This is a genomic window from Paraburkholderia xenovorans LB400, from assembly GCF_000013645.1.
GTDB lineage: Bacteria > Pseudomonadota > Gammaproteobacteria > Burkholderiales > Burkholderiaceae > Paraburkholderia > Paraburkholderia xenovorans.
On the sequence record NC_007951.1, the window covers coordinates 3,559,929 to 3,670,709 of the forward strand.

At 62.0% G+C, this 110,781-nt stretch carries 120 protein-coding genes and 5 pseudogenes (1 of these 125 cut by a window edge); 96 read left to right on the plus strand and 29 right to left on the minus strand.

Features of this window, described 5'->3' with window-relative positions:
* Positions 1-296 precede the first annotated feature (296 nt).
* The 39 genes from BXE_RS15820 (at position 297) to BXE_RS16010 (ending at position 35,948) form a co-directional block, all read left to right on the plus strand.
* Positions 297-1,052, plus strand: coding sequence for a hypothetical protein (locus tag BXE_RS15820; RefSeq protein WP_003460276.1), 756 nt, complete (start codon positions 297-299; stop codon positions 1,050-1,052).
* A 119-nt stretch (positions 1,053-1,171) separates the two neighbouring features.
* The gene (locus BXE_RS15825; protein ID WP_003460278.1) at positions 1,172-1,384 is read left to right on the plus strand and encodes an AlpA family transcriptional regulator; all 213 of its coding nucleotides are present in this window, start codon (positions 1,172-1,174) and stop codon (positions 1,382-1,384) included.
* 43 nt (positions 1,385-1,427) lie between these two features.
* On the plus strand, positions 1,428-2,303 hold the full coding sequence (locus BXE_RS15830; RefSeq protein WP_011489277.1) for a ParA family protein: 876 nt from the start codon (positions 1,428-1,430) through the stop codon (positions 2,301-2,303).
* Complete coding sequence (locus tag BXE_RS15835) at positions 2,287-2,544, plus strand: hypothetical protein (protein ID WP_003460282.1); 258 nt, start codon at positions 2,287-2,289, stop codon at positions 2,542-2,544. The genes BXE_RS15830 and BXE_RS15835 overlap by 17 nt, the downstream gene beginning before the upstream one ends.
* Positions 2,537-4,189 (plus strand): ParB family protein, encoded by a 1,653-nt coding sequence (locus BXE_RS15840; protein ID WP_011489278.1) that lies wholly within the window; start codon positions 2,537-2,539, stop codon positions 4,187-4,189. Before BXE_RS15835 ends, BXE_RS15840 begins: the two co-directional genes overlap by 8 nt.
* Positions 4,190-4,204: 15 nt before the next feature.
* Positions 4,205-4,765 carry a DUF2857 domain-containing protein gene (locus BXE_RS15845; protein ID WP_011489279.1) on the plus strand — a complete coding sequence of 187 codons (561 nt, stop codon included), beginning with the start codon at positions 4,205-4,207 and terminating at the stop codon, positions 4,763-4,765.
* Between the two features lie 3 nt (positions 4,766-4,768).
* Positions 4,769-6,013: an STY4528 family pathogenicity island replication protein gene (locus BXE_RS15850; RefSeq protein ID WP_011489280.1), complete on the plus strand. Its 1,245-nt coding sequence runs from the start codon at positions 4,769-4,771 to the stop codon at positions 6,011-6,013.
* 330 nt (positions 6,014-6,343) lie between these two features.
* Complete coding sequence (locus BXE_RS15855; RefSeq protein WP_011489281.1) at positions 6,344-7,123, plus strand: PFL_4669 family integrating conjugative element protein; 780 nt, start codon at positions 6,344-6,346, stop codon at positions 7,121-7,123.
* Positions 7,120-7,647, plus strand: a complete 528-nt coding sequence (locus tag BXE_RS15860) for a DUF3158 family protein (RefSeq protein ID WP_003460292.1) — start codon at positions 7,120-7,122, stop codon at positions 7,645-7,647. The genes BXE_RS15855 and BXE_RS15860 overlap by 4 nt, the downstream gene beginning before the upstream one ends.
* Positions 7,648-7,720: 73 nt before the next feature.
* A complete protein-coding gene (locus BXE_RS15865) occupies positions 7,721-8,161 on the plus strand; it encodes a single-stranded DNA-binding protein (RefSeq protein WP_011489282.1) in 441 nt (146 codons plus the stop codon).
* A 278-nt stretch (positions 8,162-8,439) separates the two neighbouring features.
* On the plus strand, positions 8,440-10,452 hold the full coding sequence (locus BXE_RS15870) for a DNA topoisomerase III (protein WP_011489283.1): 2,013 nt from the start codon (positions 8,440-8,442) through the stop codon (positions 10,450-10,452).
* A 536-nt stretch (positions 10,453-10,988) separates the two neighbouring features.
* Positions 10,989-12,590, plus strand: coding sequence for a DNA cytosine methyltransferase (locus BXE_RS15875; RefSeq protein ID WP_011489284.1), 1,602 nt, complete (start codon positions 10,989-10,991; stop codon positions 12,588-12,590).
* 244 nt (positions 12,591-12,834) lie between these two features.
* On the plus strand, positions 12,835-13,392 hold the full coding sequence (locus tag BXE_RS15880) for a hypothetical protein (protein WP_011489285.1): 558 nt from the start codon (positions 12,835-12,837) through the stop codon (positions 13,390-13,392).
* Between the two features lie 330 nt (positions 13,393-13,722).
* Positions 13,723-13,935 (plus strand): hypothetical protein, encoded by a 213-nt coding sequence (locus BXE_RS15885; RefSeq protein ID WP_003290186.1) that lies wholly within the window; start codon positions 13,723-13,725, stop codon positions 13,933-13,935.
* A gap of 21 nt (positions 13,936-13,956) precedes the next feature.
* Positions 13,957-14,349, plus strand: a complete 393-nt coding sequence (locus BXE_RS15890; RefSeq protein ID WP_011489287.1) for a hypothetical protein — start codon at positions 13,957-13,959, stop codon at positions 14,347-14,349.
* Positions 14,350-14,521: 172 nt separating this feature from the next.
* Positions 14,522-15,208, plus strand: coding sequence for a hypothetical protein (locus BXE_RS15895; RefSeq protein ID WP_011489288.1), 687 nt, complete (start codon positions 14,522-14,524; stop codon positions 15,206-15,208).
* Between the two features lie 79 nt (positions 15,209-15,287).
* A complete protein-coding gene (locus BXE_RS15900) occupies positions 15,288-16,025 on the plus strand; it encodes a hypothetical protein (protein WP_011489289.1) in 738 nt (245 codons plus the stop codon).
* 97 nt (positions 16,026-16,122) lie between these two features.
* Positions 16,123-16,401 carry a hypothetical protein gene (locus BXE_RS15905; protein WP_003290191.1) on the plus strand — a complete coding sequence of 93 codons (279 nt, stop codon included), beginning with the start codon at positions 16,123-16,125 and terminating at the stop codon, positions 16,399-16,401.
* Positions 16,402-16,687: 286 nt separating this feature from the next.
* The gene (locus BXE_RS15910) at positions 16,688-17,500 is read left to right on the plus strand and encodes a hypothetical protein (protein ID WP_003290192.1); all 813 of its coding nucleotides are present in this window, start codon (positions 16,688-16,690) and stop codon (positions 17,498-17,500) included.
* Positions 17,501-17,643: 143 nt separating this feature from the next.
* Positions 17,644-17,997: a DUF3085 domain-containing protein gene (locus BXE_RS15915; protein ID WP_003290193.1), complete on the plus strand. Its 354-nt coding sequence runs from the start codon at positions 17,644-17,646 to the stop codon at positions 17,995-17,997.
* Positions 17,998-18,444: 447 nt separating this feature from the next.
* Positions 18,445-19,812 carry a group II intron reverse transcriptase/maturase gene (gene ltrA, locus BXE_RS15920; RefSeq protein WP_011489291.1) on the plus strand — a complete coding sequence of 456 codons (1,368 nt, stop codon included), beginning with the start codon at positions 18,445-18,447 and terminating at the stop codon, positions 19,810-19,812.
* Between the two features lie 184 nt (positions 19,813-19,996).
* Complete coding sequence (locus BXE_RS15925; RefSeq protein WP_011489292.1) at positions 19,997-20,839, plus strand: phosphoadenosine phosphosulfate reductase family protein; 843 nt, start codon at positions 19,997-19,999, stop codon at positions 20,837-20,839.
* Complete coding sequence (locus BXE_RS15930) at positions 20,839-21,354, plus strand: XF1762 family protein (RefSeq protein WP_020207009.1); 516 nt, start codon at positions 20,839-20,841, stop codon at positions 21,352-21,354. Before BXE_RS15925 ends, BXE_RS15930 begins: the two co-directional genes overlap by 1 nt.
* A gap of 262 nt (positions 21,355-21,616) precedes the next feature.
* Positions 21,617-22,534 carry a DUF3577 domain-containing protein gene (locus BXE_RS15935; protein ID WP_003290197.1) on the plus strand — a complete coding sequence of 306 codons (918 nt, stop codon included), beginning with the start codon at positions 21,617-21,619 and terminating at the stop codon, positions 22,532-22,534.
* 57 nt (positions 22,535-22,591) lie between these two features.
* Complete coding sequence (locus BXE_RS15940; RefSeq protein ID WP_003290199.1) at positions 22,592-23,281, plus strand: DUF3275 family protein; 690 nt, start codon at positions 22,592-22,594, stop codon at positions 23,279-23,281.
* Positions 23,282-23,376: 95 nt separating this feature from the next.
* A complete protein-coding gene (locus BXE_RS15945) occupies positions 23,377-23,709 on the plus strand; it encodes a hypothetical protein (RefSeq protein ID WP_003460300.1) in 333 nt (110 codons plus the stop codon).
* Positions 23,710-23,805: 96 nt separating this feature from the next.
* Positions 23,806-24,213 carry a hypothetical protein gene (locus BXE_RS15950; RefSeq protein WP_003460301.1) on the plus strand — a complete coding sequence of 136 codons (408 nt, stop codon included), beginning with the start codon at positions 23,806-23,808 and terminating at the stop codon, positions 24,211-24,213.
* A gap of 16 nt (positions 24,214-24,229) precedes the next feature.
* Complete coding sequence (locus tag BXE_RS15955) at positions 24,230-24,490, plus strand: hypothetical protein (RefSeq protein WP_011489294.1); 261 nt, start codon at positions 24,230-24,232, stop codon at positions 24,488-24,490.
* 76 nt (positions 24,491-24,566) lie between these two features.
* Positions 24,567-25,217 carry a hypothetical protein gene (locus BXE_RS15960; protein ID WP_011489295.1) on the plus strand — a complete coding sequence of 217 codons (651 nt, stop codon included), beginning with the start codon at positions 24,567-24,569 and terminating at the stop codon, positions 25,215-25,217.
* Between the two features lie 40 nt (positions 25,218-25,257).
* Positions 25,258-26,391, plus strand: coding sequence for a DUF6094 domain-containing protein (locus tag BXE_RS15965; RefSeq protein WP_267886376.1), 1,134 nt, complete (start codon positions 25,258-25,260; stop codon positions 26,389-26,391).
* 99 nt (positions 26,392-26,490) lie between these two features.
* Positions 26,491-28,770: a helicase-related protein gene (locus BXE_RS15970; RefSeq protein WP_038457552.1), complete on the plus strand. Its 2,280-nt coding sequence runs from the start codon at positions 26,491-26,493 to the stop codon at positions 28,768-28,770.
* A gap of 113 nt (positions 28,771-28,883) precedes the next feature.
* Positions 28,884-29,753: a hypothetical protein gene (locus BXE_RS15975; RefSeq protein WP_011489298.1), complete on the plus strand. Its 870-nt coding sequence runs from the start codon at positions 28,884-28,886 to the stop codon at positions 29,751-29,753.
* A gap of 160 nt (positions 29,754-29,913) precedes the next feature.
* Positions 29,914-30,513 carry a PilL N-terminal domain-containing protein gene (locus BXE_RS15980; protein WP_011489299.1) on the plus strand — a complete coding sequence of 200 codons (600 nt, stop codon included), beginning with the start codon at positions 29,914-29,916 and terminating at the stop codon, positions 30,511-30,513.
* The gene (locus BXE_RS15985) at positions 30,510-31,160 is read left to right on the plus strand and encodes a hypothetical protein (protein ID WP_011489300.1); all 651 of its coding nucleotides are present in this window, start codon (positions 30,510-30,512) and stop codon (positions 31,158-31,160) included. The genes BXE_RS15980 and BXE_RS15985 overlap by 4 nt, the downstream gene beginning before the upstream one ends.
* Positions 31,161-31,174: 14 nt before the next feature.
* A complete protein-coding gene (locus tag BXE_RS15990; protein WP_003290214.1) occupies positions 31,175-31,894 on the plus strand; it encodes a TIGR03759 family integrating conjugative element protein in 720 nt (239 codons plus the stop codon).
* Complete coding sequence (locus tag BXE_RS15995; RefSeq protein WP_011489301.1) at positions 31,876-32,466, plus strand: transglycosylase SLT domain-containing protein; 591 nt, start codon at positions 31,876-31,878, stop codon at positions 32,464-32,466. Before BXE_RS15990 ends, BXE_RS15995 begins: the two co-directional genes overlap by 19 nt.
* Entirely contained in the window at positions 32,463-33,011 is a 549-nt protein-coding gene (locus BXE_RS16000; protein WP_003460312.1) for an integrating conjugative element protein, read from the plus strand. The genes BXE_RS15995 and BXE_RS16000 overlap by 4 nt, the downstream gene beginning before the upstream one ends.
* 4 nt (positions 33,012-33,015) lie before the next feature.
* Positions 33,016-35,202 (plus strand): type IV conjugative transfer system coupling protein TraD, encoded by a 2,187-nt coding sequence (gene traD / locus BXE_RS16005; protein WP_003290220.1) that lies wholly within the window; start codon positions 33,016-33,018, stop codon positions 35,200-35,202.
* Entirely contained in the window at positions 35,199-35,948 is a 750-nt protein-coding gene (locus BXE_RS16010) for a TIGR03747 family integrating conjugative element membrane protein (protein WP_003290222.1), read from the plus strand. The genes traD and BXE_RS16010 overlap by 4 nt, the downstream gene beginning before the upstream one ends.
* Positions 35,949-35,984: 36 nt before the next feature.
* Here the strand turns inward: BXE_RS16010 and BXE_RS16015 are convergent, their stop codons facing one another.
* Positions 35,985-36,338: a hypothetical protein gene (locus tag BXE_RS16015; protein ID WP_231401751.1), complete on the minus strand. Its 354-nt coding sequence runs from the start codon at positions 36,336-36,338 to the stop codon at positions 35,985-35,987.
* Between the two features lie 236 nt (positions 36,339-36,574).
* On the opposite strand from BXE_RS16015, the gene BXE_RS16020 reads away from it, so the two are divergent.
* From BXE_RS16020 to BXE_RS16095, 16 genes are all read left to right on the plus strand, one after another.
* Complete coding sequence (locus BXE_RS16020) at positions 36,575-36,958, plus strand: RAQPRD family integrative conjugative element protein (RefSeq protein ID WP_011489303.1); 384 nt, start codon at positions 36,575-36,577, stop codon at positions 36,956-36,958.
* The gene (locus BXE_RS16025; protein WP_003050225.1) at positions 36,955-37,188 is read left to right on the plus strand and encodes a TIGR03758 family integrating conjugative element protein; all 234 of its coding nucleotides are present in this window, start codon (positions 36,955-36,957) and stop codon (positions 37,186-37,188) included. Before BXE_RS16020 ends, BXE_RS16025 begins: the two co-directional genes overlap by 4 nt.
* A 16-nt stretch (positions 37,189-37,204) precedes the next feature.
* A complete protein-coding gene (locus BXE_RS16030) occupies positions 37,205-37,564 on the plus strand; it encodes a TIGR03745 family integrating conjugative element membrane protein (RefSeq protein ID WP_003290228.1) in 360 nt (119 codons plus the stop codon).
* 12 nt (positions 37,565-37,576) lie between these two features.
* Positions 37,577-37,987, plus strand: coding sequence for a TIGR03750 family conjugal transfer protein (locus BXE_RS16035; protein ID WP_003290229.1), 411 nt, complete (start codon positions 37,577-37,579; stop codon positions 37,985-37,987).
* The gene (locus BXE_RS16040) at positions 37,984-38,676 is read left to right on the plus strand and encodes a PFL_4703 family integrating conjugative element protein (protein WP_003460319.1); all 693 of its coding nucleotides are present in this window, start codon (positions 37,984-37,986) and stop codon (positions 38,674-38,676) included. The genes BXE_RS16035 and BXE_RS16040 overlap by 4 nt, the downstream gene beginning before the upstream one ends.
* Positions 38,673-39,605: a TIGR03749 family integrating conjugative element protein gene (locus tag BXE_RS16045; protein WP_003290231.1), complete on the plus strand. Its 933-nt coding sequence runs from the start codon at positions 38,673-38,675 to the stop codon at positions 39,603-39,605. The genes BXE_RS16040 and BXE_RS16045 overlap by 4 nt, the downstream gene beginning before the upstream one ends.
* Positions 39,595-41,013 carry a TIGR03752 family integrating conjugative element protein gene (locus BXE_RS16050; protein ID WP_011489305.1) on the plus strand — a complete coding sequence of 473 codons (1,419 nt, stop codon included), beginning with the start codon at positions 39,595-39,597 and terminating at the stop codon, positions 41,011-41,013. The genes BXE_RS16045 and BXE_RS16050 overlap by 11 nt, the downstream gene beginning before the upstream one ends.
* Positions 40,994-41,434: a TIGR03751 family conjugal transfer lipoprotein gene (locus BXE_RS16055; RefSeq protein WP_003290235.1), complete on the plus strand. Its 441-nt coding sequence runs from the start codon at positions 40,994-40,996 to the stop codon at positions 41,432-41,434. The genes BXE_RS16050 and BXE_RS16055 overlap by 20 nt, the downstream gene beginning before the upstream one ends.
* The gene (locus tag BXE_RS16060; RefSeq protein ID WP_011489306.1) at positions 41,434-44,301 is read left to right on the plus strand and encodes a conjugative transfer ATPase; all 2,868 of its coding nucleotides are present in this window, start codon (positions 41,434-41,436) and stop codon (positions 44,299-44,301) included. The genes BXE_RS16055 and BXE_RS16060 overlap by 1 nt, the downstream gene beginning before the upstream one ends.
* Before the next feature lie 13 nt (positions 44,302-44,314).
* On the plus strand, positions 44,315-45,079 hold the full coding sequence (locus tag BXE_RS16065; protein WP_011489307.1) for a DsbA family protein: 765 nt from the start codon (positions 44,315-44,317) through the stop codon (positions 45,077-45,079).
* A gap of 183 nt (positions 45,080-45,262) precedes the next feature.
* Positions 45,263-45,757, plus strand: coding sequence for a JAB domain-containing protein (locus BXE_RS16070; RefSeq protein ID WP_011489308.1), 495 nt, complete (start codon positions 45,263-45,265; stop codon positions 45,755-45,757).
* Positions 45,758-45,915: 158 nt separating this feature from the next.
* Positions 45,916-46,362, plus strand: a complete 447-nt coding sequence (locus tag BXE_RS16075) for a TIGR03757 family integrating conjugative element protein (RefSeq protein ID WP_011489309.1) — start codon at positions 45,916-45,918, stop codon at positions 46,360-46,362.
* Positions 46,359-47,306, plus strand: a complete 948-nt coding sequence (locus tag BXE_RS16080; protein WP_011489310.1) for a TIGR03756 family integrating conjugative element protein — start codon at positions 46,359-46,361, stop codon at positions 47,304-47,306. The genes BXE_RS16075 and BXE_RS16080 overlap by 4 nt, the downstream gene beginning before the upstream one ends.
* 9 nt (positions 47,307-47,315) lie before the next feature.
* Positions 47,316-48,713: an integrating conjugative element protein gene (locus BXE_RS16085; protein WP_011489311.1), complete on the plus strand. Its 1,398-nt coding sequence runs from the start codon at positions 47,316-47,318 to the stop codon at positions 48,711-48,713.
* A complete protein-coding gene (locus tag BXE_RS16090) occupies positions 48,710-49,069 on the plus strand; it encodes a hypothetical protein (RefSeq protein ID WP_011489312.1) in 360 nt (119 codons plus the stop codon). The genes BXE_RS16085 and BXE_RS16090 overlap by 4 nt, the downstream gene beginning before the upstream one ends.
* A gap of 15 nt (positions 49,070-49,084) precedes the next feature.
* Entirely contained in the window at positions 49,085-50,602 is a 1,518-nt protein-coding gene (locus BXE_RS16095; RefSeq protein WP_011489313.1) for a conjugal transfer protein TraG N-terminal domain-containing protein, read from the plus strand.
* A gap of 13 nt (positions 50,603-50,615) precedes the next feature.
* Here the strand turns inward: BXE_RS16095 and BXE_RS16100 are convergent, their stop codons facing one another.
* Genes BXE_RS16100 through BXE_RS16110 form a run of 3 tightly spaced genes read right to left on the minus strand, consistent with a single transcriptional unit; the run spans position 50,616 to position 51,796 of the window.
* The gene (locus BXE_RS16100) at positions 50,616-50,993 is read right to left on the minus strand and encodes a DUF3742 family protein (protein ID WP_011489314.1); all 378 of its coding nucleotides are present in this window, start codon (positions 50,991-50,993) and stop codon (positions 50,616-50,618) included.
* A gap of 27 nt (positions 50,994-51,020) precedes the next feature.
* A complete protein-coding gene (locus BXE_RS16105; RefSeq protein ID WP_011489315.1) occupies positions 51,021-51,479 on the minus strand; it encodes a type II toxin-antitoxin system YhaV family toxin in 459 nt (152 codons plus the stop codon).
* Positions 51,479-51,796, minus strand: coding sequence for a type II toxin-antitoxin system PrlF family antitoxin (locus tag BXE_RS16110; protein WP_003290252.1), 318 nt, complete (start codon positions 51,794-51,796; stop codon positions 51,479-51,481). Before BXE_RS16110 ends, BXE_RS16105 begins: the two co-directional genes overlap by 1 nt.
* Before the next feature lie 305 nt (positions 51,797-52,101).
* Between BXE_RS16110 and mobH the strand changes: the two genes are divergently transcribed.
* Both mobH and BXE_RS44320 read left to right on the plus strand, forming a co-directional pair.
* A complete protein-coding gene (gene mobH / locus BXE_RS16115; RefSeq protein WP_011489317.1) occupies positions 52,102-53,949 on the plus strand; it encodes a MobH family relaxase in 1,848 nt (615 codons plus the stop codon).
* A gap of 278 nt (positions 53,950-54,227) precedes the next feature.
* Positions 54,228-54,434 (plus strand): annotated as a pseudogene (locus BXE_RS44320) (DUF3363 domain-containing protein); the annotation flags it as partial.
* Positions 54,435-54,463: 29 nt separating this feature from the next.
* Here the strand turns inward: BXE_RS44320 and BXE_RS44325 are convergent.
* Positions 54,464-55,267: an AraC family transcriptional regulator gene (locus BXE_RS44325; RefSeq protein ID WP_231401737.1), complete on the minus strand. Its 804-nt coding sequence runs from the start codon at positions 55,265-55,267 to the stop codon at positions 54,464-54,466.
* Positions 55,268-55,377: 110 nt separating this feature from the next.
* On the opposite strand from BXE_RS44325, the gene BXE_RS16120 reads away from it, so the two are divergent.
* The 5 genes and pseudogenes from BXE_RS16120 to BXE_RS16135 form a co-directional block, all read left to right on the plus strand.
* Positions 55,378-56,559 (plus strand): MFS transporter, encoded by a 1,182-nt coding sequence (locus BXE_RS16120; protein ID WP_038457537.1) that lies wholly within the window; start codon positions 55,378-55,380, stop codon positions 56,557-56,559.
* 8 nt (positions 56,560-56,567) lie between these two features.
* Positions 56,568-56,747, plus strand: a pseudogene (locus BXE_RS44330) (LysR family transcriptional regulator); the annotation flags it as partial.
* Positions 56,748-56,821: 74 nt separating this feature from the next.
* Positions 56,822-57,079 (plus strand): MarR family winged helix-turn-helix transcriptional regulator, encoded by a 258-nt coding sequence (locus BXE_RS44335; RefSeq protein WP_233518771.1) that lies wholly within the window; start codon positions 56,822-56,824, stop codon positions 57,077-57,079.
* 99 nt (positions 57,080-57,178) lie between these two features.
* Positions 57,179-57,412 (plus strand): annotated as a pseudogene (locus BXE_RS16130) (IS3 family transposase); the annotation flags it as partial.
* Between the two features lie 57 nt (positions 57,413-57,469).
* Positions 57,470-57,874 (plus strand): annotated as a pseudogene (locus BXE_RS16135) (glutathione-disulfide reductase); the annotation flags it as partial.
* A 178-nt stretch (positions 57,875-58,052) separates the two neighbouring features.
* Here BXE_RS16135 and BXE_RS16140 read toward each other — a convergent pair.
* Entirely contained in the window at positions 58,053-59,009 is a 957-nt protein-coding gene (locus tag BXE_RS16140) for a helix-turn-helix domain-containing protein (protein ID WP_020205777.1), read from the minus strand.
* A gap of 212 nt (positions 59,010-59,221) precedes the next feature.
* On the opposite strand from BXE_RS16140, the gene BXE_RS16145 reads away from it, so the two are divergent.
* Genes BXE_RS16145 through BXE_RS16160 form a run of 4 tightly spaced genes read left to right on the plus strand, consistent with a single transcriptional unit; the run spans position 59,222 to position 64,329 of the window.
* Positions 59,222-60,802 carry a class I adenylate-forming enzyme family protein gene (locus BXE_RS16145; RefSeq protein WP_011489321.1) on the plus strand — a complete coding sequence of 527 codons (1,581 nt, stop codon included), beginning with the start codon at positions 59,222-59,224 and terminating at the stop codon, positions 60,800-60,802.
* A gap of 1 nt (position 60,803) precedes the next feature.
* Positions 60,804-62,216: a class I adenylate-forming enzyme family protein gene (locus tag BXE_RS16150; RefSeq protein WP_011489322.1), complete on the plus strand. Its 1,413-nt coding sequence runs from the start codon at positions 60,804-60,806 to the stop codon at positions 62,214-62,216.
* A gap of 55 nt (positions 62,217-62,271) precedes the next feature.
* Entirely contained in the window at positions 62,272-63,267 is a 996-nt protein-coding gene (locus BXE_RS16155) for a carbon-nitrogen hydrolase family protein (RefSeq protein WP_011489323.1), read from the plus strand.
* A gap of 45 nt (positions 63,268-63,312) precedes the next feature.
* Complete coding sequence (locus tag BXE_RS16160) at positions 63,313-64,329, plus strand: PD40 domain-containing protein (RefSeq protein ID WP_038457528.1); 1,017 nt, start codon at positions 63,313-63,315, stop codon at positions 64,327-64,329.
* Between the two features lie 494 nt (positions 64,330-64,823).
* Here BXE_RS16160 and BXE_RS16165 read toward each other — a convergent pair whose 3' ends face one another.
* The 17 genes from BXE_RS16165 to BXE_RS16240 all read right to left on the minus strand — a co-directional run bounded on the left by BXE_RS16165 (position 64,824) and on the right by BXE_RS16240 (position 80,664).
* Positions 64,824-66,005: a patatin-like phospholipase family protein gene (locus BXE_RS16165; protein WP_038457526.1), complete on the minus strand. Its 1,182-nt coding sequence runs from the start codon at positions 66,003-66,005 to the stop codon at positions 64,824-64,826.
* A gap of 50 nt (positions 66,006-66,055) precedes the next feature.
* Positions 66,056-66,718 carry an acyloxyacyl hydrolase gene (locus BXE_RS16170; RefSeq protein WP_011489326.1) on the minus strand — a complete coding sequence of 221 codons (663 nt, stop codon included), beginning with the start codon at positions 66,716-66,718 and terminating at the stop codon, positions 66,056-66,058.
* Positions 66,719-66,743: 25 nt separating this feature from the next.
* Entirely contained in the window at positions 66,744-67,046 is a 303-nt protein-coding gene (locus BXE_RS16175; protein WP_011489327.1) for a DUF3861 domain-containing protein, read from the minus strand.
* A 31-nt stretch (positions 67,047-67,077) separates the two neighbouring features.
* Positions 67,078-68,112: an HlyD family secretion protein gene (locus BXE_RS16180; RefSeq protein WP_011489328.1), complete on the minus strand. Its 1,035-nt coding sequence runs from the start codon at positions 68,110-68,112 to the stop codon at positions 67,078-67,080.
* A gap of 7 nt (positions 68,113-68,119) precedes the next feature.
* Positions 68,120-69,694 (minus strand): MFS transporter, encoded by a 1,575-nt coding sequence (locus BXE_RS16185; protein ID WP_011489329.1) that lies wholly within the window; start codon positions 69,692-69,694, stop codon positions 68,120-68,122.
* Positions 69,691-71,226: an efflux transporter outer membrane subunit gene (locus BXE_RS16190; protein WP_011489330.1), complete on the minus strand. Its 1,536-nt coding sequence runs from the start codon at positions 71,224-71,226 to the stop codon at positions 69,691-69,693. The genes BXE_RS16185 and BXE_RS16190 overlap by 4 nt, the downstream gene beginning before the upstream one ends.
* Positions 71,227-71,843: 617 nt before the next feature.
* Entirely contained in the window at positions 71,844-72,332 is a 489-nt protein-coding gene (locus tag BXE_RS43675; RefSeq protein WP_231401701.1) for an alpha/beta hydrolase, read from the minus strand.
* Entirely contained in the window at positions 72,236-72,736 is a 501-nt protein-coding gene (locus BXE_RS47255; protein WP_049782196.1) for a hypothetical protein, read from the minus strand. Before BXE_RS47255 ends, BXE_RS43675 begins: the two co-directional genes overlap by 97 nt.
* A 111-nt stretch (positions 72,737-72,847) precedes the next feature.
* On the minus strand, positions 72,848-73,885 hold the full coding sequence (gene dmpG, locus BXE_RS16200) for a 4-hydroxy-2-oxovalerate aldolase (RefSeq protein ID WP_011489333.1): 1,038 nt from the start codon (positions 73,883-73,885) through the stop codon (positions 72,848-72,850).
* A 15-nt stretch (positions 73,886-73,900) separates the two neighbouring features.
* A complete protein-coding gene (locus BXE_RS16205; protein WP_011489334.1) occupies positions 73,901-74,842 on the minus strand; it encodes an acetaldehyde dehydrogenase (acetylating) in 942 nt (313 codons plus the stop codon).
* Positions 74,843-74,902: 60 nt separating this feature from the next.
* Positions 74,903-75,667, minus strand: coding sequence for a 2-keto-4-pentenoate hydratase (locus BXE_RS16210; RefSeq protein WP_011489335.1), 765 nt, complete (start codon positions 75,665-75,667; stop codon positions 74,903-74,905).
* Positions 75,664-76,473, minus strand: a complete 810-nt coding sequence (mhpD, locus tag BXE_RS16215) for a 2-keto-4-pentenoate hydratase (RefSeq protein ID WP_011489336.1) — start codon at positions 76,471-76,473, stop codon at positions 75,664-75,666. Before mhpD ends, BXE_RS16210 begins: the two co-directional genes overlap by 4 nt.
* A 14-nt stretch (positions 76,474-76,487) precedes the next feature.
* Positions 76,488-76,940 carry a RidA family protein gene (locus tag BXE_RS16220; protein ID WP_038457523.1) on the minus strand — a complete coding sequence of 151 codons (453 nt, stop codon included), beginning with the start codon at positions 76,938-76,940 and terminating at the stop codon, positions 76,488-76,490.
* Complete coding sequence (locus tag BXE_RS16225; RefSeq protein ID WP_011489338.1) at positions 76,930-78,408, minus strand: 2-hydroxymuconic semialdehyde dehydrogenase; 1,479 nt, start codon at positions 78,406-78,408, stop codon at positions 76,930-76,932. Before BXE_RS16225 ends, BXE_RS16220 begins: the two co-directional genes overlap by 11 nt.
* 59 nt (positions 78,409-78,467) lie before the next feature.
* A complete protein-coding gene (locus tag BXE_RS16230) occupies positions 78,468-79,280 on the minus strand; it encodes a tRNA U-34 5-methylaminomethyl-2-thiouridine biosynthesis protein (protein ID WP_011489339.1) in 813 nt (270 codons plus the stop codon).
* Positions 79,281-79,324: 44 nt separating this feature from the next.
* Entirely contained in the window at positions 79,325-80,239 is a 915-nt protein-coding gene (locus BXE_RS16235) for a tRNA U-34 5-methylaminomethyl-2-thiouridine biosynthesis protein (protein ID WP_011489340.1), read from the minus strand.
* A gap of 11 nt (positions 80,240-80,250) precedes the next feature.
* On the minus strand, positions 80,251-80,664 hold the full coding sequence (locus tag BXE_RS16240; RefSeq protein ID WP_011489341.1) for a RidA family protein: 414 nt from the start codon (positions 80,662-80,664) through the stop codon (positions 80,251-80,253).
* A gap of 227 nt (positions 80,665-80,891) precedes the next feature.
* Here BXE_RS16240 and BXE_RS16245 point away from each other — a divergent pair, with 227 nt between their 5' ends.
* The 8 genes from BXE_RS16245 to BXE_RS16280 all read left to right on the plus strand — a co-directional run bounded on the left by BXE_RS16245 (position 80,892) and on the right by BXE_RS16280 (position 87,142).
* Entirely contained in the window at positions 80,892-81,377 is a 486-nt protein-coding gene (locus BXE_RS16245) for a MarR family winged helix-turn-helix transcriptional regulator (protein WP_020205767.1), read from the plus strand.
* A 480-nt stretch (positions 81,378-81,857) separates the two neighbouring features.
* Positions 81,858-82,268, plus strand: coding sequence for a DoxX family protein (locus tag BXE_RS16250; protein ID WP_020205766.1), 411 nt, complete (start codon positions 81,858-81,860; stop codon positions 82,266-82,268).
* Between the two features lie 21 nt (positions 82,269-82,289).
* Positions 82,290-82,949: a TetR/AcrR family transcriptional regulator gene (locus BXE_RS16255; RefSeq protein ID WP_011489344.1), complete on the plus strand. Its 660-nt coding sequence runs from the start codon at positions 82,290-82,292 to the stop codon at positions 82,947-82,949.
* Between the two features lie 112 nt (positions 82,950-83,061).
* Positions 83,062-83,481 (plus strand): DoxX family protein, encoded by a 420-nt coding sequence (locus BXE_RS16260; protein WP_011489345.1) that lies wholly within the window; start codon positions 83,062-83,064, stop codon positions 83,479-83,481.
* 145 nt (positions 83,482-83,626) lie between these two features.
* Complete coding sequence (locus BXE_RS16265) at positions 83,627-84,571, plus strand: NAD(P)H-binding protein (protein WP_038457521.1); 945 nt, start codon at positions 83,627-83,629, stop codon at positions 84,569-84,571.
* A gap of 430 nt (positions 84,572-85,001) precedes the next feature.
* Positions 85,002-85,688 carry a TetR/AcrR family transcriptional regulator gene (locus tag BXE_RS16270; RefSeq protein ID WP_011489347.1) on the plus strand — a complete coding sequence of 229 codons (687 nt, stop codon included), beginning with the start codon at positions 85,002-85,004 and terminating at the stop codon, positions 85,686-85,688.
* Positions 85,685-86,209, plus strand: coding sequence for a MarR family winged helix-turn-helix transcriptional regulator (locus tag BXE_RS44345; protein ID WP_011489348.1), 525 nt, complete (start codon positions 85,685-85,687; stop codon positions 86,207-86,209). Before BXE_RS16270 ends, BXE_RS44345 begins: the two co-directional genes overlap by 4 nt.
* Before the next feature lie 21 nt (positions 86,210-86,230).
* The gene (locus BXE_RS16280) at positions 86,231-87,142 is read left to right on the plus strand and encodes a LysR family transcriptional regulator (protein WP_011489349.1); all 912 of its coding nucleotides are present in this window, start codon (positions 86,231-86,233) and stop codon (positions 87,140-87,142) included.
* 25 nt (positions 87,143-87,167) lie between these two features.
* Here BXE_RS16280 and BXE_RS16285 read toward each other — a convergent pair whose 3' ends face one another.
* Entirely contained in the window at positions 87,168-87,467 is a 300-nt protein-coding gene (locus BXE_RS16285) for a helix-turn-helix domain-containing protein (RefSeq protein ID WP_011489350.1), read from the minus strand.
* A gap of 121 nt (positions 87,468-87,588) precedes the next feature.
* Between BXE_RS16285 and BXE_RS16290 the strand changes: the two genes are divergently transcribed.
* Positions 87,589-88,230 carry a substrate-binding domain-containing protein gene (locus BXE_RS16290; RefSeq protein ID WP_011489351.1) on the plus strand — a complete coding sequence of 214 codons (642 nt, stop codon included), beginning with the start codon at positions 87,589-87,591 and terminating at the stop codon, positions 88,228-88,230.
* 314 nt (positions 88,231-88,544) lie between these two features.
* Positions 88,545-89,155 (plus strand): annotated as a pseudogene (locus BXE_RS16295) (LysE family translocator).
* Positions 89,156-89,298: 143 nt separating this feature from the next.
* Here the strand turns inward: BXE_RS16295 and BXE_RS16300 are convergent.
* Positions 89,299-90,183, minus strand: a complete 885-nt coding sequence (locus BXE_RS16300; RefSeq protein WP_011489352.1) for a LysR substrate-binding domain-containing protein — start codon at positions 90,181-90,183, stop codon at positions 89,299-89,301.
* Between the two features lie 169 nt (positions 90,184-90,352).
* Here BXE_RS16300 and BXE_RS16305 point away from each other — a divergent pair, with 169 nt between their 5' ends.
* From BXE_RS16305 to BXE_RS16330, 6 genes are all read left to right on the plus strand, one after another.
* Positions 90,353-91,135, plus strand: a complete 783-nt coding sequence (locus tag BXE_RS16305) for a chlorocatechol 1,2-dioxygenase (protein WP_011489353.1) — start codon at positions 90,353-90,355, stop codon at positions 91,133-91,135.
* Positions 91,132-92,244: a muconate cycloisomerase family protein gene (locus tag BXE_RS16310; protein ID WP_011489354.1), complete on the plus strand. Its 1,113-nt coding sequence runs from the start codon at positions 91,132-91,134 to the stop codon at positions 92,242-92,244. The genes BXE_RS16305 and BXE_RS16310 overlap by 4 nt, the downstream gene beginning before the upstream one ends.
* Positions 92,245-92,270: 26 nt before the next feature.
* Entirely contained in the window at positions 92,271-93,257 is a 987-nt protein-coding gene (locus BXE_RS16315; RefSeq protein WP_011489355.1) for a Bug family tripartite tricarboxylate transporter substrate binding protein, read from the plus strand.
* A gap of 15 nt (positions 93,258-93,272) precedes the next feature.
* Positions 93,273-93,989 carry a dienelactone hydrolase family protein gene (locus BXE_RS16320; protein ID WP_021224467.1) on the plus strand — a complete coding sequence of 239 codons (717 nt, stop codon included), beginning with the start codon at positions 93,273-93,275 and terminating at the stop codon, positions 93,987-93,989.
* Positions 93,986-95,044 (plus strand): maleylacetate reductase, encoded by a 1,059-nt coding sequence (locus tag BXE_RS16325; RefSeq protein WP_011489357.1) that lies wholly within the window; start codon positions 93,986-93,988, stop codon positions 95,042-95,044. Before BXE_RS16320 ends, BXE_RS16325 begins: the two co-directional genes overlap by 4 nt.
* Before the next feature lie 115 nt (positions 95,045-95,159).
* Positions 95,160-96,143, plus strand: coding sequence for an AraC family transcriptional regulator (locus BXE_RS16330; protein WP_011489358.1), 984 nt, complete (start codon positions 95,160-95,162; stop codon positions 96,141-96,143).
* 650 nt (positions 96,144-96,793) lie between these two features.
* On the opposite strand, the gene BXE_RS16335 is transcribed toward BXE_RS16330, so the two are convergent.
* The gene (locus BXE_RS16335; protein ID WP_004574636.1) at positions 96,794-98,083 is read right to left on the minus strand and encodes an ISL3-like element ISPpu12 family transposase; all 1,290 of its coding nucleotides are present in this window, start codon (positions 98,081-98,083) and stop codon (positions 96,794-96,796) included.
* 214 nt (positions 98,084-98,297) lie between these two features.
* On the opposite strand from BXE_RS16335, the gene BXE_RS16340 reads away from it, so the two are divergent.
* From BXE_RS16340 to BXE_RS16355, 4 genes are all read left to right on the plus strand, one after another.
* Positions 98,298-98,867, plus strand: coding sequence for a hypothetical protein (locus BXE_RS16340; protein WP_007175957.1), 570 nt, complete (start codon positions 98,298-98,300; stop codon positions 98,865-98,867).
* A gap of 98 nt (positions 98,868-98,965) precedes the next feature.
* Positions 98,966-100,402, plus strand: coding sequence for a DDE-type integrase/transposase/recombinase (locus BXE_RS16345; RefSeq protein WP_007175956.1), 1,437 nt, complete (start codon positions 98,966-98,968; stop codon positions 100,400-100,402).
* Positions 100,399-101,256, plus strand: coding sequence for an ExeA family protein (locus tag BXE_RS16350; RefSeq protein ID WP_007175955.1), 858 nt, complete (start codon positions 100,399-100,401; stop codon positions 101,254-101,256). The genes BXE_RS16345 and BXE_RS16350 overlap by 4 nt, the downstream gene beginning before the upstream one ends.
* A gap of 1 nt (position 101,257) precedes the next feature.
* Entirely contained in the window at positions 101,258-101,473 is a 216-nt protein-coding gene (locus tag BXE_RS16355; RefSeq protein ID WP_007175954.1) for a hypothetical protein, read from the plus strand.
* Between the two features lie 49 nt (positions 101,474-101,522).
* Here the strand turns inward: BXE_RS16355 and lspA are convergent, their stop codons facing one another.
* Together lspA and BXE_RS16365 are read right to left on the minus strand one after the other, a co-directional pair.
* Positions 101,523-102,044 (minus strand): signal peptidase II, encoded by a 522-nt coding sequence (gene lspA, locus BXE_RS16360; protein WP_011489360.1) that lies wholly within the window; start codon positions 102,042-102,044, stop codon positions 101,523-101,525.
* A gap of 3 nt (positions 102,045-102,047) precedes the next feature.
* On the minus strand, positions 102,048-102,944 hold the full coding sequence (locus BXE_RS16365; RefSeq protein ID WP_004574643.1) for a cation transporter: 897 nt from the start codon (positions 102,942-102,944) through the stop codon (positions 102,048-102,050).
* A gap of 95 nt (positions 102,945-103,039) precedes the next feature.
* On the opposite strand from BXE_RS16365, the gene cadR reads away from it, so the two are divergent.
* The 8 genes from cadR to BXE_RS16400 all read left to right on the plus strand — a co-directional run bounded on the left by cadR (position 103,040) and on the right by BXE_RS16400 (position 108,916).
* On the plus strand, positions 103,040-103,447 hold the full coding sequence (cadR, locus tag BXE_RS16370; protein ID WP_011487781.1) for a Cd(II)/Pb(II)-responsive transcriptional regulator: 408 nt from the start codon (positions 103,040-103,042) through the stop codon (positions 103,445-103,447).
* A 291-nt stretch (positions 103,448-103,738) separates the two neighbouring features.
* A complete protein-coding gene (locus BXE_RS16375; protein ID WP_011489361.1) occupies positions 103,739-104,731 on the plus strand; it encodes an ABC transporter substrate-binding protein in 993 nt (330 codons plus the stop codon).
* Between the two features lie 236 nt (positions 104,732-104,967).
* Positions 104,968-105,870 (plus strand): NAD(P)-dependent oxidoreductase, encoded by a 903-nt coding sequence (locus BXE_RS16380; RefSeq protein ID WP_011489362.1) that lies wholly within the window; start codon positions 104,968-104,970, stop codon positions 105,868-105,870.
* A 14-nt stretch (positions 105,871-105,884) separates the two neighbouring features.
* Positions 105,885-106,199, plus strand: a complete 315-nt coding sequence (locus BXE_RS44355) for an NIPSNAP family protein (protein ID WP_011489363.1) — start codon at positions 105,885-105,887, stop codon at positions 106,197-106,199.
* Between the two features lie 12 nt (positions 106,200-106,211).
* The gene (locus BXE_RS16385; protein WP_011255156.1) at positions 106,212-107,141 is read left to right on the plus strand and encodes a VOC family protein; all 930 of its coding nucleotides are present in this window, start codon (positions 106,212-106,214) and stop codon (positions 107,139-107,141) included.
* 1 nt (position 107,142) lies between these two features.
* Positions 107,143-107,523, plus strand: coding sequence for a YciI family protein (locus BXE_RS16390; protein ID WP_011255155.1), 381 nt, complete (start codon positions 107,143-107,145; stop codon positions 107,521-107,523).
* Between the two features lie 12 nt (positions 107,524-107,535).
* The gene (locus tag BXE_RS16395; RefSeq protein ID WP_011489364.1) at positions 107,536-108,480 is read left to right on the plus strand and encodes a fumarylacetoacetate hydrolase family protein; all 945 of its coding nucleotides are present in this window, start codon (positions 107,536-107,538) and stop codon (positions 108,478-108,480) included.
* Positions 108,481-108,502: 22 nt separating this feature from the next.
* Complete coding sequence (locus BXE_RS16400; RefSeq protein WP_041743877.1) at positions 108,503-108,916, plus strand: ABC transporter substrate-binding protein; 414 nt, start codon at positions 108,503-108,505, stop codon at positions 108,914-108,916.
* Here BXE_RS16400 and BXE_RS16405 read toward each other — a convergent pair.
* A complete protein-coding gene (locus tag BXE_RS16405; RefSeq protein WP_011489366.1) occupies positions 108,878-109,204 on the minus strand; it encodes a helix-turn-helix domain-containing protein in 327 nt (108 codons plus the stop codon). The genes BXE_RS16400 and BXE_RS16405 overlap by 39 nt on opposite strands.
* 319 nt (positions 109,205-109,523) lie before the next feature.
* On the opposite strand from BXE_RS16405, the gene BXE_RS16410 reads away from it, so the two are divergent.
* The gene (locus BXE_RS16410) at positions 109,524-110,054 is read left to right on the plus strand and encodes an aromatic-ring-hydroxylating dioxygenase subunit beta (RefSeq protein WP_011255173.1); all 531 of its coding nucleotides are present in this window, start codon (positions 109,524-109,526) and stop codon (positions 110,052-110,054) included.
* A 40-nt stretch (positions 110,055-110,094) separates the two neighbouring features.
* A protein-coding gene (locus tag BXE_RS16415; RefSeq protein WP_011255174.1) for an aromatic ring-hydroxylating dioxygenase subunit alpha crosses the window boundary here: on the plus strand, positions 110,095-110,781 show its 5' portion. 600 nt of this gene lie beyond the right edge of the window; the window shows 687 of its 1,287 coding nt (coding positions 1-687); it begins with the start codon at positions 110,095-110,097; the stop codon falls past the right edge of the window.

Here is a 110,781-nt window from a genome sequence, read left to right on the forward strand (position 1 = left end):
GCTGGCATATAAGGCCATACCGAGACAGATTTGCAGAATCCGCAACTTATTACGACGCTGATAGCGTGAGCGTCACTGTCGAGCCTACGTCCCGATGCTCGACCTTCTAGCGGCCGATGAATTTTTGCACATTGGGCACATGACAGCCACCGGTAAAAGCGCACTGGTGAGAAGTGCTCAAGCACCCATAACGGACCGGGCCTCGGGGCTCGTTTCCTACACAGACAACTGCCCGACCACGGGGTCGGCGTCAAAGGAGTCGGCCATGTAGTTCTTCTCCTGGAAGGAGACGGAGCATGCACGAGAACAAGAATGATGCACCAACATCAAAGGTGTTCTACCGCCCGATCGAAGCGTCCATCCGCTGGGCTGGGCTGCTGCGATACGAGCAGGTGATCCTGGCCTCGGTTTTATCGCCAAGGAATCTGCCACAGTCGTTGGATTGCCCGCGCTGGGGCGAACTGCGGCTATACACCGACCGAATCTACGACGGCATCCTCAATGGGGAACTGCCCTTCGGGCAGAACGGCATCACAACACGCGATACCGCACTGATCGAGTCCCTTGATCTGACGGTTCGCCACGTCGATCTGAAGCGATGGATGCGCCAGCACTACCCCGAGCAGCGGCCCGGCTTTCTCTTCTCTCGCAGCGAACGCATCGCCCATCCCGTCATCTCCCTGGAGACCGGCCAAGCCATGCTGGTCGAGCGATTGGCCCTCAAATCCGCTCTGGAGCAGTGCAAGCGCCAAATGCGCGAGCTGCAAGAACAGCACGACGCGCTACTCAAGCAGTCCACGGTCATTCCCGCCTGCGCGCAATGCCCCATCAGCGACCGGGCCGAGGCCACCTACCTCCACATCATCGGCACCATGCTGGAACTGATGCTCGGCCAATCTCCGTCGGGCACACCGTATTCCAGTTTCAATAGCCAGGAGGCTATCGCTACCGCGATGATCGCGCATCACGGCGAACTCATGGGCATTACCGATCGCACGCTGCAAGCCAAGTTTGCACAAGCCCGCCGCAAGCTGCGGGCCGCCGTTTCCTGATATTTGCAAGCCCGAATCTGCGGTCACGGAAACCGCATTTACGGTGGCCTGAGACAGAAGTCGACATTTGAATAGGTGTCACGCCAACAAACGCCACTGAGCGTTCAGGAGTGACCGCCATGTCGCAGATACCTGTACTACCGCCCAACGAGCGCCGCATCTTGCGTCTCGATGAAGTCGAGGCCAAGTCCGGCTTCAAGCGTGCCCACATCTACAACCTGATGCGTGCCGGCAAGTTCCCCCAGGCGCTGCGTCTGGGCGTGCGTGCAGTGGGCTGGGATTCGGTCGAGATCGACCAGTGGATCGCCGAACGTCTCAACAATCGCACCTGAGCGGCTCTCCCTCGGAATTCCCTATCCCTAGACGGAGAGCGCCATGCAGGTTGTATCCATCATCTCGACCAAGGGCGGCGTCGGCAAAACGACCACCGCAGCCAACCTCGGCGGTCTTGCCGCCGACGCGGGCTTGCGCGTACTGCTGCTCGACCTCGACGTGCAGCCCACGTTGTCGTCCTATTACGAACTGGCCCACCGCGCGCCCGGTGGCATCTACGAGCTGCTGGCCTTCAACGAGCGCGATCTCGACCGGCTCGTGTCCCGCACGAGCATCGCGGGCCTGGACCTAGTGCTCTCCAACGACCACCGAGGCGAACTGAACACCTTGCTGCTGCATGCGCCGGACGGGCGCCTGCGGTTACGCCATCTGTTGCCGGTGCTGGCGCCTCTCTATGACCTGCTGTTGATCGACACCCAGGGCGCGCGCAGCGTCTTGCTGGAGATGGCCGTGCTCGCGTCCGATCTTGCGCTGTCGCCCGTGACCCCGGAAATCCTCGCGGCCCGCGAGTTGCGGCGCGGCACCATGCAGTTGCTGGAGGACATCGCGCCGTACCGACACCTCGGCATCGAACCGCCGCCGCTGCACCTGCTCATCAACCGCGTCCACCCCGTGTCCGCCAACGCGCGGCTGATCCAGCAGGCCCTGCGCGACCTGTTCCAGGAGCATGCTGGCATCCGTGTGCTGGCTACTGACGTGCCGGCTATCGAAGCCTATCCGCGCGCTGCGACCCGCGGCCTGCCGGTGCATCGCGTCGAGTACCGACAGCCACCGGGCAGAGTCGCGCCAGCCGCTCTCGACACCATGCGCGCCCTTGCCAGCGAGTTGTTCCCGCAATGGCAGGATCAATTGGCCTTCGTGTCCGGCCGCCAGCAGCGTCCTTCTGAGACTGGGAGGCAGCATGGCAAGCGCACATGAACTGGCCCGCGGCCACAAGCGGCTACGCGTCCTGATCGAATTTGCGATCAGCGAAGGCTGGCACGTCAAACGCACACCGGGTGGACACCTCAAGTTCACCAAGGTCGGCTGCGCCGCGATCTACACCAGCTCGACCGCGAGCGACCACCGGGCGACCCTCAACGCCCGCGCGCAGATCCGCCGTGCCGAGCGCCAGGCCCAAGCCCAGGCCGCGAGCGTAAAGGAATGCGGCCATGGCTGATATGAGGTCCCAGGACATGGCTGGCAAGCTGCTTGCCGCCGGGTTCGAACGTAGCGGTCCATCCGCCACCGCCTTGAGCGACCCGATTGTCGACACGCCGATGGTCGTGACGTTGGACCAGTTGCGTCCCTACGATCACGATCCACGCAAGAAGCGCAATTCCGCCTACGAGGAAATCAAGGCTTCCATCCGTGAACGCGGCCTGGATGCGGCGCCGGCCATCACGCGCCGTCCAGGCGAAGATCACTACATCATCCGCAACGGCGGCAACACGCGGCTGGCGATCCTGCGTGAACTCTGGTCGGAGACCAAGGACGAGCGATTCTTCCGCATATCGTGCTTGTTCCGCCCCTGGCCCGCACGTGGCGAGATCGTCGCATTGACCGGGCACCTTGCGGAGAACGAGCTACGCGGCGGCCTGACGTTCATCGAGCGAGCCCTCGGCGTCGAGAAAGCGCGTGAGTTCTACGAAGAGGAAAGCGGCACCACGCTGAGCCAGTCCGAACTGGCTCGCCGCCTGGCCGCCGATGGCTACCCGGTACAGCAGTCGCACATCAGCCGCATGGTCGATGCGGTCCGCTATCTGCTGCCCGCGATCCCGACCGTGCTCTATGGCGGATTGGGCCGCCACCAGGTCGAGCGGCTATCGGTCATGCGCAAGGCCTGTGAGCGCACCTGGGAGCAGTACGCCAAAGGCCGCTCTCTTCCTCTGGATTTCGACGGCTTCTTTCAGGAAGTGCTGTCGCAATTCGACACGCAGGCTGACGAGTTTTCGCCGCAGCGAGTGCAAGACGAGCTGATCGGCCAGATGTCCGAATTGCTGGGCATCGACTACGACGTCCTGGCGCTGGACCTGACCGAATCGGAGAGCCGTCACCGTGCGTTGGTCAGCGACCCGACGCCGCCATCGGCGCCGCCCGCATTGCCTGAGCCTGGGGCCATCGCGCGATCGCCGGTTGAATCAGCACCATCCACTATCACGCCTGCACCACGTCCAGGCCATGCAGCGGCCGCGCCTACGCGGCGCGAGGACGACACGGCCCCGAGGGAGGCCTCCGCGGCCAGCCCTACGGCAGGGGTCGGCGATTTGCTTCAGGAGCACATCATCTCCCCGGCACCAACGACGGAGCGGCTCCAGTCCATCCAGCGCATGGTCGCCGATCAGTTAGGCGACGCGCTACCGCCCGATTTCTCAGCCAACGTATTGCAGTCGATTCCAGTGCAGGCCGGTGGCCTCTATCCCATCTCGGACATCTGGTATATCGACCCTGGACTGGATACGCCCGATCGGCTACGCATCCACATCGCGCAGTTCGCGCGCGAGATCGCAGGCGAGGCCGAGCTGGACGAGTACGTCGCGGATCGTCCCGATGGCATCGGGTTCGCGTGCCGCGCCCAGGCACGGCCTTCGTCGCCCCTGGGACGCGCCGTGCTCGCGCTGCTGGTTTCTCTGGCCGGTCAGACGCCGGCCGACGTCGGCTTGGACAGCGGGCAAATCGTCACCGACCTGCCGGCACTGCTGCACGGCCAGGACGATGCGGCCTTGCGATTGAGCGACACCGCGCTGGTCAAGCTGTTCCGACTGCTGCGGTTGGCCCGACGCCTCCTGGACCTGGAAGCCGGCGCTGTCGGTTCTGGGACCTGAACGAGGGTTGCCAGCATGTCCGCACCGAACCCACTCAATCAGGCCGTCCTCGCCCAGGCGCTCTACGACCTGCGCAACGGCCAATTGCGTCGATGCAAGGCGATGGGGTTCGGGGAGGAAGAGTTGGATGCGCTCAAGCATCCAGCGCTCATCAGCGTATTGGCCAATGCCAACGTCTCCTGGTGCTCTGTCTCCGTGAACCGCGAAGTGCTCCGACGCTTGCTCAAGCAGGCGCAGGACGTGGAGAAGGAGATCGCCACCGTCGATCGCATGCTGCGCCTGGGCGCCAGTACGGAAATGGTGAGTCGCTTCTACGGGCTTACGCATCAGGAAGTCGCGCTACGACGCGAAGTTCTCGGTCTGCCCAAACGCAAGGGGCGCCATCCGGTTCTGGACGAGGAGCAGGACACGGAACTGTGGCGGCGCTGGAAGGCCGTGACCAGCAGCAGGAATGTCGATCTGGAGGACGAAACCTCGGTCCTTGATGCGGCAATGGACCTCGCCGAAGGCATGGAACTGCCGCTGTCGGTGGTCTGGGCTGCGATCAAAGGCTGGATCGATCAAGGATTGGGTTGAGTTATGGCCGTGGATGACTCAGCACCACGAGCATCACGCCATGGCCCCGTCGCCCTCGCTGATCTGTTCAACAGCGCGCTGAAAGACCTTGCGCCCAAACCCCGGGCGCCCGCATCCGCACCTGCATCTGCACCGTCGCCTGGGTCAACATCTGGTGACGGTTTCCTTTTCAGCGGCAATCGTCACGAGAGCGTGCCGCGGCGGCTCTTTCTCGACCGACGCCTGACACCGCTGGAGCGCAATGCGTGGCAAGTGTTTCGGATGATGCTCAACGAGGATGGCGTCACTGCGTTTCCGACATATGAGCAACTTCGGCCATGGCTCGCGTCAACACCCTGCGCTGGACAAGCCTCCCACGAGACCGTCGCACGCGCGCTGACGCTGTTGCGCCTGACACGCTGGTTGAGTCTCGTGCGGCGCAGACGCGACCCCAAGACCGGCCGTATTCTCGGCAACCTCTATGTTCTGCACGACGAGCCCTTGACTCCATTCGAGGCGATGCAGCTCGACGCAGACTACTTGCAGCTCGTCAGCCAGGCTCTGGGCCACTCGGCCAAGGCCGTTCAGGTCGTGGGTCTGCACACCCTCAAGGAGATCGCCGAAGACCCGTTGCTGTCCGGCCGCACGCTGCCCTCGCGGCTGCAGGTCCTTGCCGAACGCCTCGCCAGCCAGGGCATCGGGACGCAAGAGAGTTATCCACAGGAGGACATGGTTCACGATTCCGAAGAAGGGGCTCCAAGCCTTCTTCGGAATCCCGAGCACCCGTCTTCGGAATCCGAAGCAGGGCCGAAACCCGCGTCAGACGGCTCTCTTCGGAATCCGAAGCAGGACCGTACTGTACGTAGTAGTCGTATTAATGAAGTACGTACTACCGCGCGCGAGCGTGGGCAGGTGCGCGCGATGCAAGGTGTCCGCTTGCCTGATCGCTTCCTTGGTTTGAAAGAAGAGCAGCAGGCCGGGGCGATGGTGGCATTGCAGCAGGTCGATGTCCCGCTGCGTCAGGCCGTGCTGGACGAATGGGCCGATCGTTGTCGCGGCAACACCATCCGCAACCCGGCCGGCTACCTGTTCGGCATCATCCAGCGCGCCATCCGTGGCGAGTTCAACGCGTGGGCCAAGCAGGCTGGCGCGACAGCACCCCCCACCGCCGCGCGAGATGCGCCGTCTGAGGCACCACGCAATGTGGTTCCACCCGAGGTGGCCAAACAGCACATCGAACGGCTGCGTGACCTTCTGCGCAAGAGCTGATCGTTACGAGCGGCATGGTCATGAAGCAGACATCCGTGGCCGTCAGTAGAGCTATCCCCAGGGGATAGATGTAATGCAAGGCGTAACGCCGACAGGTACGGCCCGGTACTTTCGTCCACCGCACTGCGATGGCGCCGGTTTCAGGAGCGACGCTGACATTCGCGCGAACAGTGCTCCATGGCGTTTGATGGAGCTATCCCCTGGGGATAGCTCGTGCCTCGGGCTGGCACTGCCATGACAACCGGGGACTGATTCATTTCGGTTTGTTGACTGACTGCCTTCCGTTGCGTGTCGATCCTGACGGCTCCTTTTCCACAGCGGGCGGTCACCATGGCAACCAACGAACCTTTACAACTCAATCTCGGCTCCTTGCGCAGCGCGATGTCGCTGACGCTTCACACCCACCACGCCTCGCGCATCTGGCATGGGCGTGCCGCCGCTGAGGGGCGGCCGGGCATTGTCGGGCTCAACGGCTACATCGCCGTGATGAACAAGATGAAGCGCGGATCGGAGCAAGACGACCCGTACAGCGACTGGTGGATGTTGCGCATCGAGGAAAAGCTCGACCAGACCAAATCCACGCTGCAATCGCTGCGCGAGCAAGTTGACCAGGCGCTGGCCGGCGTACCCGCAGCATTGAGCCTGGGCGAAAACCTCAACGTGCAGCCGGTGAAGCTCCCCTTATTTGTGAACGCGCAGCTCGGCTTCGCGGCGGTCTATCTCCTGGCCGACTACGACGACATCGCCCGCAAGTTGATCCTCGCCCATCACACCGCGCTGATCGATCGCTCGACATTGGAGCGATGGCTCAACGAAGGCGCCCACGCGCTGCGCAGCCTGTTCAGTCTGGCGCAGCAGTACCGCTACTCGGGCTGCACCCGGGACGACTTCGCGGCCAAAAATGCCGCAGCACGGGCGGCGCTGGAGAAGTTCGGCGAACTGCCCCAGGAGGTGCTCGAAGGCACACGCCGTTCGAAGTTTGCGCCGCCCATCGCGCGCCGTGGCCTGCAACAGCGCAGCGATGGTTCTGCCGCAGCGCCTCCGTCCGGCGATGAAGCCATCACCGCCGAGCCATCCGAAACCGCAGCCGGTGAGGACGAACCGGCATGAGCGATCTGAACCAACCGATCCGCTACTTCCGGGGCCTGCAACAGGAAGCCTTCATGCGGCTGGAACACGCGGCCTCTCTAAAAGGCCTTTTAAAGCCTTTTAAAGGTAAAGGGGACTTCGAGGCCTGGGCCAGCCAGTGCTTCGCCATGCGCGACGAACTGATTGGCTTGGCGCAGCGACAGGTGCTGCAACAGGCAGTCGGGCATCCCTTCCACCTGCTACCCATCGAGCTGGCCCAGCAGACAACTGGCGCGGGAACGACGTTCCTTCGCTGGCGCAAGCACGACCGCTCGGCCATGGGCGTAGCCCTGTGGCAGGAGCTGATGGCGAGCACCAGCACGCCGGCCAACCTGCTGGCCGACCTGCACGCGATCGAGCTGCAGCGCATCACGTTGAACATGCAGATCAGCCTGCTGCACACCTTGGGCAGGCAGGCGCAGGAATGCGCCAGCAAAGCGGCCGAGGCAGACAACGCCTACCTGCGCCGGCTCACGTCCACCCCACCCGCAATGCGCGATCGGTGATTGCGCCAGCCATCCCAGCACGCGCCCGGCGCCGACGAGGCACGGGTATTTCAACCACCACGGAGATCACACCATGAGCACGCATTTTTCTGGCGAAGGCAACATCGGCTCGCCACCGGAGTACCGCGAATTCCCCAATGGCAACGACGAGCCCACCCGCCTGCTGCGCCTGAACGTCTATTTCGACAACCCCGTTCCCAAGAAGGATGGCACCTTTGAGGACCGTGGCGGCTTCTGGGCGCCGGTGGAAATCTGGCACCGCGACGCCGAGCACTGGCAGCGCCTCTACCAGAAGGGTATGCGGGTGCTGGTGATCGGCCGCATGGAGCGCGAGCCTTGGACGGACAACGAAGATCAGCCACGCGAGACCTGGCAAGTCAACGCGCGCAGCGTCGGCATTCTGCCGTACCGCATCGAGTCTGTGGTCCTCAGCCCGAAGCCACAGGAGGCAGAACCGAAGCCGCAGGCCGACCAGGAATCGACCGCGCCGAAAGAGACGAAGCGCAGGAAGTGACCCGGCACGGAGGGCGGCTGCCGCGGTGCTTAGCCGCCCTCCATGTGCCGCGAGCTATCCCCAGGGGATAGCTCCATCAACGTCCACTGACTTCCACGCGTACCCGCGAATCGCCGCTCCCGACCCGCATACCTCCGGCCACTCGCCATCCCCGCACAAGCCCTTCCATCCGTGAAAGCGGTCGCCGCCGCGTGCCGCTTGTTTGCTGCTGCTCCTGGTGGTGCTCGGCATGCTCGATCCCAGCAACTCCATGAACCACGGGAATCGGATGGACGGATATGCGGCTGTTCTTGTGCGAGAAGCCCTCCCAGGGCAAAGACATTGGCCGGATTCTCGGCGCCACGCAGCGCGGTGAAGGCTGTCTCAACGGTTCCGGCGTCACTGTCACCTGGTGCATCGGCCATCTCGTAGAAGCCGCTGCGCCCGAAGCCTACGACGAGCAGTTGAAGCGCTGGTCCATTGAGCAGTTGCCCATCATTCCCCAGAATTGGCGGGTCGAGGTCAAACCGAAGACCGCCACGCAATTCAAGGTCGTCAAGGCGCTTCTGGCGAAGGCGACCCAGCTTGTCATCGCCACCGATGCCGACCGCGAAGGCGAGTTGATCGCTCGCGAGATCATCGAACTGTGCGGCTACCGCGGCCCCATCGAGCGGCTATGGTTGTCGGCACTCAACGATGCGTCCATCCGCGCCGCACTGGGCAAGCTCAGGCCATCGGCCGAGACGCTGCCGATGTACTACTCGGCGCTGGCACGATCGCGGGCCGACTGGCTCGTGGGAATGAACCTCAGCCGCCTGTTCACCGTGCTCGGTCGACAAGCGGGCTACGACGGCGTGCTGTCGGTCGGCCGCGTGCAGACACCGACGCTCAAGCTCGTGGTGGACCGCGACCGCGAAATTGCGGCCTTCGTGTCCGTACCGTACTGGGCCATCGACGTGTCCCTGTCCGCAAGCGGCCAGTCTTTCACCGCGCAATGGGTTCCGCCCGATGCCTACACCGACGACACGGGCCGCTGCCTGCAGCAGCCGGTCGCACAGCGGGCCGCGCAGCAGATTCGCGGCGCGGGCAGCGCGCAGGTGGTGTCGGTCGAGACCGAGCGCGTGCGCGAAGGCCCGCCGCTGCTGTTCGACCTGGGCACCTTGCAGGAGGTTTGTTCCAAGCAACTTGGGCTGGACGTGCAGGAAACCCTGGAGATCGCCCAGGCCCTGTACGAGACGCACAAAGCCACGACGTACCCGCGCTCGGATTCCGGCTATCTGCCCGAAAGCATGTTCGCCGAGGTGTCCACGGTTCTCGACAGTCTGCTCAGGACCGATCCCTCGCTGCGCCCGATCATGGACCAGCTCGACCGCTCCCAGCGCTCGCGTGCATGGAATGACGGCAAGGTCACGGCGCACCACGGCATCATTCCGACGCTCGAACCAGCGAACCTCTCGGCCATGAGCGAGAAGGAGTTGGCGGTGTACCGGCTGATCCGGGCGCATTACCTCGCGCAGTTCCTCCCTCACCACGAGTTCGATCGCACCGTGGCGAACCTAGCCTGCGGCCAGCAGAAACTGGCGGCCACGGGCAAGCAGGTCGTGGTGAAGGGCTGGCCCCTGGTACTGACCGAGCCTCAGCCCGACGAGGACGGCGACGCTGCGGCGCGCAGCCAGGTGCTTCCCGCGCTGCGCGAGGGCTTGGCATGTCTGGTGGCCGACGTCGATCTGAAGGCGCTCAAGACGCTGCCACCCAGGCCGTACACGCAGGGCGAACTTGTCAAATCCATGAAGGGAGTCGCCAAGCTGGTGACGGACCCGCGCCTGAAGCAGAAGTTCAGGGACACGGTCGGCATCGGCACCGAAGCGACGCGAGCCAACATCATCAGCGGCCTGATCGCACGCGGCTATATCGTGAAGAAGGGGCGCGCCATCCGCGCATCCGATGCTGCTTTCACACTGATCGACGCCGTGCCCGCGGCGATCGCCGACCCTGGCACTACCGCTGTCTGGGAACAGGCGCTCGACATGATCGAAGCTGGACAGCTTACGCTGGACGTATTCATCGGAAAGCAGGCTGCATGGATTTCGCAGTTGATCGCGCAGTACAGCATCGCGTCCCTGTCCATCAAGGTTCCCCAAGGGCCGGCATGCCCGCAGTGCGGCGCACCCACGCGTCAGCGCAGCGGCAAGAGCGGCCCGTTTTGGTCGTGCAGTCGTTACCCCGACTGCAAAGGCACGCTGCCGGTCGAATCCGGCACGTCCAAGCGCGGTGCCTCGCGCCCGCACCGCAGCGGCCGCCAAGGTTCCTGACCCGACCCCGTTCCCCGTGAGCCGTGCCCGCCATCGGCGGCGTGGCCCTTGTCCCGCACGCCCTGCGGGACGCCCAGCGCGCAACGCCTTCTTGATCCGTGCGCGCGTCCCGCCTGGCCGCTCCGGCCACGGGACCTGAAGGTAGCTTCTCCGCGAACCGCATCCCGCGCGTTCTGCTGATCTGCATTTCTTCCGCCCACTGCGAAGGGTCTCCCGATGGCTTGTCGAACTGCACGAGCCACCCGGAGACCGTTCGTGGTCAGCGGTATTCGGTGCCGGTGCCCGCCGGCGCAAAAACGGGCTCCCTTTGTGCGCGGATGTGCGCCAGACGATGCCGGCCCCAGCCACGACATGGGCCGGGTGTGATTGCTGACAGCAGACGGTTTTAGCGACGACCGGGCCTGCCAATCAGCCCACGGGTGGTTCCTCTTTCCTCCCGAGCCGAAGGCCGCAGGGCCTTCGGCGCCTTTCTCCTGCCCATCAATGTCCCGGCCCCCCGCCCAACGGCCCTGGGCCACACGAACAGGAGACCCGACATGAACCCCCATCCTTGCCCCCCAACACACGGCAGGCCGCGCAACGCGCCGCTGCTCTACGGCAGCGTGTGCAGCGGCATCGAGGCCGTGAGCCTCGCCTGGCAACCCCTCGGCCTCGAAGCTGCGTGGTTCGCTGAGATCGAGCCGTTCCCGAGCGCCGTGCTCGCCCATCGTTACCCCCACGTGCCCAACCTGGGCGACATGACTGCGATCGCCCGCCAGGTGCGCGCCGGCACCGTGCCGGCGCCCGACATCCTGGTCGGCGGCACACCGTGCCAGTCGTTCAGCGTAGCCGGCGCGCGCCAGGGACTGAATGACCCGCGCGGCGCCTTGACCCTTGCCTATGTGGAGCTTGCAAATGCCATCGACCAAACCCGCCACCAAGACCGCCGCCCGTCGGCAACCCTCGTCTGGGAAAACGTCCCCGGCGTCCTCAACGACCGCAGCAATGCCTTCGGGCATTTCCTGGGCGCACTGGCCGGAGAAGGCTGTGCGCTCCAACCGCCAGGGGAAAAATGGGCGCACGCAGGTTGTGTGTCTGGACCCCGGCGCCGCATCGCCTGGCGCGTGCTCGACGCTCAATATTTCGGTGTCGCCCAACGCCGCAAGCGTGTGTTTCTTGTGGCAAGTGGTGGAGATGGCCTCGATCCCGTCGAAGTACTTTTTGAGCGCACAGGCCTGCTCGGGGATTCTTCTGCGGGCAGCGCGCCGTGGCAAGAAGCTGCCCGTGCTGCTGGATCGGGTGCTGAAGCAGCAGGCGGATACGCAGGACTGAAGCAGCCCTACGGCACGGTCACGATGACCTTCGGATTCAGTGGCGGCACCGGCCCCGTCGATGTGGCGGCATGTCTCATGGCCGCAGGCCCCAAGCACGACATCCGCACGGAGACGTTCATGGTGCAGTCGATCGCCGGCAGCATCGCCCACACCCTCGACACTGCCAACGGCGGCAAGGGCAGCAGCGAAGACGGTACGGGCAAGGGTGTGCCGATCATCGCTTTCACCGCGCAGGGCAGCGGCGCGGATGCCACGATGGATCGGGCTCCGACGCTGCGTGCAGGTGGGCACCGCAACAGCCATGCGAACGCCGGTGTCGTGCCCGCCATCGCCTTCGCGCAGAACAACCGCGGCGAAGTGCGTTTCGAGTCGGGCCATGGGCAGGTAGCTTGCACCGTCCTTTCCAACGGCAAGCCGGGCTATGGCGTGCCGATGGTGGCCTGCGTTGCCCTGCGGGGACGGCAGCAGGGTCTTACCGCGGAACTGGGCGGCGGCGTATCGGACGCACTGCGCACCAGCGGCGGCGGCGCTGACAAGCCCCATGTGCTGGCACCCGACTTCGAGGCGCATTTCCGTTACGACTGGAGCGAGCCCGGCCCCGGCGACTGGTCGCACTGGCGGGTGCGGCGGCTAATGCCCGTGGAATGCGAGCGGCTGCAAGGCATGCCCGACGACTACACGCTGATCCCGTACCGCGGCAAGCCCGCCGCGGATGCTCCGCGCTACAAGGCAATCGGCAATTCCATGGCGGTGCCGTGCGTTGCGTGGCTTGGCCAGCGGCTGGTGCAGTGCCTGCACAAGACGGGATCGACAGCTCCGGATTGATGCACGACGTCGCCAGCGGGCCACGCCATTCTTCCTCCTGCATTGCCGACGTGTCGGCAGCAGCCAGCAGCCGGGGTGTCCAGGCTGCCGTGGGTTCTACCCGCGCCACCCACCAGTTCGCCTCGGCATCTCACCGGCGAACGCTGCCCACCGGGGCATCGATGCCTCTTTTTTTCCAACCCACGGGATGGCCGCCACGTCCCGTCGGGGGCATGTCGCCACCCGGTCGATTTCAGGACTTCCCATGGATAACATCACCAAGCAAGACCGCATCACGCTGAAGAACCTCAAGGTGGCCGACTTCGCCAGCGAGGAAACGATGTGCTTCAGCGCCACCGTCGTGTTCGACGGCACTCCCATCGCCGAGGCCCGCAACGACGGCCACGGCGGCTCGACGTTCGTCCACGCGCTCAATGGCAAGGCGGCGCTGCTGGCGCAGGCCGAAGCCTTCGCCAAGGGCCTGCCGCCTGCACCGCTCGACCTCGGCCACGAGGGTGAAGACCCTCATTACATCGACATGACGCTCGACTTCCTGATCGATGAACTGGCCGATGCCATGCACGCCGAGCGCAAGGTGCGAGCCGCGTTCAACCGCGACATCGGCAACAAGGTGCTGTTCATCAAGGACGGCAAACTGCTGTTCATCAAGGGCATCAAGCTCAAGGCCATCGCCGACCGCAAAGCGTATTTCGCTTCGCTGCGCGCCCGACAGGCCCAACCCATCGTCATCCTCGCCGAGCTTCCGCCCGAGCAAGCATTTGACCTGTGGAAGCAGCATGTCCTGGGCGACAAGCCCGCCTGACCCAGCGCCGACGCCCCCTCCTGACAGCCCCGCACTCGATGCGGGGCTTCTTTTTTTCGGTGCCCATCAATCGGGGCTGGGCCGGATGCCGTTTTCCAACTGACGCAGCGCGGCCCGCGCACGAAGCTGCCCGCATGTTCGCTGATTCGTCAGCACATGCCAGCAGCCAGGGTTTCAGGCTGCCGCGGGTCTCTCCCGCGTTGCCCACCAGTCCGCATCGCATCAAGTCTGCGGACGCGCGTCCCCGTGACGTCGATGCTTTTTATCAACCGCGTGCGGGAGCTGCCATCCCGTGAGGGACGAGGCCCCGCTTTTCCAAGGAGCCCGTCCATGTCCCAGCAAGCCTCTTTCGGCCAACTGGCCCTGACCTACTGCGGCAAGTTTCTGCCGCTCGAAGTCCTGCAAAGCGCCGCCGGTCACTACATCGGCACGCGCGATACCGAAGGCCCCGTTTCGCGGGAATCCCGCGAGTACTTCCGCAGCTATGCCGCGGCTCAACGTGCCCTCGAAAGAGGCGGCTGGTCCCAGCTCGCCATTCCCTGATCCAACTGGAGGAATCACGTCATGAACCAGCTACTGCCGCGGGAAATCGTCGATCAGATCATGCGGGAAGAACAGCATTTCGCTGCCGCGCCCCAAGCCTTCTTCGAGGCCTGGAAGCGCGGTGTCGAGATCGCTGGCCCCGAATGGTTCGGTGACGGCACCCGTGAAGGTCTGAACCAGGCCAAGAGCAAGTGGGATCTGCGTCCCAACATGCTGCAGCTCAACGATGCCCTCGGCGTCCTGAGCAGCGGCGAACGCATGTTCCTGTCCGCCATGGTCAGCTTCTACAACGCGCGCGAGGGCGGTGCCATGCTCAAGCGCTGCCACTTCAACGGACTGTCGGACTTCGACGGTCTCGATCTGCAACGCCGCAAGGTCATCGCCGACCTGCTGGTGAACTACAACGGCTGGTGAGCCGGTCCCCGGCGCACCACTGCTTTTCGTTCCCCCCGAGAGGGACATGCGCCCACAAAGCCATGTTCCTCAATTTCTTCGCCATCGCCCAGCGCCAACGGCCTCGGGCTATTACTTGCGGATGCCACCGTCCGCATGGGCTGGCTCCGCTCACTTCTCGAAAGGAGCCACCATGGCAAACAACTACTACGAGGGCACGGGCGTTCTCATGCTTGATCGTGTTACCCCCGTCATCAAGGCGCTGTTCGGCGTCTTCGCATTGGATGAAAGCTATCCCGGCAACGGGCATGCCTACATCGCCAGGATCGCCGAGACCAATTATCCGCAATGGTCGAATGTGCTGGGCGGCCTGGAAGACCTCGCAGCGCAACTCGGCATACCCATGCCCGACGACGAAGGCTTGTCGATTCCTCCACTGCTCGAACTGCTGGCCGTGCACTTCGGAGCCGACCAGGATCAGGAACTGCAGAACCTGATCGAACAACACCAGTTCGAGGACAGCGCCGATCTGGAGGCCTTACTTCTGATCGCAACCTGCTTCGACGACGGCCATGACCTGACCGCCATCCAGTTCGAGGGCTGCTGGTATTGCAGCAAGCCAAGGCTGTTCGAGTTCGGCGGCAGCGGCTGCTACCTGAGCCGCGAGGTCCAGGTCTTCAGAACGTCCTCGCAGGCACTCCAACTCGGCGACCAACTGCGCAAAGCCATTAAGGCCAGCGACATCGAAGAGGCCTCGGCGTTGATCGCACTGGAGGCCGCCAATCTGCTCGCGGGCATCAACGACGAGCATTTCCGCCTGAATGTGCGCCATCGCATCGCCGAACGGCTGGCCCAGACGCCAACGATCAGTGCCGACTGACGCATTTTCTCTTTTCAACCCACCGGGTCCAATTCCCGGTGGCGGGGATTGGCTCCATTATTCAATCTGGAGAAATCCCATGTCCCAAAATCCCAATCCCTTTGTCCGCGGCTACTGGAATCTGAAAATCGTCCGCACGCTGTCCATCAGCTACGAGGACGGAAGCCCGCATGTGTGGCGAGCCATCCACGTGAGCCAACAGCACCTCTCCGATGAGGAACTGGTTTCTTCCCCCTGCATCGTCACCAGCGAGTTCGCGGTGGTCAGGAATGGCACTGAACCTGTCAGCGCCGAACTGATGGCCGAATGCAATGCTGTTGAAGGCGTCAGCGGCGAAGGCGTAGTTGGTGCCGTGGTCTATGCCATTCATGGCGACGACTTCGACGGCCGCCCGATCCACGTCGGTGACACTTATTCGGCCGAAGCCGCGCGAGACGTGGTGCAGCGGTTGAGTTTCGAGACCGGCTATTACAGCCGATGCTGGGAAATCAGCAGCGCGCACATCAGCCGGAAAACCGGCCAGTACCTCGCCAACCTGGCAGACCTCGCCACGCCGGAGGCCTTTCTGTTCATCGCCTTCCGGGTTCCGTACAGCCCGGCGATCGGCGTCAAGCTGATTTCCACGCCCTGGACGGACCAGAACCTGGAGCATGCCGAGGGCATCGGCGCGGAGCAGCTTCGACAAGAGCACCGGAACAAGGGCATGCCGGACGACCTGGCGAACATCCTTGAACTGGCTGGCCAGGCCGATGTGCGCATTCTCATCCTCGACGCTGATGCGCCCGCGCTACTGGGCTTGCCGCTGGCCGAGTCCTAGCAGTCGCGCCACGCACCATTCTTCCTCTTTGTTCTCCCCCATGTCAGCCCGTCTCCCACCCGGAGCTGGGCTGATCCATTTTCATAGGAGCAACCTCATGTTCCCCGACCTCATCTCGCATGCACCCGACTTCGAGCACCAGCTCGGAGCCTGCGTCAACGCCATGAGCCAGGACGACGCCATCGGCCAGATCCTGGTATTCGAGCGCACGAGAGGCATGCTACACATGCGCCATATCGCCAGCGCCGACCTGGTGGACAGCGACATTGACGACTACGAAATGGTCGTCTTCGACGGTGGCAACACCAGCGGCGACACGTGGAAGCACGTGTTCTTTCCACGTCAGCGCGAACACTATTTCGTGTACGAAGCCTGATCCATCCAGCCCCTTTCGAGGGGCTTTTTCTTGCCCGCAGCGCAGGAAACCGGGTGCGGCGCGGTGCCGTTTCATGCGGGTGAGCCGCCCATTCCGAGGCCATCCTTGCCCCATGTTCGTCGGCGTTGCCGACACATGCCCAGACAGCCGAGACCTTCAAGGCTGCAAGTGCGGGAAACCGTGCTGGTCTTTTTTCTTATCGGACGTTCCGCGTCCATCCACGCCACCCACAAGGGATCTCTCCCTTGCGGGCGGGAATCCCTTGTCCTTCCTCAAGGAGATTCCCATGGACCGTTCCCTCATCAAATCCATGATGCCTTCGCTTGTCGCAGGCCATGTGCCCCGCAACGTGCGGTCGTTCAAGTACCGCGTGTTCGATGATCAGCCGCAGTCCTCGACGCTGGGCTTCGCCATCGATCCCCAGCCCTTCGACGGCAAGGTGGTCGCGGCGACTGACGATGCCATCGTCGTCAAGCTCAAGCCATCCGAGTTCGCCGTGCTCGATCCCAACCTTGTCACCTCTGTTCCCAGCGAAGGCGCCAAGGTGCGTGTCCAACCCTACGCACGGCGCCGTTTCGACGGCCTGCGCGCGGACACCCCGGAAGAGCGCACGGAGATGACGTCCGACGGCATTCCCTACACCGTCAAGACGCACATCCTTGGCTCCGCGCCCGCCAAGCTGCCCATCCCCAAGCCGCAGTGCATGGAACTGGGCCAGCTCATCGAACAACTGGAGGAAATGCCGGCGCCCGATGGCTTCCGGCGGATCACCCACATGCTGGTCGATGCAGGTGCACGGGATTTCACCTGGGTCGATCCCAAGCCATCCAAGATCATCGAGACGCCTCCGGCGATCAGCTTCACGACCTCGACCGCGAAGTTCAAGGGTCGCGTCACGGTGCTGTACGACCGCGGCGGCGACGCCTACGTGGTGGAACTTCACCGCGATGGCGAATTGGTCGATCGGTACGACGAGGTGTATTTCGACATGCTTGGCGCAGTGTTGGAGCGGCTCATCGACGATGGTCGCTGGCGCCTGATCGACGTGAGCGTGATCGACACCAAGGCTCCCCGGCAGCGCCAAGCGGTGCCGGCATGACGCCTCGAAACGAAGCCAGGCAACTCCACGACTGACCCGAGGTTCCCGCCACGGCGGTTCAGTCCATCCGGCCAAGTGCCGCACAGGCTCTCCATCCATTCGGTGGAGAGCCTTTTCTCTAATCCGTACAGGAGATTTCAACCATGTCACTGCGATTCAAGGGCGCCGACCTGCGCCCTGTGTTGACCGAAGCGATCGCCAACCAGTGCCGAGCCGTCCTCGTCAAGGACCAAGGCGTGTACATCCTCGCCGAGCGCGGGGAACGCCGCCCGGACGGACGCCAGAAGTTGCTGGCCTATGCAGTCGGCTGCGACCCGGATACCGATCCGTTCGATGACTGGTGGTTCCTCGCCCAACGCGAGCTGGGCGGCGACGACTTCGCCGAGTACTTCGACCCGAAGGACGGCGTATTCACCCGCATCTTGCACACAGCGGACGATCTGATGCTGTCGGCCACCGCCACCCACTTGTCGTTGGAGGTCGTGCCTCCCGTTTAAAGCAGCAGCACGTCCTGCTCAGCCCCCGGTTCCCCGGGGGCTTTTTTCCGTGCGCCCAGCATGGGCGCACTCTTGGAGGTGCAAGTCCTCCCGTGAGTTGATCACAGCGAACGAAGCGAAGCGCAACTGCATGAGGGTGACCGAGTGTGGGAAGGAAGCGTGGAGCGCAACTGCGAGCCGATGGACAAGAACCGGATAGAAGGCGGTGCCGAGCAGGGCGAGCGGGCAGAAAACCGCGAAGCTCTCGTGATCAAGGCGAGGTGTCGTAAATCCGGCGGTTGTGCAGTGAAGGAGTGCGTTCTTACCTGGGGAGATCTCGCCTTGTGCCTGAAAGGGCGACGTCGAGAGGCGGAGCGAGAAGTCAGCCGAGGTCGTAGTAGTCAGGGGCTGGGCCGGTGAGGCTGAAACCGCTGGCGAAGGACCGAACGAGAGGGAGTGTAGACCGACATGTCGATGCGGCAGGCCATGCGTCAGATGCCCGCGCAAGCGGGGCGGGCGGGAGTAGCGCGCGGTGAAGCCGCGCGTGTACCCGTCAGCGACGAAGCCTGCGGCCCGCGGCGTGAGCCGGAAAACACAGGGTCGGCGCTGCTGCAGGCAGCGCTGACGAGAGAGAACCTGCAACGGGCGCTCAAACGGGTACGTGCCAATAAAGGCGCAGCGGGCGTCGACGGTCTGGACATCGACCAAACGGCACGCCATCTCGCGACGGCCTGGCCCGGTATCCGTGAGCACCTGTTGCGGGGGACGTACCGGCCGAGTCCGGTACGACGGGTAGCGATCCCTAAGCCGGACGGCGGCGAGCGCGAGCTTGGCATCCCGACGGTGACGGATCGGCTGATCCAGCAGGCGCTGCTACAGGTACTGCAACCGATACTTGATCCGAGCTTCAGCGAGCACAGCCACGGCTTCCGGCCGGGGCGGCGTGCGCAGGACGCGGTGCTTGCCGCGCAGGCGTACGTGCAGTCCGGCCGGCGCGTGGTGGTGGATGTGGACCTGGAGAAGTTCTTCGACCGGGTCAACCACGACATCCTGATCGACCGCCTACAGAAACGCATCGATGACGCCGGGGTGATCCGGCTGGTGCGTGCGTATCTGAACAGCGGGATCATGAGGGATGGCGTGGTGCAGGAGCGCGGGCAGGGGACGCCGCAAGGCGGACCGCTGTCGCCGCTGCTGGCCAATGTCTTGCTCGATGAGGTGGACAAGGCCTTGGAGCGGCGAGGCCACTGCTTCGTGCGCTATGCCGACGACTGCAACGTGTATGTGCGCAGTCGCCGGGCGGGAGCGCGGGTGATGGCTTTGCTGCGGCGTCTGTACGGCAAGTTGTGCCTGAAGGTCAATGAAGCCAAGAGCGCGGTAGCCAGTGTGTTCGGCCGCAAGTTCCTGGGCTACAGCCTGTGGGTGGCCCGGGGAGGAACGGTCAAGCGCAAGGTGGCGGCCAAGCCGCTGGCGACGTTCAAGCAGCGGGTGCGGCAACTGACCCGGCGCCTGGGCGGGCGCAGCATGCAGGACGTGGTGCAAAGGCTGCGACCTTATCTGCTGGGTTGGAAAGCGTACTTCGGACTGGCGCAAACACCGAGGATCTGGCGCGAGCTGGACGAGGGGTTGCGTCATCGGCTGCGTGCGATCCAGCTCAAGCAGTGGAAACGAGGGCCGACCATGTTCCGGGAGTTGCGCGCGTTGGGCGCAAGCCCCGCCGTGGCGCAGCGGGTGGCGGCCAATAGCCGCTGCTGGTGGCGCAACAGCGACAAACTGCTCAACAGCGTGTTGACGGTGGCATGGTTCGACCGCCTGGGTCTACCCCGTCTGTCCTGACCTCAACCTCTCGAACCGCCCGGTGCGGACCCGCATGCCGGGTGGTGTGGCAGGGGCGCAGTCTACGATGACTGTCCCCTATGCCGATTCCGCACAGCGGCTATGTCCCCGCGTGCGCGCTCGTCTCCGGCCGCCAAGGCCTGCCTCGCCGGCCAGCCCGCCGGCATGCCACTGGAGACGACGCATGCACGACCCGTTCAAGATCACCCAGCCCACCTGCATCAGCTTCAGCGGCGGGCGCACGAGCGCCTACATGCTCTGGCGCGTGCTGCAGACCAATGGCGGCCTGCCTGCCGATACCGAGGTCTGCTTCGCCAACACGGGCAAGGAAGTCGAAGCGACCTTGCGCTTTGTGCGCGATTGCGCCGAGCACTGGCAGGTGCCGATCCGCTGGCTCGAATACGTGCCCATGGAACCGGGCTTCGCTCTGATCGACTTCGATCGGGCCAGCCGCCAGGGTGAGCCGTTCGAGGCGCTGATCCGCAAACGCCAGTACCTGCCCAATCCCGTTGCGCGGGGCTGCACGACCAGCCTGAAGATTCGCCCGATGCACCGCTTCCTGCGGCATCAGGGATGGACGGACTGGGACCAGATGATCGGCATCCGCGCCGACGAGCAGCGACGCGTCTCCAAGATTCGTGCGCGCGGCCACTCCACCGAATCGACCCACGAGACCATGTGCATGCCGCTGGCGGATGCCGGCGTCACCGTGCGCGACGTGAGCGCGTTCTGGCAGGCGCAGCCGTTCGACCTCGACCTGCTGACGGTGAACGGACGCACGCTCGAAGGCAACTGCGACCTGTGTTTCCTCAAGCCGCGTGGGCAGCGCCTGGCCCTTATCAAGGCCCGGCCCGAGGCCGCCGTGTGGTGGATTCGCATGGAATCCCTGAACCTCGCGAGCAAGCCCAGCGGCGCCCGGTTCCGCGCCGATGGCCCCAGCTATGCCGATCTGGCGCGCTTCGCTGCCGACCAGGGCGATCTGTTCGATGGCGCCGAGGAAGCCATTGCCTGCTTCTGCGGCGACTGATGCGCATGGACAGGCCATTGATCGCGCCACGGCTGCAACTCCTGCCCGTGTCGCTACGGGTCGCTAATGGCTTTGTACAGGACCACCACCGCCACCACCGCCCGGTCCAAGGGGCGAAGTTCGCCCTGGCCGTTGCCCCGCGCGGCAGCGATTGCATCTGCGGTGTGGCCATCGTCGGTCGCCCGGTCGCGCGGCACTTGGACGACGGCTGGACCCTCGAAGTAACGAGGCTATGTACCGACGGTGCGCCGAACGCCTGCAGCAAGCTCTATGGCGCCGCTTGGAAGGCGGCCAAGGCCCTCGGCTACACGCGGCTGATCACCTATACCTTGCCCGAGGAAGGTGGTGCCAGCCTGCGCGCCGCCGGCTGGCGGCTGGTCGGCACGCGCGGCGGCGGCGCTTGGAGCCGTCCCAGCCGTCCCCGCGCCGACACCCCCGACCACCTGCGCGGCCCCAAGTGCCTGTGGCAGGCATCGGGCGGCGTGGACAAAGGGAAACGTCTGGGTGCCGATTGATTGCTGTCGCGCGCGCGGAGCCCGGCCATGCTGCCCCCATGCCTGCTGACGTTGTCAGCGACATGCCAGGCAACCATCGGTCATCGAGGTTGCGGCGCAGTTCCCACTGCGTGACCGAGCCAGCTCGCACCGCATCCGTCCGCGAGCGGCCACCAGTCTCTGGTGGCGGATGCTTTCGCCTTATCAACCCACCGCGGGGTTACGCACCTTCCCCGCATGCGTGGGCCTGGTGTGTCTCCGCTTCTTCCAATGGAGATTCACCATGAACACCACTTCCAACGAGAAATCATACTTCGACCTTCACACCTCGGGCATCGGCTACATCCAACGTGCCCGCGAAGTGCCTGTCCGGGGCGGCCGCCGTGCGCAGCCCTTCCTGGCATGCACCATCGCCGCACTGGTCGGTTCCGCCAAGGATCCCAGTTACCGCTACTTCGACGTCAAGGTCTCGGGTGCCGAGGCCAAGAAACTGGTCCAGCGCTACATCGGCGTTGACGATCCCAAGCAGCGCCCGCTGGTGCGCTTCCGCCTCGGCGACCTGTGGGGCGATGCGTACATCCGCGACAAGGGTGAGCACAAGGGCCAGGCCGCCGCGTCCCTCAAGGCGCGACTGCTCAAGGCCGAGCCGCTCGACCGGGCCGAACTGGCTTCGATCAAGCAGCACGAGCTGATCACCCGCGGCATCGGCTACCTCAGCCGTCCGAAGGACGTCACCCGCAAGGATGGCGATCCGTTCCTGTCGTGCAGCGTCGCGGCGCTGGCCGGGCCTGTCGGTGAACCGGAATATCGGTACTTCGACACCATCGTCGCTACCCCTGAAGCCGAGCACCTGGTTCGCCGGTGCGTGCAGGCCATCGAAGGGGACCGCAAGGTGCTGATCGCCTTCCGTCTGAACGACATGAAGATCGATCCGTACATCCGCACCAAAGGCGAGCGCGCCGGGGAACCGGGAGCGAGCCTTGAATCGACGCTGGTCCACATCGGTCTCATCAAGATCGACGGCACCCAGGTCTATCCGACGAGCCAGGCGCAAGCCGAGGCGCCGCAGGCCGAGGACGCACCCGCGCCCGAAGCCGAGGTTGCCGCCGAAATCGCTGCCGACCAATCTGCCGAACCCGCCGAGCGCGAGCCGGAAGGTGAAGCCGAGGAGCAGGAGCCGGAACTGGCTGCTTCGTTCTGATCCGGCATGGCCCCTCACGGGGCCTTGCCTTTTTCCTATTTCCCAAGGAGAACCATCATGGCAGCCACATCGGCACCTACGAGATCAGTCCTGCCCATCGTCGTCCCGGGCCAGCTCACGTTGCGGACCATCCGCGGCAAGAACGGCCCGTTCACGGTCGGTCGTCTGACCACCCCCATCGGCGAGTTCGCCGTCAAGGACGCGGAGCTGGAGCAGTACCCCGAAGGCAAGTACGACGGGGAATTCGTCATTCGCTATATCTTCGCCAAGTCCTATCCGGTCGCGGGCGGCGCGCGGTTTGAAGTTCGCGCCAACCTCGACGGTATGACGCTCAACGGCATCGACAAACTGAGCCGTGACGAGGCCCGGAGCTTCGCCACCCAGGAGGTCGATCCCCTTGACGAAGAGCAAGGGACGCAGCCTGCGGCAACGCCGGCCAAACCTGCCAAAACATCCAGGCCCGCCAAGCCCGCACCCGTGCTGGCGTCTGCGGACCCGCTGGTCGATACCACGCCCTTCGGTGTGGATGCGCCGACACCCGCTGCGGCTGCTGCCCCCGGCAGCACCGAAGATGGCGACGCTGCACTGTTCGGCCTGCTGTGGCCGCTGGGAGAATCCGTAAAGCTGGATTCGACCATCGACCGCCGCACCCTGCGCGCGCAGATCGTTCGCCTGGGCGAACTTGGCTACGCGCTGGACTTCAAGACCCAGGAGTGGAGCCGCCAGGCCGAACTGCAACCTGCGTGATCGCAGACGCCGCATCCGCGGTGTTCTTCATCCACCCGCCGGGGTTCTTTCCCCATGCGGGGGAGACCCTGGCCTTTTCTTTGGAGGTCTCCATCATGTCCAACATCGCTTCAGATACCCACCGTTCCGCACTGGATGAAACCGCGTGGCGGGCTGTCTGCGAGACGGCTGCCAAGCAAGCCATCCATGGCTGCGGACAGTCTCACGACTGGTACGTGGAACGGTTCAGTTCAGAAGTTGACGCGCAAGTACATCGGTTACCCGAGCATCAGCAGGCATATGCCCTGCAGATAGCAGAGGAATACGGGGACTACGCAACACCCGCCGAAAGGCAGGAGACTCAGGACTGGAATGCCGAAAACGGCATTTGCATGCACGGCATCGATCGGGATTGCTGCCCGGCCGGTTGCGGTGATCTTGAGTACTGACACGCGACTTCATCGCTGCTAACGCGGCATTCCATCACCCGCTGGGGGTTCTCCCCCGCGGGGAGGCCTCCGGCTCCACTTTTCAGGAGGCCTTTCATGGGCTGGTATTTCTCCCCCCAATCGCGATCTGAACTGATCGCGGAACTGATCGCACCGCAAGAGACCGAGCGCGCCAGCGTCAAGGTCATCGCCCACGCGCTGCGTGGCAACGTCCTCTGGTCCGTCGCGGAAGTGACGGCCAAGGTCGAAGGCGTGCATCGTGATCTCGCACCGGGTCAATCCCTGCGCTACATCCGCTGCGATCTGCTTGAACGCGGCGGAAGCCAGTGGGGTTACAAGCCACTGGAAGAGTCCATGCACCCGTACTACTACTCGTGCCCGCTGTCTTATCTGGATCTCGCACCGGAGCAGTCCGCCGAATGGCGTGCAGGCGTTCGCGCCCACCACGCGCGGCGGCGCACACCGACGGCTTCCACGGCACCCGCCGCAGCGCTGTTGGTCTGAGCCAGGAGGAACCGACATGGACCCGATCCTGGCTGCGCTCCCGCCCGCGTTGTTGAAGCTCGTCGAAGGGAGTCTGTCCAACGACGAAGTTTCTTCCGACGAGGAAATGCTGGCGTACTTCATCAGCGACGGCCTCACCGAGGATCAGGCGCGGCGGGCACTGACCTACCGCGACCAGTACCTCAACAACATCTACCTGGACGGCTTCACGCCGATTACCGCGGTGGACAAGGCACTTCACTTCAACCCGCACACCCGGCAGTTCGAGCCGGACTGAGCGGTTTTCTTCCACCCCTTGGGGCAGTACTTGCCCCAGCGGGCGGTGCTGTTCCCGTTCATCCGAGGACACCACCATGCCCGCAGACACTTCTTCCACCACGCTTTACCGCATCGACGAATGCCCCGACGTGATGGCCGACGCTTGCGTCGGCGATGACCAAGGCAACCTCGTCTTCCTCTCGATCTGGGCGCGGGACACCGCCGTCCAGCAGTTCCTCGCTCGCCTGACCCTCGGGCGCGACGAGCAGGGACTGGACCAGTTCCACGTCATCACCGACCAGGGCGGCAGCGTCCCGGTGTTCATCGGCAACGTCGATCGTCTGGAAAAGCGCATGACTCGCGCCTACCGACGAACGCTGTTCGGATCGCTCTCCAACGTGTGGCTGTTCGATCGCCGCTGCGTGAAGCCCGACAAGGCCAACGCCAGCGCGCTCGCACTGCTGCCACGCGGCAACGCCCACCGGCTTGACCGCATGTGGACGCTGGTGCGGGACACCTGCCCGTTGCCGCTGCTCGATCACTGGCGCGAGACCGTGCTGGAACTGCTGCAAACCCGCGAGATGCTGGCCCGCCTTCCGTTCGCCCTCGGGCCACTGGAAGGTCATCGGCTCGCCATCGACGTGCCGGCGCTGACCCTGGCGCTGGGCACCTTGATCCGCAGTGACGTACTCACCGCCTATCCCTATCCGGCCAAGATTTGGACGCCGGAAGCGGTAGCGGCTTGACCCACCCGCGGAAGCACGCCTCTGCGTGCTTCCGCCTTTCATCCCCGCCAACCAGGAGACTTCCATGGCCCTCATGTTCCCGCGGCTCGCCCGCAATTTCGTGAAAAACGGATACTTCCCCACGGATGAACCCACGCTCGAAAGAGCCCTCAACGCACTGATGCCCAGCGACGGGTCGATGTGCATCCTCGATCCCTGCGCAGGCGAAGGCGTGGCGATCGCCGAAGCTGCTCATGCCCTCGGGCGCGAGCAGGTAAAGGCGTTCGCGGTCGAGTTCGACGCCGAGCGGGCACGCCATGCCCGCGGCCTGGTCGATCATTGCCTGCATGCGGACCTCATGGACGCGATGATCTCCAAGCAGTCGTTCGGGCTGCTCTGGCTCAACCCACCGTATGGCGACCTGTCCAAGGACGTCAACGGCAATATCGGTTATCAGGGACAGGGCCGTGCCCGCCTCGAAAAACTGTTCTATCAGCGCAGCCTGTCGCTGTTGCAGTACGGCGGCGTGCTGGTCTTCATCGTCCCCGGCTACGTGCTCGACGCGGAGCTGGTCGGCTGGCTGACGCGCCACTACACCGACCTGCGGATCTACCGAGCGGTGGAAACGCAGTTCAAGCAGGTGGTGATCTTCGGTCGCAGGGTGCGTCAGCGCGAGCAGGCACCCGATGGCGTCAAGGCCGTGCGCAATCTGCTGCTGCAGGTTGGGCTTGGCGAAGTCGAAGCCGAGGAACTGCCGAGCGATTGGCCGTTCCTGCCGTACATCGTCCCCGCCAGTCCGGCCGAGCCGGAGCATTTCTTCCGCGTGACGATGGAGCCGGAGCAGTTCGCCGATGAGGTTGGTCGGCTGCAAGGCCTCTGGCCGTCGCTGGACACGCACCTGGGGGCCGCGCAGCAATCGCTGCGTCCACCGGCGCGTGCCTTGTCCCACTGGCATCTCGCCCTGGCTCTGGCCGCGGGCGCGATCTCGGGGGTTGTGCGCTCCAAGACCGGGCGCGTGCTCGTCGTCAAAGGTGACACCCACAAGGACAAGACGCTCCAGCGGGAATTCACCGAACGCGAAGACGGCTCCATCGCCGAGACCCGCATCCTCACCGACAAGTTCGTGCCTGTCATCCGCGCGTGGGACATGACGCCTAGCTCCGCTACGCGGGGCGAGGTGTTGACCATCCGCTGATCGCTTTTCACCGACGGTTCGCCGTCTTTTTTCCCACCACGGGGCATGCCATCGCCCCGTCGGGGGTGGTGCATGCCCCATTTTCTTTGGAGCATCACCATGTCCCTCGATCTCGAAACCACCACCGCCGAAGCCACGTCCGTACAGGGCGAACTGCTCGACGCGGAATCTTCCCCACTGACCCTGAGCCTTCAGGATTTCGTCGGTGAGTTCGGCGACGAACTGCTCGACGCCCTCAACAGCGCCAACCCGCCGGTCTATTCCGGCGAGCCGCAGGCGCACCGGCAACTCATCGTCGCCAGCCTCAAGCGCAAGCTGTTCCAGGCCCAGGCCGAAGTCGTCCATGCCGCCGCCGAGCTGCTGATCGACCGTGGCGAGCGCGCCGCGATCGTCAATGGCGAAATGGGCTGCGGCAAGACGACCGTCGGCATCGCCACGGCCGCCGTCCTCAACGCCGAAGGCTACCGCCGAACCTTAGTTCTTTCGCCACCTCATTTGGTTTACAAGTGGCGGCGCGAGATCCAAGAGACGGTGGCAGGCGCCAAGGTCTGGGTGCTCAACGGCCCGGACACGCTGGTCAAGCTCATCAAGCTGCGCGAGCAGATGGGTGTGCAGCCCACGGGCCAGGAGTTCTTTGTCCTGGGGCGCGTCAGGATGCGGATGGGATTCCACTGGAAGCCTGTCTTCACCACGCGGCGCACTCGCCATGGCGACGTGGCAGCGTGCCCTGACTGCGGTACGGTCATCACCGACCTCGACGGCGAGCCGGTCAACCCGGTGGCGCTCCAAGCCGAGGAATACCGCAGGAAGTGCAGCCATTGCGCCGCGCCCCTGTGGACGCTGATCCGCCCGCGCAGCCTGTCCGGCAGCGACCAGTCCTCGGCAGTGCTGAAAGCCCTCAAGCGCATCCCGACCATCGGGGAAGTCACCGCGCAGAAGCTGATGCAGAAGTTCGGCGACGGGTTCCTGGCGTCGATGCTGGGCGACAACATCCACGAGTTCATCAACCTCATGGATGGCAACGGCGAGCTGGTTTTTTCCGATCGTCAGGCCACGCGCATGGAACGTGCGATGGCCAACATGGAGTTTGGATTCGGTGAGGGTGGCTACCAGCCGTCCGAGTTCATCAAGCGCTACCTGCCACAAGGCACGTTCGACCTGCTCATCGCCGACGAGGCGCACGAGTACAAGAACGGCGGTAGCGCCCAAGGCCAGGCCATGGGCGTGCTGGCGGCGAAGGCTCGCAAGACCTTGCTGCTGACCGGCACGCTGATGGGCGGATACGGGGACGATCTTTTCTATCTGCTGTTCCGCGCCTTGCCTGGGCGGATGATCGAAGACGGCTACCGCCCGACCACGAGCGGGAGCATGACCTCGGCCGCGATGGCGTTCATGAGGGACCACGGGGTCCTCAAGGACATTTACTCCGAAAGCGCCGGCACGGCGCACAAGACGGCCAGGGGCACCAAGGTATCGGTGCGCACGGTCAAGGCTCCCGGCTTCGGGCCGAAAGGGGTCTTGCGGTGCATCCTGCCGTTCACGATTTTCCTCAAGCTCAAGGACATCGGTGGCAACGTCCTGCCGCCGTATGACGAACAGTTTCGTGAAGTCCAGATGGACGTGGCGCAAGCCGCGGCCTACCGTGACCTGGCGGGTCGGCTGACCGCGGAGCTGAAACAGGCTCTGGCGCGACGCGACACGACGCTGCTGGGTGTGGTGCTCAACGTGCTGCTGGCCTGGCCGGACTGCTGCTTCAGGTCGGAGACCGTGGTGCATCCGCGCACGCGCAACACCTTGGCGTTCGTCCCGGCTCAGTTCAACGAGTTCGAGGTGACGCCGAAAGAGCGCGAGCTGATCGACATCTGCAAGGAAGAGAAGGCGCAGGGCCGGAAGGTCTTGGCCTACACGGTCTATACCGGCACACGCGACACCACGTCGCGTCTGAAGATGCTGCTGGAGCAGGAAGGCTTCAAGGTCGCGGTGCTACGCGCGAGCGTGGACGCCAGCCGCCGCGAGGACTGGATCGCCGAGCAGTTGGACCGTGGCATCGACGTGCTCATCACCAACCCCGAGCTTGTGAAAACGGGACTGGACCTGTTGGAGTTTCCGACGATCGTGTTCATGCAGTCGGGCTACAACGTGTATTCGCTCCAGCAGGCGGCACGCCGCTCATGGCGCATCGGGCAGAAACTGCACGTGCGCGTGATCTACCTCGGCTACGCCGGTTCCTCGCAGATGACCTGCCTTGAACTGATGGCCAAGAAGATCATGGTCTCGCAGTCCACCTCGGGCGACGTGCCCGAATCCGGGCTGGATGTGCTCAACCAAGACGGTGATTCCGTCGAGGTCGCACTGGCCCGGCAACTAGTCGCCGCCTGATCCCCACGCCAACGCCGGCCTAGCGCCGCCGGTTTCTTGTTATTCCCAACTTGCAGCCACGCCCACGGTCTCCGTGGACGTGGCTGCGCTTTTCCTATCCCAAGGAGAGTTTCATGAACACCCATATCCAAGCCACGCCCGAAACCGTCAATGCTCGCCTGACGCTAGACGTGACCTATCTGCTCAACGGCGAGGCCGCGCCTGAAGTGCTGGCTCGGCTGGAACGCATGTGCGAACGCGCCATCGGCGAGGGTTTGCTGACCGACGAGACCGCCGTGGAAGTGGACGCCTGGTCGATCGATGTATCCGAGGTGCCTTCGGCTGCCGACCGCGAAACCCTGGAAGCCGAGATCGCCGCTTTCATGCAACAGCGCATCGAGGACGGCAACCTCGGTGCCGAGGACATTCCCATGCGCCTGGCACGCTATGGCCTGATGGCCCCCGAGGCATTCACCGACGAGATGCGCGAGCGCATGGGCATGGACGACGACGCCCTCACGGGCCGAGCCGTCATCCCCTCGACCGAACCTGCCGACGGCGGTGAGATCGAGATGCAAGTCGCGGTCGCCTGCATCGGTGCCTCCGGCAGCCCCGACGTGCCGGTCTTCAAGGTCAGGATCACCCAGGAGGAATACGACCTGGGTATCCACTACGACAAGGCCAAGGACTTCGCCAAAGAAGCCCACTACGAGGGGCCGTTCGTCTGCTTCGACGCTGCCGAATATGGCCCCATCCTGTCGGCCGCCCGCGAACTGGGTCTTGTTCCGCAGGTTGTCGTGGTCGATATGACCGACGGCCAGATCCACTCCATCCGCTGCGACAGCGGCGAGATCAAGGTCATCTGCTACGACACCAGCGACACCGAAGAGTATTCGGTGGCGGTTGCGAACCGGCCGCTCGGCGAGAACGGCCAGTTCGTGCGCTGCTGGTCGCACACCCAACTGGCACAGGTCGATCCCGGTCTGAAGCTGGCTCGGGATTGATTCAGCGCGCTCGATGTGCGTTTTCACTGGCCCCTTCGGGGGCCTTTTTCTTTGGAGGGAGGCTGTCGGTAAATCGGGCGCTGCCTGGTTCGCATTGTTTGCTGCCGCTCGTGGCCCGAGAGGCGATGGTGAGGGCTCGATGTTTCAGGACGCCGAGCTTATGTGCCCCTCTCCACCTTGGTTTCACCATCCCGAACGCCGCCTGCTGGCGGGAGTCCTCGGCCTGCTCTGGTCGGTGCTGGCTGCTGGCTGCGCGACGACGACTGCGCCGCCCCCGCCCGATGCCTTCGAGGAAGTCTTGGCCGCGCCGGAATCCGAGGCGCCCGAGTACATCCCCGTCGTGCGCTACGGTCGCTACACGCTGGTCGAGCTGGCACCCACGGCGGCGCAGCGGGACCTGCTGTTGCAGACCATCGACGTGTCCATGCCCGAAGATGCCCGTGCCACCGTCGGCGATGGGCTGCGGCATGTGCTCAAGCGCAGCGGTTACAGCCTATGCCAGACGGCGCACGCGGTGATCGAGCTGTACGCGCTGCCGCTGCCGGCGGCGCACTTGCACCTCGGCCCCATGACCTTGCGCGATGCGCTGCTCACACTGGCTGGCCCCGCCTGGGAACTGCACGTGGATGATCGCGCACGGCAGATTTGCTTCGAACGGCCTGCCGACAGCGCGGCCATCGAACCCGCATCCGAGTCACCCGCCGCCGAGGCGGTGCAGACGTTCCCGCTGGAGCCTTCTGTTTCGGGAGGCCAGCCATGACCGCCCCGCAGTCTGCCCGGCGCCCGGCCGCTGCGGTGGTGGTGCAGAGCCTTATGTGGCTCTGGCTGATCGGCCTCAGCATCTTCGTAGCCTTGGGCTACCAGACCATGAACGACCAGGCCGACCAGGAACAGCTCGCTTCCCGCCTGCAACGCCTGGAAGCGCAGGCGGCGGGCCTGGCCGAGACCATCGAGGCCATCCAGCAGCGTCCGGCCGTCGCAACGGCGGCAGACCTCAAAGACACCCGACAAATCCTGGAAGCACGCGCTGCCCAGGTTGAGAAAACGCTCAGCAGCTATGCCGCTGCCGACGACCTTCAGGCGCTGCGCGTGGAAGTTGAGCAGATCAAGGCGCGCCAGACCGCTGCGCCCGCTCCGCGCGCCGCAGCACCCGCACGACCGCGCGCATCGGGCAAGGCCGCCGCCAAGCCCGAACCGCCGCCGATGCCGTTCCGCGTCGTCGGCGCCGAATTGCGCGCTGGCCAGCGCAGCGTATCCGTCGCGCCGAGCAGCGCGGACTTCACGCCCGACCAGCTTCAGGTGCTGCTGCCAGGTGATGCGCTCGGCCCGTGGCGCTTGCAGGCGGTCGAGGGAAACACCGCCGTGTTCCAGTCCGGCGACCAGACCCGTCGCGTGGCGATTCCCTGACCGGAGCACACCGCATGAAGCCGTCGATCGTCCTTTCCGCGTTCCTGTTGGCATCCACCCAGTTGCCCGCCTGGGCGCAGCAGCCGTCCGCCGCCCCGGCCCGCAATGCGCAGAGCCAGGAGCGTCCGCTGGTCGCCCGAACCCCGAACGACCAGGTAGCAAGTGAGTGGGGCCTGCAACCGCAGGAATGGGCGCGCTATCGTGAGCTGATGGACGGGCCATTGGGCATCTACTCGCCCAACCTGGACCCGCTGTCCGCGCTGGGCATCGAGGCCCGCACCGATGAAGAACGGCGGCGCTACGCAGAACTGCAGGTGCAGGTCGAAGCACGCCGCGTCGAGAAATTGCTCGCCTACCAGCGCGCCTACGACGATGCCTGGCAGCGCCTGAACCCCGGCATGCAACGGGTGAACCTGCCTGACGACAAGCCCGGCGCAGTGCGCAGCAGCGGCCGTATGGCGGTGTTCGTCAAGGACGGCTGCGTGGCCTGCGGGCAACTCGTGCAGCGCCTGCAATCCTCGGGTACTGAGTTCGACCTGTACATGGTCGGCAGCCGCCAGGACGACGCGCGCATCCGCGACTGGGCCAAGCGCGCGCAGATCGACCCGGCACGGGTGCGCAGCGGCAGCATCACGCTCAACCATGACGGCGGCCGCTGGCTGTCGCTGGGCCTGCCCGGCGATCTCCCAGCGGTCGTGCGCGAGGTGAACGGCCAATGGCAGCGCCAACCCTGACGGCGCCGTTGCGCGCACTGGTGCTCGCTGCTGGCCTCTGCGTCTGCGCCGCCCGGGCCCAGGAAATTCCACCACCGGCCTACCAGCTTGCCGCCCAGCGCGCGGGCATTCCCTCGGCGGTGCTCTACGCCGTGGCCTTGCAGGAGAGCGGCATCCGGCGTAACGGACGCATCGTCCCGTGGCCTTGGTCCCTCAACGTCGCCGGCCAGTCGCGCCGCTACGCGACCCGCGCCGACGCCTGCGCCGGTTTGCAGCAGGCGATGCGCTCCACGCCGCACACGCGCATCGACGTGGGCCTGGGTCAGATCAACCTCGGCTACCAACAGCAGCGTTACGCCAGCGCGTGCGACTTGCTCGACCCGTACCGCAACCTCGCCATCGCTGCCGAGATTCTGAAGGAGCAGCACACCGCCGGTGAGGACTGGTTGCTGGCGATCGGCCGCTACCACCGTCCGGCGGGCGGTGAGCCCGCTGCCCGCTATCGCCGCAGCGTGTCCCGCCACCTCGCGCGCGTGCAGGGCACGCACCCAACCGCCGCGGTCCTCGCCGCGCGCCAGGAGACCTCCCCATGACGAAATCCCATCTGGCCCATCTCGCGGCGAAAGGCCTGCTCGTGCTGCTGGCTGGTCTGCCGCTGGCCTCGCGTGCCGGCGAGCCGCTGATCGTGGTCGAAGACCGTGGCGGCACGTCGGCGCTGCCGTACTACGAAGCCCTGAACCTTCAGCCGCGCGCCAACGCTCCGGCCCGGTCGCCCGTCCCGGCGCCTCAGATCCCTGCCACACCGGCGGACGAGGCCGCGATGCTGCCGGTGCGTAGCGCCAAGCTCACGTCCGGCACCGTCGCGCGGCGGGTGATCGAGGCGCCGGGCCTGCGTCCCTTTGTGGTCGTGGGCGACGACGAGGCTTCCCAGGCCTGGTTGCGCCGCCATGCAGCCTCATTGCGCGAGCGCGGCGCGGTCGGTCTGGTGGTCAACGTCGAGACCGTCCAGGGCCTGGAGCGGCTGCGCGCACTGGCACCCGGCGTCCCCCTCGCGCCCGTGTCCGGTGACGACTTGGCCGAGCGCTTGGGCCTGCGGCACTACCCGGCGCTGATCACGGCCACCGGCATCGAGCAATGAAGCCATGTCGGGGAAACAGCCGGTCGAGGTGCTGCTTCGCCCAGCGGTGGAGCTATATACCGTCGCGGCGTGTGCGGGCGCCGCGTTTCTGTCCCTGGTGGCCCCGTGGTCGCTCGCGCTGAGCCCCGCCATGGGTGTCGGCAGCGCGTTGGCGTTCGGGGCCTATGGCGCGATCCGCTACCGCGATGCCCGCGTCATCCTGCGCTACCGGCGCAACATCCGCCGCCTGCCGCGCTACGTGATGACCAGCAAGGACGTGCCGGTCAGCCAGCAACGTCTGTTTGTGGGGCGCGGCTTTTTGTGGGAGCAGAAACACACCCATAGGCTCATGCAGACATACCGGCCGGAGTTTCGGCGCTACGTCGAGCCGACGCCGGCCTACCGACTGACGCGGCGCCTGGAGGAACGGCTGGAGTTCGCGCGGTTCCCGCTTTCCCGGCTGCCGAAACTCACCGGCTGGGACGTGCCTTTCAACCCAGTGCGCCCGCTGCCGCCCGTGGGCGGACTGCCTCGGCTGCACGGCATCGAACCCGAGGAGGTGGACGTCAGCCTGCCGCTCGGCGAGCGCGTCGGGCACTCATTGGTCTTGGGGACAACCCGCGTGGGCAAGACGCGGCTGGCCGAACTGTTCGTGACCCAGGACATCCGGCGAAAGAACGCGGCGGGAGAGCACGAGGTCGTGATCGTCATCGACCCCAAAGGGGATGCCGATCTGCTGAAGCGGATGTACGTCGAGGCGCAACGCGCGGGCCGCGAGGGCGAGTTCTATGTCTTCCATTTGGGCTGGCCGGACATTTCCGCCCGCTACAACGCCGTGGGGCGCTTTGGACGTATCAGCGAGGTGGCGACCCGCATTGCAGGGCAACTCTCCGGTGAAGGCAACTCGGCGGCTTTCAGGGAATTTGCCTGGCGCTTCGTCAACATCATCGCCCGCGCCTTGGTGGAACTGGGGCAGCGTCCGGACTACATGCTGATCCAGCGGCATGTCATCAACATCGACGCGCTGTTCATCGAGTACGCCCAGCACTACTTCGCCAAGACGGAGCCGAAAGCCTGGGAGGTGATCGTCCAGATCGAGGCCAAGCTCAACGAGAAGAACATCCCGCGCAACATGATCGGGCGCGAGAAGCGCGTGGTGGCGCTGGAGCAGTACCTGTCCCAAGCCCGCAACTACGACCCTGTGCTGGACGGTTTGCGCTCTGCCGTGCGGTACGACAAGACGTATTTCGACAAGATCGTCGCCAGCCTCTTGCCTCTGCTGGAAAAACTCACGAGCGGCAAGATCGCGCAGCTCCTGGCCCCGAACTATTCCGACCTGGCCGACCCGCGCCCGATCTTCGATTGGATGCAGGTCATTAGGAAGCGGGCCATCGTCTATGTGGGCCTGGACGCGCTGTCCGATGCCGAGGTCGCCGCAGCGGTCGGCAACTCGATGTTCAGCGATCTCGTCTCGGTCGCAGGCCATATCTACAAGCACGGGATCGACGATGGCCTGCCGGGCGCTTCGGCCGGCGCGCGCGTGCCGATCAACGTCCATGCCGATGAGTTCAACGAGTTGATGGGTGACGAGTTCATTCCGCTGATCAACAAAGGTGGTGGCGCCGGGCTGCAAGTCACCGCGTACACGCAGACCCTCTCGGACATTGAGGCCCGCATTGGCAACCGCGCCAAGGCCGGTCAGGTCATCGGCAACTTCAACAACCTGTTCATGCTGCGCGTGCGCGAGACCGCGACCGCTGAACTGCTGACCCGGCAACTACCGAAGGTCGAGGTTTATACGACCACCATCGTCAGCGGCGCGACCGACAGCTCGGACATTCGCGGGGCGACGGATTTCACGTCCAACACTCAGGACCGCATCAGCATGTCCAGCGTGCCGATGATCGAGCCGTCGCACATCGTCGGCTTGCCCAAGGGCCAGTGTTTTGCATTGTTGCAGGGCGGCCAACTTTGGAAGGTTCGCATGCCGCTGCCGGCACCGGACCCCGATGAGGTCATGCCACAGGATCTGCAACAACTCGCGGGCTACATGCGCCAGAGCTACAGCGAGGCCACGCAGTGGTGGGAGTTCACCAGCTCCCCGGCGCTGCAGGACGGGGCCTTGCCCGACGACCTGCTGGATGATGCTGCTGCGGTCGAACCTGGCCTTGTGGCCACCGACGACAGCGCCGGCAACGAGGCCTCGCCATGAAGGATGCCGCCTCGACCGCGCAGCGGGAGCAGAACCAGCGCCAAGGCCTGATCGTCGGCACCATCACCTTGCCGTTCCGGCTGCTCGGGGTGCTGATCGGCTCACTGCTGTTCTCCATCGTCGTGGAATGCGTCGGCATGCACCTGTTCTGGAAGGACCAGGGCTGGCGTCACTCCCAGCAGATGTTGCAGTACGAGCTGGGGCACCTGTCCAACCACTTCACGCGCAGCGTCGTCGTGCGGGAGCCAGGGCGCACGGCGCATGAGCTGGTGGACACCGGCTACGAATGGGTATTCGTGCGCTCGGGACTGCTGGAACGCATGAGCCAGACCGCCGAGCGTGCCCGTGCGCCCAGCCACGGGCAGACGCGCAACTTCCGCTATTACATCAGCCAGGTCTATGTCTGGACCGAGAGCTACCTGATCGCCGCGGCCTTCACGACGCTGACCTTCCTTGTGCGCCTGCTGGTCCTTGTGCTCACGTTGCCGCTGATCTCCACTGCGGCGTTCGTCGGCCTGATCGACGGCTTGGTGCGCAGGGACGTGCGCCGGTTCGGCGCGGGCCGCGAATCGGGTTTCATCTACCACCGTGCGAAAGCCAGCCTGATGCCCATAGCCGTTCTGCCCTGGGTCACGTACCTGGCCTTGCCGATCTCGGTACACCCATTACTGATCCTCTTGCCGAGCGCCGCCTTGCTGGGACTGGCGGTGTCTCTGACTGCGGGGAGCTTCAAAAAGTACCTGTGAGTGCTCGCCACCGGCAGCGCAGGAAGTAGTCGATGCTCAGACCTTCAACCGTGCGTACACCTGTTCCCAGGCCTTTGCAGCACGAACCTGTGCCGCCTCCATTTCGGCCCTGATCAGTTCGGTCATCTCGGCGTGGCCGGCTTCGGCTTCCTCCCAGATGAAGTACCTGCGCATCTCGTGCGTCTCGCCGTCCACGAAGACCATCGTCTCGAACAAGAGGGGATCGCCGCCTAGCGCGTGGTTGTGGTCCAGGCCGAGAAAAACCGTGGAGATACGGACGTCATCTATCCATGTTTCCGCCACACGCCTGTCGCCTTCCGCCATCCACATAGACCACTCAACGAGACTGTCGCACGGCACGGAGCGACGGCCATCGAGCTTGTAGTGCATGAGGCGTGGAGGACGGGGAATAGCCATGCTGAAAGAGTACCCCAACTCCATTTCTCTCCCCAATCTTCGCCATCGGTCTGCCCGGAGTTCAGCACGGCGCCGATAGGCACTTTCCGGGCCTCGAATCCGTGTCGAAAGCCCATGAATCCGGTCATCTGCGGGTTCCTATTGTTTGCAGCCTAAAGCAGCGCTGATCTCCACGATCAAGCCATTGCTGATCACACAGGAATGGCGCGATGGTGGCTTTAACCTGGCTGCGCGCCGCGCATCGCGGCGTGCCCACTTTTCTCGTGATGGCCCTCCTGCTGGGCCAGTCCCCGATGGCGTTGGGCGAGTCCCCGGCGCAGCGCCAGGAGTTGGTCGCCGCGCTGCGCCAGCTCGACGCGCTGGAGCGCACCGTCGCCGACAGCGCCGCGCATGCCTCCATCCAGCCGGGCGAACGCTATCACTTCGATTACCCGCGGCTGCTGGCTGATCTAGCGCGTATGCGCGCTGGCATCCAGGCCCACCTTACCCCGTCGCGTGCCCAGCCGCGCGACACCTCCGAACTGGCCGGCGGCTACCGCACCGAGCGGGCCGTCGAGGGATCGCTGCCGACGACTGTGGAGAACAAGCCATGAACGGCGCCCAGGTCTCGGCATTTCAGGCCAACAGCGGCATCGCGCCTTCAGCGATGGCGACCGTCCTGGTCGGCGTCGTGTTCGCGGTCCTGCTCGTCTGGGGCGTCTGGGCCATCCGAACGGCCTACGTGGGGTGGTCCGAGAGCCGCCTCAACCAGCGCCAGTTCCTCGGCGTCTGCATCCGCTTCGTCGCGATGTACCTCGTCCTGAGTTTCTTCCTCCTCTCTTGACCTGAAAGGCATGACCATGCAAAACCGCATCCTCAATTCCCGTCTCGCCCAGCGCGCCGCCGTGGCCCTGGGCATCGCCGCGCTGCCCGCGCTGTCGTTCGCGCAGGGTTTGCCGCAGTTGGAGAACCCGACCCGTGGCACCGGCAACGGCATCATGGAGACGATCCGCAACTACGGCTACGACATCATCATGCTCGTGGCATTGCTGGTTGTGGCGTCGATGTTTATTGGCGTCTGCTACCACGCCTACGGGACCTACGCGGAAATCCACACTGGCCGCAAAACCTGGGGCCAATTCGGCCTCACGGTCGCCATCGGCGCAGTGCTGCTCGTGATCGGCATCTGGCTGCTCACCGAAGCCACCGGCATCCTGTAAGGCGAGGCTGGTATGTCCGAGCAGCAGCACGTCCGTGCTGACGGGACGGTCACGTTCCTTCCGCACCGGCTCAACCGCCATCCCGTTGTTGTGCGCGGCCTCACCGCCGACGAGCTGTGGATCTGCTGCGGCCTGTCCGGCGCCGCCGGCCTGCTGGTCGGTGCGCCGCTGTCCTGGGTGTTCCGCACGATCGCGCTTGCACCCACGTTCGTCGTGCTGGGCGTGGCCTTCGGCGTGTTCATCGGGGGCGGCATCCTGCGTCGCCTCAAGCGTGGGCGTCCCGACACCTGGCTGTATCGGCAACTCCAGTGGCGCATCGCCACGCGCCACCCGCTGGTGGCAGGCTGGGTGGGCGGCCATGTACTGATCTCACGCTCCGGCTTCTGGACCACCCGAAGGTCTGCAGCAAGGGGGTCACGATGAGCCGTTTCAAGAACGAGATCACCCATCTGCAGGCGCACATCAAGACGCTCCGCCTGGGTGCTGGCGCGCTGGTCATCGTCGCCCTGGTCATGGGCGGCGGCTGGTGGAGCGCTCCGCGCGACTTGACCATCCACGTCCCTCCTGATCTGCGCTCCGGCAGTACCCGCAAGTGGTGGGAAGTGCCGCCCGAATCGGTCTATGCGTTCACGTTCTACGTGTTTCAGACCCTCAACCGCTGGCCGACGAATGGTGAAGAGGACTACGCACGCAATCTCCACACGCTCTCGCCGTACCTCACGCCGTCGTGCCAGGCCTACCTGCGGGCGGACTACGACTACCGCCGCTCCACGGGCGAGCTGCGCCAGCGCGTGCGCGGCATCTACGAAATCCCCGGTCGCGGCTATGGCGACGACCCCACGGCGCGCGTGCGCGTGGTGTCCGACCGCGACTGGGTGGTGACGCTGGACATCACCGCCGACGAGTACTACGGCGCCGAGCAGGTCAAGCGGGCCCTCGTGCGCTACCCCGTGAAGGTCACGCGGGTGGACGTCGATCCGACGCGCAACCCGTTCGGCCTGGCGCTCGACTGCTACGACGGCACGCCCCAGCGCATCAGTACGCCGGAGCCAACGCGCCCGGCGCCAAGCGGCCTGTCTCCACAAGCGCCCCAAGGAGGAAGCACCCCATGAAGCACCCTGTATTCAAGCTGCCGGGGCTGTTGGCCGTGGCCGCCGCAGTGGTCATGTCCTCCGCTGCCCAGGCGGTGGAAATCCTGCGCTGGGAACGCATGCCGCTGGCGGTGCCCTTGAAGGTCGGCCAGGAGCGCGTCGTGTTCATCGACAAGAACGTCCGCGTCGGCGTGCCCGCTGGCGTCAGCGAACGCCTACGGGTGCAGAGCGCGGGCGGCGCGGTGTACCTGCGCGCCAGCGAGCCGATCGAGCCCACACGGCTGCAACTGCAGGACGCCGACACGGGCGCGCTGATCCTGCTGGACATTGCGGCCGAGCCGCCCAAGGACGGGGAAGCCGAGCTGGAGCCGGTGCGCATCGTCGAGGGCAACAGCACCCCGGCACGCTATGGCGATCAGCCCGGCGATGCCGACGATGCCCCGGCACGCGCCCAGGACCCGACAGGCACGCGGGCAACGCGCCGCGAAACCCCGGTTCCGGTCGTGCTGACGCGCTATGCCGCGCAAAACCTCTACGCACCGCTGCGCACTGTGGAGCCGCTACCGGGCGTCATGCGGGTGAACCTGCGCCGCGACTTCGACCTCGGCACGCTGATGCCGACGCTGCCGGTGCGCGCGGTCGCGCTCGCGTCGTGGCGTCTGGAAGACCAGTGGGTCACGGCCGTGCGCCTGACCAATAGCAGCGGCGGCTGGATCACTCTCGACCCCCGCGTGCTGCAAGGCGACTTCCTCACCGCCACCTTCCAGCACGAAGCACTCGGCCCGCGCGGAACGCCCGAGGACACGACCGTGCTGTACCTGGTGACGCGCGGGCACGGCCTTGCCCAGTCGCTGCTGCCGGCGATCAACCGCTTCGACCCAGCCGCGCATTTGCCGCAACCCGAAGCCGAGGCCACCACCGCCAGCAAGGAGTCCCGCCATGCGCAGTAACGGACTCCTGAAGTGGTTGATGATCCCCGTGGCCCTGCTGGTGCTGTTCGTCGCCATCCGGATGTTTTCGGGTGGAAGCTCGTCTGCGCCTCCCGCCGCGGATGCCGGCGCCAAGCTCACGCCGGAGGAAATGAAGGCGCTGGGCATCGAGGGCGATACCCCCCGCGATACCGTAGCGACGCTCGTGGCGCAGGTGAAGCAGTTGCGCACCGAGCTTCAGACGGTCCTGTCCGACAACAAGTCCCAGCGCGAGGAGAACCAGCGCCTGCGCCAACGCGAGAACTCGATCGACCAGCGCATCAATTCGGCCCTCGAATCCGAGCGCTCCAACCTGCGCCGCGACCAGCAGCAGGCGGCCAGCGAGCGCCAGCAGACCGAGGGGCTGCTCGCCGACCTACAGCGGCGCTTGGAAAGCATCGGCGGGCGTGGCGGCGGCCACGCCGATCTACCCGTGGGCCTGGGACTGCGTGACGGCGACGAGGCAGGCATGGAAGGCGGCGTGCGCTGGGTCGAGCCGAACGACGCTAAGCCCGCTGATGGGCGTAACGGCAGTCGTGCCACGGGTGGCGGCACGAGCTTTCCGACGAGCTTCGGCCCTGCGCAGAGCACGCTGGAAACCACGGCGAAAACCGTGGCGAACGCGGGCGCCCGCGCCGCAGGCGTCAAGAGCGCCAAGCCGGTCTATACGGTGCCTACCAACTCGACGCTGATGGGGTCGGTGGCTATGACGGCGCTGATCGGCCGCGTGCCGATTGACGGCACGGTCAACGATCCGTATCCGTTCAAAGTCCTGGTCGGCCCCGACAACCTCACGGCAAACGGCATCGACATTCCCGATGTGGCCGGCGCCGTGTTTTCCGGCACTGCCTCGGGCGACTGGACGCTCTCTTGTGTGCGCGGCCAGGTGCGCAGCATCACCTTTGTGTTCCATGACGGAACCATTCGGACGATTCCCGAAGACCGCGACGGCAACCAGCAGAACAATCAGCAGCGCGACGGATTGGGCTGGATCAGCGACCCGTATGGCATTCCTTGCGTCAGTGGAGAGCGGCGCAGCAACGCCCAGCAATACCTCGGTTCGCAGGCGCTCATCACCGCGGCGGGTGCGGGCGTGGCCTCGCTTATCGACAGCGACAGCGGCCAGATGTCCTACGTGGGCGCAGACGGTTCCATCGGCAGCGTCGGCATTTCCAGCAACGAAGCCGTAGGTCGCATCCTGGCCGGTGGCGTGCGGGACATGGCCGATTGGGTGAACAAGTTGTACGGCCAGGCCTTCGCCGCCGTCTATGTCCAACCCGGCGCGAAGGTCGCCGTCCATCTCGAAAAGCCGCTCGCCATCGATTTCGATCCCGAAGGCCGCAAGGTCGATCACCGCGCAGGAGAAAGCCATGCTCTCGAACTTGAATAAGGGCCTGGCGCTGGCTCTTGCCGTCGCGGTGCTCGGCGGCTGCGCCACCAGTAAGGAAAAGCTGCTGCCGCACGGCGACAGCACAATGATGGACATCTGGCAGACCAACGCCGGCGACGGCGGCGGTGGCGCCGGCCAAGTGGCGCGCAGGCAATTGCTCGATGCACGCCAGAGCCTGCGCCGGCCGCTGACCGACGCCGACGTGCAGGCCGCGCCCGCCGAGCAGATGCGCTACACGCGGACCGCGCGCAACGAGGTCTATCGCCAGTTCCAGCGTCTGCCCAATCCCGACCTGGTGATGTACGTGTACCCGCATCTGGCGGGCACGGACCCCGTGCCGGTTCCGGGCTACACGACGGTCTTCCCCCTCTACCAGCGCGTGCAGTACGCCATGCCGGGCGAGCGCGTGGAGGACTACTGATGCGCTGGAAACTCCCCTGGCCGAAGCTGGCCGCATCCGGCGCTGGCGAGGACGAGCAGCCGGACGGCTGGCAGCGCCACGTCGAGACCTTGCGACAGGCCGGCATCCCTGAACCCGGCGCGGCGGTCCAGGACCGCAGGCCGGCGACCTTGGCAGACGAGCAGGCGCTGTACGACGTCGCGCCGTCCTTCACGGAACTGCTGCCTTGGGTGGAGTTTCTGCCCCAATCGAAGTCCATGCTGCTGGAGGACGGGCAATCGGTCGCGGCCTTCTACGAGCTGGTGCCGCTGGGCACCGAAGGTCGGGAACCCGGCTGGCTCGCGCATGCCCGAGATGCGCTCGAAAACGCGCTGCAAGACTCGTTCGACGAACTGGACGAGAACCCCTGGGTGCTTCAGCTCTACGCGCAGGACGAGCCCAGCTTCGACCAGTACATGCAGACCCTGCGCGACTACGTGCAGCCGCGCGCCCGCGGCACGGCGTTCACGGAGTTCTATTTGCGCTTCTTCGGCCACCACCTGCGGGCGGTGGCCAAGCCGGGCGGGCTGTTCGAGGACACGGTGGTCACGCGGCTGCGCTGGCGGGGTCAGACGCGGCGCGTGCGCATGGTCGTCTATCGCCGGGCCACCGGACAGGCGAGCCGCCGCGGCCAGACGCCAGAACAAATGCTCAATATCGTCTGCGACCGCCTGTGCGGCGGGCTGGCGAACGCTGGCATCCAGGCTCGGCGCATGGATGCGGCCGGGGTTCACGATTGGCTTTTGCGCTGGTTCAACCCGCGCCCAACTCTGCTGGGGCCGGGCGTGGAAGACCGCGAGCGGTTCTACGCGCTCGCGCGCTACCCTGACGAGACCGAGGAAGGCGAGATCGAGCTTGCGAGCGGGCGTGATTTCAGCCAGCGGCTGTTCTTCGGCCAGCCGCGATCCGACGTGGCGCACGGCACCTGGCACTTCGACGGCATGCCGCATCGCGTGCTGATCACCGACCGCCTGCGCATGCCGCCCGGCACGGGGCACTTGACCGGCGAAACCCGCAAGGGCGATGCGATCAACACCCTGTTCGACCAGATGCCGGAAGACACGCTGATGTGTCTCACGATGGTTGCCACACCGCAGGATGTCCTGGAAGCGGACCTCAACCACCTGGCAAAGAAGGCCGTGGGAGAGACGCTGGCGTCGGAGCAGACGCTCAAGGACGTGCAGGAGGCCCGCTCGCTGATCGGCAGCGCGCATAAGCTCTACCGGGGAACTCTGGCGTTCTACCTGCGCGGGCGCGACGAGGCGGAACTGGACCGGCGCGGGCTGGACTTGGCGAACGTCATGCTCAATGCCGGCTTGCAGCCGGTGCGCGAGGACGACGAGGTGGCGCCGCTCAACAGCTACTTGCGCTGGCTACCGTGCTGCTACAACCCCGGCCAGGATCGGCGCAAGTGGTACACCCAACTGATGTTCGCCCAGCACGCGGCGAACCTGTCGCCGGTGTGGGGCCGCGCCCAGGGTACGGGGCACCCCGGCATCACGATGTTCAACCGCGGTGGTGGGCCGATCACCTTCGACCCGCTCAACCGCCTGGACCGGCAGATGAACGCGCATCTGTTCCTGTTCGGTCCCACCGGCTCCGGTAAGAGCGCCACACTCAACAACCTCTTGAACCAGGTCACGGCCATCTACCGGCCGCGCCTCTTCATCGTGGAAGCCGGCAACAGCTTCGGCCTGTTCAGCGATTTCGCCAAGCGCCTGGGCCTCACCGTAAACCGGGTCAAGCTGTCACCTGGCTCGGGCATCAGCCTCGCGCCATTCGCCGATGCGCGCCGGCTGATCGAGACGCCAAGCGACGTGCAGACGCTCGATGCCGATGCGCTGGATGAAGACCTACCACCGGATGCCTCGGCCATGGAGGCGGACGAACAGCGTGACGTGCTGGGCGAACTGGAGATCACGGCGCGTTTGATGATCACGGGCGGCGAAGACAAGGAAGAAGCCCGGATGACGCGGGCCGATCGCTCGCTCATCCGCCAGTGCATCCTCGACGCCGCCGAGCACTGCGTGGCCGAGAAGCGCACGGTCCTCACGCGCGACGTGCGCAATGCGCTGCGCGCCCGGGGCCAGGACCCGACACTGCCCGAGATGCGCCGCGTGCGGCTGCTGGAGATGGCAGACGCGATGGACATGTTCTGCCAAGGCACGGACGGCGAAATGTTCGACCGCGACGGCACGCCGTGGCCCGAAGCCGACATCACGCTGGTGGATCTGGCGACCTACGCTCGTGAGGGCTACAACGCCCAGCTCTCCATCGCTTACATCAGCCTGATCAGCACGGTGAACAACATCGCCGAGCGCGACCAGTATCTGGGCCGCCCGATCATCAACGTGACCGACGAAGGGCACATCATCACGAAGAACCCGCTGCTCGCGCCCTACGTGGTCAAGATCACGAAGATGTGGCGCAAGTTGGGGGCCTGGTTCTGGCTCGCGACGCAGAACATCGACGACCTGCCGCGTGCCGCAGAGCCCATGCTCAACATGATCGAGTGGTGGATCTGCCTGTCGATGCCGCCGGACGAGGTGGAGAAGATCGCCCGGTTCCGCGAACTCTCGCCCGCGCAGAAGGCGCTGATGCTTTCGGCGCGCAAAGAGGCGGGGAAATTCACCGAGGGCGTCATCCTCTCCAAGAGCATGGAAGTGCTCTTCCGCGCTGTGCCGCCAAGCCTCTACCTCGCGCTCGCGCAAACCGAACCCGAAGAGAAGGCCGACCGCTACCAGCTCATGCAGCAATACGGCTGCACCGAACTGGAAGCGGCCTTCAAGGTGGCCGAGAAGATCGACCAGGCACGCGGCATCGAGTCGCCAGCCCTGGAACTGTCGTAAGCCGGAGAACGCCATGGAACAGAAACGTCCTTCCATTCCGATACAGGTGCAGGCGTTCCGTCGTCGTCACTGGCGGCCCCGCTGGCCTTGGGCCTTGGCGGTTGCGCTGATCGCGCTGCTGCTGATCTGGCTCGTGTCCCGGTCGCCCGGCGAATCCTCACCGCAATCGCCGACGCCGGTCAGCACGGCGCAGGTGGCCGGGCCTCCCTGGCAGATGGGCAACCCGGAGGGCCGTTTCACGCTGACGCTCTATGCGGATCTCGAATGCCCATTCTGCCGGGAGTACTTCCCGCAGCTCAAGCGCTGGGTCGGCCGCAACGCCGATGTGGTCCTGCAATGGCACCACCAGCCGTTGGCCGCGCACGAGCCGGCCGCGTCGGCCGAGGCGCGTCTTGTCGAGTGCGTCGCCGAAGCTGGCGGGCATGCTGCCTTCTGGCAGGCCGTCGAGTGGGTCTATGCTCACACACGCAGCGACGGCCAGGGATTGCCCGATGGCCTGCGCTACCCCGAATCTACGCCGGCCGTCGAACAGTGCATGGCAAGCGAGCGGGCCGATGCAGTCATCCATGCCCAGGCCGTGGAAGCCACGAAAAGTGGTGTAACGGCCACGCCGTCGCTGCGCCTGCTTGATCGCCAGACGGGCCAGGCCATCCTGCTGCAGGGGCCGATCGAAGGCGATGCCTTGCTGTCGGCGATGGACATGCTGTCCGCTGCCGAACCAGCCGCCACACCTACCGCCGAAATGCCTGCCGACGTTGTCGGCGACATGCCCAGGTAGTCCTCGGTCTTCAAGGCTACGGCGCGGTTGCCCGCGCTGACCGATACCCGTTCGCTCCGCATCCTGGCCGCGAACAATCACCGCTGCGCGGTGGTGGATGCACCTTGTTCCGTTGTTTCTATCCCAGGAGGGCTTGCCCTCCCAGGGTGTGCGCCCTCCGATCTCACCCTCCGGAGGTTCGCCATGTCTTTCGTCGTCAATGACTCCTGCATGGAGTCGCTTTCCGCCGTCGCAGCCCATCATGAGGACTGGATCATCCAGCAGGCTATCGCGTTGCTGGAGAGACGGATCTTCAAAGTCGGACCGTGCCTCAGCGGACCGGCGGCCGTGCGGGATTATCTGCGTTTAAAACTGGTCGCTGAGCCCAATGAAGTGTTCGCAGCCGTGTTCCTGGACAGCATGCATCAAGTGTTGGCCTACGAGCCGCTGTTCAGGGGCACGATCAATTCGACTGCGGTCTATCCGCGTGTCGTCGTACAGCGTGTATTAGAGCTGAAAGCCGCCGCAGTGGTCTTCGCGCACCAGCACCCTTCGGGTTCCACCGAACCGTCGAACGCCGATCGCGCGCTGACCCAGCGATTGCAGGCTGCGCTGGCGCTCATCGATGTTCGGCTACTGGACCACATCGTCGTCGGTCTGGGAAACCCCTATTCCTTCGCTGAGCACGGCCTGCTGTAGCGCATCGCCTCATTGATCACTGCGGGGGCTTCGGCCTCCGTTTTTCTTCGCAGCGGGACAAGCAGGTATGCGGGGTGTCCGTGATGCGCATTGTTTGTTGGGGCTGCATCCGGTTCGCGTTTGACTATGGCCCTGATCAACTTCCAGGGGCACGCGACATGCCAGCTTCTTTTTCCAGGTTCTCGCCGCGCTGGCGAACCCTCGGCCTGGCCGTTGCGCTGCCGGTGGCGTTGGCCGCTTTTTGCCCGGCCACCTTCGCCGCCGACGTGCTGGTCGTCACCGACAGCCGGCACCCCCTCAAGACCATGGGCGGCGAACGGCTGATCGAGCTGGACGAAGCGCATCGGATTGAAGCGGAGCTTTCTGTCGAACTCCCCGCCGATTCTGAACAGGCTGCCGCCGTCGTCAAGCGTCGGCTGAATAGTGGCGGTGCCGACCTCCAGCGCCGCATTGCGTCCGCATACCAGGGCGTCACCGACGCATGGAGCCTGGGCATCACCAGCATCCCAGCCGTCGTGGTGGACCAGCGCTACGTGGTCTATGGCGAGCCGGACGTGGCCCGCGCCGTCGCGCGCGTTCAGCAGCACCGGAGGGCTCAGCCGTGACTCGTGCATTCGACCTGATGCGCCGCCTGCGTGCTGGCGTGGCGTCCGTGCTGCTGCTCAGCGCCACGGGCAGCTACGCGCTCAACACCGCAACCATCGTCGGCTCGGTGGCATCTCCAGACTGCCTCGAATACCGCGTCGTCGGGATCTGCTACTGGCTCTACTGTACCTGGACGGGCTGTACGGTACGCACGTCCATCAAGGTCCGCCACTACATCCCCGATGCGGTCGTCTCCAGCTACAGCAACACCGGCGAAAACCCCTGGATCGAAGTCCGGCCGATGAGCACGCCCAACCCATCCGCCCAAGCCGGCGGGGACGGAACGACGAACGAGGACCACGAAAACAACCTCGCCAAGTTCAAGAATGCGGACGTCATCGGCCACCCGGGCGCCGAGGTGTTCAACCAGTTCGTGTCGTCCTCGGGCTACTTCTGCGAGGGTGCGGGCACGGCGTTCATGCCGTACTTGCTCAGCACCCTGGACACGCTGGCCTGGCGCTACAACGTGCCCGAGATGGCCTACCCGGAGGCGCTGATTCCTGGCATGCGCGAGGTCGGCGCACGCACCACGATGAACCTCTGGGGCAACGTGTATCCCCGCGGTGGTTTTCTGCACCAGACCGACGACCACAAGACCGGCGCAGTGATCGCCCAGCGCGCAGGCGATGTCGTCACGCGCCGCGGGCAACTCCACGTCTATCAGCCGTTGCTTGCCAACCCCCGCGATGGCTACTGGCCGGCTGGCGCGCTGATGGAGGGCGATGCCTCGACAGGCAAGTGGCAGGAACTCACACCCGTCCTGTCATCGTCCTGCTCGGTCTTCCCGCGCAGCGGCTCCCTGACCCAGGCCCAGCAGGGCGATTACGCCTGGGCGCTATGGCGGCCGTATGCGTGCTGCGAACGCCGGGGCCAAGTGTTTCTCGGCAGCGTCGATTTCCTCTGAGGTGGTGCCATGAAGTTTCGTCCTGCATTCAATCCGTTCTCCCCCCGTGTACCTCGCACGAAGATCGTTCTGGCGCTGGCTGGTGCGCTGGCCTTGGCCAGCGGCGTGGCCTGGGGCCAACTGGGCTACCAGACGGGCGGCAGCGTCATCGGCGATGACGTCATGTACTCCATCGGTGGCGGCAGCGCAGTGTCCATGGGACGTGCCGCAGGAATGCAATCGATCGGCGTGGGCGTGGGCTGGAACTCAAATCTCGTCTGCGGCGACATGAGCCTCCAGACCACTCTGCGCAACCAGCTCAACGGCATCACGAACGGCTTTCAGCAGATCATGGGGAACGTGATCCAGAGCGCCACCAGCGCCGTGGCATCCCTGCCTGCGCTGATCATTCAGCGCGCCGACCCGGGCTTGTACAACCTGCTCACCAATGGCGTGCTGCAAGCGCGGCTGGATTTCGACCGTTCCAAGCTGACGTGCCGCGCAATGGCCGAGAAGATGGCCGACACAGCGGGCGGCCAGCTCGGCTGGAGCCGGATGGCAGAAGGTTTGGCGCTGCGCGATGCGGTGTCAAGCACGGATGCGGTCTCGGCCATCGAGCAGGCCGAAACGCGCCGCGGCAATGACGGTGTGCCGTGGGTCGGGGGTAGCAACGCGGGGGGCTCTGGTCAGCCCGCGATTAAGGTCGTCGGCGATGTCACCCGCGCCGGCTACAACCTAGTCAACGGCCGCGGCGTGACCGATACGTCGTCTATCGCACCGACCAGTTGTAGCAGCCTCTCGTGCCAGACCTGGACCTCGCCGCAGGCCGCCGTCGAGTGGGCCACGCGCGTACTCGGCGAGAAGGAACAGCGCACTTGCGATGCCTGCACCAAAACCGAGACGACGCCCGGCGTAGGACTGACGCCGCTGATCCAGGAAGAGTACGACGCCAAGCTGCAGGCGCTCCAGGATCTGGTGTCCAAGGCGAAGAACACGACGCCCGAGAACCTGCGCGAAGCTGGCAGTGCATCGCTGCCCATCACCCGCGGCGTCATCGAGGCGCTGCGCGACGAGCCGGACCAGCACCTGCTGTCGCAGCGCCTGGCGTCCGAGGTCGCGCTGTCCTCAGTGCTGGAGAAGGCGCTGCTGCTACAGCGCACGCTGCTCACGGGCAAGAAAGAGCCCAACGTCGCGGCCAACGAGCTTGCGGTGGAGAGCGTGAACAAGGAGAGCGATACGCTCGACCGCGAAATCCGCAACCTCAAGACCGAACTGGAGCTACGGCGCGAACTGGCGAATAACTCGCCCATGGCCATCATCCAGCGGCATGGCACGCGTGCGGCAGGCTCGCGCGGCATCTACGAGGGCGATCCCATCCCCGACCGTCTCGACCGGCTCCAGAAGGGCAATCCGGGAGGCAACCCATGAGCCCGATGCACGCCAGTTGGCTGCGTCCGCGCTGGCTGTTCAGCCGGCGCGCGGTGAAAACCTTGCTGTGGCTTGTGCTGGTCGTGGCCGCCGCGGTGGGGGCCAACGTCGCCGGCATCTACTTGGTCGGCAGTGTTGCGGCCTGGGAGCATTGGCTGGCGGCGTCCGCAGGGTATTTCTTCATCTGGCGGCTGTGCCTGTACGGCGCGACGGTCTATGGATGGGTCTGGATGCGCCGTCGGCTGCTGGCCCGCGAAGACAACGCGCAGGCGCGACGTCGGCTGATCCGCGCCGAGGTCGCCGGCGTCGTCGCCATCGTGGCGCTCGAAGCCAGCCTGTTGATGCAGGCCGCTTGAGGGGAGATCGAGGCCATGACGCTTTTCACGACCGACTACCTGGAGTACTACCTCACCCTCGTGTCCTGGATCGTCAACAACGGCATCTGGGCCGTGCTGGTGTCCAGCGGGGTGTTTGCGCTGCCCTTTGTGGCGATCGTCATCCAGGAATGGCTCAAGGCCAGAGCGGAGGGCGCCGACGAAGGCAACAAGGGCGTGCTCTCGGCGGCGCGCATCGAGAACCGAGTATTTGTGGCCATCGTGGTCGTGATGTTCGCCGGCATTCCGTTCATCGACGTCGACCTCAGCACTATCCAGTACGACAGCTCGCGCTCGGCGCAGTGCCAGGTCAGCGTGCCACAGCCTGCGCAAACTGGCTGGTCGCAGTCCTTCAGCACCATCAACAACCAGTCGGCGAAGGTTCCGGTCTGGTGGGCGTTCATGCACGCGCTTTCGCGCGCCGTCACGAGCGCTTCGGTGGCTGCGATCCCGTGCGGCACAGATCTGAGGCAGATGCGTATGGAGATCGATGCGACCCGTATCGACGACCCGGTGCTGGCTCAGGAAGTGGCGGATTTCTCTCGGGACTGCTATGGACCGGCGCGCGCCAAGCTGTTCATGCAGCGCCCGGATCTCGATGAGCAGCAGATGCACGACGTGACCTGGATCGGCTCGCGCTTTTTCACGGACACAGGTGGCTACTACGACAGCTACCGCTCCAGTACGGCGCGAGAGGCATGGCCCTATGACGACACCCGCGATGCTGGGCTCGCGCAGGTTACCAATGGTGGCGGCTACCCGACCTGCAAGCAGTGGTGGTCCGACGGCAGTAACGGACTGCGCGCGCGGCTGCTGGGGCAAGTGGACCCGAGCCTGCTGAATCGCCTGGCGGGCTGGGCTGGATTCCTGAGCCGGGCCGAGGTGGACGACTCCGTGATCCGCGCCATCGCGTCACCGCGGCAGCAGAAATTGAACCAAGGCAGCGTCTATACGGACTACGGCGGTCAGATCGACAAGACGTTGCCCAATGTCGTCAACCGTGCCACCAGCGATGTTGGCTTGGCGGTTGGGGCTCTCGCCGCCTTCCCGGCAATGGACGTAGTGCGCCAAGCACTGCCCATGGTGCTCGCGCTGCTCAAGATGGCGCTCGTGATCTGCATTCCGCTAGTGCTGGTCGTTGGCACCTATGACCTGAAGATGGTCGTCACCGTCAGCACCGTCCAGTTCGCGCTGTTCTTCACGGACTTCTGGTTTCAGCTCGCACGCTGGATCGACAGCACCATCCTCGATGCGCTCTACGGGTGGGGCTTTGGCTGGAACCGGCCGCATACCAACTTCGACCCGCTGGTGGGGCTGAACAATGCCTTCGGCGACATGCTTTTGATGTTCGTCACCGGCACGATGTTCTTGGTCCTGCCGACTTTCTGGGTGGCAGCTCTTGGGTGGGTCGGAGTAAAAGCCGGGGTAATCGCTCAGAACCTGGCTGTCGGTTCCAAGGAAGCACGCGATAGCGCGGGATCAGGCGTGAACAAGGTTACCGGCAAGGTGCTTTGATCGGTCGCCCATTTCAGTCGTTGAACGGATCGTTCGGGTCGTGCGGATCGATCCGCTGACCGCTGGACGAATACAGGCCAAAGCCTGCCTCGCCGTTTCGCAGTTCGTCCGGTTGCGTCCAGCGATCATCATCGACCGTCGAATTGCTGGCCGTCCATGCTGCGGCAACCCCAACCAGAAGCACCAACGCCAGCCAGAACGCGGCGTAGAACAGCAATCCCAGCGCGACCAGCTTCACTACCCATACGAGCACGGTGGCCCCGGCAAGCGGCATCCCCTTGGAGGCGAGCCAACACGACAACCTTCGCTCGCCGCGCGCATAGGCGCGCCATCCACGGCCAACGCTGCGGCCGAGGCGTTCTGCGGTGCTGATGCGGGTTGTCGTGTTCATGGTCGTCTCCTGCTACATGAGGAATGCCTATTCCAGTTTGCTCCAATCCTGCTTGCTTGCCTGCACCAATACGTTCCAATCGTCTGGCGGATTTCCACGTCCGAGCATTTTCTCGAACACGGCATAGGGATCTGACTTGCTCCCCGAAGACCGCAAGGTCTGCTCATCATTGACCCAGGCGTACACGATGACCTTGGCCTTCGAGTCGTACCGGAAGAACAACCGGAACCGCCTTCCGATCTTGGCCCGTCGCCAGTGCCGGTGGGCGGGCCCCAGGGTGTTGCCCTGGCGGTACTCGTCGCGTGCCGGATCACCGGGCACCACATCTAATATCAACTGATTCAAGGCCCTGAAGAGCTTGACGTTGGCGTTGGACTCGAAGCCCTCCGGGTCGTTCTCTTGCGCGCGCCGTGCGGCTCCGTGCAGTTTTTGCAACTGCTCGATCACACAGTCGTGGAACAGCAATGCCCAGCCATGCCGTTGCATCAGAGTTCCACTTCGCCGTCGATCTCCTCGCCCAGGTTCACGCTATGACCTGCATGCTCCAGCATGGCACGAGCCAAGTCCTCGGGCAGGCCCTGGACATTCCGACCAGCCTCGATGTCGCGGGCCAGCAGGCTCAGGAACGCGCCGATGGCGGGGTCCTCGTGCTCGGCGTCAACGCGGGTGACAACGACTTCGCTGCCCCGCAGGTCGAACGCGAGCTTGCCGCCGGCATCGACACCGAGCGCCTGCCGGATGGGCTTGGGCAGCGTGATCTGGCCTTTGGACGTCAGCGTGGCAACTTCATGAATGGCAGGCATGGTGGTTCTCCTGATAGCGACACCACTATGGTAAGGAAATTTCCTTACCGTGTCAATGTTAGCCCTCATGATGCTCTCCAGAGTCCAAGAATCGGGCCATCGTATGGGGGGGAACAGCGAGCCTTCACGCACCAATCCGGCTCGCTGCAACCCGCATTGGTGGTGGACGGCAAGCGCACGCCGCCCTATATCCAAATGGTTAAAGGCCAAAGGGCCGAAAGGGCAATGGAAGGGGCTGCAAGGGGAAAGGCCCTACCTCGAAAAGGCAAAAGGCCTCCCGGTCGGCCCGCCACTAGGACACCCACATGCTCTCTCTGTTCCAGCGAAAACGGCCCGTGGTCGCTTCTGCTCCGTCGCCAGCGCCCTCCAACGACCTCCCGAAAGGGCGGCTGCGGCCCGAGTCGGCCGCCTCGCTGCTGGCGACACCGCGCCGGCAGAAGCTACTGGAACACATCTGGCAGCGCACGTCGCTGTCGCGCAAGCAGTTCGCCACCCTCTATCGCGCACCGCTGGAGCGCTACGCCGAGCTGGTCCAGCGGTTTCCCGCCTCGGAGGCCCATCACCATGCGTACCCCGGCGGCATGCTGGACCACGGACTGGAGATCGTTGCCTACGCCCTCAAGCTGCGTCAATCGCACCTGCTCCCGGCCGGCAGCACCCCGGAGGACCAGGCCGCGCAATCCGAAGCCTGGACCGCCGCCGTCGCCTACGCGGCCTTGCTGCACGACGTCGGCAAGCTCGCCGTCGATCTCCACGTCGAGCTGGCCGACGGCAGCACGTGGCACCCTTGGCACGGCCCCCTGCGCCAGCCGTACCGCTTCCGCTACCGCGAGGACCGCGAGTACCGCCTCCATAGCGCCGCAACGGGCTTGCTCTACCGCCAACTGCTGGACGCCCAGCTTCTGGACTGGCTCAGTGGCTACCCCGCCCTTTGGGGGCCGTTGCTCTACGTCCTGGCTGGCCAGTACGAGCACGCCGGGGTGCTGGGCGAGCTGGTCGTGCAGGCCGACCGCGCCTCCGTCGCCCAAGAGCTGGGCGGCGATCCGGCGCGCGCCATGGCCGCGCCCAAGCATGCGCTACAGCGCAAACTGCTGGACGGGTTGCGCTATCTGCTCAAGGAAGAGTTGAAGCTGAACCAGCCCGAGGCCTCTGATGGCTGGCTCACCGAGGACGCACTATGGCTGGTGAGCAAGACGGTTTCCGACAAGCTGCGCGCGCATCTGCTGTCCCAAGGTATTGACGGCATTCCCGCGAACAACACCGCCGTGTTCAACGTGCTGCAGGATCACGGCATGTTGCATCCCACGACGGACGGCAAAGCAGTCTGGCGCGCGACCGTGACCAGCGCGACCGGGTGGTCCCACTCGTTCACTCTGTTGCGCCTCGCTCCCGCGCTGATATGGGAACCAGGCGAACGGCCCGTTCCTTTCGCTGGGACGGTGGCGATCGACGCCGTACCCAACGATAAGTCGGTCGCCCAGCCGGCAGCCGTCGCGGAAACGACCCAGGAAGGCCAAGAAGCGCCACCATGGGAAAGCAGCAGCGTCGCGGTACCGTCGCCCGCGACTCAAACAGTACCCGACGTGTTGGAGGACATGCTGGCGATGGTGGGAATGGGCAATTCGTCCGGCACGCAGCAGGATGAGGAGGCCACCTCGCATGCGGCCGACGCAACACCATCCGAAGCCCCTATGCCAGCGATGGCTGCAGCTTCACCACCATCGCCTGTGCCCCCGGCTGCGCCATCGTCCGCTACTGCGCAGCCATCCGGCGAGCATTTCATGGCATGGCTGAAGCAGGGAATCGTTTCGCGCCGGCTCATCATCAATGATGCGAAAGCGCTCGTGCATACCGTGAGCGACACGGCTTACCTGGTCAGCCCAGGCGTGTTCCAGCGATACGCACGAGAGCACCCGCAGGTAGGCATGCTTGCTAAGCAAGAGAGCCAGCAGGATTGGCAATGGGTGCAAAAGCGTTTCGAGAAATTGCAGTTGCACCGCAAACACATCAATGGCCTAAACGTCTGGGCGTGCTCCGTTACAGGATCGCGCAAGTCACGCCAGTTGCACGGCTATCTCCTTCGTGATCCGCTGCCCTTATTCGGCAAAGTACCGCCGAATAATCCTTACTTGTCAATCTTGCAAAGCATTTAGCGCGCAACAAGGAACAAATACGGTCTGCAACCCATGGAAGCGAATGAGATAAAGCAGCGGGTCAGACGAGGAATAGATATCTTCATGAAAATATATGGGAAGCACGATGAGGATTAACCATTTCCTGCGCACTGTTTCACCGTCCAACAGGCCTAGCTGACTAATGTGCTGGGCCAGGGGTATTTGTTGATTGTGCGACCGACGCACGAGTGTTGGTTCAGGGCGATGGATACGTCGGCTGAGCACGTCGAAGCAGTGTTCTGTCGGTTCACGGTTGAGCCGACGGCAGGCCGGTGCTCTCAATTTTTTTTGACCATTTTCACGACTTGAGCCGGCGTTATGCCGTCCTCGATGACGGCATGGAATTCAGCCTGGTGCCTTGGCGACCGGTGATTGAACAGCGGCTGGGGCAGCGGATCGTCGCGACGGCGCGTGGTGGCGGTGTGTCGTGGAAGATCGGGCGGCAGCGATCCTCCCAATCGTAGATACTTGGCTTGCTTAGTCTCGGCGTTTTTTATTTAGGCTCTGGTCTTGTAAAACGGCTGGGGGATTTGCCGAATAGCTGTTTAAAGGCATGAGTAAATGCCGAAGGCGTGGAATAGCCAATTGTTAATGCCACCTCTGTCACTGTAATGTCTGACCTCAACATTTCAAGCGAGCCAAGAAGCCGCATGCGTTGTCGCCATGTGTGATACGGCAAACCCGTAGCCCGCAGGAAATGTCGAGTAAATGTACGTGACGACATGCGAGCAAGACCTGCGGACTCATCGAGTGTATGGGCTAGATGTGGGGCGCTCTGAATTGTCAAGCAAACTTCAAGTAGTCTAGGTTCAGTAGGGAACGGCAGATTAAACGGGGCATCCGGCAGCGATTGCAACGAATCTAGCAGCACTTTAACCTTTCGTCCGTCTGCACCGTCTTCATCATACTTAACAGGTATAGATGTACAGCCGTGATGGATGAATGCACGGACAAACTCATCCACCATTACCACCCGTGGCTCTTGATCTTGTATGGCTACAGCAGTTGGTTCGATATACAAACTTTCCAACTCGACCTCTTCGCCAATCCATAGGGTATGAACACAGCCAGGAGGTATCCACACTCCGTAGTCGGGCGGCAATGTCAATGTAGTCGCCCCCGCTTGCACCTGCATCAGGCCATTTCGGGCGAATAGAAATTGCCACCAGACATGCTCGTGGCCCTGGACACAGGTTCCCCCCTTGAGGCTATATGCACGAAAATACACATGCCGAGGCAACTCCTTCAGCGAAGAGGTGCAGGCAAGACACCAATCCCGATTGTGGATTCTAGCCATCACGATCTAATCTCCGTTGGCAGCTACTCGATATATGTTGGCATTGTATCGAAAGCGCGCCTGGGATGCGACCGATATCCTATCGTTATTTAGTGCTAGGAATTAATCGCATGAAATATAAGCTGTTGCTGCCCTGGTTGATGGTGTTTGGTGCAGGCCTTTGCCTGCGTACCGGTATCTCGTCACTTTCCCCGGTGCTTGATAAAATCCAGCAGGAACTTGTCATCAGCAGTAGCTCCCTGGGCCTGTTGACTGCCATCCCGGTTGTCTGCATGGGTGTGTTGTCACCGCTCGGCCATGCCTTCGATCGCCATCTTGGTCTAAAAAAGTCCATGATTGTGGCGCTCGCCGTGCTAACGATAGGCTTGGCACTTCGCCTTCATGCAGAAACTTATGGCCTTCTCCTTCTGACCGCAGCATTGGTCGGTGTTGGTGACGCCATCATTCGGCCACTGTTGAGCGGCTTCATTAAAGAGACCTTTCACAATAAAACACATGCGGCTATGGGGCTGTATGCCACAGCAATGGGTGTCGGTTCTGCCGCTGCTGCATACGCAACACCATTCCTGTCTAGCGGCACTGAGAGTTGGCAAGGCGGCCTAGCATTTTGGGCAATCCCTGCGGCTGTAGCCGGCGTGTTGTGGGCCATGTGGCCAGGTGCTGCACATGAAGCTGCCCATGTGCAACATGGGCACAAGCATGGGCTAAATCGGCTGGAAGTAGCGGCATTGACGCTGTTCTTCGGTTTGCAGGCCGGCATCAACTACACGATTGTTGCGTGGCTGCCTAGCCTGTACCTTGCCTCGGGATTCTCCCAGCACGCGAGCAGCGCATTGATCGCACTGTTCCTAATACTACAGACATCGACTAGCCTGTTTTTTCCTGTTGTCATGCGAACCCTGCGTGCGGGCGTTGCCGGTGCAATGGTCACTTTCACCGCCTTGGCTATCGCTGGCTTCTTTATGCTGTGGTGGCTTCCACAGACAGTTTGGGGAGCGGCCGTGCTTCTTGGCGTTGCGACAGGTGGCTTATTCCCAATTGCGTTGCTTCTCCCGCTTGAATTTTCTTCGTCCCGCAGTGAAGCAACACGCCTAAGTGGCTTGACACAATCTGGGGGCTACCTGATAGCTGGTGTAACGCCGTGGATTGCCGGTATAGCGGCGGATCATATGGGCGCTGTCCGTGGTATTGCGTCGCAGAGCCTGCTTATGGGTATCGTGCTGATCGTCGTGGTCGGACAGGTGCGAGCATCCTATCGTCGCCATACAAAATACATCCGTGAAAAAGCGTAGGTGCCACTATAGAACTGCGGTATTTGCGCTGCTTTCTAGCTGTAGCCGAAAGACTGCATTTCGCGCAAGCGGCCGAACGACTGCACATCGAACAGTCGCCGCTGTCGCGTGCAATCAAGGAACTAGAGGACGAACCGGGCGCACAGTTATTCATTCATACCAGCCGCACCACGGCCTGTTGCCGCAGCAGTTATTAGGCAAGTCGTTGGCAGTCGATTCATCTTCGGTGACGAGGCTGTTAGATCGGCTTGAGAAGAAGGGCATGAGCCAGAGAGCGGCGCAAGAGCGCGCCGATCGCCCGCACGATCGAAGAGTGATCGAAATTGTTCTGACTGAGCGCGGAAACAAGGCGATAGACGAGTTGAAGTCTCATTGGCGCTCCGCGCTTGCGGAATTGACGGAGGCGCTCAAACAAAGCGAGATACATGCCTTATTGCGCCTGCCGCAATTGTGCAATCAGGACGCGCTTCAACTTGACCTCGATAGCAAACCGTTGTCCCTCACAGAACCACGGCCGTGAAACGGGAATCGGGGCCGCTTCATGGTGCTATATACATGGGCACGTAGCCTCACAGCTCATCGCTCCCTGAACAAGGGCGTGGTCAATTGACGGCTTACGATTCGTTCGATGTCACGCAAAGGGTGCTCGCCTGACAACGCCGCCTGCGAGGGCTTCTTCGGCAGGCTGAAGACGGAAATGTTCTACCCTCGAGACGGGAAAGCCGCGAGCATCGAGCAGTTCACCCAGGCCCTGGACGCATACATCCGCTGGTACAACGAGAAACGGATCAAGATCTCACTGGGCGCTCTCAGCCCTGTTGAATATCGCAAGAGCCTGGGGCTCATGGCATAACCAGTCCAAGAAATCCGCCGCACCCCCGGTGGCTCAGATTTACTTCGGCGCGGACACTTTGGGCAAGGACAACGCAAGATGCGCTACGACTTCATTCCCACGGCCGTTTTCACGGACCCCAGCATCGGAACCGTGGGATACAGCGAGGCGCAGGCGCGCGAAGAATTCGGGGAAGTGGCGGTGTATCGAAGCGCGTTCAGGCCGCTCAAGCACACTCTGTCGGGCAGCACCGAGCGCGCCCTGGTCAAGTTGGTGGTAGATACCGCCAGCGACCGCGTCGTAGGCCTGCATATTGTTGGCCAGGACGCAGGCGAGATTGTGCAGGGGTTCGCAGTGGCCATAAAGGCCGGGGCTACCAAAGCCGTATTTGACAGCACTATCGGCATCCATCCGACTTTGGCTGAAGAGATCGTGACACTGCGCAATCCGGTCGCGAGTCCGGCAAGCGCCCTTGACATTTAACCTGCCGGCACTCGCACCTGAGCCGAGCTCACGCTCGAGCTGGCGCAAGAGCGTCGCCCGCAGCACTCACTTGGAGGCCGCGACGCGACCCCGATGCAGACCTACTAGGCGGCGCACGCATTTTTCTGACGCCGTTATCGCTCGTTTGCAGCGCTGCGAGCACCGGGCTGGAGTCGTGCTACGGTCTCCGACCAATCCGGTATGAGCGCGGCGAAATGCCGAACATCCGCTTGAATGCGCGGCTGAAGTAGGCGTTATTCCAGAAACCCCATCGCATCGCGATCCCGGCCACGGACAGCGACGAGTGCATCGCATTGCCGAGGTCCTCTTTGCACCGCAGAAGACGCCGATGGGTGACGTAGGTCGACACTCCCAGTTCCTCGGCGCTGAAGAGCCCATGCAGCGTGCGTACCGACATTCCGTTGGCCGATGCAATCGCATGCGGGTCGAGCCTCGGGTTGGCCAGGTTCAACTCAATGTACGATTTCACCCTGAGCAGCCGGAGTTCGCGCTCGTTGGCCTCATCGGTTCGAAGCTCGAGCAACTCGGAAACCATCGAGGTTGCCAGATGGACTGCGACGCTGCCAAGCGATGTCCTGGCAATCACTCCGGAAGACGTATGGCCGCTGCGGACCTCCTCGATCAAGGACGCCAGCAACTTACCCGCGCCTGACACTGCGTCGAACGGCCTGCCCGCAACATCCGAAAGCCTGCTCCCAGCAAACGCAAGACTTGCGTGCGGCAACTGCAGCACATGCAGGTCGAAGTCCTCGTCGAACTCAAGCTCGAAGGGATAGTTCGAGTCGTAGAGCACGAACTGCATCGGTGCAACCTGGACAGTTCGGCCGTGCTGGCTGACTTTCCATCGGGCTTTGGGCGCAAAGCCGAACATCAGGCATTCATCGCTCGACAGGCGGATCAGTGCGCTGGTTCTCGCCACGCGCTGTGGCGAAGCGCGAACAACCGTAAGCTCCGCCTCGCCCAGTCGCTCGTTGTGCAGGCTTGCTCGGAACTCGCCTGCACGGGGAGGCTGCACGCTCGACGGGATGAACGTACTCGAAACGACCTCGTTCCAGTACGGGAGGCGATCCGCCATCGCCATCCCGTCCGTGGTGAAGCAGGAGCTCGTCTGCATATTGCACTCCAGGACAAGAAACGCTGCGCTAGGAGGAAAACTTTTGTGGCTTTTGCATCCTACATTGCGATGCCCGCAGCGACACATAGGTCTTGCACGGGGTCCCGCATGTCCGTCGGGCGCCTGAACGCAGACACATGCCGAAGTGCAGAGGCATCGGCGTCAGTCGTAGCGAAAACGGCAAATAGGACGAACTACCACGAGAGGAAGACATGAAGATCGAGCCGGGACTGGCCATCGCGACTGCGGCAACGCAGTATGCCGAACGCACCGCACTGGTGACGGACGACGGACAGGAAACATACTTTGAACTCAACAGGCAGGCGAACAAGGCTGGTTCCGCAATCGCTGATCGACTAAAAATCCCGCGGGGCAGCGCCATCGGGGTTTTGTCGTACAACCGAAGGGAAATTGTTCACTGCTGGCTCGGTTTCGACAAGTTCGGATTTCCTCGCGTCGCCTTGCATGCGCATCTCCCGATCCAGACTCACATCGCGACTTTACGTGCCGCGAAGGCGCGGGTTCTGGTGTTCGATGTGCGGTTCGCGCAGGCGATCGCCGAGCATCTCGACGCGCTCAAGGCCCTCCATCTGGTCGGCATCGGTGCAGAACACGAGGTGCCTGGATGGGCGACTCCCTTTGCCACTCTGCTAGATCAAGCGAGTGACGAGGAGCCGCACTTCGAGGTGGACGATGACGCTCCCTACTATCTTCAGCCGACGAGCGGCACTACTGGCATGCCCAAGCTCTGGGAAATGTCCCACCGCGCATGGCTGGCGATGGTCTCGCAGAATCTGGAGCACCTGGACTCCTTTGGTCCCAACGCGGGCTCTCTCTCCAAGGACGACGTGTGCCTGCATTTCCATTCTCTGCAATGGTGCAGCGGTGCACACAATCTCTACCCGCACCTCGTCCGGGGAGCCCGGAACGTGATACTGGACGACGAGCGGTTCGATCCAGGGAGGGTGGTCGATGCAATCGTGCGACACGGGGTCACCAATGCCTTCGTGCCAGGCCCCCTGCTACCTCAGCTCCTCGACGAAATCGAATCGCGCGGCGGCATCGAGCACTGCCTGCGCAGGCTGATCGTCTTCTTTGCCACGCCCGAGCTGCTGCAACGGACCAGCCGGTTGCTGGGCGACGTGTGGTGCCATGCGTACGGTGTCACTGAGATGGGAGGCGTCGCGACGCGGTTGCTGTGGAGCGATGTAGAGGACGATGAACGCCGCTGGGGAAGCATCGGCCGACCCGCGTCGTTCCTATTTCAGCTGGACGTCGTCAATGATCTCGGCGAACGGCAGGCGCCGGGCGAAGTTGGCGAGATCCGCGCACGCAGTCCAATGTCTCGCGGTCGTTACGTAGACCGGCTGGATCTTTCAGCACTCGACGCCAATGACTGGTTCAAACCCCGCGATTTGGCCTACATGGACGAGTGTGGTTTCGCCTACTACGTCGATCGCTGCACCGACGTCATCAACATCAACGGCCGCACCGTCTACCCACATACGGTCGAAGAACAGATCCTTGCGCACCCGAGCGTGCGGCAGTGCGGCGTCGTCGCGGTGCGCATCGGCGGGGTGGATCGCCTGGTGGCGGGCGTCGCGCTGCGTCCCGGCGCCGAATCCGGCGACGCCATGGCAGCCGAAATCCGTCTTGCCGGTTGTAAGAGACTAAAGCCCCACGAGACACTGCACGCCGTGTTCATCCTGGACGAGCTGCCGACCGTGCTCTCCGGCGCGAAGGTTAGACGCGCCGACCTGCAGGCGCAGCTCACGGCACGGCATGCGGGTTGACATGCAGCTGATCGCAGGACAGCTCACCCACCATGGATTGATGCGCGCAGGCCACCAGCGCATCCTCTCTAGAGTTGATGGCAGCGGAAAGACGGGTTTCGAACTGGCTGCGGTCGTGGCTGCATTGGCTGGCAATCTGGCAGAGCGTGGCCTGCGCCGGAAGCGCATCGGCCTTTGGTATTCGAACAGCATCGCTGCCGTCGAAGCATTTCTCGCCGTGGAGTGGCTGGGGGCGGTCCGCGTAGCCGCCGATCCCGCCCTAGCGGTGGACGAAGCGCGCAAGCTCTTTCTGGCGGCAGGGGTCGACCGCATCGTCGCCGATCCGGAGCACGCAGATCTGCTCGGAGGCGATGCGCTGGTGCACAGCGACGCAACGCCACTGGAGGGGACGGCTCTCTCGCCCGGTGAGTGGGTTCGCGACGAACCTGCCGTCGTCTACCCAAGGCAGATCACAAACGGCGAGCTGGTGGCTGTCACGATGTCGTACCGGAACTGGGCTGCATCGCTGACGACGAGCATGCGTCTATTCATGACGGGCGCATACGGCGCTCCCGTTAGCGGCGACGACCACTTTCTTACGACCCAGCAGATCATTCATGGGACTTGTCAGATCGGGACATTTCCTTTCATCGCCATGGGCCTGCCGCAAGTCGTACTCCCTCGCTTCGATGTCGCCACCGTCTTGCGGGCGATCTCGGATCACAAAGTGACTTCCGTGGTGTTGATCTCAGAAATGGTCAAGCGGATCAGTGCCGCTGAAGGCGTGGACATGTACCCGCTGCACCGTCTTCGTCGGGTCGTCTATGGCGGTGCACCTCTGGGCGTCGATGAGTTGCAGATAGCGATCGATGCGTTCGGGCCTTCGCTGCACCAGATCTATGGTCGCATGGAAGCAGGCTGGCCCTTGTCGATCCTGCGTGGGGACGAGCTTTGCCACGACGGCAGATTGCGCGAAGACCGAATGAACAGCTGCGGACGCCCGATCGCCGGCATCGAAGTCACCGTCGGCGGACATCATGACGGCCCAGCCGAAGGGGAACTGTGCGTTCGTGCCGATACCGTCGTCAAGGAGTTCGCCGACAACGACGGCTGGTGCCACACAGGCGACATCGTCCGTCGAGACGGCGACGGGTTCCTGTTCCATTTGGGACGATCTGATCGCCAGATCAATTGCGCTGGATACCACATCTATCCCGAGGAGATCGAAGAGGCTCTCATGGCAATTCCCGGGATTCGTCAGGCACGCGTTACAGGCGAGGACATGCCACCTTGGGGCATCACGCTGGTTGCTGAACTGGTGACCGAGGACTCGCAAGCCTCCGACGAGGAATGGACGCAGCGCATTCGCGCCGAACTCGGGATGCGCCTTGCCAAATTCAAGGTCCCCCGCGTTGTTCGAGTGCTCTCCGCCTGATCAACGCCAGCCGCGGCTGTAGCGGAACTCCATTTACTTCAGATAGGACATCTAGATGACAACTTCTGAAATTGCCAAGTACAAGGTCGCCGCCGTTCAGGCGGCCCCAGAGTTTCTTAATTTGGACAAGGGCGTCGAGAAGGCGGTCCGCCTTATTGAAGAAGCCGCGAAAAACGGCGCCAAGCTGATTGCGTTTCCCGAGGTCTGGCTTCCGGGGTACCCGTGGTGGATCTGGCTCGACTCGCCTGCATGGGGCATGCAGTTTGTCCAGAGGCATTTCGAGAATGCCCTGTTGGTGGGAAGTCCGCAGTGGGAACGCCTATGCGCTGCTGCTGCCGAGCACAGGATATTCGTTGTCCTCGGGTTCTGCGAGCGTCAGGACGGTACGCTGTACATTGCTCAAGCCATCATCGACGATGAAGGGCGAGTCGTGAGCACCCGTCGAAAGCTCAAGCCAACGCATGCCGAAAGGACTGTCTACGGCGAGGGCGATGGAAGCCATCTTTCGGTGCATCAAACGAGCATCGGCCGCATTGGCGCACTGTCTTGCGCCGAGCACATTCAACCGCTCAGCAAGTACGCCATGTATTCGCAGAATGAGCAGATCCATGTGGCGGCTTGGCCGAGCTTTTCAGTCTACAGAGGGGCAGCCTTTCAGCTGAGCCCGGAAGCCAATCTGGCTGCAAGCCAAGTGTATGCGCTCGAGGGCGGCTGCTATGTGCTGGCTCCTTGCGCGTTGGTGTCCAAGGAAATGCTGGAGATGCTGGCTGACACGCCGCAGAAACGGCAGCTGCTGCTTGAAGGTGGGGGATTCGCGCAGATCTTCGGTCCGGACGCCAAGCCGCTGTGCGAGCCGTTTCCGGAGACGCAAGAGGGCTTGCTCTACGCCGATGTAGATCTTGGCTTCATCGGCGTGGCCAAGGCGGCATATGACCCCACCGGACACTATTCCCGCCCCGATGTCGTTCGGCTGCTGTGGAATTCGAAGCCGGCGACCCGCGTTCACAGCTTCCAGGCCGACCCCACCGAATACAACACCCAAGGCGAATGAGTGAATTTACCGAGAAAGGAGACATCCGTGTCCGCGAGAACAATCTTGTCTATTCTCAAGTCCCGTCCTGCGGCCGCGGCCTTTGGCCTCGTGGCGCTTGCGCTCACCACTCAAGCACAGGTACATGCCGAGCGCATCGCACCCAATCCAGGTTCCGCCAATAGCGTCTGGATGGTCAAGAACGCCGGCGCACCGATCAACACCGAGTACCACGACGGCTGGGCCACGATCACGGGTGACGGACTGACCTTGTACTTCTCGTCGAATCGGCCAGGCGGCGTGGCGCCCGCGAACGCGGAGGACGGATGGTACATGGGCAAGGACGGCACACCAACGCGCTATAGCGTGTACGTAAGCCACCGCGCAACACGCAGTTCTCCTTGGGGCGATCCGAAGTTGCTGCCCAGGGGCGTGAACAGCGGCTATGCGGATCACAGCGCGCTCCAATCCGATGATGGTCATTGGCTGTTCTTCGCAAGCGATCGGCCCGGGGGGTGCGGTGGACTCGATCTGTATGCCAGCTACCGTAGAAACATCAGAGACGACATGGCATGGGAGCAGCCAGTCAATCTCGGTTGCGAGAACGATGGCGGGCCGAACAGTTCAGGAATCGATTCCTGCCCCAACTACGACGGAAAGGCCAACATCTACTTCACTTCTGCGAAGGATGCGAACCCGGTCAATCTCGATTTCAAGGTCACCCGCTTCGACCGACTCACCCGCAAGGCAGGCGCTGCGAGAATCCTGCCGAACAGCATCCCGGACATGGATGGTCACATTGACCCCAAGCATCGCTATGTGTGGGCGATCTACCCGGACGGCGTTGGCGGCAGCGACATCTGGCAATTTGAGGCTGGTGCGAATGCCAGGGACCCGTCGCAATGGAAGAAGCCTATCAAGCCTCTGCCCTCGCTGATCAACACCAAGTATGAAGATCAAATGCCAGCAGTCACTGGGGACGGCGAGATTCTGACTTTCGTGTCTGATCGTCCTGGTGGCAAGGGCGGCCTGGACATCTATGAAGTCGTTCGCGCGCGCGAAGACCGCAGAACGGCAAAATAAGAGCGAACCAAGACCCCGCGAGGCCAGTGCCGCGCTGCGCGGGTAAGCGGCAATGCTTCCGAGTTGCTCAGCGAGGCGGCGCCGCGGAACTTCCCGTGCTAGACGTCGTGCGTAGCGCCTTGCCGCCATACCGCCCGCGCTGGCCGGTGCGCGCCTCCAGGTCGTCCAGCAGCGCCCGCTGCGCGGCGCTGTTGTGACGCCGCTCCAAGTATGCAGCGGAGAGCCACATACCGGTGCATCCATAGCCCCGCAACACCGCGTCAGTTCGCCTTGGTCCCTCTGCGGCTGCACCACCAGCGAGGGCACATAGATCACGCCAAAGCCATGCGCCTGGATCAGCGGCGGACCTTCGGACGCTTCCTTGCGGCTACGCACGGGCACGTCGATCGGAAATCCCTTGCCCTCGAAGCGCCATATGGGGTGCGTTCCACTGCGCGAATGGTCTGCCAACGCCTTTCCTGGAAGTGCCTCGGCTTGGGGGTGAAGCGCACGCCTCAAAGCCACCCGAAGAAATCACAGACTGCCTGCCGTTGTGCCAACGTGTCGCGCTCACCCAGCGCCATTACCTCCTGGGTGAAAGGAGCCTCGAACAACAGGTAGCTCGCCAGAGCGGAACCGCTCAGGTCACTGCTCGCGCTGGACGAACCCACGCCGCGCAACAGCGCGCGCACCGTTCGCGGCAGGTACTTCTGGTGCCGAGCCGCGATGTCGTCAATGCGCTCGCTTGGCGCGATCACCAGCGCCTTCACCGACCGCAGTGAGGTGGCCAGGCGCTGCCCCAGCGTCATCATTTCCAGGGTACGGTTGACGCGCTCCATACGCTCGATGTCCACCGCGAGCGAATCGAGAAAGACGTTCGACAGCACGTGCCCACCAACTTGAGCCAGTGTCGGGTAACCGCCATCACGCACGATTCGCCCACGCGGTTCATGCAGCCGACCGGCACCAACGATGAGCATACGCTGCGCACCGAGATGGATCGCCGGCGAGATCGGTGAGGTTTGCCGCATCGAGCCGTCGCCGTACCAGCCGGCGTGCTCCGCATGCTCGATACGCTGTGCTGGAAATACGAAGGGGATCGCCGCCGAAGCGAGCAGGTGCTCCAGCCCCAGTCGCATGGGTACGGCCAGCCGCTGCGAGCGTTCATAGCCCGTCATGTCGCCGGTGGCCTCAAAGAAGGTGAGGTGTTCGCCGCTGGTGTAGCTGGACGCGCCTAGCGCCAGCGCGTGCAGATGACGCTCGGCCAGCATGCGCGGTAGCAGTTCCAGCGGCGCCCAATGTCGCAGCAGTTCGGCCAAAGGTTCATTGTCCAGCAGCGAACGTGGCCCTTCTTTGCGCCAGCGCGCCAACATCCAGCCTACCGAAATCGCGCTCAGCCACTGTGCACCGCTGCGGGCGATACCAAGCGCATCGGTGCGATACACCTGATCAGCGCGAAAGTTTCGCCAAACTGCGGCGATTGTCTCCACGCCCGCATCAAAGGAGTCTGCCCGGCAGGCTAAAGCGGCGGCATTGATTGCACCTGCCGAAGTACCGCATAGGATGCCGAATGGGTTCGGAGCCCCGTCGCCCAGACGTTCGCGGCGCAATCTCACCAGACCCTGCAACACGCCAACCTGGTAGGCAGCGCGTGCACCGCCACCGGACAGAACGAGCGCCGTCTTCTCGGCGCTCATGGCGGGCCTAGTATGTGCCACCGCAGGCACCCGAGTATGCCCGGCCGCCTTCACCACGGGAGAGAGAAGCGCAAGGACATAAAGTTCTCACCCGGATTGGGTTTCTTGATGCCGGCATTCGAGAAGTGCTGTACACGCAAGGAAACCTCGTAGGCCTTTTCCGGCCCAAAGCGGTAGCCAATTGCCAGCACTTCCGTGAACTGGAAGGCCGTGCTGAATCGACGCTGCCCTGAGTTGTAGAGACCGTCCAAGACGCTCCCTCCCAGGCCTGCCTCAAAGAACCAAGGAGATTTCGGTCCGGCGGGCTGGTAGCGCCAAGCCATCAGGGCTCCAAGCTGGGAATAGCCGCCTGTTGTGCCATCAGCATGGTGCGACCTCCAATGGCCACCCCATAGATCCCAATGCAGGGTCAGCGGACCCGCATCACGACTGATGCCCTTGAAGAGGCCAGAAGGCACCATCACGCCCACGTTCATTGCGCGTGTTGCGTCGCCTTGCAAAGAAGTCGCTCCAGCCTGCACATACATCTTCGCGTCGACAAAGCGAGCCTGGGCCGCAGAAACAGCCGGCAGAGCACCTACGGCCGTGCCAAAGAGAATGCGCACGCCGTGTTCAATGACAGTGCCGCGATGCCCACCACCGTTGCAGGTCCTCAGTCCGGCGAGCCTATCTGTGGTTTCTGAGCAAGGTGTCATGACCCAGCGTCCCTTCATATCCTTTGTTGCGCGAGCAGCTGGGTCATCGGTCCGTCTTCGACCCAGCCTTTAGCTCCTTCACGAACTGATATAGATGCGGCAGGAACGAAGACAGAAGCGGGTTATCCTTGTTTGCCAGGATCGCCCAGGCAAACAGCTTCAACCCGACCGCAAATGCCGCCGCGTCATCTTGGCTACTGAAGTCACCTCTGCTGCGAAGGCATGTCACGACGGAGATGATGTCGTCATGATTTCCGGCCTCAAATTGCAGAGGCTTGCGATCGCTGGGGATGCCATGCGAATCAGTCAACTGCTCCACAGTTACGCGATATCGGTATTGCCTCATTTGTATGGCTCCTCATGCTGGACGAATGGCGCTATTCACCGATGTGGATCCTCGGCGTCACGGACATACCGACGCGCAAATTCGCGGCACCAGGCTGGTCGGGGTCAATGCGAATGCGCACGGGTAGGCGCTGGACGATCTTGGTGAAGTTGCCCGTGGCGTTGTGTGGCGCGACGGCCGAGTAGCTGACGCCACTGGCCGGTCCGAGGCTCTCCACGGTGCCCTTCAGTACGGCCCCCGGCAAGGCGTCCACCTTGATGTCCACCGACTGCCCTGGCTGCACACGTGCCAATTGCGTTTCGCGGAAGTTGGCCGTGATGTAGACCGCATCGAGCGGGATCACCGCCACCAGCGGCTTGCCAGCATTCACGAATGCGCCGACGCGCACTGACTTCTGACCGATGAGGCCGCTGATGGGCGCTGTGATTTGGGTATAGGAGAGCTTCAACTCCGCCGCGTCCTGCGCCGCCTGCGCTTGGGAAAGTGCAGCCTTGGCTTTTTCAAGATCGGCTTTGAGGATGTCCGTCTGTTGCCGTGCCGCTTGCAGGCCCGCGCGGTTCCTGTCTCGGCTGGCCAGCCGAATGGCCAACTGCGCCTCGGCCTGTTGGCGCGCTTGGATCGAACCTGATCCGTCTGAAGCCAGGTTCCGATAACGCCTTTGGTTGGCCTCTGCCAATTTGAGTTCTGCGTCGTCCACCGCGACTGTCGCCTGAGCCTGACGTATGGCGGTCTCCTGCTGCGCCACGCGCGCGGCAAGCCCCGCGACGCTGGCCTTCGCGGCGGCGACTTGTGCCTTTGCCGCGTCCACCGCAACGATGAAGTCTCGATCGTCGATGGCCGCAAGCAGATCCCCGGCTTTCACTGGTTGGTTTTCTTCGACCAGCACCTTGCCGATCACTCCCGACACCTGGGGGGCGACGAGGGTGAAATCGGCCTGTACATAGGCGTCGTCCGTGGATTGGGTCGATGCGCTGGATTCGGGGCGATTCAGATAAATGACACAGCCCACTGCCACTGCGAGGAGCAGCACGGCACTGGTGATCTTGGCTTTTTTCGGCATGGCCATGGCGGAACTATCCTTGGGACGACGATGTGGATTGCGAAGCGGGGGCCTGCAAAATGGGAGCGGGAATGTAGGTCAGTCGCAATACGAAGGGGACCATCACCAGCGCCAAGACGCCCAGGACGCGATAGGCATCCGCGACCGACAGTACCAGTGCCTGCTGGGCGATGACTCCCATCAGTTGAGCGGGCTCCAGGGCAAGCGGAACGGAGTTGCCTACCAATGCAGCGTGATCCAGCAGCATTTCCGCGTGGACCCGCTGACTCACGGTCACAAGTTGCCCAACCACGGCGCCCCCGATTAGCGACCCCAGGGCGCGCAGCGTGTTGATGTTCCCCGACACATACGGGCCTTCGCTGGGGTGCACGACACTGGTACCCAGGAACAGCAGCGAGACGACCGCCATGGGCTGGCCAAAGGCTTGCAGCGTCTGCGTCAGCACGAACTGGTCGCGGTTCCAGTCGGAAGTCAGTTGCGCGCCAAGGAAGCACGCCAGGCCGATCAATAGCAGGCCGCCCGCGAACACGAATCGGGCATCGACCCATTTCCGGTACAGGAACAGCGCCACCACGGAACCCAGGGCGAGTTGAGGCAGCGCGACGATCAGCCCGATCGGTGCCATCTGAAGCGGTCGGTAGCTCTGCAGTGGCCCGAGAAAGGTCATTGGCAACATCACGCCGGAGGTCAGCACGACCAGAAGGCAGATGAACAAGGTGAAGCCCAGCGCCAGGTTGCGGCGGCTGAGCATCTGCAACTTGATGAACGGCGTGGGGTGATACCACTCCGTTAGCAGATAGGCCCCCAGCAGCGTCAGCCCGGCCACCAGCGAGACGACGATGAGGGGTGAATTGAACCAGTCCAGCCGAACGCCCTGATCCAAGGCGACGGCAATCAGGCCGAATGCCGGTGCGCCGAAGGCCATACCGGGCCAGTTGGCCTGCGGGAAACGGTCTGTCTGGATGGGGTCTTTGGGCAGGCCCCATCCGATCGTCAAGGCGGCAATCGCCGCGAGCGGAAGAATCTGCCAGTACACCCAGCGCCAATCGAACAGGCCATCCGTCCATTGCCCCGCCAGCCAGATCGAGAGATTGGGCGAGAAGGTGGCCGTCAGTGCATACAGCGCCAGTCCGTGCAGTCGGATGGGGGGCGGCAGAAACTTCAACGCCGCCATCATCAGCACGGGAATCATTGTGCCGCTGGCGATGCCCTGCAGAAACCGCATGGCCAGCAGCAGATCGAGGTCATGGATGAAGGGGATGCACACCGCCAGCAAAGTGCACGTGCCAATCATCCACAACTCGAAGCGGCGCACTGAAAGCGTGACGGCGAACCACGCTGAAAATGGCATGGCGATCACTTCGCCCGCGCTATAGACGGTGGTGAGCCAGGAGGCATCGTCCAGGCCGAAGCCCAGCGCGCCACGCACGTCGGCCAGTGCCAGCGCGCCCACGCGGTTGTTCAGTCCGGCCATCATGGCCGCGATGAGGATGCCGACCAGTCCCGCAATCGCCCGCTTCGGAGGGGCTGCCGCAGCGGTTGCCGCGGGCGGCGGCGCCGTCGACGACTGCGACGCTGCGGCGCTCATTGGTCAACCTTCGATTGCGAGGTGGCCGACGACACAGCGGTCGTCAGCGACGCGTCGCCGCCGGTCTGCTGCTCGGAAGAGAATGCGCCGGGGTCCCAGCCACCGCCCAGGGATTTGTAGAGATTGACCAGGGTGAGCGCGGCGTTGGTCGCGCTGGCATTGAGGCTGGTCTGGCTTGCGAGGACACCGCGCTGTGCGGCCAGGACGTTCAGGTAGTCGGCAGCGCCTTCCTGATAGCCGCGCTCGGCAGCATGCAGCGCCTGCTGGTTCTGCTCGTACGAAACCACCAACTCGGCATGGCGGTTCTGCTGGGCTGCCCAGGCGTCCAGGGCGTTGTCCACTTCATGCCAGGCTTGCAGCACCGTCTGCCGGTAGCCGATGGCGGCAGTTCTTTGCCGTGCCTCGTTCAGCGCCAGGCGCTGCTTCAGACGCCCGCCCTGGAAGATGGGAAGATAGACCGTGGGGCCGACGGAGAAGAACCGGGAATCCCAACTGTCGAGGTCGTTGAACTCGAAGGCTTCGACGCCGACCCTGCCTTTGAGGCCGATTCGCGGGTAGAAATCGGCTTTGGCGACGCCGATGGCTGCCGTCGCAGCATGGAGCTGGGCTTCGGCGCGCTGTATGTCCGGCCGCCTGTGCGCCAATTCGGAGGGCAGGCCCACCGGCACATTGGAAGGAAGCGACGGCAGAGGCATCGCTTCAAGCAACTGCGCATCGAGGGCGCGCGGCTGCTCTCCCAGCAGCAATGCCAGGACGTTCATCAGCGTGTTGCGGCGCTGGACCAATTCGGGTACCAGCGCCTCGACCGTTGCCAGTTGCGCGCGCGCCGAAGCGGTTTCAAAACGTGTGGCGACGCCATTGCGCTCACGGCTTTCGGCAAGGCGGAGCGTGCGATCGGCAACCTCCAGGTTCTGCCGGGTGATGTCCAGTTGCGCTTGCGTGCCGCGCAATTGGAGATAGGTACGGGCCACCTCGGCGGACAGGGCCACGCGTGCCGCCTCGCGCTCATACACCGTGGCCTCGAAGGCGGCCGCGGCGCTTTCGCGCGATCGACGCGCGCGGCCCCATAGGTCGAGTTCCCAACTGGCGTCGAATCCCAACTGCCAGAAGTCGCTCGCGCTCGTCGGAGCACCCAACGCGGCAAACTTGCCGTGCTCGCTGATGGCCTCGCGGGAATAGCCCGCCGAAGCACCCACACTGGGCAGCAGCAGCGAGGAGGCAATCCCCAACTGCGCCCGACTTTGCTCGATGCGCTCGGAAGCCATCTGCAGGTTCAGGTTGCCCGCCTGCGCACGGGCTTGCAGATCCGCCAGTACGTCATCGTTGAACAACGTCCACCATGAAGACGGGAAGTTCGCGGCGGATGTCTCCTGAGCCTGCGCGTAGTCCGCCCTGGGCGACAGTTGAACGGCTGCGAGCCTGTCGTCGGGTTTCACGAAGTCAGGACCAACCGCGCAACCGACCAGGGAGATCGTGCAGAGTGCCGTGCCTGCCTGTCGCAGCAGTTGTGAGAGCAGCGGTTGTGACGTCATGAAAGTTCACCCAATATACGAATAGTACCGAACCGCTCGGTTTGACATAAAAGAAAAGTTAACCAGCAGTTCAAATAAATTCCGAGCATCCTCATAACTTCGGATGCTCAGCGGCGGCGTGGTTGAGTTTGACCGTACCGAGCGGTTTGGTACTATACCGATTTCGGGGCGTTGTGTCAAAACACCCCAAGCAGGTGCGATGCATGGATCAAGCCATGACCGCCATACCGCCGAGCGGCGGACTGGTTGGTTGTGGCATTGTGATCGCCGAAGGCCGCGCTTGCGCAGGCTCTTGCAGAGGCATTCACTCTGGCCAGCCTGGCAGGCCATACAAACGGTGGTGGCCGACTAGCTGACCAACGCAGCGGCGGCACGCAGCGCCTGAAATTGGCGTAGGCGTAGTAGCAAAATTTCTCGAGCGAATCGGCGCAGCGCTGGACGCCATCACCACGGCGGGCCTTCTGATGACCTGCATCACTTCGAGCGGCGTCAGCACAGCGCGGTTTCCCCTGCCGCGACGCCATCAGGCGCCCGGAGCACGGGGCGAGTTGGTGGCCGGAATAGTTGCACGGCACGCCCAGATCGGTCGTGGTACCGAGCGTTTCGGGGGGCGCTATTCATCCATCCATCAGCTCCAGCACAGCCTGCACGAGCCGGCTCTCCGGATCTTCGAAGCCCGCGACTGCCGTGAAATGGTTGCAGTTGTGCTGATCCAACTGGCGAACCTGTGCGCCTGCGGCGCGCCAAGCATCGGCAAAGGCAGTCGACTGGCGCTGAAAATCTGGAGGCTCGTCGCCGCCGACGGTGATCACCAGAGGGAATCGCGAGGTATCGGTCGGCACATGGAACAAGGGACTTTGGCGAAAAATGGTGTCGTGGTCTAGTTGGAGCTTGGGCTGCAACCACGAATAGCGGAACGGTGTCAGGTCGAAAAGTCCACTAACAGGGACATCGCCTTTGACGAGGTCTGGCGGTAGACCATAGTCAGCTTGCCAATCAGTGAGAGCGATCATGCCGACTTGATGGCCGCCTGCGGAATGGCCGGCGACGTAAATTCGGTCTGGATCAACGTTGTAGCGCTGCGCGTTACGGTACAACCAAGCCACGGCAGCGCGGCTCTGTCGGATGATTTCATCGATCGATGCCTTGGGGCACAGGTGTAGTTGGTCACCGCCACGGTTACGCCGTGCGGTACAAGTCCGCGCGCCATAAGGCTCCATTCCTTGCTGGTAGTCGAGCTCCACCAGCCACCGTGGATAAAGACGACGAGAGGCGAGCCGGTGCGACTGGACGGAAAAATGTCGACAGTCTCATCCACGGTGGGACCGAAGCGCTCGTCCAGATAGCAGTCCAACTCGCTGCGCGCCAGCTTGCTGTGCGCCAGCTTGCTGTGCGCCAGCTTGCTGTGCGACGTGACCCATTCCCAGATGGCGCGCATATCCTGGGGCGCCTCGCAGTCGCATTGGAGGTCGATTTCTTCTTGCGTAGTGAACTCCCGATACAGCTTCATATGTAGTCTCCTGTGGATCGGCTCAATAGGTTCGGCATGGGTAATGCGTTTTCCCAAACGCCTAGAGCGGAGCGAGTAGCTGCTCCCCGATGCCATTCGTCTAACCGCTAGCTACGTTGTCGTCTGTTGTGCCAAATCGAGCGCCACATCGACGATCATGTCTTCTTGCCCACCAACCATACGACGCTTGCCAAGCTCCACCAGAATATCGACCGTCTTCAGACCATACTTGTGACCGGCGGCCTCGGCGTGCCGCAGGAATGAGCTGTAGACACCGGCATAGCCGAGCGCGAGCGTCTCTCGATCAACACGCACTGGACGATCTTGCAGAGGGCGAACGATGTCATCGGCGGCATCCATCAATCTGTACAGGTCCGTACCATGCTGCCAGCCCATGCGTTCCGCGGCGGCGATGAATACCTCCAACGGCGCATTCCCGGCACCCGCGCCCATGCCAGCCAGGCTTGCGTCGACACGGATAGCGCCTGCTTCTACGGCCACGATGGAATTGGCCACGCCGAGGCTGAGATTGTGATGCGCATGAATCCCAATGGCAGTTTCCGGCTGCAAGACTTCACGCAGCGCGAGAACACGATCTCGAACATCGTTCATGTTCATCGCGCCGCCGGAATCGACGACATAGCAGCAGGTCGCGCCGTAGCTTTCCATGAGCTTGGCCTGCTCAGCCAGAGCTTGCGGCGAGGACATGTGACTCATCATTAGGAAGCCCACCGTGTCCATGTCCAGCTTGCGAGCGAGTTCGATGTGCTGGCGCGACACATCGGCTTCAGTGCAGTGGGTGGCGACACGCACGATGCGCGCGCCGGCGTTGTACGCGGCCTGCAGATCATGCACGGTGCCTATGCCTGGCAGCAGGAGTGTCGCGATCTTGGCGTGCTTCACAACATCGGCTACAGCTTCGATCCATTCCACGTCGGTGTGAGCGCCAAAGCCGTAGTTGAAGCTCGAACCCTGAAGGCCATCCCCGTGCGCGACCTCTATGGAGTCAACGCGGGCCTCGTCCAGCGCCAGGGCGATCTGACGTACCTGAGGCACAGAGTATTGATGGCGGATAGCGTGGCTTCCATCGCGCAAAGTGACGTCGGAAATATAAAGCTTGGACGCTGCGGCGTTCCCGTTGATGCTCATCGTTGTGCTCCTCGTTCAGGCGGCGACCGTCCCGGCCGTCATCCGTGCTGCCATTTGTTCGGCTGTGCGAAGGCCGGCGCTGGTCATGATGTCGAGATTTCCCGCGTAAGCCGGCAAGTAGTGCGCTGCGCCTTCGACTTCCAGGAAAATGCTGGTTTTCAGGCCGGAGATGCGGCCCACGCCTGGCACGTTCAGGTTCTCGACACGATCAAACTGCACGGTCTGCTTCAATCGATATCCTGGCACGTAGCTCTGGACATCGGCGGCCATCCGGGCAACCGAATCGGCAATAGCTGCTTCGTCAGCCACGTCGCTGAGCGTGTACACGGTGTCGCGCATGATCAAGGGCGGATCGGCGGGGTTCAACACGATGATGGCCTTGCCTTTCGATGCGCCACCCACAACTTCAATGGCCTTTGAGGTTGTCTCGGTGAACTCGTCGATGTTGGCCCGAGTCCCTGGCCCGGCACTCTTACTAGCGATAGAAGCCACGATCTCGCCATAGTGGACCTGGGTCACGCGAGAGACCGCGGCTACCATGGGGACAGTTGCCTGGCCGCCGCAAGTCACCATGTTGACGTTCAGCGCATCCAAGTTCTGTTTGCCATTGACTACGGGGATGCAGTACGGACCGATGGCGGCCGGCGTCAGGTCAATGACGCGGATACCGGGTTTGTACTTGCGCAGCAGTGCATCGTTGTGGACGTGAGCCCCGGCGCTCGTAGCATCGAACACGAAGTCGATTTCCTCGAAGATGGGCAGACGCGTCAAACCCTCTACACCTTCGTGTGTGGTGCCTACGCCCAGGCGAGAAGCACGGGCAAGACCGTCCGAGGCAGGGTCGATCCCCACCATGGCCCCTACTTCGATGTGACGGCCGTGACGCATGATCTTGATCATCAGGTCCGTGCCGATGTTTCCGCTGCCGATGATGGCGGCTTTGAATTTTCGGGTCATAGAGAACTCCAGATATAGACGCTGCAAGTGCGGTGGTGCGCTTGACGCGCAAGACCCCAATCAAACCAGTTGAAAGCTAACGCTCCCCAAGCCCTGCATGCGCATCGAAATGTGCTGACCGGGATAGATCCACTCCGCGGGCGTCGCCCCCCCGGCCAGAACGATCCAACCGGCCTCCAAGGGTTCGTTCGCAGCGGCCGAAACCCGCGCTGCGGCGACCAGCGAGCGCAGCGGATCGCCGAGCAGCGCCGCCGTGGAGCCGACCTGCACGGCGCGGCCGTCCAGGCTCATGACCAGCCCCAGGTTGCCGAAGTCCGTGGCCGGCGAATGCCAGCCGCCAACCACGAAGCCGCTGGAAGACGCGTTGTCCGCGATGACCTCCGGCAGCGTGAACTTGAAGTTCTGATAGCGGGAGTCGATCACCTCCAAAGCAGGTGCAATCGCTTCGACCGCCGCCAGCGCCTCGGCTCCGGTGACATTGCCCGCCAGAGGCTTTTTCAGCAGGAATGCCAGCTCCGGCTCGACCCGGGGATGCACGAAACGCGAATGCTCGACATTGGAGCCCTCCTCCAATTGCATGGCGTCAGTCAATCGGCCCCAGATGACATCGGACAGCCCCATCTGAACCATCTTGGCCCGGCTGGTGAACCCCATCTTCACGCCGACACGCCGCTCGCCCCGCTCAAGTCGACGGGCGATGGAGCCGCGCTGGATCTCGTAGGCGTCGGGCAGGTTCAGTGTGTTGTCGGTGTCGAACTGTGGGACCTCGTGCGCGTATCTTGCGGCGTCGTCCAGGCGGATGATGATTTCTTCGTGCACGCTCATGCCGCAACTCCATTCATTTGGTTGGATTCAAACTCTGTGCGAACGCTTCCCACGCCATTGATGTGGCACTCGAACACGTCGCCCGGCTTGACCGCGACCATCGGGCCCAGCGCGCCCGAAAGGATGAGTTCGCCGGCACGCAGCGGCTTGCCCAGGCGGGACATGGTGCGCGCCAGCCAGACCACAGCGTTCAGGGGGGTGCCCAGGCAGGCCGCGCCTGCGCCGGTAGACACCGGCTCCCCGCGGCGCGACAGGCACATTCCTACCAAGCTCAGGTCCAGGCCACGGGGAGAAATCGGCGTCGATCCCAACACGTAGACTCCGCTCGAAGCGTTGTCGGCCACGGTATCGACGAACTTGATGTTCCAGTCAGCGATGCGGCTACCCACGATTTCCAGCGCTGGAACCACGTAGTCCACAGCCTGCAGGACCTCCTGGTGCGTAGGCTGCTCCGTGTCCAGGTCGCGGCCGAGGACAAAGCCGATTTCTGCCTCGACCTTCGGTTGATGAAGAATCGACAGAGGGATCGTCTCGGCATCGCCAAAGGACATGTCATCGAAGAGAGCACCGAAGTCGGGCTCGTCCACACCGAGTTGCTGTTGAACGACGACGGATGTCAGGCCGATCTTGCGACCGACCACGCGCCGGCCCAGCGAGATTCGCCGTTGTGTGTTGATGCTCTGGATCGCGTAAGCGTCGTCCACGTTCATGTCCGGGAACGTGTCGCGCAGGGGCGCGATCGGTTTGCCGCTTTGCATCGCCTGATAAAGAGACTGAGCGGCCTCTTCGCGTTGTTGTGGTGTCACGATAGAACCTTCCTCTATGCGTCTGGGGCCGGCGGCTTGTAGGCCACTGCCTTGATTTCGATGCGCAGCATCGGGTGAGGCAGCTGATGGACAGCCACCGTAGTGCGGGTTGGACCGTCGTAGCCGAAGTACTCGGCGTAAACCTCGTTGTAGCCCTTGAAGTCGCCCATATCGACCAAGTAGGCCGACAGCTCGACCAGATCCGTCAGATCCGCGCCTGCGGGCTGCAGGATGGCCCGGATGTTCTCGATGACCGCGCGGGTCTGCGCACGGATATCTGCATCCAGGACGCCCATGGGGTCGGCCTCGGCGCCGACAAAGCTGTTGTCGGGACGGCGCGAGCTGGTGCCTGAGACAAAAAGAAAATCGCCGGCGCGCTTGATGTGGGGAAACTTGCCGCGCGGCTGCGAGCGGCCTTCAACCACGGCCGACGATGTAGCGCCCGTGCTCACGGTCTTATCTGTCATGGGAGCCATCCGGCGCATCTACATGGATGCAGACATTCGTGAGCTCGGAATAGAAGTTCAGCGAGTGGAGCCCCCCCTCACGGCCGATACCCGACAGGCCGCTGCCACCGAACGGGGTTCGCAGGTCGCGCAGGAACCAGGCATTGACCCAGGCGACGCCCACGTTCATGGACTGCGCGACGCGATGAGCCTTGTTCACATTGCTCGTCCAGATCGTCGCGGCCAAGCCATAGGGCGTCGCGTTCGCGCGCTGGATAACTTCTGCCTCCGAGTCGAAGGGCGTGACGTGACCAATCGGCCCAAAAATCTCTTCCGTGACGCATCGTGCGTCGTCGGGCAGGCCGGCGAGTAGTGTCGGTTCAACCCAGAAGCCGCCATCGAGCTGGTTGCCGAAAGAGGGTGTTCCGCCGCCTGTGATGAACTCTGCGCCTTCCTCGCGCGCCAGCGCGTAGTAGCTGAGCACCTTGTCGCGATGGGCGGCAGAGATGACAGGCCCCATGCACGTCGCCTCGTCGGTGGGGTCACCGAGCTTGATCTGTTTCGCGCGTTCGGCAAGTGCCTTCACGAAGCGGTCATAGATTGGCCGCTCGACGAATATGCGCTCGGAGCACAGGCAGACTTGGCCGCTATTGAGGAATGCCGCGCGCGTCATGCCTGCCACGGTCTTGTCAAAGTCGCAGTCGGCGAAGATGATGGCGGCGTTCTTGCCGCCCAGTTCGAACGACACGGGCTTCACGCCTTCCGCAGCGGCGTGCATGATGGCGGTGCCCGTCTTCGACTCGCCCGTGAAGGTGATGGCATTGATGCCCGGATGCGTGGTGATGAACTCCCCAGCCGAGTTCGGGCCGAAGCCATGCACCAGGTTGAAAGCGCCAGCAGGTAACCCTACCGTCTGCATGACCTCGGCGAGCAGTGTGGCGGTTCCAGGCGTCTCCTCCGATGGCTTGGCCACCACCGCATTTCCGCAGGCCAGTGCGGGGGCGACTTTCCAGCTGAACAAGAGCAGCGGGAGGTTCCAAGGAGAAATGATGCCGACCACGCCCAAGGGCTTGCGCACGGCGTAGTTGATCGCATGGGAGCCGCCAGGCAGATCCGTGCGGAAGGTGTCCAGCGGGGCCGTCTTCAGAATATCCGCAAAGATGCGGAAGTTCGCGGCGCCCCGGGGAATGTCCAGTTTTGAGGCGAGCGACACGGGTTTGCCCGTGTCGCTGACCTCGGCGGTCAGGAAGTCATCGGCGCGTCGATCAATCTCGTCTGCAATGCGATACAGCATGTCGGCCCGATCCGAGACGCTGGCCGAGCCCCAGCCGCGGACGGCCCGATGGCCGGCCGAGACAGCCTCATCAACCATCTCCCTGGTGGCCTCGTGCACATCGGCGAAACGAACGCCGGTCGCCGGATTGATCCCTGCAAACCGCTTGTCGCTCTCGACGAACCGGCCATTAATGAAGTTTTTGTACTGCTTCAAAACGAATGCTCCTTTGGAGGCAAATTTGGGCTTGCGCCGCAAGCCCTGTCGATAATGCGCTACTGGACGTCAAACTGGACAATAGCGCCACCACTGCCGTAAAGCGGGGCATACTCATGCACCGTCGCCTTCTTGAAACTGGCGTTCATGGCACCGAGCAGCCAATAGAAGTGCTTGAGGCCCATGTCGGGGCGAGCCTCGGTGGAGTACTGCGGAAGGATCGCGCGAATCGCCTCGATGTCGCCGCTTTCCATGAGCGCCAGCACTCGCTGGTTCCACTTGTCATCGGCTTCGGACAGGATGTGGTCTTTCTCCAGATCGATGTTCTCGCGGAACGCACTGTTGGACAGGCCACCTATTCCCAGCACGGCCGCGCGCTTGTCCTGCAACGCAGCCGAGGCGATCGCGCCCAGTTGCTCCGTTTGCTCGGCGCTGTGGTACAGGTTGTTCGCTGCGATGACGACCGGCAGGCTGGCTGAGCCGAAACCCATCAGCGTCGTGGCGGTGATCGTTCCGGTGTCGATCGGGAACTGGTCGTAATCGACACCGCGTGTCTTGATCCCCGCAGCATTGCAGGCGTCTACGCAGCGCTGGGCCAGGGCGCAGTCCGAGTGGATGTCGAAGGCCTGCTCGCCGAATTCGTGCCAGTTTTCATCCACGTGCACGCCGGTGCTGCGCGCGCGTGTGATCCACAGCTGGTCAAGCACCGCGAACCATTGCGTTGAATAAACAAGCACGCAGTCGGGTTTCGATTCAGCAAGTGCTTTGCCGGCTCGCGAAAGGCCTTCGCGGATGCGCCCCCAAGGCGTGATATCGGGCCGCAACTGCGGCAGTGGGCTGCCGGGGAGGAGGAATGCAGAAACGATGGTCATGTTGAAGTCTCCTGCTTCTTATGCTTATGGTGGACTCAGGCGGCTTACGCCACGGACTCCAAACGGGAAAGGCCGACATCCTCAAGGTTCCACTCGATCACCGCGTTGCCAGTGCCGATGACGGTGCCGTAGCCATGTAGCTTGCCGGCCAGTTCGGGATAACCCATCGCTGCGTGCATCCAAGTGAATGCACCGGACTTGATTTCAGCAAAGGCTTCTTCGATGAACTGAGGGAGCAGTTCGAAGACTTCCTTCATGTGGCCCTTGCGCATGAGTTCGATCATGCGTACATCCCACAAGTAGCCGTCGTAGCGCTCCGGGTGCTCTTTGGACATGTCCTCAGGCAGCGCAGGCTCCTCATGGAAGTGCCAGTGCGACAGCGTATTGCTCGCCAGAAGGACTGCACGCCGCCCCGTCTTCCGAATAGCTTCTCGCGTGGCACGACCGAGAAGGTCCATCTCGCCCAGCCCCTCTTTGGTGTTGAGGTAGTACGGCGTGTTGTTGGCCGAGATCCCCACCACGGGGATATCCCATTGCGGGCGGACCATGTGCAGCGTGGTGATGGTCCCGTAGTCCACGCGGAAGCTCGGGTTGCGCATCATCTTGCTGACCAGACCCAGCTTGGTTGCTTCCTCGCAGCAGGCCTCGGCCAGTTCCACATCGACGTTCATGCCGAAGTCGTAGCGGAACAGATTCGGAAAGATGGGATCGACCGAGCGCCCCGTAAGCCGAGGTACGCCCAGGAAATGATGGCCCACCTGAGTGATCCAGTGCGGGGAATGGACGATCAGAACATCGGGCTTCAGATGCTCGATGTTCTCGCGCACTTGATCGTAGGCCCAGCGCAGCGGTTCCCAGCCGCCTTGCGACCTCGGTTCGTTCTGAGGCGGGTTCTCCCCATAGACCAGATGCGGCGGATGGGGCGCCAAGAGGCCGGACAGAATCTTGCCTTCGTTCATAGCAGTTCTCCTCAAATTGACAACTGAAACTCGATTTCCACCGCAGCACCCAGCGGGAGGGACTTCACGACCGTGAAGGTTCTGGCGGGTGGAGCGAGCTGAGTAAAAAATTCGCTCCACACCTCGTTCATGCCATCTGCTGCACCTTCGCCGGCGCAGTACACACGCGCCACCACAACGCGCTCAAGGGACCAACCTTGTTCCGCACAGAGGGCTTGGATATTCCTGAAGATTTGCCGGGTCTGCCCCGCAGCCGTTTCAGCGGCCAGGCCGCCCGTAGCCGGGTCCAGACCAACAAGCCCCGAGACATAGACATCCGAGCCAACCTGGACTGCAGGCGAATAGCGGAAGTGAGGGGGCGGGAGCGCGTCTGACCGTTCGATGCGCCGCAACAGAACCTGTGGCGTTGGCTTGATGGTTCGCATGGTTTACGCTGATCCTTTGATTGTCTGCGTCCGTATGAAACGTATACGTACTATCGTAAGGGGCGTCCACGCACCGGAATATAGGTGATAACCCTATGTTTATCGCCTCAAATACTCAAAAAAACCCCTCCTGGGTCCACTCTATAGTACGTACACGACGTATTGTCAATATGATGGGACCTATCGTAATATTCAGTACCTACCGCTACATACGACTGCCACCCGCAATGAATTCCAACTCGTCGTCTCGTGCTCTCACGAAGGAGGTTCAAGCCCTCCTTCGGCATTTCCGGCTTGAGGATGTGCCTTCCCACCTGCTACGCCGCGCACACTTCAAGGCCGAGGAGATCTTCGCCAATGCGTTTTCCGAGGAAGGGGTCACGCCACGGCAGAAGGCGACCCTGGTGTTGCTTTACCAGGAGCCAGGCCTCAGCCAGAGCGCGCTATCTGAACGCTTGGCGATGGATCGCAACACGGTGGCCGAGATGGTTCGACGGATGAGCAGCAGTGGTTTGATCGAGCGCAGACCATCACCCTCCGATGCTCGCGCCTACCAGCTCTACGTGGCACCTGCGGGAATCGAGTTGCTCAATCGAGTGATGCCACGCGATGGATCCGTTGAAGACCAGCTGCTCGCTCGCCTGCCAGAGGAGTACCGCGGCCTTTTCGTCAAGTGCCTACGCTTGATCGCCGAAGACAGTGATCGAGCCTGATCGGACGCGAGCAATTGAGCCGAGACATTCCCCCGCTCAGGTGGTGTTCCATCAATGAGCGTCAGTCAGTAGGCGTGAGTTCCATGTCATCGTCCATCCTCCGTCATTGCCGCTCGACAAAGTGACGGAGCACGATGGATGCGCGCCCGATGCCGGAGGAGACTGGCGGGACGGCGTTGCCCAGGCTGGCATCACGACCGGCGCTGTCGGCCCTGCTCCTGCTCTCCGGTCCTCGATTGGACGGCATGTGCACGCATGGTCCGGGCGATGACGCCGCCGCGTCATTCGCACAGTCCGTGTTCTACCAGAGTGGGCACGGCGTTGCATCGACGGAGCAATGGTTCTTCGTTCGAGCCCGTGCCTGCAATCACGCCCAAAACCCCGCATGGGCCTCATGTCCCTCCGACTTGCCACGTGTACCTTGCCCTGGCTCAATCTATTTACTATACTCGCAAGTCTGCTAAATGTGCTTGGTGCGCCATGGAAAGCTTCTTCACGCCGCTGCTCACTCATCCCGTCACCTTGGTGGTCGCCAAGGTCGTGCTGACCTTCGTGTTCTGGACGGCAGGCCTGTTCGGTGTCTTCAACTTCAAAGTCATTGTTCAGGAGATGATCGATGCAAACTTGCCATCGCCTCGCTTATTTGCGATTGCAACAATGGCTACCCAGCTCACTGGCTCGGCGCTGGTGATCACGAATTTCGCTGGACTTGGATGGATTGGTGCTTTTGGCTTGACGGTCTTTCTTCTTCTCACAATTCCCATAGGTCATCCTTTTTGGAAGTTCGAAGAACCAAAACGCACGGGTGAGTTTCATATCGCGCTTGAGCACATCACTGTCGTGGGTGGCCTCATGCTTGCGGGCATTCTTTCGACGCTGCCTTTGCCGTGATACGCAAAGCTGGAGCATTTCATGACAAGAGAGAAACGGCCCCGCGGAAGACCGAAAGACGATGCGAAGAAAACAGCTTTGCTGGACGCTGCACGCGCATTGCTCCTGGCCCGCGGTCCTGACGTCACGATAGATGAAATCGCGGCGAGCGCCGGCATCGCAAAGGCGACCGTCTACGCGAATTTCGCGGATAAGAACGCTCTTATCGAAGCCGTGATCCGACGAGAGTCGGACATGACCATCACGGATGAGCAGCTTGTCCGGCTGGCTAAGGCCCCCATCGCAGATGCGCTGTTTGAGTTTGGGGTGCAGTTCGTCAGATTCATCAACCACCGTGACCTGCTCGGCTGGGATCGATTGATCGCCTCTCTGGAAGCCCATCAAACCGAGCTACCCAAGCGATTTTTTGATCTAGGCCCAGGTCGCGGTCAACGTTTGCTGACGAAGATGATCGCGGACGCTGTAGCGAGCGGTCAGATTGAAACTGATGACGCAGCTTATGCCGCCGATGCGTTGACCGGTCTTTGGCTCGGGTTCGTTAACCTCGAAATCAAGCTTGGTGTTCGTCAACCCATGAAAGCGAATGAGATAACGCAGCGGGTCAGACGAGGAATAGATATCTTCATGAAAATATATGGGAAGCACGATGAAGGTTACCCATTTACTGCGCACTACGGCTAGGGATATGTCGGCTGAGCACATCGAAGCAGTGTTCTGGCGGTTCACGGTTGAGCCGACGGCAGGCCGGTGCTCTCAATTTTTTGACCATTCTCACGTACTGGAGTAAGAGTGCATGCGTAACATCGTCGATTCCATTCTGGGTAGTCGCTGGCTTTGGCTGGTAGCCCGCGTGCTTTTAGCGGTAGTTTTTCTATCCTCCGGATTGGCCAAACTCATAGACTTTGAGGGCGGGCTGGCTGAAATGCGAGGGGCTGGATTATCGCCAGAAGGTCTGTTCAATATAGCAACGATCGTAACGATGCTAGGCGGGTCTGCACTATTGCTGCTGGATCGACTCTTATGGGTTGGCGCTGGAGCACTGGGCTTTTTTTTGTTCCTTACGATTGTTGTGGTACATCGCTTTTGGGCTCTCCCCGAGGCGGAAGCAATGCCCGCCTTGTATGTTGCACTTGAACACATCTCGTTAATTGGCGGATTGATTGCTGCCAGCATTGCCGGTCACCTGCACAAGCGTCTTCGTTCCGGCAAATAGGCGCCCAACCGCCGTTTTAGTTGGCCCATGCGTTTAGACGGGTCTGGTGCAAGCTGGAGTTGCTCGTGCATTGATTGAGCTTTGCAGCCGGAGCGCTGTTATCTTGTGGTGGCATCTGATTTGATCTACGCCGCGGGAATTAATCATGTTCGATTTCTCCTATATTCGCATCCTCACTGCTTCTGGCGCCGTGCCTAGTCGCCGGATGGCAGAGGTACTGCTTGGCGCAGGAACCACCTCCATCGTCGCACAAGGCTTGCACGCAAAGCAGGTTACCCAGCTTGCCTCACGACACTCGACGAATTTGAAAGTCGACTTTCACGATGCCGCTTTGCTCAGAGATGCGCTGCATGGGGTCGATCGACTTTTGATAGTGCCGGCCAGTAGGGCTGATGCTGCCGTGTACCACTTGGCTCAGGTACAAGCGATTGTGCAGGCTGCAATCCAGGAGCGCGTACAACACCTTATCTATCCCTCGGTGGCGGCCGTCTCGCTGCCCTGGGCATATCGGCATCTGGCCTCGGAGCGCCTCATTGCGCAAAGCGGTATTGGATTTACGATCTTACGCATTGGCACCCTGGCCGACTGCATTTTTCATCGGTTGCCGATAGCCCTGAGATCCGGTGTATGGCCGACTTCCGCAGGCAAGGGCCGTACGAGCTACGTTTTACGTGACGACGCTTTCAGTGCCAGTGCTGCTGCACTAAATGCACACACTCTGCCAGGCGCTGACTTGGTTATTTCGGGCACGCAAGACTTTTCTATGGGTGAACTTGTGCGCGAGATCAACCTCATCTTTGGTGCACACATCGAGCCTGCCCATGTCGATGACGACGTCGTCCTGGCAACGCTCACGGGCGCCGGCGTGCCGGCATCGATTGCAGCAGGACTGGTAGCAACGGACCGAATCATGCGGCGCGGCGACGCTCACGCTGTCGGCGAAGGAGTTAGGCAACTGACTGGCAACCCCGCTGTTGCAGTGCGAGAGTTCCTTTTAGAGCGACGGATTGATGTCCTTCTGGCCAGCAAATACGGTTGGAGTCGGGATGTCGCCTTCACTCGCCCACCTTCGTCGGTGCAATTCCTCTAGGCGCACTTCACGGAAAGCCCTGATCGCGGCTTTGCGTTGTCCTCATCCGATTGACGGCCGTCGCTGCCTGCCAATCTCGGCATCTCACCACAGCACGAGCTGCGTGGCCTGCAATTGGGCTGCTGTCGCAGCAGCTCTTTTGGGCAAGTCGTTGGCGGCATCCTCGTCAAGGTCGGAAGAGCCCGCTGGCAGGAATGAACTGCGCCGACGCTGGCCAGACACTACTCGTCTACCACTGGCGGATGCAGCACGCTGGTGTACCGAATCGCTCGGTGTGCCATAGCGCAATTAAGATCAAACTGGCAGCTATCTCACAAGTCGATATAAGCAATGCGCCGGCGCGCTAGGGAATGTGCTATTCAAAGTTGAAGCGTACCGAGCGGTTTGGTACTATGCTTCATCTAGGCCCTTGTGTCGGGAATCCCGCTCCATGCAGATGCAACGCACTAACCAAGTCATGACCACCTTGCCACCGAGCAGCGGCGAGCTGAACGCCAAGGCTCTTACCGTCCTGCGCGCGGCACGCCACGTCTTCCTGACCCATGGGTTCAGCGCGGCAACTACCGACATGATCCAGCGCGAGGCTGGGGTGTCGAAGTCCACGGTATACGCACACTACGCGAACAAGGAAGCCCTCTTCACAGCGGTGATCGAGGCCGAATGTGCGGCGTTCACGAACACGGTGCATGGCATCGAGTTCCGCCCTGGAAAGCTGCGAGAGACGTTGACCATGTTAGCCCGGGCCTACCTGGACATCGTGCTTTCGCCCAGCGGGTTGGCCGTCTTTCGCGTCGTGATCGCTGAAGGCCCGCGCTTTCCCAAGCTCGCACGGACGTTCTACCTGGCTGGCCCGCAGGTCATGACGACGATGGTGGCCGAGCAACTGGCTAACGCAGCGGCATCCGGTGAGGTCGATCTTGGTGAGATTGGCCGTGAGACGGCTGCCAGTCTGTTTATCAACCTGGTTCGGGGCGAGCCTCAGCTTCAGTGTCTGACCCATCCGGATGCCGCGCCTTCCTCGGCGCAGATTGACCAGTGGGCGAACGCGGCGGTGGTGACATTCATGCGTGCCTATGGCCGCCGTGAGGAAGCGTCCAGTAAACGCTCCCGATCATGATGACGAGTGGGTCAAGCGGCACACAGCAATTTGATGCGGCCCTTCGGCTGATGGAGCTTTCTACGGCCATCACGCGACTTTTTGCTGCACGGAATCAAGTGCTGAATCGCTTGGCTGCTCCATTTGGTTTGACTGCGGTTCAAGTGATGGCGCTACACCACATGTCGGCTATTCCAGCATGTACGCCCAGCACGTTGGTTCGTAGTCTGGTAGTCGATTCCTCTTCGGTGACGAGGCTGTTAGATCGGCTTGAGAAGAAGGGCATGATCCAGAGAGCGGCGCAAGAGCGCGCCGATCGCCCGCACGATCGAAGAGTGATCGAAATTGTTCTGACTGAGCGCGGAAACAAGGCGATAGACGAGTTGAAGTCTCATTGGCGCTCCGCGCTTGCGGAATTGACGGAGGCGCTCAAACAAAGCGAGATACATGCCTTATTGCGCCTGCCGCAATTGTGCAATCAGGACGCGCTTCAACTTGACCTCGATAGCAAACCGTTGTCCCTCACAGAACCACGGCCGTGAAACGGGAATCGGGGGCGCTTCATGGAGCTACGTCACCTTCGCTACTTTGTTGCCCTCGCTGAAGAACTGCATTTCACTCGTGCCGCCGAACGTCTGCATATCGAGCAGCCCCCCTTATCCCGGGCCATCAAGGAGTTGGAAGATGAGCTAGGGGTCTTGCTCTTTGATCGGGACCGCAGGGGAACCCGGTTGACCGCAGCAGGCACCGCGTTCCTGCAAGACACTCGCCGATTGTTCACCGTCCTGGAGCAAGCAAGAGAGAATGCCAAGGCCGTTGCGGCGGGCTCGCGAGGCAGCCTGCGCATCGCAGTATCCGATGGCGCGATCGATCCCTGGCTATCGGATTTTCTCGCCAGTTGCCGCGCTGAAGAGCCAGACATCGAGATCCGCTTGTCCGAGGTACCTTTGTCCGAGCAACTGCGTGGCCTGCGAGCCGGCGACTTCACCCTCGGGTTCGCGCACACGGCCGAAGTCGGCGAGGGCATTGTTGCTGAGCCGATCTGGCAAGACCCGCTGGTGATCGCAGTACCTGTCAGGCATGAGCTGCTTGCCCACAAGGCAGTCCCGCTCCATGAACTCGGCGGCCATCCCCTTGTACTCTGCGATCCACAGGTGTGCGAAGGTTACTGCCGTGAACTGGCTCGGCTTCTACTGCTTCTGGAGCGCGAACCGAATGTGGTCGAGCACGTATCTTCGCTGGAGATGATGCTTACCTTGGTCAGCGCGGGCTTTGGCGTCGGCTTCACGACGGCGACCAGGGTTGCTGTCAGTCCACGACCAGATGTGCTGACCCGCCCCCTGGCGGTGGATTCGGCAGTAATCACGACCTATCTGCTCCGACTCGGCGGCGGCGATGACGTGCCGGCGTCGTTGGAGCGCTTCATCGTTCGTCTGCGTGATCTCGTCCGCCTACGTGAGAATCTAGGTGGCTGACAGAGCCAACCACGGACGTTCAGCTTCAAGAATCGGTCCGGGCGCCGATGCCAAGGTAGTGCTCCGTTGCAGCCATCAGGTCAGCGGCGCTTATTCTGAGCGCCATGGCAATTTTCAATATGACAGGAAGCGTGGGCACGTGCTCCCCGCGCTCGATCTTGCCCATGTGCGAGCGCGAGATGCCTGCCCGGGATGCAAATTCGTCTTGAGCAATACCTTGAGCGACGCGCGCAACGCGCACGGCCTGTCCGAAGGCCAACGCTGGTTCGGATTCATACGTCGATGTGCCAGCGGGGCGGCCTGGCTGAATAGTGGGCTTCTGCATTTGCAGAAGCGTCGGACAAACCTCTGAAATTAACCACGTTAAATTTATAGACGTTAAAGTTCACTCTTGCTTATCATATGGGCTCCTCCTTGACCTGATTAGCCGCCTCTGCGGTGCCCTTATGCACAACGCTACCGGCCAGTCCCCCCGTCTCAGGCTCGCCATAGCGCCAGGCGCGCCGTCGCCACAGTTGTCGGCACTGCTGGCGCTGCAACGCGCGGAAGAGCCCGATGTCGCTCTCGCCTTCTTTGAGGTTTCAGGTCGCGATCTGCATGCGGGACTACATGACGGCCGTTACGACGCGGGGGTTTCAATTCAGGTATCGAGCGACGCGGCGCTTAAAGCGCAGCCGTTGTGGGCCGAGTGCATGGCCGTCGCCATGCCGCTACGATTTCCATTGCTTGATCAGGCGACACTCACGATCGCCGATCTGCTGGACTTCGCCCTGTATCGCTGGCAGGCGGAAATCTGTTCCAAGTTGGATGAGCGGCTTTCCACGCCCCTGCCGACAGGTCGACAGAACATCCGGTACGTCACTTCGTTTGGCCTGTTGGCCACGTGGGTCGCGGCCGGCTACGGCGTCGGGGTGTCCGCGCAATCGCGCATCGAGCACGCTCACAGATGGGGGATCACGATGCGGCCGCTCATCGATGGCCCCTACGAGATCGTGACACACCTGCAGCGGCCCCAGGAGCCAACCAGTTCCGTTGTGGAGCGATTCGAGCGAAGAGCGTTGCAGGTCGCAAGGGCGAGTGCTGCATAGTGGACGCGCTCTTGAGGACTGGATTGGTCAGGAATACGCGCCGGCTACGCTGCTCACGCTACCGCGATGCGTTTTCGAGTGAACGTGCCACGCGGTTGACTGCGCCGTGGGTTAGATGCGACTCGACCATCGCACGGCTGAATTCTCCAAGTGGGCGGCAGCCTCGAAACAGCGTAGCACCCGCTAGGAAGGCTGACGCGTACCGGAAGATGTCGAATTCAGTTCTCCATTATTGGCCGGAAAGATCGATATTCCTTCACGTTGATTTTGAATATCATCTGCCTTAATTTCATTGTTTCCGACCGGATACGCCAATGACCGAATTAATAGCTGTCGTCACAATCACCTTGCTGGCCGTCATCAGCCCTGGGCCGGACTTTGCAACGGTTACGCGCAATAGCTTGATGCTGTCGCGCCGCGCGGGCGTGCTGACCGCATTGGGCATAGGCTTAGGCATACTGGTACATATCACCTATACGTTGATCGGCGTGGGCCTGCTAATCCAGCAATCGCTTTGGTTGTTTAACACCATCAACTGGTCGGTGCTGCCTATCTAATTTATCTCGGCATAAAAATGCTGTGCACGAAAGCTGGCGGCGCACTGACCGAAAAGCGTATGGCGCCGCTCTCGGATGGCGCTGCGCTGCGTACCGGTTTCCTGACCAATACGCTGAACCCCAAAGCCACGGTATTCATCGTCAGCCTGTTTATGCAGGTGGTGCGGCCCGACACTCCGCTGGCAGTGCAGATTGGCTATGGCGCTTTCATCGCTGCGGCGCACATGGGCTGGTTTAGCCTGGTGGCCTTATGCTTCTCTGCCGGTGCCGTGCGCGATCGTCTGCTGGCTTTCCGCCATTGGATCGACCGTGCCTTCGGCGGGCGGCTGGTCGGCTTCGGAGTACTGATAGCGGTGGCCCGGCGCTGATTGCGTCGGGCATTGCCCTCGCTGCGCGTGCCTTCCTTTTAGCGTGAGCCATGTCGCAGTAAGAGTTGGAGTACAGCGATTGATGCCCGCTTTACGGCCAGTGTTATGCCGAATTGCGGGCTCGACAACCTAACGATTGGCATCTATTGCGATTCTCGAATAGGTAGCAAGTTCAAGAATGTTTTCAGAATCGGCGCAATGTGATCGTGACGGTAGATACAACTGACCGGTACAGTGGCCTTGGAGCCCACGAGTTCAGTGAAGCCGAAGTCAGGCCACGAAATCATGGCTACTGTCTCGGGAACAATTGTCACGCCGACGCCGGCCAACGCCAGAGCCATGGCTGCATTGACGTCTTCAACTATGGCGACAACCTTTGGCTCCACTCGCGCGTTTTTGAATACGCCGATGACTTCGTCTGCGAAACTGGGGCGTCCTTCTCGCGGGAACAGGATCAAGGGCTCGTTACGAAGCGCGCTGCAATGAACTTGCTCACCAAACGAGCGAGCGCGCGACTTTTGCGCACCCAGAAATAGCCTCTCATTGGTTACGTTTCGGACAACTACACCCTCCTGATAGGGGTAGAAACGCCCGAACCCGATATCGATGGTGCCAGCGTCCAGCGCTTCAATCTGGCGGTTCTTGCTCATCTGCGTCAAGGACACAGTTGCCGAGGGAGCAACCGACAAGAGTTGCCGCAGCAGTAGCGGTAGCGTATGCAAAACGACGGTTCCGAAATAGGCGATGCGCAATTCCCCGATTTCACCGCGCGATGCTGCACGTGATCTCACCCTTGAGATCTCGGTAACGTGCAGTAGGCGCCTGGCATCCTCTAAAAATGTTGTACCCGCTGCCGTCAATTCGACGCCGCGGTGCGTGCGTTCAAACAGCACCACGCCGAGATCCTGTTCCAGGGCCTGTATTTGGCGGGTAATGGGCGGCTGGGAAATATGCAGGCGTCTTGCCGCAGCACCGATATTTCCCTCTTCTGCGACCGCGATGAAATAGCGAAGCTGCCGAAATTCCATTTAAGACCTCTGGTTTTCCCTAGGGGTGGACACCGCTAAGCCATACCGATCCCGTATTGCAAAGGCTAAAAAAAGGTATTGGACCGCATGACACGCGAATCTTAGCATTCATGTTTGAAGCACCAACTCATCGGTGTTTCAACCATGAGATCTTGAAAGGAGACGAGTCATGGATAAACGAGTTGCCGAGGTCGCAGGCGCGATCGTCGAGGCAGTACGCAAAATTTTGCTGGACAAGCGCGTCACGGAAGCCGAATACCGCGCGGGTGTCGACTATCTCACCGAGGTCGCACAGACGCGGGAAACCGCGCTGCTTCTGGACGTTTTCCTGAACAGCACCATCATCGAAGGCAAGGCGCAGCGCTCGCGGACCTCTGCGCCTGCGATCCAGGGGCCGTACTTCCTGGAAGGTGCTCCTGTAGTTGAAGGCGTCCTCAAGACCTACGATACCGACGACCACAAACCGCTGATCATTCGCGGTACGGTGCGCTCGGACACGGGCGAGTTGCTCGCTGGCGCTGTCATCGACGTGTGGCACTCGACGCCTGATGGCTTGTACAGCGGGATCCACGACAACATCCCCGTGGACTACTACCGCGGAAAACTCGTGACGGATTCCCAGGGCAACTATCGCGTGCGCACCACGATGCCAGTGCCATACCAGATCCCCTACGAGGGGCCGACTGGGCGTCTGCTGGGCCACCTGGGCAGCCATACCTGGCGTCCGGCGCACGTGCACTTCAAGGTGCGCAAGGACGGTTTCGAACCGTTGACCACGCAATACTACTTCGAAGGGGGCAAATGGGTGGACGATGACTGCTGTCACGGCGTCACCCCCGACCTGATTACGCCCGAGACGATCGAGGACGGGGTGCGGGTCATGACCCTGGACTTCGTAATCGAGCGTGAGCAGGCCGAGCAACGCAAGTCGGCTACGGAGACAGTGGCATGAAGATCGAAGCGATCGATGTGACGCTGGTGGACGTCCCAGCTTCGCGTCCCATCCAGATGTCGTTTACCACGGTGCAGAAGCAGAGCTATGCGATCGTGCAGATCCGTGCGGGCGGGCTTGTCGGCATCGGCGAGGGCAGCAGCGTAGGTGGGCCGACTTGGAGTTCCGAATGCGCTGAAACCATCAAGGTCATCATCGAAACGTACTTGGCGCCGCTCCTGATCGGCAAGGACGCGACAAATCTGCGAGAGCTCCAGCACTTAATGGAGCGCGCCGTAACCGGAAACTATTCGGCCAAGGCGGCCATCGACGTTGCGCTGCATGATCTGAAGGCACGCTCTCTGAACCTGCCGCTGAGCGATTTGATCGGCGGCGCGATCCAGCAGGGCATCCCCATTGCCTGGACCCTGGCGAGCGGCGACACGCAGCGGGACATCGCAATCGCCGAGGAAATGATCGAGCGGCGCCGGCACAACCGGTTCAAGATCAAGCTTGGCGTGCGCTCCCCGGCAGATGATTTGCGCCATATCGAGAAGATTATCGAGCGCGTCGGTGACCGTGCTGCGGTGCGGGTCGATATCAACCAGGCCTGGGATGAGAACACGGCATCGGTGTGGATTCCGCGCCTGGAGGCGGCCGGTGTCGAACTGGTCGAACAGCCGGTGGCACGCAGCAACTTCGATGCGCTTCGGCGCCTGTCGGCCGACAACGGGGTGGCCATCCTGGCCGATGAAAGCCTGAGCTCGCTGGCGTCCGCCTTCGAACTGGCGCGCCATCATTGCGTCGACGCCTTCTCGCTGAAGCTGTGCAACATGGGCGGGGTGGCAAATACCCTCAAGGTCGCTGCGATCGCGGAAGCCTCGGGCATTGCGTCCTATGGGGGCACCATGTTGGATTCATCAATCGGCACCGCTGCTGCTCTCCATGTGTATGCCACATTGCCGACGATGCCCTTCGGATGTGAACTGCTAGGGCCCTGGGTGTTAGCCGACACGCTTACGCAGACCCAACTCGAGATCAAGGACTTCGAGATTCGGTTGCCCTCGGGTCCTGGGTTGGGTGTTGATATCGATCCGGACAAGCTGCGCCACTTCACCCGCGCGGGTTGATTGAAGTCAGTTAGGGGAAAATCACCATGTTGTCTCGTTTATCAATTCGTTTGGTCGTCTGGCTAGGCTGCGTAGGCTTGAGCTTGCTGGCAGTAACGGCGAGTGCTGCAGACTACCCGAGCAAGCCCATTCGATGGATCGTTCCATTCCCGCCGGGCGGTGCAATCGACATGGTTTCTCGTGTCTTGGCCCAGCGCGTGTCGCAAACGCTGGGGCAGCCGGTGACAGTGGAGAATCGTCCGGGCTCGGGCGGGATCATCGGCAGCGCGGAGGTCGCGCGCTCCCCGGCTGACGGTTATACGCTGCTGGTGAACTCGACAGGGCTGGCAGTGGACAAGTGGTTTTATCCGAACGTCGCCTACGATGCTCGGAAAGCATTTGCCCCCGTGGCGCTGTTGGCAACTATCCCCAGCGTTCTAGTGGTGCCGGCTGATTCCCCATACAAGGATGCCAGGAGCCTACTAGCGTACGCAAAGGCCAACCCCGGTAAGGTGTCATTCGCCTCTGCAGGCATGGGGACGTCGATCCATCTGGCGGCCGCTCTGCTGGCCGCTCAGGCCGGGGTTGATGACCTGCTCCACGTGCCCTACAAAGGGAGCACGCCAGCTGCCGCCGACCTGATCGCGGGGCGAGTCTCCATGATGGTCGATTCGATCACCGCACAGCAGTCGTTTATCAAATCTGGACGGGTGCGTGCGCTGGGTGTCACCAGCTTGCAACCCGCGCCCTCATTGCCTGGGATTCCTCCCCTGGCGCAAGCAGCCGACCTTCCGAAGTTCGAGGTCCTGACATGGTTTGGCTTATTTGTGCCGTCACGTACCTCGCCGGACATCGTCAAGGTGCTCAACACAGCAATGAATGAAGCACTGAAGACCCCGGAGGTACAAAAGGCGCTGGCGGATATCGGCGCTTCAGCGCAGGGGGGAACATCGCAAGCTCTGGGCGTCTTATGGGACAACGAGATCGACCGATGGGGCCAGTTGATCGTCCACCATCGACTCAACACCCAATGAACTGTAATCGGAGAGATGAAGATGTTGACTGAAGGGATATCGATTCAATCGTATGACGGGCATACATTCGGCGCGCTCGTGGGCTCGCCGGCCAAAGCGCCCGCTCCCGTGATTGTGATCGCTCAAGAAATATTTGGTGTGAACGCGTTCATGCGAGAAACGGTGTCATGGCTGGTCGACCAGGGGTATGCGGCAGTTTGCCCTGATCTGTACGCGCGCCAGGCGCCAGGTACAGCACTCGATCCGCAGGATGAGGCGCAGAGAGAGCAAGCCTACAAGCTCTGGCAGGCCTTCGACATGGAGGCCGGCGTGGGCGATCTGGAGGCTGCTATCCGCTATGCGCGACACCAACCCTACAGCAACGGCAAGGTGGGATTGGTGGGGTATTGCCTGGGCGGTGCGCTTGCCTTTCTAGTGGCCGCCAAAGGATACGTGGATCGCGCCGTAGGCTACTACGGTGTTGGACTGGAGAAGCAGCTCAACAAGGTCCCGGAAGTCAAGCATCCGGCGTTGTTTCACATGGGCGGCCAAGACCACTTCGTGCCCGCGCCAAGCCGCCAGCTGATTACTGAAGGCTTCGGTGCCAATCCATTGCTGCAAGTGCACTGGTACGAAGAGGCCGGACACTCGTTCGCCAGGACGAGCAGTTCGGGCTATGTGGCGAGTGCCGCGGCGTTGGCCAACGAACGTACACTGGATTTCCTGGCGCCCTTGCAGAGCAAGAAGCCATGAATTTCATTCACGACTATCGTTCCCCGCGGGTGATTTTTGGACCCGACAGCCTCGCCCGATTGCCGCAGGAACTGGAACGTCTCGGCATTGACCGGGCGCTCGTGTTGACCACGCCTGAGCAGGCGCCCCTGGGACGGCAAGTAGCCGAGCCGGTCATCGGCCACGTGGCAGCCTTCTACGATGGTGCGACCATGCATGTACCCGCTTTGGTGGCTGAGGAGGCCTGCAAGATTGCGCGCACGAGTGAGGCTAATGGCGTCATTGCGATTGGTGGGGGATCTACTATCGGACTCGCTAAGATCGTGGCGCTCCGTACAGAGTTGCCCATCGTCGCTGTGCCCACGACATATGCAGGTAGCGAGATGACGTCCATCTTCGGTATCACAGAGGGTGGCGTCAAGAAAACCGGCCGCGACGCGCGTGTCATGCCCCGTGCAGTTATCTACGAGCCCCGGCTGACCCTAGAGCTACCCCTTAGCATCAGCGTGACCAGCGCGATCAATGCAATAGCCCATGCAGTTGAAGGCCTGTATGCGCCAGATGCCACGCCGCTGCTTACCATCATGGCCCAGGAAGGAATCGCAGCGACGGTACGCGCGATTTCCAGAATGTATCAATCACCAAGAGATCTTCAGGCTCGCGGCGACGCGCTTTATGGCGCTTGGCTCTGCGCGAGCGTGCTTGGCAACGTCAGTATGGCATTGCACCACAAGCTGTGCCACACGCTGGGAGGAACGCTCGATCTCCCTCATGCCCAGACCCATACGGTCGTGCTGCCCCACGCGCTGGCCTATAACGCGCGCGCGGTGCCAGACGCAATGCGTGTGCTGCGCATTGCCCTGGGGCATGACGATCCACCCACGGCCTTGTACGAATTGGCTCGCGACAATGGCGCACCCGTGGCCTTGCGCGATCTCGGAATGCGCGAGGAGGATATTGAGCATGTTGGCGACCTGGCATTGCAGGACCGCTATCCCAATCCGCGGGAACTGGATCGAGACGCATTGCTTGCATTGCTGCGCGATGCGTACCACGGACGCCCGCCTTCCGCTTGAGGAGGTTGGCATGGAATTTTCTTTTGATACAAGTTGACGCCCCAGGCGTTGGCCACTCCAGCCGCACAGCCGGGCGGAGTGAACACAACAACACCACCACCACCACGAGGTTGCGATGGCGCATCTGTCCTACTCTCCTCCGAGGAATTTCGACGCCCTTTACCGACAACGTGTATTCCAGTCCCATCAGGCCGTGCGCATGCATGACGCGGCAGCGCGAGAGTTGGCCGACCATAGCCTGACATGGCGTTCGGGCAACGTCGATGCGGCTTTGTACAAGGCACGCGCGCGGCGCCTAACCCTGTTCTCCTTTCGCTATGGTGCAGAGGTCGAAATTGCACCAAGACCGAGCGAGGAGTTCATCGTGGTGCATCATTCGATCAGAGGCGCCGCAGAATTGAGCGTTGACGGCCAGCATATGGTATTGCCCCAAGGGCGCACCGGCTGGATGGCCCCACGGCGAAATTGGCGCATGCGCTGGGAGGCGGGGTGTGAGCAACTCATCCTGAAAATTCCGCGCGACATGATCGAGGCGGGTGGTATCGCACCGATGGCACCACTTGCGACTTTGCCAGCAGGGCTGGATACGCAGTGGCTGCTGCTGGTCCAGGTGTTGCTGGGCGCGTCGTCCGCACCGACCTGCGCGGGAGAGCCCGCCGCGTGGGTGGAGCATATCGAGCAGGGCTTGGCTTCGCTGCTGCGCGCGGCCAGTTCCTGTAGTTTGCCGCGCGAGTCGAGCGATCGGAACTTCGTTGCGCGCGACCCCATCGCCCGGCTTCAGGCCATGGAAGACTATATGCGTGAGCGCCTTGGGGCGCCTATCGGACTGGCAGACCTATCAGGTGCGGCCGGCGTCAGCGCCCGGGTCCTGCAGCAGACCTGTCAACGTCACCGGCAGATGAGCCCCATGGAGTTGCTACGAGACATGCGCCTGGATGCTGTCCATGCGTGGCTATCCGAGCACCCGAGTGCCAACATCACCGAGACAGCCCTGTTCTACGGATTCGGCCACCTCGGCCGATTCGCCGCCTACTACCGGCAACGCTTCGGAGAGTCACCGCACCAGACGGCGCAGCGCCGGTGTTGCGCTCTCTCCTGACTGCGATATCGCAGCGTCAGTGCATGCCGAGCGCTACGGCGTGGCGACGGCCGGTATGTCTCTCGCGAGCACGACTGGTTTGCGCGCTGCAGGATCTGCAGGATGGGCTGCCGCTGTTGCGGGGCCGAACCGTTCGAGGCCTTGGCACCGTCCTTCCAGACCGGCTCAAATCCTTGCTGACCCGCGTAACGGCAACTGGAGTCAATGTTGCCTGACGGATGGGCTGTGGCGTCTTGCCTGGTGTTAGCGAACCGGATTCCCCCATCCATCGCTTCATCGCTTATCTCGGTGCCGCAGACGTGGTGATCCTGATCCTGCCCTTGGTCTATGCCCCATGCTTACGCAGGCGGCGGAGGCAGCCAAGACAGCACCGTAGCAGTACCAGCCTGAGAGCGTGTGTGGACGCCCCGGAGTGCCAAGCCCTCAGTTCGTTAAGGCAATGGATCGCGGTGCGGAGCGTCCTCGGCCATGAAGGCAAGCAAGGTACGGCGCAGCAAAGCTCCACTCTTCATCGCTGACATCCGTCTGATACGGCCTTCTTGGCGCCGCTCCAAGGTACGGAATCGCCCAGCCGATCAATTCAACAATTAAGGGGTATACGGATTTAATGGTTGATGGGGCACCTTCACCCCATCAATCTGATACCACCCTCAGATGGTTGATAGATCGACTCCGTAGTTGAGTTCCTCTGCGAAGTCCGGCAGTCCGTAACCGATGGTTTTCTTGTAGAAAGGAGAGACCTTCGCAGTCGGTGCCTTCTTCTTGTGCTTCGTGGTGTAGAGCATTCGTGCCCGCATCACCTCGAAGGAGTAACCGCGCCCTTCACGGTTCTTGTCCTTGGCCAGTCGGTTGATGGACTCCGTGTAAGCGTTGGTGACGGGCATGTCCGTCTCGAAGTAGGTCATGGTCTCTTCGCGCCAGTTTCCCACTGCCCTGACCAGATCGCTCCAGACTTCCTTTTGGCCCTTCGGGATGGTGGCTATCCACTCGTCCAGGGCGGCTTCTGCCTGGAGCCGTGTGGTGGCGTCCCAGATGCCGTAGAAGCGCTCCTTGTGCTCGTAGGCGGCCAGCAGTTGCGGGAACGCGCCTGTCCAGGTCTCCATGATGAGGCGCTCCCGGTCTGAGACTTCGTGAGCGCGTTTCAGCAGGATTTTCCGGTCTCCCTTGAGAGTCCGGCTCTGGGACGGTTTCAGCTCCTTTCTGAGGCCCTTGCGCACTCTCTCTAGGGCATCGTTGGCCATGCGCACCACATGGAACTTATCGACCACGATACGGGCCTGGGGCAGCACAGCCTTGACCGCTGCCCGGTAGGGGTTCCACATGTCCATGCTGACGATCTCGACCTTCTGCCGGTCTTTCAGCTTCATCAGGTAGTTGGTCACCACGTCCTGGCGGCGGGTGGCCAGCAGGTCGAGCAGGGTTCGCTCCTCAATGTTGGTCAGAATGCAGCGGTAGCGCTTGTTCAGGTATAGCTCGTCAATGCCCAGGATGCGGGGCGTCTCGAAGCGGTGCCAGCGCCCCAGGAACTCGGCGCGGGCGTTGAAGATGTCGCGCACCGTCTTCTCGTCCAGGCCGGTCTGTGCCGCCACAAAGGTGTAGGGGTGGTTGAAGGATTCCTTCTCCACGTACTCATGCAGCCGCAGTGTCATACGGAATCCGTCCACCATCTCCGGTAGCTGGGGCCTGAATGTTGTCTTGCAGGCCCGGCAGGTGTATCGGCGGCGGACCACCCAGAGAGTGACCCGCTTGCCGTGGATGGGCAGATCACGATAGGGAACGTCACGCTTGCCGAACCGTACGAACTCACCCTGCACGCCGCATTCCTCGCAGGCGATGGGATCGGGCACGTCCACCTGGAAGTGCATTTCGTCGTCGGTTGATTTGCAGCCCAGTACTTGGTATTGCGGCAGGTGAAGGATGTTGTCGGGAAGTTCGGTCATGGTGTTGTATAGGCGTAGGTGTCAGTCAGATCCATCCGGCTCGGCATTGGTGTTTGCTTTTTTGAGCGTGAGCACGTAAATCGATGGGAATTCGGGGCGTTTTGAGCAGCTTGCGTGATGTAGCGGAGGGGGTCTCCCTCAGGTATCTTGCACAAACGACGCCCAAGGGAGAGTCTCGTGTCTGCCAAGAACCGAGACTTCCAGAGTGTGCCACGTGAGTGCCCGCGATCCCACCTTCTATCACCTGCTGTTACGTATCGATCAGGACTACGCCGAACAGACCCGCGCGCAGCGTTGTCGCTGCGGTGGCGTACTCCATAGCGCCCGCTACCCGCGCAAGCCGCGCGGAATTTCATACGAAGCCCGCTGCCACTGCGAGTTCCGCTACAGCTTCTGCTGCGCCGACTGTCGCCGTCGTACCACGCCATTCTCGGTGCGCTTTCTCGGCCGGCGCGTCTATACCGCCGCAATCATGATTGTCGTCAGCGCCACGCGTGCGAGCGCCGGTACGGCCGCGGCAATGCGCCAGCTCGATGCGCTGGGCGTGCCACCCTCGACGATCGCACGATGGCGGCACTGGTGGACGACCGGGTTTGTCGGTACACCGCTCTGGGCGCTCGGACGGGCGGCGTTCGTGCCACCCGTCGAGACCGCACAGGTGCCGGCAAGCCTGCTCGAGCGCTTCGCTACCACGCAGCCTGCCGAGCCATTGCCATGCCTGCTGCGCTGGCTCTCGCCGCTCACCAGCGGCAGCGCCGTGAGCACCCTGCGTGAGGGACGGTAACCGCCCGCAGAACTTGTCGCTCGCCCCCCTCGGACTGCGCCGGTAGTCTCGCCTCTCCCCCGAATCGCGGCGCGGTGCGCCGCATCCCTGGAGAGAGCATGACTGAACTTCACGATTTACCCCTGCGGGATCGTTGGGCGCGCCTGCGCTTTGCGGTCGTGGGCCCCTTGCTGGCAGCACCGCCTGACCCCGGGCAGGTGCGCGAACTCATCACCGCGCTGGCCGCCAAACGCTGGCGTCATCCCGTCACTGGCGACGATGTCCAGTTCGGCCGCTCCACCGTTGAGCGGTGGTTCTACCGGGCCCGCAAGGCGGCCCACGATCCGGTTGCGAGCCTGCGCGACCGCAAGCGCCCCAGCGGCGCCGGCGCAAGCCTGTCGCCTCAGGCGGTACAGGCGATTCGCGCGCAGTACCGGGAACATCCCGGCTGGACCTGCCAGTTGCACTTCGACAATCTCAAGGTCACGCTCGGCCAGGCGTTCCTGCCGTCGTACACGACGGTGCGTCGTTATCTGCGTGCGCAGGGCCTGTACCGTGAACGCAGGCCGCGTCATACCAGCACCGGCGCGATGCTCGCACGCGATCGCCTCGAGAAGCTCGAGGTCCGCAGCTTCGAGGTCGAACACGTCAACGCGCTCTGGCATCTCGATTTCCATCACGGCTCGCGCAAGCTGCTCACGCATGATGGCCAGTGGATCACGCCGATGCTGCTGTGCGTGCTCGATGACCGTTCGCGCGTCGTCTGTCACGCGCAATGGTTTCTCGATGAGACCGCACGTAGTCTGATCCATGGGCTCACCCAGGCGCTCCAGCGTCGTGGCCGGCCTCGCGCACTGATGACCGACAACGGCGCAGCAATGCTTGCCGAGGAGACGACCGCCGGCTTGCTCGCGCTCGGCGTGCTGCACCAGACGACCTTGCCATATTCGCCGTACCAGAACGCGAAGCAGGAGACGTTCTGGGCCCGCATCGAAGGGCGCGTGATGGCCATGCTCGAAGGCGAGCCCAATCTCACGCTCGAACTGCTCAATCAGGCCACCCACGCGTGGATCGAGCGCGAGTACCACCACGCGCATCATTCCGAGATCGGTGGCACGCCGCTCAAACGCTATCTGGCCGGCCCCGATGTGGGTCGCGAATGCCCGTCGAGTGACGCGCTGCGCGCCGCATTCCGTATCGACGTGACGCGCGCCCAGCGGCGCTCGGATGGCACCGTGAGTCTGGCCGGCACGCGCTTCGAGATCCCCTCGGCCTACCGGCACCTGCAGCGCGTGCACCTGCGCTACGCGCGCTGGGACCTGAGCGGCGTCGATCTCGTTGACGCCGATAGCGGCACCGTGCTGTGCCCGCTGCGGCCGCTGGACAAGGCCGCCAATGCTGATGGCCAGCGTCGGCGACTCGATGCCGTCAATGTCGAGCCGCCACCGGCCAGTGCGCCCGGCATCGCGCCGCTGCTACGCCAGATGCTGGCCGACCACGCTGCAACCGGGTTGCCGCCAGCCTGGATTCCCGCCAGTTGGCAGGAGGAGGCATGAGCCAGCGTCTGCAAGCCCTCTACGGCCTGAAGTGGAACCCGTTCTCGCCGGAGCTTCCCCTCGAGGCACTGTACGTGCCGCCGCGCGTCGAGAACTTCTGCTGGCGCATCGAGAACGCGCTCGTGCGCGAAGGCGGCTTCGCGATGATCCACGGCGAGCCGGGTACCGGCAAGAGCGTGGTTATGCGCGTGCTGGCCGAGAAGCTCGAGCGACTGACCGATCTGACAGTCGTCTCGATCAATCATCCGCAGAGCAACCTCGCCGACTTCTATCGCGAGATGGGCGACATCTTCGGTCTGGAACTCCGGCCGCACAACCGCTGGGGCGGCTTCAGGTCGCTGCGCGACCGGTGGATGTCGCACCTGCAAAGCACGCGCCGGCGCCCAATCCTATTGATCGACGAAGCGCAGGAAATGAGTCCCGGCGTGCTCAACGAACTGCGGCTCATGGCCAGCGCCCGCTTCGATTCGCAGCCCCTGCTGTGTGTGGTGCTCGCCGGCGACACGCGCCTGACCGACAAGCTGCGGCGCGACGAACTGCTGCCACTGGGCAGCCGTATCCGTTCCCGCCTGGGGACCGAGAAGGCTTCGGCCGACGACCTGCTGGCCTGCCTCGATCATCTGCTCGCCAGCGCCGGCGCCCCGCAACTGATGACGCCGCCGCTGCGCCACACGCTGTGCGAACACGCGCTGGGCAACTACCGCGTGCTCACCACGCTCGCCAACGAACTGCTCACCACCGCCGCGCAGCGCGAACTGTCCGAACTCGACGAGAAGCTGTACTTCGAGGTCTTTGCACCATCAACACAGTCCTCGCGCCGCACGCCAGCGCGTCAACCCAACGGAGCCCGATGACATGTCCCGTAAAGCATCACCTCACAAACCCAACGCCTCCCGGCGCCTGCCATTGCCCGAGCTCTCCGACGAGGCAGCCTACATGATGCAGTTCTTCATCGAAGACCTCTATCTGTGGTTCAGCCGCACCTACGCCACCCAGATCCGCCGCTATCGCGAGCCCTGGTACCGCGGTCCGACACAGCCGCCACACCAGAGCATCGACGAGCCATTCTGAAACGACAACGGGAGCTTCATCGCTCCCGTTTTACTTCGTCCCTCGAACATCATTTATGTTGCTCATTGCCCCATCGATTTACGTGCTCACGCTCATTTTTACCCAACAAGCTGCTGGAAACGAAAAGTAAGGCACCGAGGACAATTGCAATATCAGCCAGGTTGAAGGCCGGCCAATGCCAGTCTCGCCAATAGAAATCAAAGGAATCCACAACATAGCCGCGAAAGACCCGGTCAATCAGGTTGCCCATGGCGCCACCGAGGATAAGACTGTAAGCGATGGCTTCTCCTTTATGACGATTTTCAAGGATCAGCTTGATCAGAAAAATCGAGACCACTACCGCGATTCCGATAAAAAAGTAGCGCTGCCAGCCTCCACCATTCGCAAAAAGACTGAATGCGGCACCGGTGTTCCATAGGTGCACCCAGTTAAAGAACGGGGTCACCGAAACATACTCGCCATAGGCCATTGATTGCTGCACCAGCCACTTTACAGCCTGATCAGACGCTGCCAGCAGGCCCGATATGGACAATAGGGCATACGGCGAGAGCTTTTTGCCAATAATGAGCATTATTTAACCCTTCAACGCCAAAATGCGTCTGGCACCGTTAAGTACAATGCCCCCCGCGATGGTGCCGATAATCAGATCCGGATAATTGGAACCGGTCCACGCGACCAGGGCGCCGGCGGTGATGACCCCCAGGTTGATCACCACGTCGTTGGCCGAGAATATCCAGCTTGCCTTCATGTGCGCCCCGCCTTCCCGATGTTTGGATATGAGCAGCAGACAACTGGTATTGGCAATCAATGCGACGAATGCGATAGCCATCATCACCAGCGATTCAGGCTCACTACCGAATACAAAGCGTCTCACCACCTCTACGAGCACGCCCACAGCCAAGATCAGTTGCAGTACACCAGCAAGATGCGCGGCACGTACCTGCATTTTCACGCTATGTCCAACCGCATAAAGGGCAAGCCCGTACACCGCCGCATCGGCAAAATTGTCCAGGGATTCTCCAATCAGGCCGGTGGACTGGGCGATCAGACCGGCAGTCATTTCCACCACGAACAGAAGTGCATTGATGCCGAGCAACCAGCGCAGGGTCCCGGATTCTTGCTTAGCAGAAGCTGCCGAAAACTCGGCGGCCTTGATGGTCTCCGGATTTGCAGCGACGGTTTCCTGAAGCGAGGCGCCTAGCCCCAAGGTCTTCAGTTTCGAGGTGACGGGCTCGACCTCGCCGTCATGCACGACCTTCAGCCGGCGGTTCGACAAGTCGAAGGACAGCGCCCGAATCTCCTCAAAGCCGTTCAGGGCTAGGCGAATCATTCGTTCTTCTGATGGACAGTCCATCTTCGGCACGGCATAAACACTGACCCATCTCCCTGGCGCCTCGGAGGAGGCCTGTATATCGGTATCCGCTGCGGACGTTGCATCACCGCCACAGGCGCCACCACAGGATTTGCTCATGATACGACTCCACTTGAACAATGTTGTGGTACCATTTAAAACTATAAAGCTACTATAAGGTCAATAGAGTAAAGAATCCGTTGGGGAGGAGGCTGATGCGCATTGGTCAGTTGGCGCAGTTGGTAGGGGTCGAAACACAGACGATCCGCTTCTATGAACAGCAGGGCTTGTTGCCGCCGCCTGATCGGCAGGACAACGGTTACCGTGTCTATACCGAGAAGCATGGTGAGGGGCTGGCCTTCATCCGTCGCTGCAGAATCCTGGGCCTGTCACTGGCTGAGATTCACGAACTACAGAGCTATCAGGACGACCCTCATCAGCCTTGTGCCGCCGTCAACGCCTTGCTCGATGATCACATCTCTCATGTGCGGTCGCAGATAACCGCTCTGCAAGCGCTTGAGAAACAACTCGTTTCACTGAGAGCGAGTTGCAACGATGACCGGGAAGTTGAGGCGTGTGGGGTTCTTGCTGGAATTAGCGAAGGAAACATGCACCAGCAGTAGGTGAAGCATCAACCAGATAATCCGATGAGATGCCGGTCTGTCTCACTCTCATGCAAAGGTAAGATCAACCATTTAATCCGCTTACCCCCTAAAAATAGGGGAAATCGCACCTTGTGATTCGCTCTTACCTCTGTGCGGACATAGAATTTCATTCTGGTAACGTATAAATCGCCTTTATAAGAAACTATTAGCTTAGGCGTCTTTGTTCGTACTCTGCGGCTGGTCATACTATTTGCGCGATTAGTCAAAATCGCATGACTTAGATCAAAACGCAAATTAAGGAGACAACAAATGCGCAGCTTCGCTCGGATGTTGGCAGGTCTTATTTTAAGCGGGGGAGTGCTCTCTTGCGGGGTTGCCTCAGCAGAAAAAGCACTCGAGGTTATTGTCTTTCCCGGAGGCTTCAATTGGCCCATCTGGGTGGCTCAAAACAAGGGATACTTCCAACAGCAAGGCGTTTCAGTCAACGTTACGCCAACGCCCAGTTCCTCGTACCAGCTCAGTAACTTAATTGACGGGAAATATGATATCGCCATGACTGCCATCGATAACTTGATAGCTTATCGAGAGGGGCAAGGTGAAGTCGACAAAGTAGGGACAGATCTTGTGGCCGTCATGGGTGCTGACCGCGGTTTTCTTAAGCTTGTTACGGTGCCTGAGGTCAAAACAGTCTCAGACTTGAAGGGGAGAACGTTATCCGTTGACGCTCGCAATACAGGGTATGCGCTTGTACTCTTTGAGCTGCTGGATCGGGCAGGGCTGAGAGAGCCCGATTTTCAAGTGGAGAGAGCTGGCGGTGTAATGCAGCGTTTCAAAGACTTAATGGATAAGAAGCATGCGGGCACTATGCTGATATCCCCTTTTGAGGTCCAGCCACTTGCTAATGGCTATAACGTTTTGGCGACAGCCTCTCAAGCTCTTGGAAGTTATCAAGGCTTAGTTGCGGGTACTCGGTTAAGTTGGGCTGAGGATAATCGCGAGAAATTGGTGGGTTACATTCGAGCTTATATAAATGGCGTAGAGTGGCTATACGACCCTGCCAACAAAGAAGAGGCAATCACGATTTATCAGTCCAACATGCGTAACGCTGACAAGCAGTCGGCTGAAACCGCCTATCGGATATTGCTGGACCCTGAGACAGGTATGCAGCGCAAGGCTCAGATTGAGATGGACGGCGTTGCTCAGGTATTGAGTTTACGTAGCAAGTGGGGCCGACCTCAAAAGACGCTAACTGATCCCAGCAAGTACTACGACAATCGTTTTTATCAATTGGCGACTCAGTAGCTAGATTTTGCAGGTTCGCATTATTTAAGCTACCTATTGTTACGTATCTTTATTGAGATGGCCCAGCGTATCGGCGATTAACGCTGGGTCATTGTCGAACTTATAAGCATTTGACGCCCTCTTGTTACTCTAAAGCATAAATCCTGTTAATACTTAACAATCAACGTCTGCGTATGGCTTGATGCGTTAAGACTGCATAAAATGAAAAAATAAGACTATTAAAGTAGGTCGGAGACATGGCACAAGAAATATCCGGGGTAGTGGGCATCATTGGCATCGGACAATTGGGCTCAGCAATTGCAAGCAATTTACTCGATATGGGCTATCGAGTCGTTGGGTATAGGAGAAATCGCAACGAAGCGCAGGCTTTTGTGGATGCCGGCGGCGAGCTGGTCGACACCCCGTCTCTGGTGGTACAGCAGGCAGACTTCATTTTTCTGTGTCTTCCGAATGAGTCCGCTTCAAATGCTGTCCTAGAGGGCGTCGGCGGCATTTTGCCCCTTTTGAAAGATGGGAAAACGGTAGTGGAAGTTGGAACCTATCGTAAGAGCTTCAAATTGATGCAGGCTGAAAAAATTCAAGCAACGGGGGCTAATATTCTTGAGGCGGAGCTGAGCGGTTCACCATCGTTGGTTTTAGCACGCAAAGCGTGCTTTTATGTCGGCGGTACCGATTCGGTTTATGAAAAGTGTGAGCCCTTGCTGCAAGCCATCACTGATAACCGTTTCTTTTTGGGCGCCTTCGGAACCGCGGTCTCTATGAAGTTGATTGCGAATTATTTAGTTACTGTGAATACGTTGGCTGCGGCCGAGGCAATGAACTTAGGTACTCGCGCAGGGTTTTCGCCAGACCTGCTGGCGCGGGTTTTGTCGGTAGGGGCAGGTGCATCCGCAATGATGAGCGTGCGTGCGCCAATTATGGCTAGCCGCAAGTTCGAGCCGGCCCCAGGTTCGTTTATCACCCTTGAAAAATATCTCGATCTTGGGCAAGAGCTCGTGTCAGAGCTGGGTTGTTCTGCGCCTTTATATGCTGCTGCGGTTCCGTATTTCAGGCGTGCTATTGAACAAGGTTTACAAAACGAGGATATCGCTGCAGTAATTAAGTTGCTCGAGGCCGAGTCTCAAGGCGACAAAATTTAGGAACGGAGGGATTCATGCTTGTTGAACAACGTACATATTGGTTGAAGCCAGGGTCAGTTTCGACATTTCTGAGTTTATATGAAGCAGAGGGCCTTGCTATCCAGGCAGGGGCGCTTGGAAGGCTGTTGGGTTATTACTTTTCCGAGACCGGCGATTTGAACCGTGTGATTCAGTTGTGGGGTTTTGATTCGTTTGAGGATCGTACGCGTCGTAAGGCGATACTTTCTGGCAATCCGCAATGGAAGAGTTTTGTCGGCAGAGCGGGCTCAATGATAGAGCGCCAATCGACAGAGCTATTAACTCCCGCACCATTTTCACCCGTCAGCTAAAGGTAGTCTTTTATGATTCGTTCACTTTTGCATGTTGGTATTCTCGTCCCCGACTTAGAGGTTGGGAGGGCGTTCTATGAATTGTTTGGCTTGGAAGCGCGGGCGGTGGGTAACGATTTGGTGTTTCGTTGCCCAGGGCGAGACCAAGACCAAATTCGATTAATTCAAGGCGCTAAAAAAAGGTTGGCCTATGTTTCTTTGGGCACGAACGGTCCAGGTATGGCGACATTAATGTCTCGCCTTAATGCGGCAGGAGTCGCGTTAAGTAGTAACCCACCGTTTGATGTTGGATTAGACGGAGTTTGGTTTCAAGACCCGCACGGGGACTGGCTTAATGTTCGGGTTGCCGAGCCGGCACCTTGCGTTAGTCCGCTGCCCCCTGAAATTAATGCGCATGGGCGCTATCGTCGCATTGGTGAGCGTGCTTGCGACGTCTCTACCCGAAGTAAAAAGGCAGTGCCTTTACGGTTAGGCCATCTAATTAAGTTCAGTCCCGACGTTGACAGGTCAGTTGACTTCTACACCCAGCTATTGGGAATGAAGGTGTCTGATCGGGCGTTCGACATTTTGGCGTTTTTGCGCGGGGCGGCTGGCGGAGATCATCACATGATTGCATTCGCAAAAAGCTCGCATACCGGCTTGCATCATATGAGTTTCGAAGTCTCGGATCTTGATCAGATAGAAATAGGCGCGCAGACGTTGTTACGCGCTGGATACAAAGACGGTTTTGGCCTTGGGCGTCACATAGGTGGGTCGAACTACTTCCATTACATTCGAGATCCTTGGGGAAGTTTGGTTGAGTACTTTTGGGATATTGACGTGATTCCCGAAGATGACAGCGGTTGGGTTCCTTTGAACGTGGGACCTGAGGAAATCACTGCGGTATGGGCTGCTATGCCCCCGCCTGATGATTTCGTACTTAACTTCGAGGAGCCTGATTGATATGGAAGTCTCCGAGGGCGCTCAAAGACTGTTGGCCCAGATGCTGAATAAGTCGTTTTATGTGGTTATTCGTACTCCGGCCGATTTGTCAAAATTTCAAGGGCTTCTAGAGGCTCATCTGCAGTGGGCAATTAGCGCTGAGAAACGCGGAGAGCTATTCGCGTCAGGGCCTTTTGTTTCCGAGCAGGCCGGTGTGCCGGGGGCTGCGGGAGGGATGTCAATTATCAGGGCCTCGACCCTGGAGGCTGCTCATCAAATTTTGTCCGAGGACCCTTTCATTAAAAATGGGGTTTACATACCCGAGATCAAGAAGTGGCTACTAATGGAGGGCGGGATGACCGTGACCATGCGCTTCTCTGACCAAGCACACATCCTACGATAAGGCGGTACTCAAATGAAATATCAGGTGTTCACTTACTGTGGACCCGGGGGCTTGTTGCGCCCAGGAATCAGGGTTCTCGATACGCATTACGACCTTCAAGGGCTGGTTTTGCATGGCAATGTAAGTTGGTCGATGGTAGACGACTTATTGTTAGACTGGGGCTCGGCCCATGAGCGCCTGAGTGCATTAGCCGAGGCAATCGCCTGTGATGCAGATATGTTTTCCGATCATGTTTTGGATGGCGCAGTGCGGTTTTCGGCACCTTTGACTCGTTGTGGTGTTATTTATGCCGCTGGCGCAAATTATCGCGACCATGTCGAGGCAATGGCCCAGGCTATGGGTATGACGCTTGTTCTTGACCCTAAAAAAGAGGGGGTTCCTCCTTGGCATTTTATTAAATCAGGCCAATCTGTGTTGTCGGCGCATCAAGAAGGGGTTGAGTTTCCTGCCCATTCCAAAATGTTGGATTGGGAGGCCGAGTTGGCCGTGGTAATTGGTCGTCGGGCGTCCCGCGTCTCAGTGTCTGAGGCGCTGAGTTACGTCGCCGGATACACATGTGCCAATGATCTGTCTGCTCGGGACAATCTAAAGCGTGAAGGGGTAGATGTTAGCTCCCCTTTTCGTTTTGATTGGATTGGCCATAAGTGTTTTCGCGGCGCTTGCCCTCTGGGGCCATACCTTACTCCAGCTGAATTCGTTACCTCGCCTGAGGACTTGAGTATCAAACTATGGCTGAACGGTGAGCTGAAACAAAACTCTAGCACGTCGAATCATCTCTATTCCGTTGCTGATCAGATTAGCTATTTAAGTCAACGGCTGGATTTGTTGCCTGGCGATGTCATTCTGACGGGGACCCCTGCCGGAGTGGGTATGGAGAAAGGCGTATTTCTCAAGCCTGGGGATGTAATGCGAGTTCAGATCGAGGGCTTGGGTGAACTCGAAACTACGTTGGTTTAGACAGACAATAAAGGAGACAGTAATGAAGGCAATGTTCAAAAAGGCAGTATTGTGCACGGCTATATTGGGGGCAGGGCTTGGGGTCGCCCACGCTGAGGTCAAGGTGGGCTTTCTGGGCACGTTATCGGGCCCTTCAGCTGCAAATGGACGAGATCAGTTGGATGGCTTTCGTTTGGCATTAGAGCAACTTGGGGGCAAGTTGGGCGGCGTGGACGCACAACTGGTCGTTGAAGACGATCAGATGAAACCCGACGCTGCCTTGACGGGTGCGACTAGATTGCTTGAGCGCGAAAAAGTCGATGTTGTCGTGGGCTTGACGTTTACGCATGTGCTGATGGCATTGCAGGCAAAAATTGCGGCGACAGACGTGCCGTTTATCGGTACGATTTCAGGACCTTCACCGACGGCCGGAGCGCAATGCAAACCTAATCTTTGATGCCTCTGCGACCGGGTTGAGCCGATTCAAGGCCGCCACACCCAGCTGCAAGGTCAACTCCCCCAGATCGTAGCGCCCGCTCGCCGCGTCACGCTCGATCAGGCCCGCACGCACGAGGCTCGCGAGGTAACGATGCGTTCGGCTGGTGGACATGTCCACCTCGTCCGCGAGCTCCTTGACGCTCATGGGCGCTTCCGCCCGCAAATAGGCTCGCAGCACGCGAGCCCCGATTTCCACCGACTGCACACCCTGCGACTGGCGCGCATTATCTTCGCTTGTCTTCGACACCCGTCTTCCTCGTTTTAGCTCTCTTCATTCCCGGACGCTGCCGGCCCGGAGTCTAGCAAACCCCCCGGTAGCGCCCTCGCAAACACGGCCACGCAAATAAATCGACAAATATTCGCTCTATCGACATTGCGCCCGTGGAGATGGTGGACTATGCTTGACATGTCCATTATGCATGATGCATGATGCATTTACTATTTTAGCAAAGCCCGCAACAAACAGGGCACGCTCTCGAGCCGCGCGCCAGCAGGTCAGTACAACCGCGAGACGTTCCGGGCCGCTGCCTGGCGCGGCCGGCGAGGGTCAAGAGGAGGGAGAGTTGATGAACACCGATAGTCCGCTGAAGGCGATACAGCCACCGGCCGACGAGCAGGCATGGGCGGTCAGGGCGAGGCGTCAGTTCGAGGCGGAACAGTTGCTGTACGCCTACGTCGAATACATCGACGATGATCGCCTTGAAGAGTTGCCAGAGCTGTTCACCGAAGACGGCAGCTACCAGATCATCTCCAGGGAGAACGTCGAGCGCGGCTTGCCGGCCCCTACCATGGGTTGCAGCAACCGCAACATGCTCATCGACCGCATCGTCTCCTTGCGGCACGCCAACATCTACTCCCAACACGCCTACCGACACGTGCTCAGCAATGTGCGCGTGAAAGCCATGGAGGGCGACGAGGCGCTGGTGCAGAGCAATTACGTCGTCATGGCGACCCGCGGCGACGGCATCGCCCGGGTGTACAGCACCGGCAAGTACGTCGATCGCCTGGTGTTCGAGGAGGATGGTCCGAAGTTCAAACAAAAACGCGTGATCTTCGACACGCAATTAATCGACACGCTCCTCGTGCGCCCGCTCTGAGCGGGTTGCGGACAAGCGTTTCGATACAGGAGAAAAACCAATGACCAACGTATCGCCCCAGCCCGCGACGGCGGAACAAGCGCTCCGTGTGCCCTACAAGGTTTTCACGGACAAGGCGTATCTGGAACTGGAGAACGAGCGGATTTTCCGTGGAAAGGTGTGGGCCTACGTGGCCCTGGAGGCGGAGATCCCCGAGCCGGGCGACTACAAGGCCACCCATATCGGGTTGTCGCCCGTCATCGTCACCCGAGCGGAGGACGGCAGCATCCATGTCATGGAGAACCGCTGCGCGCACCGCGGCGCGCTGGTGTGTGAGCAGCGCTACGGCAACGCCAGCAGCCTGCAGTGCGTTTACCACCAGTGGGACTACAACTTGAAGGGGGAGCTCAACGGCGTGCCCTTCCTGCGCGGCGTGCGCGGCAAGGGTGGCATGTGCAAGCCCTTCGACAAGAGCCGGCACGGCCTGACCAAGCTGCGCGTTGCCACCCTCAACGGCATTGTCTTCGCGAGCTTCTCCGATGAGGTGGAACCGCTGGAGGAATACCTGGGGCCGGTGGCGGTAGAGATCATCAAGCGCAACTGCAAGCGCCCCCTGAGGCTTCTCGGCTTTCAGCGCCAGCGCATCCACAGCAACTGGAAGCTGGCCGCCGAGAATTCGCGAGACCCCTACCACGCCGGCCTGCTCCATCTTTTCCTGAACACCTTCGGGCTCTGGCGAAATACCAGT

What these genes read in the sequence shown, in the direction of transcription:
- BXE_RS16305 (WP_011489353.1), top strand. Translation starts at nt 90,353, where the DNA reads ATGGATAAACGAGTTGCCGAGGTCGCAGGCGCGATCGTCGAGGCAGTA.
- BXE_RS16315 (WP_011489355.1), top strand. Translation starts at nt 92,271, where the DNA reads ATGTTGTCTCGTTTATCAATTCGTTTGGTCGTCTGGCTAGGCTGCGTA.
- BXE_RS15915 (WP_003290193.1), top strand. Translation starts at nt 17,644, where the DNA reads ATGTCACTGCGATTCAAGGGCGCCGACCTGCGCCCTGTGTTGACCGAA.
- BXE_RS16075 (WP_011489309.1), top strand. Translation starts at nt 45,916, where the DNA reads ATGCCAGCTTCTTTTTCCAGGTTCTCGCCGCGCTGGCGAACCCTCGGC.
- BXE_RS16310 (WP_011489354.1), top strand. Translation starts at nt 91,132, where the DNA reads ATGAAGATCGAAGCGATCGATGTGACGCTGGTGGACGTCCCAGCTTCG.
- BXE_RS15840 (WP_011489278.1), top strand. Translation starts at nt 2,537, where the DNA reads ATGGCTGATATGAGGTCCCAGGACATGGCTGGCAAGCTGCTTGCCGCC.
- BXE_RS16345 (WP_007175956.1), top strand. Translation starts at nt 98,966, where the DNA reads ATGACTGAACTTCACGATTTACCCCTGCGGGATCGTTGGGCGCGCCTG.
- BXE_RS15900 (WP_011489289.1), top strand. Translation starts at nt 15,288, where the DNA reads ATGTCCCAAAATCCCAATCCCTTTGTCCGCGGCTACTGGAATCTGAAA.
- BXE_RS47255 (WP_049782196.1), bottom strand. Translation starts at nt 72,736, where the DNA reads ATGAAGCTGTATCGGGAGTTCACTACGCAAGAAGAAATCGACCTCCAA.
- BXE_RS16255 (WP_011489344.1), top strand. Translation starts at nt 82,290, where the DNA reads ATGACAAGAGAGAAACGGCCCCGCGGAAGACCGAAAGACGATGCGAAG.
- BXE_RS15925 (WP_011489292.1), top strand. Translation starts at nt 19,997, where the DNA reads ATGCACGACCCGTTCAAGATCACCCAGCCCACCTGCATCAGCTTCAGC.
- BXE_RS44345 (WP_011489348.1), top strand. Translation starts at nt 85,685, where the DNA reads ATGATGACGAGTGGGTCAAGCGGCACACAGCAATTTGATGCGGCCCTT.
- BXE_RS16285 (WP_011489350.1), bottom strand. Translation starts at nt 87,467, where the DNA reads ATGCAGAAGCCCACTATTCAGCCAGGCCGCCCCGCTGGCACATCGACG.
- BXE_RS16290 (WP_011489351.1), top strand. Translation starts at nt 87,589, where the DNA reads ATGCACAACGCTACCGGCCAGTCCCCCCGTCTCAGGCTCGCCATAGCG.
- BXE_RS16260 (WP_011489345.1), top strand. Translation starts at nt 83,062, where the DNA reads ATGCGTAACATCGTCGATTCCATTCTGGGTAGTCGCTGGCTTTGGCTG.
- mobH (WP_011489317.1), top strand. Translation starts at nt 52,102, where the DNA reads ATGCTCTCTCTGTTCCAGCGAAAACGGCCCGTGGTCGCTTCTGCTCCG.
- BXE_RS16375 (WP_011489361.1), top strand. Translation starts at nt 103,739, where the DNA reads ATGCGCAGCTTCGCTCGGATGTTGGCAGGTCTTATTTTAAGCGGGGGA.
- BXE_RS15870 (WP_011489283.1), top strand. Translation starts at nt 8,440, where the DNA reads ATGCGGCTGTTCTTGTGCGAGAAGCCCTCCCAGGGCAAAGACATTGGC.
- BXE_RS16390 (WP_011255155.1), top strand. Translation starts at nt 107,143, where the DNA reads ATGGAAGTCTCCGAGGGCGCTCAAAGACTGTTGGCCCAGATGCTGAAT.
- BXE_RS15820 (WP_003460276.1), top strand. Translation starts at nt 297, where the DNA reads ATGCACGAGAACAAGAATGATGCACCAACATCAAAGGTGTTCTACCGC.
- BXE_RS16150 (WP_011489322.1), top strand. Translation starts at nt 60,804, where the DNA reads ATGCAGCTGATCGCAGGACAGCTCACCCACCATGGATTGATGCGCGCA.
- BXE_RS16100 (WP_011489314.1), bottom strand. Translation starts at nt 50,993, where the DNA reads ATGAACACGACAACCCGCATCAGCACCGCAGAACGCCTCGGCCGCAGC.
- BXE_RS44355 (WP_011489363.1), top strand. Translation starts at nt 105,885, where the DNA reads ATGCTTGTTGAACAACGTACATATTGGTTGAAGCCAGGGTCAGTTTCG.
- BXE_RS16325 (WP_011489357.1), top strand. Translation starts at nt 93,986, where the DNA reads ATGAATTTCATTCACGACTATCGTTCCCCGCGGGTGATTTTTGGACCC.
- BXE_RS16170 (WP_011489326.1), bottom strand. Translation starts at nt 66,718, where the DNA reads ATGAAGGGACGCTGGGTCATGACACCTTGCTCAGAAACCACAGATAGG.
- BXE_RS16035 (WP_003290229.1), top strand. Translation starts at nt 37,577, where the DNA reads ATGTCCGAGCAGCAGCACGTCCGTGCTGACGGGACGGTCACGTTCCTT.
- BXE_RS15990 (WP_003290214.1), top strand. Translation starts at nt 31,175, where the DNA reads ATGAAGCCGTCGATCGTCCTTTCCGCGTTCCTGTTGGCATCCACCCAG.
- BXE_RS16090 (WP_011489312.1), top strand. Translation starts at nt 48,710, where the DNA reads ATGAGCCCGATGCACGCCAGTTGGCTGCGTCCGCGCTGGCTGTTCAGC.
- BXE_RS15890 (WP_011489287.1), top strand. Translation starts at nt 13,957, where the DNA reads ATGAACCAGCTACTGCCGCGGGAAATCGTCGATCAGATCATGCGGGAA.
- BXE_RS16395 (WP_011489364.1), top strand. Translation starts at nt 107,536, where the DNA reads ATGAAATATCAGGTGTTCACTTACTGTGGACCCGGGGGCTTGTTGCGC.
- BXE_RS15885 (WP_003290186.1), top strand. Translation starts at nt 13,723, where the DNA reads ATGTCCCAGCAAGCCTCTTTCGGCCAACTGGCCCTGACCTACTGCGGC.
- BXE_RS44335 (WP_233518771.1), top strand. Translation starts at nt 56,822, where the DNA reads ATGAGCCAGAGAGCGGCGCAAGAGCGCGCCGATCGCCCGCACGATCGA.
- BXE_RS15850 (WP_011489280.1), top strand. Translation starts at nt 4,769, where the DNA reads ATGGCCGTGGATGACTCAGCACCACGAGCATCACGCCATGGCCCCGTC.
- BXE_RS16060 (WP_011489306.1), top strand. Translation starts at nt 41,434, where the DNA reads ATGCGCTGGAAACTCCCCTGGCCGAAGCTGGCCGCATCCGGCGCTGGC.
- BXE_RS15935 (WP_003290197.1), top strand. Translation starts at nt 21,617, where the DNA reads ATGAACACCACTTCCAACGAGAAATCATACTTCGACCTTCACACCTCG.
- BXE_RS16000 (WP_003460312.1), top strand. Translation starts at nt 32,463, where the DNA reads ATGACGAAATCCCATCTGGCCCATCTCGCGGCGAAAGGCCTGCTCGTG.
- BXE_RS16030 (WP_003290228.1), top strand. Translation starts at nt 37,205, where the DNA reads ATGCAAAACCGCATCCTCAATTCCCGTCTCGCCCAGCGCGCCGCCGTG.
- dmpG (WP_011489333.1), bottom strand. Translation starts at nt 73,885, where the DNA reads ATGAGCATCAACGGGAACGCCGCAGCGTCCAAGCTTTATATTTCCGAC.
- BXE_RS16385 (WP_011255156.1), top strand. Translation starts at nt 106,212, where the DNA reads ATGATTCGTTCACTTTTGCATGTTGGTATTCTCGTCCCCGACTTAGAG.
- BXE_RS15845 (WP_011489279.1), top strand. Translation starts at nt 4,205, where the DNA reads ATGTCCGCACCGAACCCACTCAATCAGGCCGTCCTCGCCCAGGCGCTC.
- BXE_RS15970 (WP_038457552.1), top strand. Translation starts at nt 26,491, where the DNA reads ATGTCCCTCGATCTCGAAACCACCACCGCCGAAGCCACGTCCGTACAG.
- BXE_RS16180 (WP_011489328.1), bottom strand. Translation starts at nt 68,112, where the DNA reads ATGGCCATGCCGAAAAAAGCCAAGATCACCAGTGCCGTGCTGCTCCTC.
- BXE_RS15955 (WP_011489294.1), top strand. Translation starts at nt 24,230, where the DNA reads ATGGACCCGATCCTGGCTGCGCTCCCGCCCGCGTTGTTGAAGCTCGTC.
- BXE_RS16145 (WP_011489321.1), top strand. Translation starts at nt 59,222, where the DNA reads ATGAAGATCGAGCCGGGACTGGCCATCGCGACTGCGGCAACGCAGTAT.
- BXE_RS15985 (WP_011489300.1), top strand. Translation starts at nt 30,510, where the DNA reads ATGACCGCCCCGCAGTCTGCCCGGCGCCCGGCCGCTGCGGTGGTGGTG.
- BXE_RS16190 (WP_011489330.1), bottom strand. Translation starts at nt 71,226, where the DNA reads ATGACGTCACAACCGCTGCTCTCACAACTGCTGCGACAGGCAGGCACG.
- lspA (WP_011489360.1), bottom strand. Translation starts at nt 102,044, where the DNA reads ATGCTCATTATTGGCAAAAAGCTCTCGCCGTATGCCCTATTGTCCATA.
- BXE_RS15905 (WP_003290191.1), top strand. Translation starts at nt 16,123, where the DNA reads ATGTTCCCCGACCTCATCTCGCATGCACCCGACTTCGAGCACCAGCTC.
- BXE_RS15880 (WP_011489285.1), top strand. Translation starts at nt 12,835, where the DNA reads ATGGATAACATCACCAAGCAAGACCGCATCACGCTGAAGAACCTCAAG.
- BXE_RS16270 (WP_011489347.1), top strand. Translation starts at nt 85,002, where the DNA reads ATGCAGATGCAACGCACTAACCAAGTCATGACCACCTTGCCACCGAGC.
- BXE_RS16155 (WP_011489323.1), top strand. Translation starts at nt 62,272, where the DNA reads ATGACAACTTCTGAAATTGCCAAGTACAAGGTCGCCGCCGTTCAGGCG.
- BXE_RS15940 (WP_003290199.1), top strand. Translation starts at nt 22,592, where the DNA reads ATGGCAGCCACATCGGCACCTACGAGATCAGTCCTGCCCATCGTCGTC.
- BXE_RS16320 (WP_021224467.1), top strand. Translation starts at nt 93,273, where the DNA reads ATGAAGATGTTGACTGAAGGGATATCGATTCAATCGTATGACGGGCAT.
- BXE_RS16400 (WP_041743877.1), top strand. Translation starts at nt 108,503, where the DNA reads ATGAAGGCAATGTTCAAAAAGGCAGTATTGTGCACGGCTATATTGGGG.
- BXE_RS16240 (WP_011489341.1), bottom strand. Translation starts at nt 80,664, where the DNA reads ATGCGAACCATCAAGCCAACGCCACAGGTTCTGTTGCGGCGCATCGAA.
- BXE_RS16045 (WP_003290231.1), top strand. Translation starts at nt 38,673, where the DNA reads ATGAAGCACCCTGTATTCAAGCTGCCGGGGCTGTTGGCCGTGGCCGCC.
- BXE_RS16250 (WP_020205766.1), top strand. Translation starts at nt 81,858, where the DNA reads ATGGAAAGCTTCTTCACGCCGCTGCTCACTCATCCCGTCACCTTGGTG.
- BXE_RS16265 (WP_038457521.1), top strand. Translation starts at nt 83,627, where the DNA reads ATGTTCGATTTCTCCTATATTCGCATCCTCACTGCTTCTGGCGCCGTG.
- BXE_RS16185 (WP_011489329.1), bottom strand. Translation starts at nt 69,694, where the DNA reads ATGAGCGCCGCAGCGTCGCAGTCGTCGACGGCGCCGCCGCCCGCGGCA.
- BXE_RS16095 (WP_011489313.1), top strand. Translation starts at nt 49,085, where the DNA reads ATGACGCTTTTCACGACCGACTACCTGGAGTACTACCTCACCCTCGTG.
- BXE_RS15980 (WP_011489299.1), top strand. Translation starts at nt 29,914, where the DNA reads ATGTGCCCCTCTCCACCTTGGTTTCACCATCCCGAACGCCGCCTGCTG.
- BXE_RS16120 (WP_038457537.1), top strand. Translation starts at nt 55,378, where the DNA reads ATGAAATATAAGCTGTTGCTGCCCTGGTTGATGGTGTTTGGTGCAGGC.
- BXE_RS15950 (WP_003460301.1), top strand. Translation starts at nt 23,806, where the DNA reads ATGGGCTGGTATTTCTCCCCCCAATCGCGATCTGAACTGATCGCGGAA.
- BXE_RS15975 (WP_011489298.1), top strand. Translation starts at nt 28,884, where the DNA reads ATGAACACCCATATCCAAGCCACGCCCGAAACCGTCAATGCTCGCCTG.
- BXE_RS16410 (WP_011255173.1), top strand. Translation starts at nt 109,524, where the DNA reads ATGAACACCGATAGTCCGCTGAAGGCGATACAGCCACCGGCCGACGAG.
- ltrA (WP_011489291.1), top strand. Translation starts at nt 18,445, where the DNA reads ATGTCGATGCGGCAGGCCATGCGTCAGATGCCCGCGCAAGCGGGGCGG.
- BXE_RS15995 (WP_011489301.1), top strand. Translation starts at nt 31,876, where the DNA reads ATGGCAGCGCCAACCCTGACGGCGCCGTTGCGCGCACTGGTGCTCGCT.
- BXE_RS16025 (WP_003050225.1), top strand. Translation starts at nt 36,955, where the DNA reads ATGAACGGCGCCCAGGTCTCGGCATTTCAGGCCAACAGCGGCATCGCG.
- BXE_RS16300 (WP_011489352.1), bottom strand. Translation starts at nt 90,183, where the DNA reads ATGGAATTTCGGCAGCTTCGCTATTTCATCGCGGTCGCAGAAGAGGGA.
- BXE_RS16050 (WP_011489305.1), top strand. Translation starts at nt 39,595, where the DNA reads ATGCGCAGTAACGGACTCCTGAAGTGGTTGATGATCCCCGTGGCCCTG.
- BXE_RS16070 (WP_011489308.1), top strand. Translation starts at nt 45,263, where the DNA reads ATGTCTTTCGTCGTCAATGACTCCTGCATGGAGTCGCTTTCCGCCGTC.
- BXE_RS16210 (WP_011489335.1), bottom strand. Translation starts at nt 75,667, where the DNA reads ATGAGCGTGCACGAAGAAATCATCATCCGCCTGGACGACGCCGCAAGA.
- BXE_RS15860 (WP_003460292.1), top strand. Translation starts at nt 7,120, where the DNA reads ATGAGCGATCTGAACCAACCGATCCGCTACTTCCGGGGCCTGCAACAG.
- BXE_RS15910 (WP_003290192.1), top strand. Translation starts at nt 16,688, where the DNA reads ATGGACCGTTCCCTCATCAAATCCATGATGCCTTCGCTTGTCGCAGGC.
- BXE_RS16220 (WP_038457523.1), bottom strand. Translation starts at nt 76,940, where the DNA reads ATGACAGATAAGACCGTGAGCACGGGCGCTACATCGTCGGCCGTGGTT.
- BXE_RS16175 (WP_011489327.1), bottom strand. Translation starts at nt 67,046, where the DNA reads ATGAGGCAATACCGATATCGCGTAACTGTGGAGCAGTTGACTGATTCG.
- BXE_RS15930 (WP_020207009.1), top strand. Translation starts at nt 20,839, where the DNA reads ATGCGCATGGACAGGCCATTGATCGCGCCACGGCTGCAACTCCTGCCC.
- traD (WP_003290220.1), top strand. Translation starts at nt 33,016, where the DNA reads ATGTCGGGGAAACAGCCGGTCGAGGTGCTGCTTCGCCCAGCGGTGGAG.
- BXE_RS16335 (WP_004574636.1), bottom strand. Translation starts at nt 98,083, where the DNA reads ATGACCGAACTTCCCGACAACATCCTTCACCTGCCGCAATACCAAGTA.
- BXE_RS16380 (WP_011489362.1), top strand. Translation starts at nt 104,968, where the DNA reads ATGGCACAAGAAATATCCGGGGTAGTGGGCATCATTGGCATCGGACAA.
- BXE_RS16010 (WP_003290222.1), top strand. Translation starts at nt 35,199, where the DNA reads ATGAAGGATGCCGCCTCGACCGCGCAGCGGGAGCAGAACCAGCGCCAA.
- BXE_RS16020 (WP_011489303.1), top strand. Translation starts at nt 36,575, where the DNA reads ATGGTGGCTTTAACCTGGCTGCGCGCCGCGCATCGCGGCGTGCCCACT.
- BXE_RS16350 (WP_007175955.1), top strand. Translation starts at nt 100,399, where the DNA reads ATGAGCCAGCGTCTGCAAGCCCTCTACGGCCTGAAGTGGAACCCGTTC.
- cadR (WP_011487781.1), top strand. Translation starts at nt 103,040, where the DNA reads ATGCGCATTGGTCAGTTGGCGCAGTTGGTAGGGGTCGAAACACAGACG.
- BXE_RS15825 (WP_003460278.1), top strand. Translation starts at nt 1,172, where the DNA reads ATGTCGCAGATACCTGTACTACCGCCCAACGAGCGCCGCATCTTGCGT.
- BXE_RS16245 (WP_020205767.1), top strand. Translation starts at nt 80,892, where the DNA reads ATGAATTCCAACTCGTCGTCTCGTGCTCTCACGAAGGAGGTTCAAGCC.
- BXE_RS16280 (WP_011489349.1), top strand. Translation starts at nt 86,231, where the DNA reads ATGGAGCTACGTCACCTTCGCTACTTTGTTGCCCTCGCTGAAGAACTG.
- BXE_RS16085 (WP_011489311.1), top strand. Translation starts at nt 47,316, where the DNA reads ATGAAGTTTCGTCCTGCATTCAATCCGTTCTCCCCCCGTGTACCTCGC.
- BXE_RS15835 (WP_003460282.1), top strand. Translation starts at nt 2,287, where the DNA reads ATGGCAAGCGCACATGAACTGGCCCGCGGCCACAAGCGGCTACGCGTC.
- BXE_RS15895 (WP_011489288.1), top strand. Translation starts at nt 14,522, where the DNA reads ATGGCAAACAACTACTACGAGGGCACGGGCGTTCTCATGCTTGATCGT.
- BXE_RS16040 (WP_003460319.1), top strand. Translation starts at nt 37,984, where the DNA reads ATGAGCCGTTTCAAGAACGAGATCACCCATCTGCAGGCGCACATCAAG.
- BXE_RS16065 (WP_011489307.1), top strand. Translation starts at nt 44,315, where the DNA reads ATGGAACAGAAACGTCCTTCCATTCCGATACAGGTGCAGGCGTTCCGT.
- BXE_RS16110 (WP_003290252.1), bottom strand. Translation starts at nt 51,796, where the DNA reads ATGCCTGCCATTCATGAAGTTGCCACGCTGACGTCCAAAGGCCAGATC.
- BXE_RS16140 (WP_020205777.1), bottom strand. Translation starts at nt 59,009, where the DNA reads ATGCAGACGAGCTCCTGCTTCACCACGGACGGGATGGCGATGGCGGAT.
- BXE_RS16105 (WP_011489315.1), bottom strand. Translation starts at nt 51,479, where the DNA reads ATGCAACGGCATGGCTGGGCATTGCTGTTCCACGACTGTGTGATCGAG.
- BXE_RS16235 (WP_011489340.1), bottom strand. Translation starts at nt 80,239, where the DNA reads ATGAACGAAGGCAAGATTCTGTCCGGCCTCTTGGCGCCCCATCCGCCG.
- BXE_RS15945 (WP_003460300.1), top strand. Translation starts at nt 23,377, where the DNA reads ATGTCCAACATCGCTTCAGATACCCACCGTTCCGCACTGGATGAAACC.
- BXE_RS15855 (WP_011489281.1), top strand. Translation starts at nt 6,344, where the DNA reads ATGGCAACCAACGAACCTTTACAACTCAATCTCGGCTCCTTGCGCAGC.
- BXE_RS16055 (WP_003290235.1), top strand. Translation starts at nt 40,994, where the DNA reads ATGCTCTCGAACTTGAATAAGGGCCTGGCGCTGGCTCTTGCCGTCGCG.
- BXE_RS44325 (WP_231401737.1), bottom strand. Translation starts at nt 55,267, where the DNA reads ATGGCTAGAATCCACAATCGGGATTGGTGTCTTGCCTGCACCTCTTCG.
- BXE_RS16365 (WP_004574643.1), bottom strand. Translation starts at nt 102,944, where the DNA reads ATGAGCAAATCCTGTGGTGGCGCCTGTGGCGGTGATGCAACGTCCGCA.
- BXE_RS15875 (WP_011489284.1), top strand. Translation starts at nt 10,989, where the DNA reads ATGAACCCCCATCCTTGCCCCCCAACACACGGCAGGCCGCGCAACGCG.
- BXE_RS15960 (WP_011489295.1), top strand. Translation starts at nt 24,567, where the DNA reads ATGCCCGCAGACACTTCTTCCACCACGCTTTACCGCATCGACGAATGC.
- BXE_RS16355 (WP_007175954.1), top strand. Translation starts at nt 101,258, where the DNA reads ATGTCCCGTAAAGCATCACCTCACAAACCCAACGCCTCCCGGCGCCTG.
- BXE_RS16330 (WP_011489358.1), top strand. Translation starts at nt 95,160, where the DNA reads ATGGCGCATCTGTCCTACTCTCCTCCGAGGAATTTCGACGCCCTTTAC.
- BXE_RS15830 (WP_011489277.1), top strand. Translation starts at nt 1,428, where the DNA reads ATGCAGGTTGTATCCATCATCTCGACCAAGGGCGGCGTCGGCAAAACG.
- BXE_RS16230 (WP_011489339.1), bottom strand. Translation starts at nt 79,280, where the DNA reads ATGACCATCGTTTCTGCATTCCTCCTCCCCGGCAGCCCACTGCCGCAG.
- BXE_RS16165 (WP_038457526.1), bottom strand. Translation starts at nt 66,005, where the DNA reads ATGAGCGCCGAGAAGACGGCGCTCGTTCTGTCCGGTGGCGGTGCACGC.
- BXE_RS16205 (WP_011489334.1), bottom strand. Translation starts at nt 74,842, where the DNA reads ATGACCCGAAAATTCAAAGCCGCCATCATCGGCAGCGGAAACATCGGC.
- BXE_RS16015 (WP_231401751.1), bottom strand. Translation starts at nt 36,338, where the DNA reads ATGCACTACAAGCTCGATGGCCGTCGCTCCGTGCCGTGCGACAGTCTC.
- BXE_RS15865 (WP_011489282.1), top strand. Translation starts at nt 7,721, where the DNA reads ATGAGCACGCATTTTTCTGGCGAAGGCAACATCGGCTCGCCACCGGAG.